Consider the following 111,955-nt stretch of genomic DNA (forward strand, 5'->3'; position numbering starts at 1 on the left):
CCGAACTGGACCACGCCCCGGCGATCCTCGGACCGCGGAAGGACAGCCATCTGTCCCGTGTCGGCCCGGGACCTCGCGAGGTCCCGGGCCGACCGCCCGCCGTCAGGACGCGGGGGCCTCCCCGTGTTCCCGCACCACGCGGTAGCCGATGAGCAGGTGCCCGGTCGGCGTCATCTCGCTCTCGATCGGTTCGAGCCGGATCGCCGGCAGGCCGTCGAGGAGCCGTCGTCCTTGGCCGGCGACCCTCGGCGCTATGACGAGCCTGAGTTCGTCGACCACGTCGGCGGCCAGCAGCGCCCGCGCGACGGAGATGCTCGCGTGCACGCCGATGTCACCGCCGGGCTGCCGCTTGAGCTCCCGGACGCCGTCGACCAGCCCGCCGTCGAACGCCGTCGCACGGGCCCAGCCGCCGTCAAGCGGCGTCGAGGTCGCCACGTACTTCGCGACCCCGTTGATGAAGTCCGCGAACGGCTGGATGTCGCTGCCCGGCCAGAACCGCGCCCACTCGGTGTAGCTGCGGCGGCCGAGGACGACCGCGTCCTGTGTCGCGATCACCGTGCCCAGGTTCGCGTCCATCTCCTCGTCCCATGCGGCGACGAAACTGTCCGGGTCCTCGGCGACCCCGTCGAGGGACAACAGCTCGTACACAACGATCTTTCGCACGCTCCACACCTCCGGATCGGTCTTGATGCCACTGGTTGACCCGTCGGGCGGCCGAAACTCATCGCCGTGGCGCACAGGTGTTCCCCCGCGCTCTCCGAACCGTCACACCCGGTCCCGAAGTGGGGGCCATCCGGCCCTGGGAACGGCGGGCGCGGGCGGCGCAAGCTGGTGAGTGGGTGCAGACCAGCCACGGGTGACCGGGGTGAACGCGATGTCGGACTGGGAACCGCACAGGCGGCGCTACGGGGGCACGCTCGCCGGTGACCTGCAGACCGACGCGAACCCGCTGCGGCGCGGCGCCGACCGGGTCCAGGCCTGGACGGGGCGGCTGCTCCTCCTGCTGGCGGCGCTGCTGCTGCCGTGGGCGGCCTTCGCCGCCGGTTCCTCGGCCTATCACGCCGCCGTCCACTCCTCGCACGCGCAGGCCGCCGACCGCCACCCGGCCACGGCCACCACGACCGGCAGGCCCGACACCATGACCGGCGCCCCGCTCGTCCCGGTCCCGGTGCGGATCACCGACCCGGGCCACCACCCCTACGCCGCCCTCACCCGCGTCCGCCCCGGGACCCCGGTCGGCACCCGCCTGCCCGTCTACGTGGACAACCACAGCGGCCGGATCGTCCCCCCACCCCATGACGCCCGGCTGCAGACCGCCGCCATGGCCGTCACCAGCACCGCCCTCGTCGGCGGCCTCCTGGTCTGGGCCGCGCTGCGCCTGCTGGGCGTGGTCGTCGACAGATGGCGCCTCGTCCGCTGGCAGCGCGAGTGGCGCGTCGTGGAACCCCTGTGGTCGGCCGAGTCCCACGGCCGCCCGGACAAGGGCCGGTCCTGAACCGGCCGGGGCGCCTCCTGCGCCCGGCGGCCCGGTCGTCACGCCGTTACCGTGGAAGCAGGCGGAACCCTGGGTGACGTCAGGTGCGGCTGGAGGGCGCGAGTGGGCGAGGAGAGCGGGCACCTGCCGCGGTTGCGTCTGGACCAGCTGCTGGACGAGTTGCAGGTACGGATCGACGCGGTGCGCGGCACGCAGAAGCGTGTGCACGACCTGCTCGAAGCGGTGCTGGCGGTAGGCCGTGAGCTCGATCTGCCGCAGGTGCTGCGGAAGATCGTCGAGTCGGCGGTGGTGCTGGTCGACGCGGAGTACGGGGCGCTGGGCGTCGTCGAGGGGGACCGGCTGTCGCAGTTCCTCACGGTGGGCGTCTCCGAGGAGGAGAGCAGGGCCATCGGGCCGCTGCCGTCCGGGCACGGCATCCTGGGCGAGCTGATCCGGCGCCCGGAGCCGCTGCGTCTGCGGGAGATCGGCGACCACCCCGCGTCCTACGGTTTTCCGCCCCACCATCCGCCGATGCACACCTTCCTCGGCGTGCCCATCCGGGTACGGGACGAGGTCTTCGGCAATCTGTACCTGACGCAGAAGCGGGGCGGCGGAGAGTTCGACGTGGAGGACGAGACCGTCCTGCAGACGCTCGCCGTGGCGGCCGGCATCGCGATCGAGAACGCCCGGCTCTACCAGGCGGCCCGGGACCGGCAGCGGTGGATGGAGGCCAACGCCGACATCGTCGCCAGCCTCCTGTCCGGCGCGGACGAGATGGACGTGCTCGACGGGATCGTCCGGCACGCCAGGACCATCGGCGCCGCGGATCTGGGCGTCATCGCGCTCCCCGTCGACAACAGCACGGACCTCCGGGTGATGATCGCCGCGGGTACCGACGCCGACGACCACCGGAAGCTGACACTGCCGCGTGAGGGCTCCTTCATGGGCGCGGCCATGACCGCGGGGAAGCCGATCACCACGGTCGAGGTGCAGAAGGACCCCCGGGTGACGGCGGGGCCACCGCGCTTCAACGGCCTCGGGCCCGCCGTGGCCGTGCCCATGGTCACCGACGAGGGGGCCCGGGGCGCGCTTCTGCTGGCCCGCAGGGAGGGAGCGGCGCCGTTCACCGACGCCGAGTGCGTACCCCTGCTGGGCTTCGCGGGCCAGGCCGCCCTGGCCCTGCAGCTCAGCGAGCGCCGCAGGTCCGCCGAGCAGCTCGCCGTACTGGAGGACCGCGACCGTATCGCCCGGGACCTGCACGACCTGGCCATCCAGCGGCTCTTCGCGACGGGGATGACGCTGCAGAGCGCCCTGCGCTTCGTCGACCACCCCGAGGCGACCGAGCGGCTGCTGCGGGCGGTGGACGACCAGGACGAGACGATCAAGATCATCCGCTCCACGATCTTCGGGCTGCGGGCCAAGGACGCCGAGCGGCGGCCGCGGAGTCTGCGCTCGCGGGCCGCCGCGAGCGTCGAGCGCGCCGCACCCGGCCTCGGCTTCACCCCCGTGCTGCGGATGGAGGGGCTGCTGGACACCGATGTGCCGCCGCCGATCACGGAGGACGCCGTCGCCGTCCTGGGCGAGGCCCTGTCCAACGTCACCCGCCACGCCCGGGCGACCACCACCGAGGTGTCGATCCTCGTCGCCGGCGGAACCCTGACCGTGACCGTCACGGACAACGGCGTCGGCCTGCCCGCGAACGCCGTCCGCAGCGGCCTGCGCAATCTGGCGGTGCGGGCCGAGCGGCTCGGCGGCCGCTTCGAGGCCGGCCCCGGCCCCGCCGGAGGCACCCGCCTGCTCTGGCAGGTGCCGCTCGCACCGACCTGGGACAGTCCCTAGGGCGTGACCTGTGCCGGGGCGCCGTCCAGGGTGCGGCGGGCCGCCTCCAGCATCCGGTGCGCCCGGGGGAAGTCCTTGAGCTCCGCCGCCAGGACGCCGAGGACGGGCCGCAGGGAGGCGGCGGGGACACGGCGTGCGGTGAGGATGTCGGCGGTCCAGGCGATGAAGGTGGTGAAGAGGTCGTCGTCGTCGGTGTAGAGGCCCGCGGTGAGGAACTCGACGATGTGCGCGATGTCCTCCGCGGTGCGCTCGCGCTGCTGGGAGGTGTAGTCGGCCATCGCGGGCAGCAGGTCGTCCAGTCGCGTGAGGACCTCCTTGACCAGCTGCCGCTGTGAGCGGACGACCACGGAGTACTCCTGGTCGGCGAGGTGGGGCAGGTCGTCGATCTGCTGCCGGCCCGCGGCCAGGTCGGGGGCCGGGATGCCGTCGGCGAGCCGCCGCGCCGCCGCCCGCGCGTCGGGGGCCCAGGCGTCGGCACCGAACTGGCGCGCGTAGCGGCCGTCGGGGCCGAAGGCGGCGCCTCCGGCGAGGACGGGAACCCCGATGGCCTGGCAGCCGGTGATCGCGGCGTGGGCCGCGGGCAGCCGGGTGGGGATCGAGGACGAGAGCGCGACCACGTCGGCGCCGGTGGAGTGCAGGTGGGCGATGAGGTGCGGGGCGGGCACCTGCGCGCCGAGGAAGTCGACCCGCCATCCGCGCAGCGAGAGCACCTCGGAGAGTATCCGGGCGGGGAGCACGTGCCATTCCTGGTCCACACACGCCACGGTGATACGGCCCCTGCGGGGCGGGACGCGTGTGGCGGGGTGGTGGGCGAGCGCGCCGATGACCCGCTCGGTGATGGCGCTGGCGGCGTGCTCCTGGGCCACGGTCAGGCGGTTGGCCGCCCACTCGGCGCCGACCTTCGCCTGCACGGGGGCGATGAGGTCGAGCAGGACCGTCTCCGGGTCGGTGCCGCTCTCCAGCGCGCCGACGACGAGTGCGGCGGCCCGGTACTCGTCGCGGCCGGTCACCGCGGTCCACAGATCCTCGAACAGGGCCGGGATGCCGTCGGCGGACGAAAGCATGGTGGTCATGCGGTCCGCCTGCCCTGGATGCGGCCGTTCACGGCGCCGGAGGGCGCTGTGGGGGCGCTGATCGCGACGGCGGCCATGTCGTCGTGGAGACCGTCCCGCAGCCACTGCGAGACGAGCATCTGCACCCGCTCGACGACGGCTTCCGCGGGCATGCCGTCGCAGTCGGCCAGCGCCTGCTTCAGCCGCTCCTCGCCGAAGAGTTCGTCGCCGAGCGGCCCCCCGCGGGCCTCGGTGAATCCGTCGGTGTAGAGCAGGCAGGTCTCCCCCGGCCGCAGGACGGTGTCGACGGAGTTCGCCTCGATCGTCCTGAGGGCGCCGATCAGGGTGCCGTGGGTGGGGACCTCCTCCACGGTGCCGTCGCGGCGGACCACCAGGGGGGCGGGGTGGCCCGCCGCGGTGAGACGCAGCCGTACCTGGTCCCCCGCGCGCTGGACCGAGGCGATCACCAGGGTCGCGAAGCGGGTGTGGTGGGAGGTGAGCAGGGAGGTGTTGAGCAGGCGCAGCATCTGTCCGTGGTCGTGGGCCATGGGCGTCAGCGCCTGCAGCGTGTTGCGGATCTTGCCGGTCAGTACGGCGGCTTCCAGACCCTTGCCGCAGACGTCGCCCAGGATCACCAGTGACGCGTCGGCCTCGGTCGCGCCGGGGTGGACGTCGTAGAAGTCGCCGCCGACCCACTCGCTGGCCTTCGCCGGCCGGTAGCCGCCGGCGAACTCCACGCCGTTGAGCCGGTGCAACCGCGGCGGCAGCAGGTCACGCATCAGGGTGCGCGTTATGGCGCTCTGCTCGCTGTAGAGGCGGGCCGCGGACAGCGCGGCGCCGGCCCGGGCGGCGAACAGCCGGGCGAAGACCTCCTCGCGCTCGCTGAACTGCCCCCGGCCCGTACCCCGGAGCAGTATCAGGGCTCCGGCGGGCTCGCCGTGGCCGGGCAGCGGGGTGATCACGACCGAGCCGACCGGTCCGGGGAATCCCGGCGGGAGTATCCATTCCGGCAGCAGTGCGGGGTCGATCCAGCGGGAAGGCACCGGGGGGAAGCCCTCCAATGCCTCGCTGAGGCCCGGGAGCTGGTCCGGCACGGCCGTCACCTGGGTGCGGGCCACCTCCTGGCCCGTGACGGCGTGCGCGACGGGCAGCTTGCCCCGGGAGGGCGGACGGACGACGACCGCCGCGTCCGCCAGGTGGTCGGCGGCCAGTTGCACGGTGGCGGCGACGCACTTGTCGGTGTTCAGCGAGGCCAGCAGCACATTGGACGACTCCGCGAGGAACCGGGTGCGCTTCCGCTCGGCCGCCAGCTCCTCCTCGGCCGTGCGCCGGCCGGTCGCGTCGGTGAGCCACCACGCCACCACCCCGTCCGGGCCGGGGACGGGGTGGGCGTCGACCTCGCGCTCGCCGATGGTTCCCGGCACAGGCGGCAGAGGGCCGGCGTCCCGGCCGTCGCCGGACGCCGCTCGTACCCGGTCCACCGCTTCCCCGTGGGCCCGCGACAGCCAGCCGGGAACCGCCTGCGCCAGGGGCGCTCCGGGCACCGCGGCGCCCAGCAGAGCAGTGGCCGCGGCGTTGGCGTCCACCACGACACCGGCGTCGTCGGCCATGATGAGGGGGCAGGGCGCCAGAGCCCACAGGTCCGGCGTGGGCTGCCGGACCGTGGTCGTTGCGGAGAATCCCTCGAATGAGCCCATGAAGGGGCCCGCCGACAGCGAGCCGCACCGCCCTTTCCCTGTGGAGAATATTTGCCTGGCGGCAAGTATTCCGCAGGAACGCTCGCGTCCACAACCCGCCCCCCCTCGCCCGCGCCGGGGCGGGCGAGGGCGGGCGCCTCAGTCCGCGGCCGGGCGGCCGTGCCAGTCCAGGCACATCACCAGCGAGTCGTCGACGGCCGGGCCCGCCCCGCGGTGGCCCAGCAGCTGCTCCAGCATCGCCCTGGGCACCTGCGCAGCGGGCAGTTCGTGCGTGCCGAGGATCGACCGGGCCAGCGCGTGCAGGCTGTACTTCTCACCGACCGGGGACAGGGCGTCGTAGACCCCGTCGCTGATGAACAGCAGCCGGTCCCCCGGGGCGACCGTGAAGTGCTGCGGCACATAGACGGTGTCCTGGAACATGCCCAGCGGCATCTGCTGCTCCAGCTCGATCACCTCGACGGTCTCCCCCCGCAACCGCCATATGCGGGGCGAGCCGGCGTCGATGATCTCCACGTCCCCGGTGGGGAGCCGGAACCTGAGCAGCAGCGCCGACAGATACTGCTCCCCCCGGTGCTGCCCGTAGATCGCCTGGTCGGCCAGGTACGCCTGGTCGCTGAGGGCCAGACCGGCGCGGCGGGCGTTGCGCAGCGCGTTGACGGCGAGGTTGGTCAGCAGCGCGGCGTCAATCCCCTCGCCCATGCCGTTGTTCACCGTCAGGTACAGGTCGTCCGCCGCGGCGGACCAGTCGAAGCTGTCGCCGAAGATGGCGTACGCGGGCTCCAGTTGGGCACCGAGGCTGTACTCGGGGCGGGAGCACGAGCGCCCGGGCAGCAGCTGCCACTGCATCTCGGCCGCCAGGGTCAGCCGCTCGGCGCGCCGCGCCTGCAGGAACAGGTCCGTGTCCCGCTCGGCCACGACGATCTCGTGCGCCAGCGCGTCGGCGCACTCCTGCAGGTCCGCCAGGACCTCCGTCGTGGGTCGGTCACCCGCCGCGGCGGGCAGGGTGACGCTCAGCACCCCCAGCCGGTCGCCGCGGACGCTGACCGGCAGAAGCACGGTCACCGATGAGCCGTCGCGTACGTACTCGGGTTGCTGGGTGCCGAACGCCTCTCCCGGGGCCGTGCCGTGCACCGGCACCGCCGGACGTGTGTGCGGCAGCACCCCGACGGGCTGCAGCCTGGTCATGGCGTAGTCCGCCATCAGCAGCTCCACCGCGGATGCCTGATGGCGGCGCTCGATCAGCGAGCGGAGCGCGTCGAAGATCTCATGAGGCGCCGACTCCCGCAGACGACGCTCCACCGCACCGGGTCTTTCCACCGCTACCGATCCTCCTTTCCTTCGCATATCTTCGATGGTGCGACTGCCCGCGTCGACCAGCCGGAACGGGCGTGTACGGCCCACTCGGGAGTGTCACATGAACGAGGCCCCCACCGCCGCCCACCAGCAGGCGGCCGTGCCCGAGGTCAGGCGGGCCCTGGAGCTCCTCGAAGTCGCCTGGGAGAGCCGGCGTGGCGAGTTCGGCACCGCTCCGCTGTCCGTCGCCCAGACCCGGGTGCTGTACATCGTGGAACGCGAGCCCGGCATCAACCTCGGCACGCTCGGGCAGCGCCTCTCGGCCGCCGCCCCTTCCGTCACCCGTCTGTGCGACCGCCTCCAGGCCGCCGGGTTCCTGCGCAGAACCCCCCGCCCCCAGGACCGCCGCGAAGTGCAGCTGGAACTCACCGACGCGGGCACCGAGCACCTGCACCGCATCAGGCACCGCCGGGAGCAGGCACTGCGCGGCGCCATGGAGCACATGGCGCCGGAGGACCGCCAGGCACTCCTCACCGGGATCACCGCCCTGTGCGACGGGCTGGGCCTGTCCCTCTAGGCCGCGTCAGGCGTCAAGGCGTCAGGCGCGGGAGTCGGGCACCGGCGTCGGACGCGGACCTCAGGTGCGCAGATGGTGTGCGATGTCCTCGTGGAAGCCGTCGAGGGACGCCTGGGTGAGGGTGGGGCGGGTGTCCGCGATCGCCGCCAGGTAGTCGTCCGTGCTGGCCGGTGCGCCCGCCCGCTCGGAGACCTCCCGCTCGAAGGCCCGCTGGGCACCCTTGCGGGCGGCGAACTCGATGTCGGCGGGCGTGAACATCGCGCTGGCGGCCACGAGCGGGCCCAGGGCGACGCCCGCGGCCTGGGCGCCGAGGTAGCGACGCCAGATCGCCTCGCGGGCCGCGTCGTCGGGCGGCCCCACCGGGAGGATGTAGTCGAACCTGCCGGGACGCAGGAACGCCGCGTCCAGGGTGCTCAGCGAGTTGGTGGCGCAGATCAGCAGCCGGCTGTCGCCGTCGCGGAACGTCGGGATCAGTTTGAGCAGTTCGTTGGTGACACCGTGGCCGGGGTCCACCGCGCCGCCCGAGCGGGCCGCGGCGATCTCCTCGACCTCGTCGATGAAGAGCACCACGCTCTCCAGCTCCGCCAGGTCGGCGAAGGTGGCGCGGAGCGAGGCGGCGAGACCGTCGCCGCCCGCCGCCAGCCGCGAGGGGAACAGCTCGACGAACGGCCAGGCCAGGCGCGAGGCGACCGCCTTCGCGAAGCTCGTCTTGCCGGTGCCCGGGGGCCCGAAGAGGATCACCGCCTTCGGAGGGGAGACCCCGAAGCGCTCCGCGACCTCCGGCTCGACCAGCGGCAGCACGATCCGCTTCTCGATCGCCTCCTTCGCCTCGCGCATGCCCGCGAGCTGGTCCCAGAGCCCGGTGGGCAGCAGCCGCCCGCCCAGCTCGGCGAGCAGCCCGGCGTCCGAGGCGCCCAGATGCTCCACCTTCTCGAAGTAGACCATCCCGCTCCGGGGCCGGTAGCCGCTGTGCTCCAGCGCCGCCGTCCCGGTGGAGTCGGGAGGCAGCAGGGCGCAGAACCGGCGCGCTCCCGTACCGCGCAGCCTCCGCTCGACCTCCGCGATCAGCGCGCTGCCCAGTCCCCGGTTGCGCCAGCGCCCGGACAGCGCGACCAGCAGGATCCACGCGCGCTCGCCCTCGTACCGGGCCACGATCATGCCCACGACCTCGTCGCCGACGACGGCGACCACGGCGGGCTGGCCGCCCCGCGCGGCGGTCACCACCTCGGACACGGGGAACACGGGGGCCGGTGGATCCGCCTGCCGCCCCTGGTCCCAGAGCTGGATGGCCTGGTCGAGGTCGTCGTCGTGGAAGTCCCGCAGATGCCAGAGCGACACGTCGTCTCCCTCCGGAGGTCGGCACCACAGCCGATCCTCCAGCCAATGCGCCGCCCGCGACACCGAGGGAGTGCCGAACGGGCCAGCGGCCCTTCCCCGGACGGAGCAGGCGGCCGCGCCCGGGAGGGGTACGTGGTCGGCGGAGCGGCACGAGGGGGCCGGTCGGCCCTAGCCCGTCGGGCCGGAGGGGAGTTGGCTGGACTCGGGATGGTCCCCTCGGCGGTGGGGGCCGGGTGGTCACCACCCCACCGCCGAAGGATCCGCAGCGAAGGGCAGGTACGTCATGACGAACGCGACCGCGACCACGGCCGGGCACACCAGGACATGGAACCTGCGACTGGACATCTTCGAGCAGGACGCGGACACCACCGTCGTCCACGCGGTGCTCGACACGGAGAACAACCGGCTGGTCAGCAGGACCAGCGCCCACCGCAACCCGCACGACAGGCCGGTGCCCGAGATCGGGGACGAGTACGCGGCAGGGCGCGCGCTGCTGGCGCTGGGCCGTCAGCTGCTGGACGCCGGCGCCCTCGACTCCTCGACCAACGCCCGGCAGTGAGCCCACGACGGGGCGATGATCAGAGCCCGAGCCCGTTGACGACAGGTGAAGGTCCGGCATGAGCGAGGTACGGCAGTTCTCACCGCAGTCCCCCATCAGGGTGTTTCTGCTCGACGACCACGAGGTGGTGCGGCGCGGCGTCCAGGACCTGCTGGACGCGGAGCCGGACATCGAGGTCGTCGGCGAGGCGGGGACCGCCGACCACGCGCTGGCCCGCGGCCCCGCGCTGCGGCCGGACGTCGCGGTCCTGGACGTCCGCCTGCCCGACGGTGACGGCATCACGGTCTGCCGTGAGCTGCGCTCCGGGATGCCGGGGCTGGCCTGCCTGATGCTGACCTCGTTCGATGACGACGACGCGCTGCTCGACGCGATCATGGCCGGGGCCGCGGGCTATGTGCTGAAGCAGATCAAGGGCTCCGACCTGGTCTCGGCCGTCCGTACCGTCGCCTCGGGGCAGTCGATGCTGGACCCGGCCACCACGTCCCGGCTGATGGGCAGCCTGCGCGACGACGGTTCCGCCGCGGAGCCCGGGCAGCAGGCGCTGGCCGCGCTGTCCCCCCGCGAGCGGGAGGTGCTCGCGCTGATCGGCGAAGGGCTCACCAACCGACAGATCGGCCGGCGGCTCTACCTGTCGGAGAAGACCGTCAAGAACAACGTCTCGCGGCTGCTGGCCAAGCTCGGCGTCGAGCGCCGCATCCAGGCCGCGGTCATCGCCACCCAGGGAGCGCCCGCATCAGGCCACGGGCGCCGATGAGGTCCGTTCGGCCCCCCGGACGACAACCATCGGCCCCTGCCCACGCCGTGCCCGATCCATGACCCTGGGGCCAGGACGAGGACTGCGAGGAGACGGCCATGAGCACAGCGGCACTGGACGCGGCGACGCTGGAGAAGCTCATCTCGGCGGCCGTCTCGGCGCCGTCCGTCCACAACACCCAGCCGTGGCGCTACCGGCTGGACCCCGACACCTCCACGATCGAACTGCACGCCGCCACCGAGCGGGCGCTGCGGCACGCGGACCCTCTCGGCCGCGCCCTGCACGTCTCGGCCGGTGCCGCCGTGTTCAACCTGCGCGTCGCGGTCGCCCGGTTCGGCTGGGAGCCGGTCGTACGCCTGCTGCCCCGGCCCGCGGAACCCGACTTCCTCGCGACCGTACGGCTCGCCGGAGCTCCTGCCGGGAGCGGCGGGCAGCGGCACGCCCGGCTGTACGACGCGCTGTGGCGCCGCCACAGCAGCCGCTTCCCCTTCGACGACCGGCCGGTCCCCGCCGAGGTGCTCGCGGAGATCGCGGAGGCCGCGGCCGCCGAGGGTGCCCGCATCACGTTCCCCGGGGCCGCGGAGAGCTGGCGCCTCCTGCGGCTCACGGCGGAAGCGGAACGGTTCGCCGTCTCCGATCGCGACCGCAGCGGCGAGAGCCGCTCCTGGGTGCGCGAGGGCGCGCCCGACGGGATACCCGGTGCGGCGCTCGGGCCACGGGACTCCACCGGCCAGGTGCCGGTCCGCGACTTCACCGCGATGCGCCCCGGCGCCACCCGGCCCTCCGCGGCCTTCGAGCGGCATCCGCTCGTCGCCGTACTGACCACCCGGCACGACACCCGCGCGGACTGGCTGCGCGCGGGGCAGGGGCTGGAGCACGCGCTGCTGGTCGCCACCGCGCACGGGGTGAAGTCGTCGATGTTCAGCCAGGCGGTGGAGTGGCCGGAGCTGCGGTGGGCGTTGCGCGACCCGCGCGGTGGACACGGCCATGTGCAGATGCTGGCCAGGTTCGGCTACGGCCCGGAGGGCCCGGCCACCCCGCGGCGCCCGGCGAGGGACGTCCTGGACACGGGCGGCGGGCGCCGGCACGGTCGCGGTCACTGACGGCGGGACGGACGGCCCCGCTCGTCGTACGGACGCCAGGCCCGTCGTACCCGCTCCTCGTACGGGGCCGCGCCTCAGAGCCGCCGCGGCGACGACACCGCCTCCCGCGCGAGGTCGCGTGCCCAGGCCGTGATCCGCTCACGGTCCCGGTAGTCACCGCCCCTGCCCTGCCTGAGGATCATGCGCGCCATGAAGCCGCGGGCGCCCGGGACCAGCCGCCCGCCGAAGGTCCTGTGCTCCCGTGCGTCGACCAGGTCGCCGACCTTCACCGCGCCGGGCACCGCGGGGAGGTCTCCCTCCCGCGCCGACGGGTCCAGCGGACCGCTGCTGAACAGCCACACCGGCACCCGGCGCAGGGGGTCGCGGTGCCGCCGGGCGAAGCGGACCGCTTCACGCAGCCACCGGCCCGCGTACACACCGGAGCCGAGCACCACCGCGCTGTAGCAGCTCAGGTCGTCGACCTCGCGGGCCGTCCGCACCTGCGCGTCGACGCCCTCGGCGGTCAGCGTCTCCCCGATCCACCAGGCGATCTCGGCGGTGCCGCCGTTCTTCGACGCGTACGCGACCAGCACCAGGGGCGCGGTCGCCGCCGCGTGGTCGTCCGCCGTCATGTGCTCACTCACCGTGCCGCCTCCTCGTCGAGCCGCGGTACCCCGCCTCTCACTCTCCTGAAACGGCGCCGCCGGGCTTAGGGCCGGCCGGGGCCCTGCCGGGGTCCAACGGTCCCGCGCGGGAGCGGCGAGGCGGCCCCGCATGGCGCCCGGGGGTGTCGTGAGTGAGGCTGGACGGAGAGCCGCATGAACGCCGGGAGGTCGATCCGCTGTGAACCAGAACACCGGGGCGGTACGTCCCGGCACCGATCCCCTCGCCCTCGCACGGCACATCGCCGACCGTCGCATGCAACTCGGCCTGAGCGAGAACGCGTTGGCGAACCGGTCGGGCATGTCGCCGCGCTATCTGCGGCAACTGCTGGAGATCGGGCCCGACTTCGACCCCGGGGGCATGGGGCGGATCGCCGCCGCCCTCGACCTGTCGTCCGAGGAACTGCTCGAAGGACGCGCCGATCCACCGCCCGGGCAGTCGGGACCGGGCTCCCGCCCCGTCCTGGCCCGTCTCACCACGGCCGAGTGCTGGGACAAGCTCGGCACCCACGGCGTGGGGCGCGTCGCCCTGCCCGCCCGGCCGGCTCCCACCGTCTTCCCCGTGAACTACACCGTCGACGCCGACACGATCGTCTACCGCACGGCCCCCCGGGTCTCGGCAGCGCCCGAGACCGGTGCCGGGGTGTCCTTCGAGGTGGACCGGGTGGACGACCAGCACAGCGCGGGCTGGAGCGTCCTGGTCACCGGCACCGCGGAACGGATCGAGGACCCCTCGGCGATGCGGCACCTCACGGAGAGGCACATCGCACAGCCGTGGGCGGGCGGCGACCGCCCGCTGTGGATCCGGATCCGGCCGGGCACCGTCACCGGACGCCGCATCACGACGATGTGAGGCGGGCGGGGCGAGCGGGCCCCGGCGGCCGGCCGTGGCGCCGTCCCGGCGGCGGGGTGACGATGGCAGGGGGGACCGGAAACCCGGACGGGAGAAGGTGCGGACGATGGAGCTTCCCGTGGTCGTCGGTGTCGACGGTTCCGACGCCGCCGTGGGCGCGGTGGACTGGGCGGCGGACGAGGCCGCCCGCACCGGGCAGCCGCTGCGGCTGGTGTTCGCGTCACTGTGGGAGCACTACGACCGGATCAAGCCGAACTTCAGCCCCGACCGCGCGTCGGAGGAGATCCTCGCCGAGCGCATCGTCGCCTCGGCGCGCGAACAGGCCGAGGCGCTGCGCCCCGACGTGAAGGTCACCGCCGAGGTCGTACCCCACGACCCCGTGACCGCGCTGCTGACGGAAGCAGAGCAGGCGTACGCCGTGGTCGTGGGCAACCGCGGGCGGGGCGAGATCACCGACCTCCTCCTCGGCTCCACCAGCCTGACGGTCGCGGCGCGTGCCCAGTGCCCGGTGGTCGTGGTGCGCGGGCCGCGGCGGGAGCCCGGCGACGGTAGGCCCCGGGTGGTGCTCGGGGTGGGCGCCGAGGACCGGTCGTCGGCGGCGGGCGCCTTCGCGTTCCGCCAGGCCGCGAGGCGCGGCGCGGTCCTGGAGGTGGTCAGGGCCTGGCGCCGCCCCCGTATCGGCTCCGACGACGCCGGCCAGGAGAGCCGTCACGCGCAGGAGACGCTGGACGACATCGTGGCCTCCTTCGCCCTGGGCCACGCCGAGGTGCCGGTCGAGCTGACGTCCGTCGAGGGCCACCCGCGCAAGGCGCTGCTGGAGCGCGCCGCCGGCGCCGACCTCCTGGTGGTCGGCGCCCGGCACCGGCACTCGAAGGTCGGGCTCCAGCTGGGTCCGGTCAACCACGGGGTGCTGCACCACTCCCCCTGCCCTGTCGCCGTCGTGCCGCAGCCCGCCTGACGGGCGGGGGACGGTCCATGGAGCCGGACGGGATCTGGCGGTACGAGGGGTACGACCCGGCGCGGGAGCGGCTGCGCGAGTCGCTGTGCACGCTCGGCAACGGGTACTTCGCCACCCGCGGCGCCGCCGCCGAGGCTCCGCGCGGTCCCGCGCACTATCCGGGAACGTACGCGGCGGGCTGCTACAACCGGCTGACCTCCCAGGTCGCGGGCCGGGAGGTCGACAACGAGGACATGGTCAACCTGCCGAACTGGCTGCCCGTACGGGTCCGCCCGGCCGGCGGCTCCTGGTTCACCCCCGACGACTGCGAGGTGACGGCGTACGAGCAGGTCCTCGACCTGGGCCAGGGCACCCTGGCGCGGCGGATACGGCTACGGGACTCCGCCGGGCGCGAGGTCGTGCTGGACGAGACGCGCTTGGTGCACATGGGCGACCCGCACCTGGCCGCGCAGCGGACGCTGATCACCGCGGAGGGCTGGTCCGGGGAGCTGCTGATCGAGACCGGCATCGACGGGACCGTACGCAATACGGGGGTGGAGCGGTACCAGGACCTCGCCGACCGCCATCTGGTGCATGTGCGCACCGGCACCAGCGGCGCCGACACGGTGTGCCTGACCTGCCGGACGTCCGCCTCCGACATCCGTGTCGCGATGGCCGCCCGTACCCGCGCCGACGCCGGCGACGGGCCGCCCGCCGCGGTCACGCTCGTCGCGGGGGAAGGCGAGGCGGTGCACCGGATGACGCTGCCGGTGGTGCCCGGGCGGTCGGTGACCGTGGAGAAGACGGTCGCCCTGCACCTCTCGCGCGACCCGGCGATCAGCGACCCGCTGCACGCCGCCCTGGACCGGGTGACGGCCGCCCCGGACTTCGCGGCGCTCCTGGAGTCGCACACGGCGGCCTGGGCCCGGCTGTGGGAGCGGTCCGAGCTGCGGGTGCCGGGCGAGGCCGGGAAGGTGCTGCGGCTGCACCTCTTCCACCTCCTGCAGACGCTCTCGCCGCACACCGCGGGCCTCGACGTCGGCGTGCCCGCGCGCGGGCTGCACGGCGAGGCGTACCGGGGGCATGTGTTCTGGGACGAGCTGTTCGTGCTGCCGTTCCTGAACCTGCACCTGCCCGAGGTCTCCCGGGCACTGCTCTCCTACCGGCACCGCCGTCTGGGCGCCGCCTGCCGCGCGGCGGCCGCCGAGGGGCGGACCGGGGCGATGTACCCGTGGCAGAGCGGCAGCGACGGGCGCGAGGAGACCCAGCGCTTCCACCTCAACCCGCGCTCGGGCCGCTGGCTGCCCGACCACTCCCATCTGCAGCACCACGTCGGCTCCGCGGTGGCGTACAACGTGTGGCAGTACTGCCTGGCCAGCGGCGACACCGCGTTCCTGCACACCGAGGGCGCCGACATGCTGCTGCAGATCGCCCGCTTCTGGGCGCACAGCGCGGTCTGGGACCCGGCGTACGCCCACTACCGGATCCGCGGCGTCGTCGGCCCGGACGAGTACCACGACGCCTACCCGGACGCGGCGGAGCCGGGGCTCGACGACAACGCGTACACCAACGTCACCGCGGCCTGGGTGCTCAGCCGCGCGCTGGACCTGGCGGACACGCTCCCGGCGCCGCGCCGCGACGAGCTGTTCGAGCGCCTCGCGCTCGACCGCACCGAACTCGACCTGTGGGAGGACGTCTCCCGCCGCCTGCGCGTGCCCTTCCACCGTGGCGTGATCAGCCAGTTCGAGGGCTACGGCGCCCTCGACGAACTCAACTGGGCACGCTACCGGCGCCGTTACGACGACATCCGCCGCCTGGACCGCATCCTGGAGGCCGAGGGCGACTCCGTCAACCGGTACCAGGCGTCCAAGCAGGCCGATGTGCTGATGCTCGGCTATCTCTTCCCGCCCGCCGAACTGGCCGCGCTCTTCCGCCAGTTGGGCCACAAGCTCGACGACGACACCTGGGCCGCGACCGTCGACCACTACCTCGCCAGAACCAGCCACGGCTCCACTCTGAGCGGGCTGGTGCACGGCTGGGTCCTGGCCCGTTCCCGGCGTGCCGAGGCGTGGCACTACGTCCGCGAGGCCCTGCTCGGCGACGTCGCCGACGTGCAGGGCGGCACCACCGGCGAGGGCATCCACCTCGGCGCCATGGCGGGCACCCTCGACCTGGTCCAGCGCGGTCTGACCGGCCTCGAACCCCGCCGGGACGCACTGCGCCTCGACCCCGTCCCGCTGCCCGGCCTCTCCCGCTTCCACCTGGCCGTCCGCTACCAGGGCCACTGGGGCATCGGCCTCACCCTCAAGTCCGGCCGCCTCCACATCAGCGTCCCCGACTCCGGTCAGACCCCGCTGCGGGTCGCCCTGCGCGACCACCTCCACACCGTCGCCCCCGGCACCGAGATCAGCCTCGACCTCCCCGCCGACTGACCTCACCGGCTACCTCTGACCGGCTACCTTTGGCCCATGATCGAGACCCCGTCACGGGTGGCACTGCACCCGCTCACCGCCGCCGACCAGGACGAGTTCTGCGCGCTCGTGCAGGCCAGCGCCGCACTGCACGGGCCGTGGATGCAGCTGCCCGCGACCGCGGAGGCGTTCGCGCTCTGGATGCGCCGCTTCGACGACGGCTCCAACCTGGGCTTCCTGGTCCGCGTGCGGGAGACCGGCGCGGCGGCGGGCATGGTCAACATCAACTCCGTGATCCGCGGCCGCTACCAGGGTGCGTCCCTGGGTTACGCGGCCTTCGCGCCATCCGCGGGGCACGGGTACATGAGCGAAGGCGTCACCCTCGCCGTGCACCACGCCTTCACCGAGCTGCGGCTGCACCGGCTGGAGGCCTGCGTCCAGCCGGGCAACAAAGCCTCCCTGGCCCTGGTCAAGCGCCTGGGCTTCCACTTCGAGGGCGTCTCCCCCGACTACCTCTACATCGACGGCGCCTGGCGCGACCACGAACGCTGGACCGTCACCGCCCCGAGCCCGTGGACACCGGACCCCTCCCTGCCCGAGGTCTAGGACACGCCTTCCCCCTGAGTCAGCGCGGCCAGCTCATGACGGCTCCAGCGTGCGGGCTCGCGGTGCCGGTGGGCGTCGGCCAGCGACACCGACTGCTCGAAGAGGGCCCTGGCCCCCGGCGCGTCACCGTGCTCACGCCGGCACAGGCCGAAGTTGTACAGGCACCAGGACTTCAGGAGCGTGTCACCGGTCTCGTCGGCACAGCGCTCGGCCCGGGTGAAGAACCTCCGCGCCGTCTCGACGTGCCCGGCCCGGTAGAGGCAGGAGCCGATGCCGTCCCAGGCCCAGCCCTCGTGCCCGCGGTCGCGGCGCTGGAGGGCGAGGTCGAGGTACTCCCAGAAGCACTCCTCGGCCCGGATGAGTCCGCTGCTCTCCCGCTCCGCGATGGCCCGCGCCCGGAGGTCGTCCAGTTCCGCCGGGTCGGGTGCGGCGGCCGGATCGGGAGCCGGGGGCGGCTCGGGTGCGGCGTCCGGGGCGGGAGCGTCGGCGGGATCAGGAGCGGAAGCGGTAGCCGGGTCGGGAGCGGGAGCCGGGTCGGGAGCGGGATCAGGGGCGGCCTCCGCCGCCGGGTCGGGAGCGTCGGCCGGGACGGCCTCGGTGGCCGGATTCGGTCCACCGCCCAGCCCCACCGCCGCCACCGCGGCGTACACGCGGCGGCTGTCGTCGTCCGCCAGCAGCCGGAGTTCCTCCGCCGCGCGGGCGCGGACCCGGGGGTTGCCGTTGCGGTACAGGTGGGCGAGTTGCTCCACGCCGGCGAAGCGTTCCGTGGCGTACAGGCTGTGCAGGAGGTGCTGGAGCTGTACGGGCAGGGACCAGTTGACGTTCTCGGCGATGACGATCCGGCCCTCGGTGTTCTCCAGCTTCTTGGGCCGCTGCCCGGGCATCTCCCTGACGACCTTGCCGTAGACGTAGGCGTACAGCTCGTCAAGGGTGATGTAGCCGTCGCCGTCGAGGTCGGCGGCGCCCTCGCGCAGCCCTTCCACCAGGTGCTTGGTGAAGACCGAGCGGGGCGCGCTGCCGTGCAGCCGGTCTCCCTCGAAGGCGAGTTGGGCCGCGTCGGAGGCGGACAGCACCGTGCGGCCGAGGCCCCGGAACATCTCCAGCGCGTGCACGTCGGCATCGCCCTTGGCGAGCTGGCCCGCCGGGAAGGCGCCGCTGTAGCAGCAGTCGAGGATCAGCACCTGCTGCCGCGACGCGCACCTGCCCATCGCCCGGTCGACCAGTTCCGCGGGCACGGAGGTGAACATGCGGTTGGTGAGCCGGGTGTCGACCGTGGCCAGGTGGAGGCGGCCGTCGTCGTCCTTGATGCCGTGCCCGGTGAAGTACAGCAGTGCGAGGTCGTCGCGGCCGCGGGCGTTGAAGAACTCTCCGACGGCCGCCCCGACCATGTGGTGCGGTGCGTTGACGAGGGTCGTCACCTCGAACCCGGCGATGTCCGGATCACGCAGCACCTCGGCCAGCGCCTGGGCGTCGTGTGCGGGCGCGCTCAACTGCCGCAGCCCCTCGTCCTCGTACGCGTCCGTGGCGATCAGCAGCGCGAAGCGGCGTCCCGTGGCTACTGCCCCGTCCATGGCGCGCACCCCCCGGTCGGCCGGGGATCCCCTTCTCCCACGGCGTGTTGACCCATTGTGGGGAGCCGTCCGCTCCGTGCGGGCGGATTCCGGGAAGCCGGTGCGCCCGGCGGCCGGCCGCTCGCCCCTACCGCACGCCCGTACCGCGCGCCGCAGCCGTTGCCGTGGGTCGCACACTCGGATGATCAGACGATCAATTCTGGCCAAAACCACGTGGTAACCACTTGTGACCAAGCGCTACGGCTAGCGTGATCGCGTCGCGCAGCCACACCCGGGGCACCAGGCCCCGCTGGGACTAGCGCGCGGCGGAGGGTTCCCGCGTGCCCACAGCTCTTACGCTCGTGGCCGATATCTTCAAGGTCCAGCCCTACACTCCGCACTGCGAGGTGATCTACGAGGAGGGGGCGCATGCCGTCATCGGCGTCTCGCCGGGCAACAGTTACTTCTCCGCGCGGCGGCTCCATGATCTCGCCCGGTGGGGACTGGCCCGATTCGAGCAGGTGGACTTCGTCTACACCGACCTGTTCGTCGCGGAGATGTACGAGGCCTGCGGTTACACCGCCGAGGACGCCAGGCGGAAGGCGGTCAAGAACCTGCGCGGTGTCCGCGCGAAGGTGGTGAACGCGGTCGAGGAGGCCGATCCCGGCGGCGGGCGCCTACGGGCGCACCCGATGTCGGAGTTCCGCGGCAACGCCGCGTACCAGGCCATCCACCAGGATCTGGCCGAACGGCTCGCCCGTGACGAGGAGTTCCGCGCCGTCTGCGACGCGCTGGTGACCGCGTTCCTGTCGTCACGGGTGCTCCAGGGCGCGGCCGCCACCCCGGAACAGCGGGCGGTGTGCCTGGAGTACGTGTGCGCCGAGGCGCCGCTGTTCCTCGACACCCCGGCGATTCTCGGGGTGCCGTCGTCGCTCAACTGCTACCACCAACTTCTCCCGATGGCCGAGCTCCTCTACTCGCGCGGCTCCGGGCTGCGCGCCTCCCGCAACCAGGGGCACGCCATCGTCACCAGCGAGGAAGGGGCCGACGATGACCGTCGCCATGTCGCCTGAACTGATCGACTTCCCGTTCTCGTGGAACGGCAGCACGGTCCCGCCGCAGGTCGACGCCCTGCGAGCGGCCAGTCCCGTACGCCGGGTCCGTACCATCGCCGGGGACGAGGCATGGCTCGTGACGTCGTACGCCCTGTGCAAGCAGGTGCTGGAGGACCCGCGCTTCTCGCTGAAGGACACCTCCAGGGCCGGCGCCCCGCGGCAGTACGCGCTGACGATCCCGCCCGAGGTCGTCAACAACATGGGGAACATCACCGGCGCGGGGCTGCGCAAGGCCGTGCTCAAGGCGATCAACCCGAAGGCGCCCGGACTGACGGACTGGATGCGGGGCCACGCGGTGCGGCTCGTCGAGGAGTTGACGGCCGACGGGGCTCCCGCCGACCTCAAGAACGGCTTCGCGGACCCGTACTCCGCCGCGATGCACTGCTTCATCCTGGGCATCCCCCCGGCCGACGCGCCCAAGCTCATGCGCAGTCTCGACATCGCGTTCATGAACTCGGCCTGCCCCGTCGCCGGGGCCGCGCTGAACTGGGACCGCGACATCTCCTATATGAAGGAGCGGCTCGACGATCCGCTCGCCACCGGTCTGATGCGCGATCTCGCGGTGCTGCGCGAGGACCCCGACTACGACCACCTCACCGACGAGATGCTGGCCACCGTCGGCGTCACGATGTTCGGCGCGGGTGTCATCTCCACCTCGGGATTCCTCACGATGGCGCTGCTCTCGCTGATCCAGCGCCCCGAACTCGTCGAGCGGCTCGTCGCCGATCCCACCCTGATCCCGGCGGCGGTCGAGGAGCTGCTGCGGATCAACCTGTCCATCGGCGACGGCCTGCCCCGACTGGCCCTCGAAGACGTCCGGTTGGGCGACGTCGAGGTCAAGGAGGGCGAACTCGTCCTCGTCCTGGTCGAGGGCGCCAACCTCGACCCCGCCGAGTTCCCCGACCCGGACCGGGTCATCCTGGACCGCCCCAACGCCGGGGCCCATCTGTCCTTCGGCGGCGGCCAGCACTACTGCCCCGCCACCGCCCTGGGCCGCCGCCACGCGGAGATCGCCCTCGAAACCCTCCTCGCCCGCGCCCCGCGCCTGGCACTCGCCGTCCCCGTGGACCAACTCGTCTGGCGCACCCGCTTCATGAAGCGCATCCCCGAACGCCTCCCCGTGCTCTGGTGAGCAACACCCAGCGCCCGGACGGCATTTGACGCACCGTCCGGTCCCAGCAGTCCCACGGCCTCGCCGCGGCCGCGACCGGCCGCGGCGAGGTGTGACTACACGGTCTTCAGCGGCTCCTTGAAGGACTTGCGGAACACCGGCCCGGCGAACGGGATGATCGACGACATCATCTTCGCCCCGAACGAGTGGGGATGCCGCTCAAGCCTGACGTCGATGTGGGTGCCCTCGGTCGTGGGCGTCATCGTGAAGTTCCAGCCACCCGACCCGAAGGGCTTCGAGTCGCGCGTGGTGACGGTGACCGTGTTCTGCGACGGGTCCCATTCGTAGCGTGCGCGCTCCCACGACTTGTCGTTCCCCTCGGTCACCTCGGCCCAGGTGTCCCCCCGCTCATGGACCTGGAAGTGCTCGGCGTCGATGGAGGGCCACTCCTCGACGCGGGAGGGGCTGAAATCGGTGAGCACTCCCATCACCTCGGAGGGGCTCATCGAGGAGTTCATCTGGAAATGCAGGGCTGGCATGGCCTGCTCCTAGGATCGAAGGGCCTCGCCTCCCAGCATGCGCCTCCCACCGACCCGGCGCACGGTCAGCGCCAGGTCGGTGATCGCCCGGCCCGACAGCCGCGAGCGCCTGGACCGTTCACTGCGCGGGGGCCAGCACCGGGCTGTTGTGGTAGGCGGCGATCAGCCAGCGGCCGTCCCGCTTCTCGAAGACCCAGGTCGCGTTCACCTTGGCCGCGTCCGGGAGCTCGGTCTGGCCGCCGAAGAGGATGCCGGACTCGCTGACGACGATCGCGGCGTCGCTGCCGACGAAGCGGAGGCTGAGCTGCTTGTTGTAGGTGGAGGTGTCCTTGAGCGGCCCCGCGAACGCCAGGGCCATGCTGTCGCGGATCACCTCGCGGCTGTCGCGGAGCGAGCCGGTCATGATGGCGGTCGCGTCCTCGGTGTAGTCGGCGACCATACCGGCGGCGTCGCCGGCCTCCCACGCCTTGTAGGAGTCGACCAGGACGGCCTGGATGGCTGCCGCGTCCGCCGTACGAGTGTCTGACATCGGAATCTCCCTTGTGAGCGGTCCGTCCGGGCTCTCCCGGCGAACTCACCCCTACATACCGGCGCCGGTGGCGGAACTCATCGCGTCGGCGGGGAAGCTTTTCCGAGGCGTCCTCGACGGTCAGTGTGCCGAGGTGAGCAGGGCGTACGCCGTCGGTACGAGCGCGTCCGCGCGGCGGAACCTGCGGGTGGACAGGGCGACCACGGCGGTGCCCGTGTCGGGCTGGAAGCCCAGGAACGCCTGCTGGCCGCTGGTCGCCCCGGCGTGGAAGCAGACGGGCCCGCCGGGGGCCGGGTGCCGGAACCAGGTCAGGGTGTGCTCGTGCCGGTGCCCGAAACCCCGCCGGAGGTAAGGCCGTTGGACCGCGCGGAGGGCGCCTTCCAGCGGCAGCCCGTCGGGGAGCAGATGCGCCTCCAGGAAGGTGAGCAGCTCGTACGGGGTCGCCCGTACCGCCCCCGCGGCCTGGAAGCCGCCGACGTCCAGCGGGGGTGTGGGAGTCCTGCCGTCTGCGCGGTGGCCGGTCGCGTCGACCGCGCGGGACGCGGGGCGCGCCGCGGTGTCGGGCAGTCCGAGCGGCCGCAGCAGCCGTTCGGTGAGGAGGCGCTCCCAGGGTGTGCCGGTGGCGGCGGCAAGGGCGTGGCCGAGCGTGGCGACGCCGAAGTTGGAGTACCGCCAGTGCGCGCCCGGCCGGTGCCGCGGCCGGGCGCGCAGGAAGGCGCTGATCACCCGGTCCGAGGAGTAGTGGCCGTACGGGTTGGTGGCCCACCGCCGCACCGCCTGCGGGTAGAAGTCGGCGGGCAGCGGGGGAAGGCCCGAGGTGTGGGTGATCAGATGGGTGAGGGTGATCGGGTGCCGGGCCGCGGGCCGCTCCGGCGCGAGGAACGACGCCGCCGGGGCCGCGGCGGACAGCACACCGGTGTCGGCCAGGTGCGCCAGGAGCAGGCCGGTGAACACCTTGGACGCGGAGCCCAGTTCGTAGCGGGCCCGGTCGCGGGGAACCGGCGGCGGCGCCGCACGGCCACCGCAGCGCACCGTACGGCGGCCCCGCCGGGACACGGCGAGGACGACGTCAGGGGCGTCCACGCCCCGCACCAGCTCGTCGAGGCGCGCTCCCGTCCCGTCGTCGTCGGGCGGCGCCGCACCGCCGTACCCCGCCGCGACCGCTTCAGCCGCTTCGGACGCTTCGGCCGCCGGGTCGGATTCGTCGGGGTGCGGCGCGTACCCGGTCATGTCGGTTGCGCACCGGACAGCCGGGCCATGGCCCGCGAGGTCGCCATCACGGAGGCGAACGCCGCCACCAGGGTCGAGTGGTAGACGATGTCGAAGACGTCGGACGGGTCGCCCTCCGGCATCGTACGGATCGCGGGCATCGCCCCGTCCGGCTGCTGCGCGGCCGCGAACGCCTCCCAGGCTGCGTCGTCGAGCGTCGGCTCCGGCAGGCACGCGTCGACCGTGAGGAGTTCGCCGAGCAGGTCCCAGCGCTGCAGGTCACGCCAGTCGTCCAGCCAGACCGGCAGCCACAGGGCGAGGTAATCGGCGATGGCCCGCGGCAGACCGCCGGGCCGCGCACCCCAGTCGGTGAGGTGGAAGACGGTGTGCGTGATGTCGTAGCCGATGTGCCCCTCGACGGTCCAGGGCTCGGGTGTCCGGGCGAGCCAGGTACGGCCGGCCGCCTCCGCGACCGGCGGGTTCGGGGTCACCCCGAACAGCCCCTCGCAGCGGGACAGGCCCAGTCGGCGCACCGGATGCAGTTCCAGGGCCGCCCAGCTGGCCAGCCGGGTGTTGAGCCGCGCGGCGCGCTCGATCTCGGGCTGGCAGTAGCCCAGTCCTCTGAACGGCAGGTACACCTCGAAGGGGATCGGGGACATCGGCTCGACGCGCTGGCCGCGGGCGAGCATCTCTCCGCCGTCCAGCGTGTACTGCCAGGTGTGATCGAGCAGTTGGCGGGCCAGCGCCGCCTGCCGGGAGCCGGCGACCCCCTCCCGGAAGAGCACCTCGCAGATGACGCCCAGTTCGCCGACGGGCTTGAAGCGGTCGAGGAAGCCGACCTCCGGGTCGGCGTCCGGCTCCAGCCGGAAGCCGTCCCGGTGGGCGTAGAGCCACTCGATGGCACCGGCGCCGACGCCGTGGACAAGACGGGTGCTGGTCATACGGTCCCACCTCCTGGGGTCCGCCGGCCCCGCGCGACCGTGAGGGTGGCCGCGAAGGCGGCCATCAGCGTCGAGTGGTAGCAGGTGGCGAAGGTACGGGGGACCGTACGCCCCTGGCGGCCGGGCCCCACCTCCACGATCGCGCCGGCGGCGTCCTGCGAGGCGGCCAGCCGCGCCCACGCGTCCCCGTACGCCGCCGCGGACGGAGAACGCGGCAGGCTCGCCGTCACCGCCAGCAGTTCGCACCCGAGGTCCCACTGGTCGTCCTCGAAGCAGGTGTCGACCCAGGGCGGCAGCCAGTCCTCCAGGTAGTCGGCGACGTCCGGGGGCAGCGCCCGCACCCGCAGTCCCCAGTCGGTGGCGTGGAAGACCACATGGGTGAGGGTGTATCCGGCGGTCCTTTCGAACGTCCACGGTTCGGGGAGCCCGCCGAGCCAGGTGCGGCGCAGCAGCGTGCGCGCCGCCCGGTGCGGCGTCAGGCCGCTGCGGCGCTCGGAGTTGGCGATGCCGAGCCGCCTGTTGGGATGCTGCTCGGTCATCCGCCAGCCGCGGGTGCGCGTCACGGTCGACGCGAGCGCTTCGAAGCCCGGGTGCCGCAGCCCTTCGGAGGCGAAGGCCGCGTAGCACTCCAGCGGATAGGTGGCGAACGGCTCCAGCGTCAGGACGTCGAGGAAGAGCGCGCCGTTCCCGGTCTGCCGCCAGGCGTGGTCGAGGAGTTGGGTCGCGGTGCGGTGCAGCGGGTCGTCGGCGTCGGTGCGCCGCCGCACGCAGACGCAGACCTGCGCCAGTTCGCCCAGCGGCTTCCAGGTGCGGTTGACATCCGTCCCGGCGGCGAGCGGGTCGTCGCCCAGCCCGAACCGCGACCGGTGGTCGTGGACCCAGCCCAGGGCCCGCTCCGCGATGCCGTGGACATCGGCCGGCCTCATGCCCGCGCCTCGCCCCGGATCAGCTGGGCCGCGTGGACGTGCAGCGCCACCCGCGCGTCGGCGCCGCCCATGTGCATGACGAAGTCGAGCCCGGCGTCCAGGCCGAGCGTCTCCGGTACGTCCGCCAGCACCGCCAGCCAGCGGCCCGCACCCGCCGCCTGCAGCCAGTCCCGCCGCCGCACGGCCCTGACGAACCCGCGCGCGACGTCCACCGGGCGCTCCTGCGCCTTGCGGGCGACCGCGGAGTCGACGCCGGGGACGGCCAGCGCCGCGAGGCCGGCGAGCTGACGGGTCAGCGCCTGCCAGGAGGCACCTTCCAGCCAGGCGGTCTCGGGTTCCGCGGCGTCCTGCGGCGGCAGCCCTTCGAGGCGCACCAGCACGTGGGTCATCGCCCAGTGGCTCCAGTGGGAGGTGGTGGCGGCGTCGGCCGCGGGCGGGTAGGCCCTGCGCGCCTTGTCGAACACCGCGAGATCCCCCGCGTCCGGGGGGCCGCCGACGAGGACGGCGGGCAGCAGGCAGTCGGCGCCCAGCACCCGTACCGCCGCGAGCGCGAGTTCACCACCGGCGCCGGCGACCGCCGCGTCGCCCAGGGCGGCACCGTGGCCCCCGTCCCGAAGGACGGAGACCACGTCGGAAGCCAGACTCTGCACCGCGCCCGTCAGCGGGGAAGAGGCGCTCGTCTGTTCCATGGTGTTCCGTCAGCCCTTCTTCGGCCGCGGAGTCGGCGGCGAGAGCAGCAGGCCGATCGTGCCGGAGACGAGCGCGAGCGCCGCGCACTCGGTGCTGTCCCGGTAGATGCCCTCTGCCTCGGTCGGGTTCAGCTCTGCTTCCACGTCCCGCTGCCTGACGGGGGCGGTCTCGTGAGTGAGCGGTTCCAGGGACGCCAATTTCACCATCTCCTTCGAGGAAGTGGGGATCCGCGCTTCCGCGGTTCCCTATTCCAGGTAAACGCGGACCCCGGGGTGTCGCAACCGGTAATGTAATGACGCTTTCAACGTCTTTACCCCGAAGAGATTGATCGTCCCCCGATCGGAGTAATCGAATGGATGTGGATATGTTTACTCCCGCCGGACCCGGGCAACCTCGTCGACCTGCACTCGCCCAGCCCGCCAACTCGCGGTTTCGCCACGCCCGGACGCGGGTGGGTCGCGGGTTTCCGACTCCGGACCCAGCGGGAGCGTGCGGGTAGGTGTACGTACCACCGTCAAGGCCGCCGCCTCAATTTCCGTATGCGAAAATTCCCCGAAGGTGCTTTTAGGGGAATGAGGGACCGGAGAGGGGGGCGATCAGCTGAATGATGGTCACAAGGTTGGCTATAAACGGACTGGTCCCCCTGTGTCGGATCCGCCAGACTCACGGCCTGCGGTCCGCCGTCGCGGCGGCCGCCGAGAGTGGGGGGACGCACGTATGGACATCGCAGAGGCCAAGCAGGCCGTCACCGACCTGAGGACGGCGCAGCCGTCGTTCACCGGCCCCGACGTGGCTCGGGCGAACCGGCTCATCGACCACCCGGACGATCTCAACCAGTACTTCTGGGGCACCTGCGGCATGGCCGCGGCCGTCCGCAGCTTCCTTCTGTACGACCGGGCCCGGTTCGTGGAATTGCTGCGGGCGGTCTACGCGGGCTCGGCCTTCAACGGGATCGCCACCGGTCCCGGTGCGCTGCTGGCCGGCCGCGTGAACCAGCGGGACGCGAAGGCCGCGCAGCCGATGGGGGCCCCGTACGAGCCGCTGTTCGACCTGGACTTCGTGCTGACGCGGAGCCTGGGCAAGCTGCTGAAGATCCGCTCACCGAAGATGTACGAGGCCCAGACCCTCTTCTCGGAGCAGATCGCCCGGCTGTTCAACGTGAAGGAGCCCTTCCTGGACGCCTTCACGCTCGACCCCGAGCACATCGCCACCCTGAACGCGGGCAAGGTCGACGCCGACCTCGCCTTCGAACTGAAGATCAAGGGCTGGCGGTTGGGCCAGGTCGCGGGCTTCACCGTCGACCTCCCCACCACGAGCATCGAGACGGTGGTCCCCGGCGACCACTGGGTGCTGAGGTTCGACGCGGGAGGACGCCAGCGGGCGCTGCGGGTCCTGCGGACCGCCGCGGGACCGCTCCAGGTGGCCGTCGACGTCCGCGGCAGCGAGACCGCCTTCCGCGACCAGGGCGATCTCGGGCTGGACGCCGACGGCATCAAGGCCCTCATGCTGAACGTCGTCGGCGCGCCCACCGCCACCATCACGCGGATGGCGCCCGCCTCGCCGAAGGCGGCGGTCGACGCGGTGAACGCCCAGCTCTCCGGCCCCAAGCCGTACGTCTACGCGCTCATCCGCAGCTTCGACGACTGGACGAAGGCCAACTTCGACCCCGCGGAGCGGACCTTCGCCAAGCCGCCGACCGCGCCCGCCCCCATCTGGGGCCGCGCCGAGCCCGAGGGCGAGCACATCGTCGCGATCAACGGGCCCATCAGGACGGAGGGCACGAACTACGTCGTGCCGGTGTGGACATGGAAGAACACGTTCGAGGTGCGGATCCCGGCGGCGCACCTGGCGGGCTATGTACCGATCCTGGTGCACGGCAGGATCGGCAACTAGTTCCTCGGGCCGCCGTGGGCGACGCGGGTCAGGTCGGTCATGAGGGAGGCGAGCCAGGACTCCGTCGCGTAGTAGAGGAGTGGCGCGCCGGGCGGCTGCGCGGTGAGGTCCGCGAGCCGGGCGTCGATCAACGGCACCGGCGTGTTCGGGATGTCGCCGCTGGGGTCCAGGGCCGCGGACACCTGCAGCATCCGTCCGGCGACCCGGTCGCCCAGTGCGGCGATCGACCGGGCCGCCGCCGGGCCGACATCGGCCGTGGGGGGCTCCAGCAGAAGGGTGGAGCCCCGCAGGGTGTGGTGCACGGCGATCAGTGTCACCTGCCAGTCCACCGAGGGCAGCGGGCGGCCCCGGCTGCCGCCGAAGAAGGTCGGCTCGCTCTGGAACTGCGCGTACGCGGACTCGGCGAGGATCAACTCGTGGTGCAGCGACTTCCGGCCGGGCGCGGCCGGGGACACGTCGGTGGTCGCGCCGGCGGCCACCGACGCGCTGGTCGCCACCACGATCTCGGCGGCGCGGCGCATCAGTTCGGCGGTGGCGCCGCGCAGTTCGTCGTGCGCGCCCCGCGGCCAGGCCAGCAGGCCGACGACCGCGCCGATCGCGCTGCCGACGAGCACGTCCAGCGCCCGGAACTCCGCCAGCCGCCAGGTGGTCGGCGCCAGTTGGGCGAACACCAGGGCCACGAGCACCGTGAACAGGGCCTGGGCCCAGCCGACGCCCTTGACCGGTCCGACGGTGAAGGCGATCAGGGCCACCGCCGGGAGCACGACGGCGTAGACGACGGTGTGCGATCCCACCAGGGTCAGGATGCCCGCGGTCACCAGGGCGCCGAGCAGCGTGCCGGTGAGCGCGCGGCGGATGGTGCTGCGCGTCTCGTCCATCGTGGTCCGCGTCAGGGTCAGGGTGGCCAGCATCGCCCAGAAGCCGTGCGGCAGCGTGTCCACCCCCGCCACCAGCCGGGCCGCGGTCAGCGCCAGGGACAGGCGTACCGCGTTCTGGAAGAACACCGACTTCCGCTCGGCGTGACCCTGTACCCGGTGCCACCACAGGACCGGGGGCCGGGCCCTGGCGTACCAGAAGGCGCTCGTGGGCTCGATGAGCGCGGCCTTCCGGCCGTGCGCGGCGACGTCGGAGGCCACCACCAGGGCCAGCCCGGCTTCGGCGACCTCCAGCACGGCGGCCTGCTGGCGCATCACGGCGGGCGAGCACTCCGTCACGGTGGCCCCCTCCCCCACGAGCGCGGGCTCCGGCCCGAGCGTCGCCAGACGCTCCCGCGCGGCGATCAGTTCCGCGTGGGCGGCGGTCGGCGACGCGCCGGAGCTCAGGCAGTGCGCGGACGCGGCGGCCACCGCGGCGACCGCGTGCAGGACGTCCTCGGCCAGGGGGATCGGCGGTCTCTCGGGGGTGACATGCAGCAGCGCCAGCCGATTGAGCAGAGCGCGTACGGCCATCCCCGTGTGTGACAGGGCCCGCTCGTGGATGCCGGGCCCGGCCGGACGCTCGGCGTCCGGCACGTTGAGGGAGCGCAGGGCCTCGCCGTTCTCCCGCCCCTCCCGGAGGTCGTGGTCACTGAGTGTGTACGGCGGCGCCGCCAGGAGCGACGCGAAACGGGCGGCCGTCCGCGACGCCGCGGCGGCCCGCTCCCGGTACGGTGCCGGGCCCGGCTCGCGGAACAGCAGCGTCTCGGAGGCGACGAGCAGCGCGAGACCGACCGTCGTCCCGGCCAGCCGGTCGCCCAGCGTCGCGGGGGCGTAGGGCGGGAAGGACGGCAGGATGTAGAAGAGCTGCAGCCCCGGCGCGGCCCCCGCCACCCGGGGGCCGCCCACCGCGGAGAACGCCAGGGCGAAGCCGACCACCAGCATCCCGACGACGGCGCTCCACGTCCGTACCGACAGATAGGTGCCGACGACCACGAGTACCCAGGTCACCGGGAGTACGCGCAGCACGGTCGCGGCCCGCTGCCGCCCGTTCCCGGGGATCTTGGACAGCCCGCCCAGCGCCACGGCGCCGAACAGCGCGTACGTGGCCGCCACCGGACGGTCGAGTCCGTAGCGGAACAGATAGAAGCCCCCCGCGGCGGCCAGCGTGACCCGGACCGCGTCGCGCCCCGAGACGACGTACGCCCGGGGCAGCCCCCCAGCTCGAACACCGGCCACCCCTCCAGATTCGCCCATGGCGGGCCGCCCGGCATGTCCGCGGCGGCACGGCCGCCCGGAGGTGGAGGGGCGCCGCGCCCTAGGAGGCGACGATTTCCGCCGGGAGGCCGAAGGAGGCGAAGATTCGCGGGTCCTGGAAGACGGAGTTGCGGCTGATGCCGTGGGTGGTGACGGCGAAGAGCTGGAGGGTGTGCAGGGCGTAGTGGTCGCCGACGCGCTGGTAGGCGGCGAATCCGGGCTGGCCGTTGGCCGCGACGGGCTTGAGGCGCCAGTCGGTCCCGGCCTTGTCGAAGACCCACTCCATGAACACGCCGTAGTTGTCGCGGCCGACGAACCAGTTGACCATCGGCGGCATCTCCATGAGGACGTCCTCGGTGATGAGCTGTTTCAGGCCCTCGATGTCGGCGAGCTCGAACGCCTTCATATAGCGGTCGACCCAGACGCGCTGCTCGGCGGCGGAGGGTTCGGCGAGGCGTTCCTGCTGGACTCCGAGTTCCTTCAGTCGGCCGCGGGCCCGCTGGAGGGAGCTGTTCACCGAGACGACGGTGGTGCCGAGGATCTCCGCGGACTCGGCGGCGGAGAAGCTGAGGACGTCGCGCAGGATCAGCGCTCCGCGCTGGCGCGCGGACAGGTGCTGGAGGGCCGCGGCGAAGGCCAGCCGGAGGCTGCTGCGGTCGATCACGGTCCGTGCGGGGTCGCCCGCGTCCAGCAACGAGTCCGGCAGCGGCTGGAGCCAGGTGATCTCGTCACCGCCCCTGACCAGCGGGGCGCGCGGGTCGGAGGCGGCCACCAGTCCGGACGGCAGGGGGCGGCGGCCGCGGACCTCCAGGGCGGTGAGGCAGGCGTTGGTGGCGATCCGGTAGAGCCAGGTGCGCAGCGAGCTGCGCGTCTCGTCGTACCGGTCGCGCGCCCGCCAGGCCCGTAGATAGGTCTCCTGGACCAGGTCCTCCGCGTCGTGGGCCGAGCCGAGCATCCGGTAGCAGTACGCGAGCAGCTCCGTACGGAACGGCTCGACCCGGCGATCGAAGCCCTCCACCTTCGTCGTCACGGCCACGCCTCTTCTTCCCTGGTCCCGATGCGAGTGCTCGCACGCTACCGGAGGGCACGGACAGGGCGTGCCCAACGGCCGCCCGGCACGCGGGAAAACCTCCCGCGCGGACCGCCCTGGGAAGGCCCGAATTCCGTCACGCGCCGCGTTCTCCCGATTTCCTTGTGTGAGTACAGGAGGGGGGCCGTGTGATCCCCTCTACGTAACCTGCCTCACATACGAACGGGATTAGTAGACGCCGGCACGCGAGATCCGCTTCATTGTCGCGGACAAACCGTCCCGTAATCCTCTTCCACCACCATCTACGAGTTTGTCCGTAGATGGTGGCTTTGACCTCCGATTTCGGAACCTCTAACAATTCTCGGGTCCCCAAACGGAAGAGGAAACACGCCTTATGCAGCTCCCCGCGATCCCGAAGAAGTTCCCGACCCTCGCGTCCTTCAACCGCCTGCCGAAGAAGCACAAGATCACCGTGGTCGGCGCAAGCGCCGGCGCAGCGGTCGTGCTGGCAGTCACCGGTCTGCAGGCGACGGCCGGAGCCGGAGCGGCGACCGCGGCGGACGCGCCCACCGGGCACAGCGTCACCGCCGGGCAGCACCTCAAGCAGCCGGTCGCCCTGACGGGCACCAAGACGGACCTCACCACCCACAAGGCGGCCCCGCAGCACAAGCCCGCCGCCAAGCCGAAGACCCTCGCGGCCAAGGCCCCGGCCGCCAAGAAGGCCGCGGCCGAGCACACCAAGGCCAAGGCCGCCTCGCGGTCGGCCAAGCGCGCCCCCGTGCACCACGTGGCCAAGGCTCACGTGGCCAAGGCCCACGTGGCGAAGGCCGCCGTCACCAAGCACTACGCGAACAACCTCGACGGCTGGATCCGCGAGTCGCTCGACATCATGCACTCCAAGGGCATCCCGGGCACGTACGAGGGCATCCACCGCAACGTGATGCGCGAGTCCAGCGGTAACCCCCAGGCGATCAACCTGTGGGACGTCAACGCCCAGAACGGCATCCCCTCCAAGGGACTGCTCCAGGTCATCAACCCGACGTTCCGCTCGTACCACGTCGCCGGCACGTCCTGGGACATCTACAACCCCGTCGCCAACATCACCGCCGCGTGCAACTACGCGGCCGACAAGTACGGCTCGATGGACAACGTGAACTCCGCCTACTGATCACCAGCAGGCAGTTCGGGGCACCGACGGGCGCCCGTCCCCTCACCAGGGGGCGGGCGCCCGTCGCCGTTGCCGTGGGCCGCCTGCGTAGGATCACCCGATGGACTGGGGATTGCTGGCCAGCACGGCGCTGGGTGCCGTCATCGGCATCGTGACCACACTGGCCGCGGACCACCTGCGCGCCAAACGCAGCCGCGAGGAGCGGGACGAGACCGCCAGGCAGCAGCTCTACGGCGAGTACCTGGCCGCCCTTGCCCGCACCAGGAACCACATCCGCACGGCGGCCCGGGACGGCGGCCTGCCCGCCGACGAGCGGGCGCGGGCCGCCGCCGCGGCCTTCCACGAGTCGAACGCCTACGAACTGCGGTACCAGATCGCCGTCGTGGCCTCCAAGGACGTCGTCGAAACGTCGACGCGCGCCTTCCGCGCCCTTCGTGACCTCAGGGACCAGGTGGAGGAAGGCGCCCTCCACACCGACCAGGCCTACGTCGACGCCCGCCTGCGATGGGACCTCCTGCTCGCGGAACTCCGTGTCACGATGCGACGTGACCTCAACCGAGAGGCCTTCTAGACCCACGAGGTCACGACGGCTACCGGCCGGTGACGGAGCCGTCGTAGACGTTGTCCGGGGTGGCGACGGCGGTGACCGCGCGGGCGAGGAGGGTGGACGGTTCCTGGCCGCCGACGGTGGTGTCCGTGTTGATCATGATGACTAGGGTGGCCTTCTGCGAGGGCAGGTAGACGGTCACCGTCTCGTAGCCGGGGATGGAGCCGTTGTGGCCGATCCATCCGTTGGCGTCGAAGATGCCGAGGCCGTAGCTGAGGCCGGGGAAGCCGGTCGGCAGGGTCGTGAGCCGCTGCTCCTGGGTCTGCGGGGTCAGCAGCTCGCCGGTGGCGACGATCTTCGCCCAGCGGTGCAGATCCTCCAGGTTCGAGATCATCGCCCCGGCCGCCCACGCCCAACTGGGGTTCCAGTTCGTGGAGTCGGCGACCGCGCCGCTCAGCGTCTGGTTGGTGTAGCCGTGCGGGTGCGGCTCGGGGAACTCCGTCCCCCGCGGGAGCAGCGTGTGGGTCAGGTGGGTCGGCCGCAGCACCCGGTTGGCGATGAAGTCACCGAGCCGCTGGCCGCTGACCTTCTCGACGACCAGGCCGAGCAGGATCAGGTTGGTGTTGGAGTACTGGAACTGCGCACCCGGCGCGAAGGTGTTGTCGTGCTTGAAGCCGTACGCGAGCACCTCCCGCGGCGTGAAGTACCGCTGCGGGTCGCTCAGCAGGGCCTGGATGAAGTCCGGGTCCGAGGTGTACGGGAACAGGCCGCTGCGCATCTCGGCGAGCTGGCGCAGCGTGATGTGGTCACCGTCCGGCACCCCGCGGACATAGCGGGAGATCGGGTCGTCCAGGCCGAGCCGGTGCTCGTCCACGAGTTCCAGCAGCGCGGTGACCGTGAAGGTCTTGGTCTCGCTGCCGATCCGCTCGTACGGGTTGCGCGGCATCGGCTGACCGGTGGCCTTGTCGGCGACACCACTGGTGTGGAGGTAGTTCCCCTTGCCCGGCATCCACAGCCCGACGACGGCGCCGGGGATACCGGCCTGCCGGCGGACGTCGTCGATGGTCTTGTCCAGCTTGGCCGTCAGCGCCGGGCTCAGGCCGCCCTCCCGGCAGCCGTCACCGTCGTCCCACTCGCACCCGGCGAGCCGGTCGCCGCTCGCGGCGTGCACGGTCGTGGCGGGGGCCGCGGTCATCGGCAGCAGGACGGACGCCGCGAGCAGCGTCGAAGTGAACAGCCTGCGGGGAGTACGTCGCATGTCGGAGCGCTTCTTCCGGTGGAGGGGTCGGAAAAGAACATCACCATCCGAACGCCTGGCGACGGCCGCCCCGCCGGGCGCGCTGTCCGGAGTCCACTCGTTCGGAGGCACCCAGCCGCCCGGGCGGCCCCGCTCCCCGGCTCATCGGCATCACTGCGCGAGCAGCCGCTCGGCCAGCAGCAGGGCGCCGATGCCGATCATGGCCGCGCCCGAGCAGCGGGACACCGCCAGCGCGACGGCCGGACGCGTGCGCAGGACCCGGCGGGCGGTGGTGCCCACGCCCGCGTAGACCACGGCGCAGTTGGCGGTGTGCACCAGGCCCAGCAGGGTGATCTGGACGGCGAAGGGCCAGCTCGCGCCCCGGGCGGCGAACTGCGGCAGCAGCGCGAGGAACAACAGCAGGGCCTTCGGGTTGAGGCCGCTGATCCCCGCGCCCTTGGCCGCCCGCCTCACCCAGGACGCCGGGTCCACGGCGGCCTGGTCCTTGGTCGCGGCAGCACGAGGGGTCGACGGGCGAGCCAGCGTCGCGGCCCCGAGCCACACCAGATAGACCGCGCCCGCGGCGGTCAGGGCGGTAAGCGCCAGGGGCGAGCGGGCCACGAGGGTCGCCACGCCCGCCGCGACGACCGCGGTGAGCGCCAGATAACCGGCCAGCAGGCCGCCGACGGCGGGCAGGATCGTACGGTCGCGCAGTCCCGCCGCGATCGCGTAGGCCCAGTCCGCCCCCGGGACCAGTACGAGCAGGAAGGACACCGCCCAGAAGGCGGCGACGCCGCTGATCGCCATGCTCTCCACCTCGTCCGCCGTGGCCGGGCCCCCTCGGTACCGGCCTCCAGGGGAAAACTAGGCCGATTCGGGCGGAAAGTGTTTCCAACCTTTCCCCAAATGAGCACGGAGGGTGGAAGACTCTTCTCCATGGACGACGTGGACCGGAAGATTCTTGCCGAGCTGCAGAGCGACGGCCGGCTGACGCTCACCGAACTCGCCGAGCGGGTCCGGCTCAGCGTCTCCCCCTGCCACCGCCGCCTGCGCGCCCTGGAGCGCTCCGGGGCCATCGCGGGCTATCACGCCCGGCTCGATCCCCTCGCCCTCGGCCTGGGCTTCGAGTCGCTGGTCTTCGTCACCATGCGCTACGAGGACCGCGAGACCGTCGCCGCCTTCGAGCAGGCCGTCGCCGACATCCCCCACGTCCTGCTGGCCCAGCGCCTGTTCGGCGACCCCGACTACCTCCTGCGGGTCGTCACCCGCGACCTGGCGGCGTACCGCGAGCTGTACGACGAGCGCCTCGCGACCCTGCCCGGCGTGCAGCGCCTCAGCTCCACGCTCGTCATGAAGAGCGTGGTGGAGGGGCGGCCGCTGCCGCTGTGAGGGCCGGGCGCCGGGCGTCAAAAGCGCTCACCAGGGGACGGTCTCGCCGTGGCGGTCGAGGAACCGCAGGCCCGGGGCACCGGCCTGGGACTCCAGGACGTCGACCACGGCCGGGATGCTCTCCTCCGGGATCAGCGGCGCGTCGGGGCCGCCGAGCCGGGTCCGGTTGTGGCCCGGGTCGATCAGCAGCTTGGTGTGCGCGTCGCCGCGGTGGCGGGTGGCGTAGCTGCGCATCAACTGGTTGAGCGCCGCCTTGCTGGCCTTGTAGAGCTCGTAGCCGTCCTCGGTGTTGCGCGAGACGCTGCCCTGCTCGGAGGACATGACGGCCACCGTCCCGCCGGGGACGACGAGGTCGCGCAGGGCTTCGAGCGTACGCAGCGGGCTCAGCGCGTTGGTGACCATCACCTCGGTGAACATGGCGGTCGGAACCTCCCCTATCGGCAGGTCGCCCCGGTCGATCGCGGCGTTGACGAAGAGCAGATCGAGGCGCCGGCCGTCCAGGCGGCGGCGCAGCGCGGCTGTCTCCTCCGGGCTCGTCATCTCCAACGGCTCGATGTCCAGGCGCCCTTGGGAGGCGTCGGCGTACGCACGCAGCTCACCACCCTCCCGGCGGGTCGTCGCGGTGACGTGCCAGCCGCGCCGGGCGAGTTCACCGACGAGGACGAGGCCCAGCCCGCGTGAGGCTCCGACAACGAGGGCGTGGCGGTGGGTCGTGGTGGTGGTCGTGGTGGACACCTGTGCTCCTTCGTGTGCGGGGTCCTTGTCTGGACGCAGAGTCCAGACTGGACGTTGCGTCCAGACTAGCCCACGGCGTCGCGGACCGGGCCGGACCAGGTATCGTGCGTCGTATGCCGGCAGCGAGTTCCCAGCCCCCGAGGACGCACTCGGGTAACAAGCGCGACGAGGCGGCACGGCTGGCCGTGCTGCACGCCGCGGACGACCTGCTCGTCGAGCACGGCTTCGGCGCGCTCACCGTCGAGGCGATCGCGCGCCGGGCGGGCGTCTCCAAGCAGACGATCTACCGCTGGTGGCCGTCGAAGGTCGAGATCCTCCTCGACACGCTCATCGAGGACACCGGCAAGCGCATCCCCGTACCATCGGACACGCCCACGGCCGACGGCATCCGCGGCTATCTGCGCTCCTTCGCCCGTTTCCTGACCCGCGACCCCGCGGGCAAGGTGCTGCTCGCGCTGATCGCCGAGGCGCAGCACGACCCGGCCACCGCCGCGTCGTTCCACCGGCGCTACCTCGGCCCCCGCCGCGCCCTGGAACGCGACCTGCTCGCGCAGGCGGCCGCGGCGGGCGAGGTCGCACCCCGGCTCGGCCCGGATGCCGCCATGGACGCGCTCCTCGGGCCGATCGTGTACCGCGCGCTGACCGGGCAGAGCATTCCCCGCGGGCTGGTGGACACCCTGGTCGAGGATCTGCTCAGGCCCGGCGCGCGCGATCAGACGGCCGAGGCCGCCGGGTAGGTCAGGGCAGCCGCCAGACCTGGTTGGGGCCGGGGTCGTGGCAGGCCCAGATGATCAGCTGGGTGCCATTGGCGGTGCTGCTGGCCGGATCGTCGAGGCACTTGCCGGACTGCGGGTTGACCAGGGACTCCCCACTGCTGGCGTTCCACCGCCACTGCTGGGCGGCGGTGCCGTTGCAGGTGTACAGCTGCACCTTGGTGCCGTCGGCGGTGCCGCCCGAGGTGATGTCCAGGCACTTGCCGAGCGCGTGCAGGGACCCGTCGTCCTGGATCGTCCACTGCTGGGCGGGGCTGCCGTTGCAGGTCCAGAGCTCGACCGCGGTCGCGTTCACCGAGCTGCCCCCGGTGACGTCCACGCACTTGCCGCTGAGTAGGTGGTCCACCGGGCCCGAGGGACCGGCGCCCGCGCCGCCCGCGGGGGTGGTGAACCACTGCGGGCGGGTGTTGCCGCAGGTGGCGGTCTGCAGGGCGGAGCCGTTGGCCGAGGTGCCGGTGGAGACGTTCAGGCACAGCCCCGACGCCGGGTTGACCAGGGAACCGCTCTGCTGCTTCCAGTTCTGCGCGCCCGAGCCGTCGCAGCTACGCAACTGCATCTGCACGCCGGGACCGCCGGCGCCGGGCGCGATGGCGAGGCACTTGCCGAGCGCCCGCAGGGTGCCGTCGGAGGCGGCGGTCCACTGCTGGTTGGGGCCACCGTGGCAGGTCCAGATCTCGACGGGCGTGCCGTCGGCGGACGAGCCGCCCGTGACGTCCACGCATGTGCCGCCCTCCTGGGAGACGACGGGCCCGGTCGGGCCTGTCGGTCCCACCGGCCAGCTGATCTGCGACGAGTGGTAGTAGCGGATGCCGAGCACGTCCCAGCGCGGGCCCTGCGCGGCGAGCCGGCTCGCGAAGCCGGTGAAGTCATGGGTGGCCTGCGGGGACCAGCCCAGTTCCGCGTACGCGGGCAGCCGCGGGAAGGTCAGGTAGTCGATGTCCTGCGGTGTGGTGACCGTCTCGGCCCACAGCGGCGCCTCGATGCCCCGGATCGCGGCGGCGGGCGCGCCGGTCAGGAAGGTGCCGGGGTCCCAGCCGTACGCGGACTGCACGTCGGTGTTCGCGGCCCAGCTCAGGCCGATGACCGTACTGGCGTTGTACTTCTGGTCGATGTAGGCGTGGTTGGCGGGCGCCATGATCACACCGGTGCCGTTGGTGGCCGCCGTGGCCAGCGCCGGGTCGTTGCCCGAGGTGTCCCAGTCCACGGCGATCGTGGAGGGCTGCAGGGTGGAGCCGACGATCTGGTTCCAGCCGATCGCGGTCTTGCCGTGCCGTACGACGTCCTGCTGCGCCCAGGTCATGAACGCGGCGTAGTCGGCCGCGCTGGTGCTGTGCGCCTCGTCGCCGCCGATGTTGATGTACGGGCCGGGGGTCAGCGCGGCGACCTGGCCGATCACGGCGTCGACGAACGCCTCGGCAGTCGGCTTGTCGGTCATGCACAGGGAGCTGGCGCCGACGGCGGTGCTGGTCGAGACCGGCTTCGCCTTTCCGTCGCAGTTCAGGGACGGGTACGAGGACTGGGCCGCGCCGGTGTGTCCCGGCATGTCGATCTCCGGGACGACGGTGATGTAGCGCGCGGCCGCGTAAGCGACGATCGCCTGGTAGTCGGCCTGCGTGTAGAAGCCGCCCGGGCCGCCGCCGACGCCGGTGGCGCCGCCGATCGCGGTGAGGTCGGGCCAGCCGTTGATCGCCAGCCGCCACCCCTGGTCGTCCGTCAGGTGCAGATGCAGGTAGTTGATCTTGTAGAGCGCGAGCTGGTCGATGTCGCGCTTCACCGTGGCCACGGAGGAGAAGTGGCGCGCCACGTCGAGCATCGCGCCGCGGTACCCGAACCTCGGGTGGTCCACGATGTGCCCGCCCGGTACGGTCCAGGGCCCGGCCTGCGCGGTCGCGGACTCGATCTGCGGGGGCAGGATCTGACGCAGCGTCTGCACACCGGCGAAGAGCCCCGCGGGCTGCTGGGCGCGGATCACGACACCGGACGCCGTGACGTCGAGCTGGTAGCCCTGGGCGCCGACCGAGGAGTCCGCGCCGGACAGCAGCAGCGCGATCCCGTCCGCGGGTGTCGTGGAGGTGGCGGTCACCGGCAGCGGGTAGCCGGTGGAGGGGCGGAGGATGCCCGCCAGATAGCCGCCGATCTGGTTCGCCGCGCTGGAGGCCGCGTCGGTGTAGATGGTGGTCGCGGAGGTGATCGGGTACGACACGGACGTGGCGGGCTGGACCAGAACGGGCTGCGGCACGATGGCGCTCATCGTCCCCGCGCCCGCGGCCGCTCGTACGGCCGCCGTCGCCGTCGGGATGCCCGACACCGCGGCGGCACCGGACACGGCAAGGGTCACGGCGGCGACCGCCGCGACTCCCCTGGTGCTTCTGATGCCTGAGATGATGCGTCGCATGCGACCCGGGAGAGCGCGGGGCCGGTGAACCGTCATACCGAGAACCTCCGTCGGAGAGGTGCTGGACTGATGGGGAAGGGCGGTGCCGGACGTACCCGTGCCACAGCGGCCGGGTGCGGGGGGAAGCTACACCCGCCGCCCGAAGTGGTCTAGACATCGGACAGGTCTGGACCGCAGGCGCGTAGACACGCCGATGGTGCCATACGGCGCCTCCCGGGACTCTCCGACAGGCCGTCAGCCGCAGTGCGCCGGGACGGTTTTTCCGGCCTTCTCGACATCCTTCTCGGCATCCTCCGCTTTCTCGGTGTCCGCCGCTTCCCCGGCGGACGGCGCCGACGCGGTGGGCAGGAGCGGCGCCGGGCTCGCGGTCCGCTTGACGAGGCGGATGGCGCCGTCCTCCCCCGCCGACGGCTCCCGCCGGTATCCCTCGCTCTCGTAGAGGGCGAGGTTCCCGTGGCTCTCGGCGCCCGTGAACAGCACGACGCGGTCGCAGTCCCGATCCGCGGCGGACTCCGCGAGCCGCAGCAGCCAGCGGCCCACGCCCTGGCCGCGCAGGTCGGGCGCCACACCCAGGCGGCCCACATGCCACTCGGCGCCGACGCGGCGCGTCCGCACCAGGCCCAGCAGCCGGCCGTCGCGCCAGAGCCCGGTGGCACGCCACCGCGTCAGCCAGCCGCGTACCTCCTGCGGCGACTCGCGCAGCGCGGGAAGAGCGAGGGTGTCATTGGCGAGGGCCTCGTCGACCCAGCAGCAGCGCTGCAGGACGGTGACCTCGGCCGCGTCGTCGGGGCCGAGCGGCCGTACGTACGATCCTGGCAGCGGGCCGGGCCGCGCTCCGGGCCGGGCCGCCTCGCGCATCGGCCGCAGGGCCCGGGAGACCCGGACCAGCTCGTCCAGGACGCCGACGGCCGCCGCGTCGAGAGCGGCGTCCGGGCGCACCCTTCCCTGCTCCGTGGCGTCGTTGATCCGCATCGCGACGGTGGCGCCCAGCGGCACCAGCCGCAGGGTGGTCACCACCTGCTTGGCGTGCTGCACCGAGCGCGTACCGGCCGAGGTGTGGCCGTAGCTGACGAAGCCGACCGGCTTCCACGCCCACTCGGCGCTCAGGTAGTCGAGCGCGTTCTTCAGGGTCGCGGGCATCCCGTAGTTGTACTCGGGCGTCACCACGATGAAGCCGTCCGCGGCGTCCACGATGCCGCTCCAGCGCCGGGTGTGCTCGCGGCCGTAGTGCCCGGTGGACGGGTGCTCCTCCTCGTCCAGGAAGGGAAGGTCGAGGTCGGCGAGCGCGAGCGGTACGAGGTCGGCGCCCAGCTCCGCCGCGCGGGGCGCGAGTGCCGCGGTCAGCCATCGCGCGACCTCGGGGCCGAGCGCGCCGGGGCGCGTGCTGCACACCAGGACGAGGATCCGCAGCGCACGCGAGGCCGTGGATGACGGCGGGGCCGAGGTCGAGGTCTCCGCAGATTTCATTGACATGGAAACGAAAGTAACCGCTAGATTGGTTCCATGTCAACGAAATCGTCGTCCACCGCCCCGCGGTGGCTGAACCCTGACGAGGAGCGCGCCTGGCGCGCCTTCCGCGCCATGGTGATCGCCGTGCAGACGGAAACGGCCCGCGACCTGGCCGCCGTCGGCCTCTCGGAGCCCGACTACGAGGTGCTGAGCACGCTCTCGGAGCGCCCGGACCACACGAGCACGCTGCACGAGCAGGCCGCCAAGATGGGCTGGTCGCGCAGTCGGCTGTCCCGCCACGCCACCCGCATGGAAGCGCGCGGCCTGGTACGCCGGGCCCCCGACCCCGCCGACGGCCGCGGCTGTCTGCTGATCCTCACCGACGACGGTCTTGCCACCCTCACCGAAGCCGCCCCGGCCCATCTCGCCTCGGTACGGCGCCACTTCGTCGACCGGCTGACGGCCGGGGATCTGGCGGCACTGGAGGTCATCGCCAGGAAGGTGAACGGCCCGGACGGGCTCGTCACAGATGAGTGAGGTCAGGAAGCACCTGCCGCCCGATCACGGACAGCAGCCGCAGTTTCTCGTAGCTCTCGGTACCCGGGACGGCGGTGTAGACGACCAGGCGGTGCGACTGGTCCGGGTCGAGCAGCATCTGGCAGTGCAGCTCCAGCAGGCCGACCTCGGGATGGACGAAGCGTTTGACGTGACGGGGGTGGAACCCGACTTCGTGCGCGTCCCACAGGCCGCGGAACTCGGCACTGCGCGCGAGGAGCAGCTCGGCACAGTGGGCGGCCCGGGAGTCGGGGCCCCGTAGCGTGACGATCTCCCGCAGGCCGGATGCGAACATCCGCGAGAGGAACGCGTGGTCGGCGGGGGCGTACAGCTCCCGGGTGGCGGGGTCGGTGAACCAGCGGTAGCCGATACTGCGCGCCGGGCCGGAGTAGCGGGTGGTGTCCCCGGTGAGCGCGACGCCGAGCGGGCTCTGGCGCAGCGTCTCCCCGAGCTCGGTGGCGATCTCCGCCGGAGTGTCGCTCAGGCGGTCGAGGATGCGCAGCAGGCCGGGGCTGATGTGCTCGCCGTCCGCTCCCCGCTTGGGCGGGTTGTGTCCGGCGAGGCAGAACAGGTGGTCGCGCTCGCTCAGGGACAGGTGCAGCCCCTGGGCGATCGAGGCGATCATCTGCTCGGACGGCTGAGGGCCGCGCTCACGCTCGAGTCGCGCGTAGTAGTCGGTCGACATGTGGCAGAGCACGGCGACCTCCTCGCGGCGCAACCCACTGGTCCTGCGGCGTTGCCCGCGCGGCAGCCCGACGTCCTCGGGCTGCAGCAGCTCCCTGCGGCGCCGGAGGAATGCCGCCAGCCCGGACCGGTCGATCTCCATGCGTCTCCTCCTACGGTGCTCCTCCCTTTCTAACTCCCGCACGCGCGGGTATCCACGGATCGCCGATCCCCCCTTCTTCGGGCGGCCGGTGGTGCCGCGGGACGGCGGGCGGGGGGCCCCGTCGCAGGCACGCCCTTCCTATCAGCGGATCGGTAGTCCCTGAACGGGCCCGGCCGATTCGGCCACCGTGGGGTCGACGCCACCACGAGGGAGTGAACTCATGCCACGCACCACCATCGACATCGCCCTTCCCGACCTGTCCGGCAAACGTGCCGTCGTCACCGGAGCCAGCGACGGCATAGGACTGGGCATCGCGACGCGGCTGGCGGCCGCCGGCGCGGAAGTCCTGATGCCGGTCCGCAATCCGCGCAAGGGCGAGTCGGCGCTCGCCGGCATCCGCCGGGAGGTGCCCGACGCGAAGGTGTCGCTACGCCCGCTCGATCTGGGCTCCCTCGCCTCCGTCGCGGCGCTGAGCACGGCGCTGCTGGACGAGGGCCGGCCGATCCACCTCCTGGTCAACAACGCGGGGGTGATGACCCCACCCGACCGGCAGACGACCGCCGACGGCTTCGAGCTGCAGTTCGGCACCAACCATCTCGGCCACTTCGCCCTGGTCACCCGGCTGCTGCCGCTGCTGCGCGCAGGCCGCGCACGCGTGACCTCGCAGATCAGCATCGCGGCGAACCGCAACGCCATCAACTGGGACGATGTGAACTGGCAGCGGTCGTACGACGGCATGCGAGCGTACAGCCAGTCGAAGATCGCGTTCGGGCTCTTCGGCCTCGAACTCGACCGGCGCAGCGAAGCGGGCGGCTGGGGCATCACGAGCAACCTGTGCCATCCGGGAATCGCGCCCACGAGCCTGCTCGCCGCCCGCCCCGAGATCGGACGCGGGCAGGACACCATGGGCGTGCGCTGGATCCGGGCCCTGTCCGCGCGCGGCATCCTGGTGGGCACGGTGCGGACCGCGCAGCTTCCCGCCCTCTACGCGGCCACCTCCCCCGAGGCCAGGCGGGGCGGCTTGTACGGACCCAGCGGACCGGGGCATCTGGGCGGGCCGCCCGCGGAGCAGAAGCTGTACGGCCGCTTGCGCAGCCCCGAGGACGCCAGGCGCATCTGGCAGGTCTCCGAAGAACTGACCGGTGGCTGATGCCGGGCGTCGCCCTCATCGAGCCGGAGCACCAGCGCCTGGGCTGGGGCCCGTCCGCCGAACAGGCCCCAGACGGAGGCCAAGGCTGCTCGGTTGCGGGACGAAAACGCGTTGCACGGGCGGGGAGCGGGCACCTAGCGTCCCGTCGGGTGACCTCTCATCTCCATGCGCTCTGCTTCGACGCGAACGCCCCCCAGTCCCTCGCGCGGTTCTGGGGCGGTCTCCTGGACTGGAAGACCGCCGACGACCCCCGGGACGGCATCGCGCTGGTGCCGAACGACGACACCGGGTTCCAGCTGCGGTTCTTCCCGTCCCAGGAGCCGAAGTGGGGCCCGAACCAGATCCACTTCGACCTGACGAGCAGCGATCTGGACGACCAGCGGCGGACCGTGTCCAGGGCCCTGGAGCTCGGCGCCCGGCACATCGACGTCGGTCAACTGCCCGAAGAGGACCATGTGGTGCTCGCGGACCCGGAGGGCAACGAGTTCTGCGTCATCGGGCCCGGCAACCGATTCCTCGCCGAGTGCGGATTCCTCGGCGCCCTGTCCTCCGACGGCTCGCAGGCGGTCGGGTACTTCTGGAACCGCGCGCTGGGCTGGCCGCTGGTCTGGGACCAGGACGAGGAGACCGCGATCCGCTCCCCGCACGGCGGCCCGAAGGTCACCTGGGGCGGCCCCCCGCTGAATCCGAAGCACGGCAGGAACCGGCTGTACTTCGAGCTCTCGGCGGACGGCGACGGCGGTCGGCACGCCCCGCGCAGGGGTCAGCAGGCGGAGGTCGACCGGCTGGTCTCGCTCGGCGCGACCGTGCTCGACGTCCCCCAGGGCGAGGCGGGTTGGGTGGTGCTGGCCGACCCGGACGGCAACGAGTTCTGCGTGTCGGCCCCGCGCTGAGGGCTGTTCGCGGCCGGGTCAGGACGGGTACGGGGTCGCGTCGCGCGCCGCACTCAGGACCCCTGCCCACCAGGCGAGTTGGTCCAGCAGCGTCTTGGCGTACCCGGCCGCTTCGGAATCGAGTGGCCGGCCGTCCTGCCAGGCCGTGAAGTAGTTCGGGAAGGCGAGCCCATCGCGGATGGTGACCGCGTGCAGTTCGGTGAGGACGTTCTCCAGGTGCAGGACGGCGTGCCTGCCGCCCGCGGCGCCGCCGTAGCTGACGAACCCGACGGGCTTGGCCGTCCACTGGGTGAAGTGCCAGTCGATGGCGGCCTTCAGGGACGCGGGGTAGCTGTGGTTGTACTCCGGTGTGACCAGGAGGAACGCGTCGGCGCTTTCGAGGGCGGCGGTCAGCGGCGCCATGCCGTCGGGGCGCGGGTAGCTGTCACCCGCGTACTTGGGTGGCGCCGCGGGCAGCGCCAACGGCACCTCCACGTCGGCGAGATCGACCACCTCGATCTCGAACCCGCCGTGCGCGCGGGCCTGTTCGGCGATCCAGGAGGCGACGACGGGTCCGAACCGCCCCTCCCTGACGCTGCCGATGACGATGGCCAGCTTCTGCTTCCCGCTCATGTGCTCCACCTTCGGTCTTCTGGTTGGTGCACTCCACGATCCGGGCCGCCGCCACCCGTAACCAGACCGGCCGCAGGCTGGCCCCCGCAGGGCCACCCTGCCGCGATCCCGGGCGCGTGCGCCGCTCCTAGACTCGGGAGCGTGAGCACACCGCTGGGAGACTTCGTCCGCGCCAAACGCGACAGCATCGAACCGGCCGCGTTCGGGCTGCCGGAGCGCGGTCGCCGCCGCTCGCCGGGGCTGCGCCGCTCGGACCTGGCGGCACGGGCCGGTATCAGCGTGGAGTACCTGACGCGTATCGAGCAGGGGCGCGACCGCAACCCCTCACCGGCGGTGGTGAACGCCCTCGCGGACGGGCTCAGCCTCGACGCCGCGGAGCGCGAGCACCTGCGCTACCTCGTCAAGATCACCGGTGGGACATGCGCCGGACAGCAGCAGCCGGCGCCGCCCGACCGCGAGGTCCGGCCCACCGTGCGGGAGACGCTCCGGCTGCTCGAACCCGCGGCGGCGTACGTCACCAACCGCCTCGGAGACGTACTCGCCCACACCGCCGCCTTCGAGCAGCTGATGCTGCCGACCGGGCTGTTCGACTCCGACGCACCCAACCTGACCCGCTTTGTCTTCACCGACCCGCGCGCCCGTACGGTCTTCCCCGACTGGGACCAGGTCGCCGACGAGCACGCCTTCGACCTCTGGCTCGGGCCGTCCGCCGCGGCCGCCCACTGGTTCACGGCCCAGCTCGCCCCCGTGGCGGGCCCTGACTTCACCCGGCGGCTCAACCACCACCTGCTCCCGCCCCAGGTCCCCCTCCGCCTCGCCCACCTCACCGCCCGCGAACTGCGCCTCCAGCGCGAGCGGCTGGAACTGCCCCGCACCGACGGCCAGCAACTGGTGGTCCTGCTCCCCGCGGACGACACCACCGCCGAGACCCTCGGCCACCTCCTGCACCCCGCTCCCGTCCCCCTGCGCGCCATCAGCTGACGCGCACCTGGACAATGGGGCGGCACTCGGCGTCTGGGGAAGTGGGAATCGTGGGTTCTGGGGCGGTCGTCGCGGCGGGCTCGGCGGGTACGTGGACGTTGGGCGACCGGGAGGTCAATCGGCTGGGGTTCGGGGCGATGCGGCTGACGGGGAACGGGATGCGGGGGAACTCGGCGGAGGAGGCGGGTGGGCGGGAGCGGGCGATCAGGGTGCTCCGGCAGGCGGTGGAGCTGGGGGTGAACCACATCGACACCGCCGCGTTCTACTTCTCCGCCACGCGGTCGGCCAACGAGCTGATCGGGCGGGCGCTGGCCCCGTACCCCGATGACCTGGTCATCGTCACCAAGGTGGGGCCGGGGCGCGGGCCGTCGGGCGAGTGGCTGGACCCGGCGACGCCGGAGGAGCTACGGGGGCAGGTCGAGGAGAATCTGCGGCAGCTGGGCCGCGACCACCTCGATGTGGTCAATCTGCGCCGGATGGGGCAGGAGTCGATCGCCGAACACTTCGGTGCGCTGGCCGAGTTGCGGGAGGCCGGGCTGATCCGGCATCTGGGCCTGTCCAGCGTCGGACCCGAGCATCTCGCGGAGGCTCAGGCCATCGCGCCGGTGGTCTGCGTGCAGAACTGGTACGGCCTCGACCGCCGGCTCGCGGACGACAACGGGCTGCTGGACGCGTGCGGCGAGCAGGGCATCGCGTTCGTGCCGTTCTTCGCGATCGCCGGGGAGCGGCGGGAGGCGGGGGCGGACGACGCTCCCGACGCCGCGTCCGCGGTCGACGACGAGGTGCGGGCCGTCGCGCGGGCGCACGGCGCCACACCCGCGCAGGTCAGGCTGGCGTGGACGCTGCACCGCGGGCCGCATGTGCTGGCCATCCCGGGCACGGGCAATCCCGACCACCTGGCCGAGAACGTCGCCGCCGGGGCGCTGCGACTCTCCCCCGACGAGTGGAACCGGCTCAACGCACTCGGCCGCGCGGCGGCCTGAACCGGACGACGCGCGGGAACAGTGCGCGCGGGGCGATGAGTTCCGTGCGCGCGGCCGGTCGTTACCAGAGGAGGAAGAAGAGTTTCTCCCTGCCGACGGAAGGACGACCCGCCATGGGACCCACGACCGAGCTCGACGCCCGCTACAGCTCCGCGACCAACCCCCGGCCCGGCGCCGGGGAGGTGACCGCCACCGAGTGGGCCGAGGCCCAGCGGCGGCTGGAGGCGGCGGAGATCTTCTGGGTGTCGACGGTACGGGCCGACGGCCGGCTGCACGTCACCCCGGTGATCGCCGCCTGGCACGACGGGGTGCTGTACTTCTCGACCGGCCCCGACGAGCAGAAGGCGCGCAACCTCGCCCATGACGCGCACTGCGCCCTGACCACCGGCGGGAACTCGCTCACCGAGGGACTCGACGTCGTGGTGGAGGGCACGGCCAGGCAGGTGACCGATGCGGCGCTGCTGGAGGACGTGATCGCGGCGTACGAGGCGAAGTACGGGGCGCACATCACCTCGCCCGAAGGCACGTTCCACGGCATCGGGGACGGCTTCCGCAAGGGCGCCGTGCTGGTCTTCGCGGTCGTCCCGGCCACGGCGTACGGCTTCGGCCGGGACGAGGGGGTGTACTCCCACACGCGCTGGTCCTTCTGAGGCGCGGGGCCGCCCGGCCGCGGGAACGCGAGGTCCGGCCGCGGGGACGCCCGGCCCGGACTCGGCGACGCGGGTCACGGTCACGGTCCCGGTCACGGTGTCAGGACCACCTTGCCGGCGACGGTGCCCGACTCGGCCAGGCGCAGTGCTTCAGCGGCCTGGTCGAGCGGTATCCGGGCGGCGATCTGCGCGGTGACGTCACCCCTCTGCAGGGCGGCGAAGACCTCGGTGAGGTCGGTGCGCAGCCGGGCGCGGAAGCTGTTCCTGGCCAGCGCCCGGCCCGCCCAGACGTTGAAGAAGTAGGCGTGGCGGCGGTTGGGCAGCGTGTTCCACAGCCAGACCCGGCCGAGCAGCTTGAGTACAGGCGCCTGCTTGGACCCGGTGTCGTCGCGGGTCGAGGCGCTGCCGTACGAGACGAGGGTGCCGCCGGGCGCGAGGAGCTGCCAGGAGTCGACGATGCCGGGGCCGCCGACGTGGTCGAAGACGGCGTCCACACCACCGGGGGCGAGGTCGCGGATGCGTGCGGCCACGTCGCCCGCGCGGTAGTCGACGGGAACGACGCCGCGGGCCCGCAGGGCGTCGTGGTGGCGTGCGGAGGCGGTGCCGATCACCGTGGCGCCCGCGGCCTGGGCGAGCTGGACCAGGACGGAGCCGACGCCGCCGTTGGCGCCGTGCACCACGACGGTCTGCCCGGCGCGGACGCGCGCCTTGCGGTGCAGCATCTGCCAGGCGGTGATGCCGTTGACGACGAGGGTCTCCGCCTCTGCGGCCCCGATCGCCTCGGGCACCGGCACCAGGTCGGCCGCGTCGACGCACACATGACTCGCCCAGCCGCCGACCTTGATCAGCGCGGCCACCCGGGTGCCGATCAGGCCCGCGTCGACGCCCTCGCCGACCGCGATCACGGTGCCGACCAGGTCGTAGCCGGGCACGAACGGGAACGGCGGCTGGTCGTAGTACCGGCCGCGGCGCATCTGCTGCTCGGCGAAGGACACCCCGGTCGCCTCCATCCGGATCACGGCCTGGCCCTTGCCCGCGGTGGGGACGGCGCCGTGCCGGATCTGCAGCCCCTCCGGCTCGACCTTGCCCGGCAGTACGACCTCGACGAGTGCTTCGGCGTTCATGGTGTCCTCCACGGTCTTCGCTGTTCGTTACGCGTTTTCGCGTTCGCTAGAAGTTCTAACACGCTGGGCGAGCGAACGTCAATAACGTTCGTGATAGCCTCTAACTAGCGCGTGCATCCAGAGGCGCGGGGAGACCGAGAGGTGGCAGGCCAGTGGTGGACCAGGACCCGAAGACGCCGCGCGAGCGCTACCGCGCCCAGGTGCGCGAGGAGATCAAGGAACACGCGTGGGAGCAGATCGCCACCGCGGGGGCGACCGCGCTCTCGCTCAACGCGATCGCCAAGCAGATGGGCCTGAGCGGACCGGCGCTCTACCGGTACTTCGCCGGTCGCGACGAGCTGATCACCGAACTCATCCGGGACGCGTACCGCAGCCTCGCCGACACCTTCCGCGCGACGACCGCCGCCTCCGGGACCGCCTCCCCCGACCTCACCGCGCTGGCGCACGCCCTGCGCGACTGGGCCCTGGCCGACCCCCACCGCTACTTCCTCATCTACGGCACACCCATCCCCGGCTACCACGCGCCCGACGACACCACCGCCATCGCCGCGGAGATCATGGCGACCCTCCTCGACGCGTGCGCCGCGCTGCCGGACTACGCTCCCCCGGTGCCGTTCGACGCCCACCTCGCCGAGCACCGGCAGTGGGCGGGCGACCATCCCGCGCCGCCCGCGGTCCTGCACCGCGCCCTGACCGTATGGACGCGGCTGCACGGCCTGCTGTCGCTGGAGGCCGCGGGCCAGTTCACCGGCATGGGGTTCGACCCGGCACGGTTCTACGAGGCCGAGCTCCACGACCTGCTGCGCGGCGGCCCGGTCGGCGCGGCGGACGGAAAACCCCGTTCGGCCGCGGCGGGTTGACGCTTACGATCACTCGATGACGACGCCCGCGTACCCCGCCAAGCCGCGCCCCGGAGACCGGGTCGCGATCCTCTCCCCCTCGTCGGGCCTGCCCGGCCTGCTCCCGCTGCCGTACGAGCTGGGGCTGCGCAGGCTGCGGGAGGACTTCGGCCTCGAACCGGTGGAGTACCCGACGACGCGGCGGATGGGCGCGACCGCGCGGGCCCGCGCCGCCGACATCCACGCGGCGTTCGCCGATCCCGGCATCAAGGCCGTCATCGCCAGCATCGGCGGGGACGACCAGATCACCGTGCTGCCGCACCTCGACCGTGATCTGCTGCGCGCCCACCCGAAGCCGTTCTTCGGGTACAGCGACAACACCAACCTGCTGGTGCTGCTGCGGAATCTGGGCGTCGTCGGCTACCACGGCGGTTCCGTGATGGTCGAACTCGGGCGGCCGGGCGCGCTGCACCCGCTGACCGCGGAGTCCCTGCGGGCGGCCCTGTTCACCTCGGGTGCGTACGAGTTGACGCCCGCCAAGGCGTCGGGGGACGTCAACCGTCCCTGGCAGGACCCGCGGACGTTCGAGACGGAACCGGAGCTGGAACCCGCCGACGGATGGACCTGGCACCAGGCCGACACGGTGGTCGAGGGCGCCAGTTGGGGCGGGAACCTGGAGATCCTGTCCTGGCTGCTGATGGCCGACCGCGAGGTACGGCAGGCCGACACGTACAGCGGCGGTGTCCTGTTCCTGGAGACCTCCGAGGAGATGCCGGGGGCCGAGGAGGTCTACCGCATCCTGCGGAACATGGGCGAACGCGGACTCCTGCGGCAGTTCCCCGCGCTGCTCATGGGACGGGCGAAGAGCTGGTCCTTCGAGCGGCCGTTGAGCCGTGCGGACCGGGCCGACCACCGGCGGCAGCAGCGCGAGGCCGTCCTGCGGGCGCTGGGCGAGTACGCCCCCGGCACGATGGTCGTCTTCGACGTCGACCTGGGGCACACCGACCCGCAGCTGGTCATCCCGTACGGAGGCCGGATCCGGGTCGACGGCCCGGCACGCCGTATCACCGTCATGTACTGAACCCCTCGGGGCGTCCGGTCCCGCGCGCGGTGCGGGCGGGACCGGACTGGAGCCGGGCCCTAGGCGGCGACCGAGGTGTAGTGCGAGGCGTCGCCCGCGAGGGCGCGGCTGCGGGCGCCGTCGACGCCGACCGGGATGTCACCGGCGACGGTGACGCGGTTGAGGCGGCGCGGCTGGTCGTCGTAGTTGTCGATGGCGTAGTGCTGGGTGATGCGGTTGTCGAAGAGCACGAGCTGGTTCGGCGACCAGCGCCACCGCAGGACGTTCTCCGGACGGGTGACGTAACTCTCCAGCAGGTCCAGGATCTTGCGGGACTCCGCGATCGACAGACCGACGATCCGCTGGGCGAACCCGCCGATGAACAAACCGCGTTCGCCGGTCAGCGGGTGCACGCGGACCACCGGGTGCGCGGTGCGGAACGTGATGGAGGTGAACTGCGCGCGCTGCGCGGCCTTTTCGGCGTCGACGCTCTCCTCCGGCACCGCGTAGTCGTAGTCGTTGGTGTGCTCGGCCCACAGGGTGTCGGCGAACTTCCGCAGCGGTTCGGGCAGATCGCGGTAGGCCGCGGCGGAGTTCGCGATCAGCGTCTCGCCGCCGTAGGGCGGGATGACGATGCTGCGCAGGGTGCTGGCCTGCGGCGGGTTGACGACGAAGGTGACATCGGTGTGCCAGTGGTTGGCCCGGCCGCGCTCGCTGTCGACGGGCAGCACGTTCGGGGCGCCCTCGACGGCCGGGACCGTCGGGTGCGCCGTGGTCAGCTCGCCGAAGTGCCGGGCGAAGCGCTGCTGGCCCTCGTCGTCGAGGTCGACGTCGTCGAACACCAGCGCCTTGTGCGTGTTGAGCGCCGCACGCAGCGCGGCGACGGTGTCCGGGGCGAGATCCCCGCTGATGTCGACGCCCGCCACCTGTGCCCCGATCCGCGCGGTGACCTTGCGGATCTCCAGTCCGGCCGCGCTGCCGATGGTCCCGGGCTTCGTCTCGGTGGTCACGGTCATCTCAAGTTCCCTTCGTAGGTGTGTGGTTCGGGTGCGGTTGTGAGCCCGCGTCAGCGCGCGGCGAGGGCTGCGGCCGGAGCGGCGGCGTACTGGTTGGCCGGGCGCGGCAGCCCGTAGCGCTCGCGCAGGGTCTGCCCGGGGACGTACTCGCGGCGCAGCAGGCCGCGGTCGCGCAGGATCGGCACGACGTGGTCGACGAACAGGTCGAGGCCGGAGGGCAGTACGGGGGGCATGATGTTGAAGCCGTCGGCCGCGCCCGTCTGGAACCAGTTCTCGATGGTGTCGGCCACCTGCTCGGGAGTGCCGCTGAAGGTGCGGTGGCCGCGTCCTCCGCCGAGCCTGGCGATCAGTTCGCGGACGGTGAGGTCCTCGCGGCGGGCCAGTTCCACCACTAGCGTGTAGCGGCTCTTCGCACCCTCGATGGCGCTCTCCGGCGGCAGATCGAGCGGCAGTCGGGAGTCCAACTCCAGTACGCCCGCAGGCACGTTGAGCACCTGTTCGAGCTGGTACAGCCCGTGCTCGTGGACGATGTGCTCCTCGAGTTCGGCCTCCCGGCGCCGGGCCTCGGCCTCGGTGTCGCCGATGACCGGGACGATCCCCGGCAGGATCTTGATGCCCTCCGGATCGCGCCCGGCCGCGCGGGTACGGGCCTTGAGGTCGGCGTAGAACTCCTGCGCGTCGCCGAGGGTCTGCTGCGCGGTGAACACCGCCTCCGCGTACCGCGCCGCGAATTCCTTGCCGTCCTCCGACGAGCCGGCCTGGACCAGCAGCGGATAACCCTGCGGGGAGCGCGGCACGTTCAGCGCGCCGTCCACGCTGAAGTAGCGGCCGCGGTGCCGGGGCGGATGGAGCTTCGCGGTGTCGCCCCACACCCCCGACGCCTTGTCCCCGACGATGAGGTCGTCCTCCCAGCTGTCCCACAGCTTGAGGGCCACGTCCAGGAACTCGGCGGCCCGTTCGTAGCGGGTGGCGTGCGCGGGCTCCTCGTCCAGGCCGAAGTTCCGCGCGGCCTGCGCGCCCGCGGTGGTGACGATGTTCCAGCCCGCCCGGCCGGCGCTGACATGGTCGAGCGAGGCGAACGTACGGGCCAGGTTGTACGGGAGGTTGTACGAGGTGGACGCGGTCGCGATCAGGCCGATGTGCTCGGTCGCACCGGCCAGCGCGGTCAGCAGGGTGAGCGGCTCCAGCGTCCCCGAGGGGCGCTGGCCCACGCTGTGGAACAGCACGGGTCCGTCGGCGAGGAACAGCGAGTCGAAGGTGCCGCGTTCGGCCGTACGGGCGAGGTGGCGGTAGTGGCCGACGTCGACGCTCGCGAACGGGTCGCTCTCCGGCAGCCGCCAGGACGCCTCGTGGTGGCCGGTGTTCATCAGGAAGGCGTTGAGGTGCAGTTGGCGGGTCATGCGGTGGCTCCTTGCCGGGCTCCGTCGTGTGGGTGGTCGTGGTGGCGGTCTTCCGGGAGGTCTTCGTCGGCGTCCTCGGGGACGGTCCCGTGCGCGGCGGCGTCACCCGGCCGGTCGTGCGAGGACTCGTCGACGCCGAGCGCGGCCAGCAGCCGCTGCCCGTACGCGCCGAGCAGCGGGTCGCGGTAGGACCGCGGGTGGGGGACGTCGATGGTCAGGTCGAGCCCGACGCGGCCGTTGTCGAGGACCAGGACACGGTCGGCGAGCACGATCGCCTCGTCGACGTCGTGCGTGACCAGGAGGACGGAGGGCCGGTGGCGTTCCCACAGCTCGCGCAGCAGGGTGTGCATCCGGATCCGGGTCAGCGCGTCGAGGGCGCCGAACGGCTCGTCCGCCAGCAGGAGTTCGGGCTCCCGCACCAGGGACCTGGCCAGCGCGGCGCGTTGCGCCTCACCGCCGGAGAGCTGGTTCGGCCAGGCGTCCTCGCGGCCCGCGAGTCCGACCTCGGCGAGTGCGGTGCGCCCGCGGTCGAGGGCGTCCTTGCCGCCGGCGCCCAGCAGCACGTTGTCGAGCACCCGGCGCCAGGGAAGCAGCCGGGAGTCCTGGAAGACCACCGACACCCGTTGCGGCGCCCGCAGTTCACCGCTTCCTGCCACCTCGTGGTCGATGCCCGCGATGGCCCGCAGCAGGGTGCTCTTGCCCGATCCGCTGTGGCCGAGCAGCGCCACGAACTGGCCCGCCGGGATGTCCAGGTCGATGCCGTCCAGGACGGTACGGGTGCCGAAGGTGCGGGTCAGCCCGCTGATCCGGACCGCGGGAGAGGTCAGTTGCCCAGTGTGCGTCGCCATGACAGCACCTTCCGTTCGATCAGCCGCACCGCGGTGTCGGAGACCAGGCCGAAGACTCCGTAGATCAGCAGGCCGACGATGATCACGTCGGTCTGCCCGTAGTTCTGGGCCTGGAACATCATGTAGCCGAGTCCGCTGGTCGCGTTGATCTGCTCCAGCACGACCAGCGACAGCCACGAGCCGGTCACTCCGAGACGGAGGCCGACGAAGAACCCGGGCAGCGCGCCGGGGATCACGATCTGGCGGAGGAACTGCCAGCGGCTCAGCCCCAGCACCTCGCCGAGTTCGACGAACCGGTCGTCGATACCGGACAGGGCCGAGTAGAGGTTGAGGTAGATCGGGACGTAGACGACGATCGCGATGATCGCGAACTTGAAGGTCTCGCCGATGCCCAGCCAGAGGATGAACAGCGGGATCAGGCCGAGGGTGGGGATGGCCCGGTTGAGCTGCACGCTGCCGTCGATGAGTGCCTCGCCGACCCGGCTGAGCCCGGCGGCCAGCGCGAGCACCACCCCGGCGGTCAGGCCGATGGCGAAGCCGATCCCCGCGCGGCGCAGCGAGGTCGCCACGTCGGTGGGCAGCGTCCCGGCGGACCACAGGTGGGCGCCGGTGTGTATCACAGTCCAGGGTGCCGGGATGGCCGAGGGGTCCAACTGCCCTGCGGCGGAGGCGATCGCCCAGATGGCCAGGATGAGTGCGGGGCCGATCCAGCGCGAGGCCGGGAGCCGTTTGCCGGGGGCGAGTCTGCGTACCCGCCGGCGGGGTACGGGATCGCCGGGCGAAGGTGCTTCGTGCGGGGCGACGGATACGGGTTCGGCGACGGGATCCGCGGGCGCCGTGATGACGGCGGCCTCGGAGACGGTGTGGGTCACTGGTCTCAACTCCGGTAGGTCGCGGGGACGGCCTTGGCCGCCAGGCCCTCGAAGCGGCGGTCGAAGAGCGAGGCGACCTTGAAGGACTTCACGAAGCCGCCTTCGGCGAGCAGGTCGGCGGTCTCCTGCTCCCAGGCGATGGCCTCGTCCCAACTGGGCGGGAACAGCGGCTTGTTGCTGAGCTTGGTGATGGCCTGGGCCTGCGCGAGGCTGATGTTCTGGGTGTCGACGAAGAACTTCTGGTTCCAGTCGTCGGGGTGCTCGTAGGCCCAGACCAGCCCCTGCGCCCAGCGCGGGATGAACGCGGCGATCGCGGCGGCCTTGTCGGCGTCCGCCAGTACACCGGACGGGGCCCACAGCAGGCTGAGCAGGTCGATGACGTCGGTGGTGAGCGTGCGGGCGCCCTTGGTGCCGTACTTGTCGAGGTACGAGGGGACCTGCTGCAGCGCCAGCGGCGCGATGTCCACCTGCCCGGCCTGCAGCGCGGTCAGGAACTGATTGCTGGTCAGCGGCACCAACTTCACGTCGGAGTACGCCAGTCCGGCCTTCTTCAGCGCCCGCAGCAGCACCACGCCCTGCGCCTGGCCCTGCGAGAAGGCGAGCTTCTTCCCCTTGAACCCGCTGACGTCCTGGATGTCGCTGTGCGGTGCCGTGGCGAAGACATAGGTGGGCTTGCGGGTGATGTTGATCGCCACGATCTTCGCGTCGTAGCCCTGGTAGTGCGCCTGGATCGGCGGGATGCCCGCGTTGTTGGCCAGGTCGAGGGAGTGGGAGCGGAAGGCGTTGATGACGTCGGGACCGGCCCCGATGTTCACCCAGCTGGACACGGTGAACGGCAGCTTGTCCAACCCGGCCAGTTTGAGCTGCAGTTGCTCGACGCCCTGGTACGACGCGATCTTCAGGCTGGTGCCGGTCGGGACGGCGCTGGGCAGCGAGGCGTTCGCCGCCAGGGTGGGACCGGCGGCGGCCTTCCCCGCGCAGGCGCTCAGCCCCGCGGCAGCCGCCGTACCGAGGAGGGAGTTCAGGAACAGCCGCCGGTTGAGACCGGGTGCGGCAGAGGCTGAGCGGGACATCGGAGGGACTCCGTTTCGTTTTCTGGTACGGGAATTCCGCGGAACACGGGAGCAAGGGAACAGGGCGACGCGGACCCGAAACGGGCGCGAGGCCGCGGTATTCGGGCGTGCCGAAATGAACAGGGGGTTTTCAGGGAGGTGAGAGCTACCCGAACCGCCCGGGGAGCCAGGGCGGTTGCCTGCCGGACGGGGTGTGCCACCCGGGACGGGACGTCCGGGAGGTCAGCGCCTCAGCAACAGATGGTGCGTCCGACCCGCATGAGGTCGACGACACGGCACCGGGTGAGCACGAGGCGCCGCGACGGACGCCAGGCGCGGTCGGCGGCCCGGGGGCGGCTGCTCCGCACCCGGTCGACCTGGGGAATTCCCTGCGCTCTGCTCACACGAAAGATGCTCTCGTCGGCCGACCTGGACTGTCAACATTCGGAGTTTCTGAATTAATGCGGGCGTCGCAATAGCCCGGGTACGACACGCGTTCGACACGAAGGACCGCCGCCGGGGCGCGGTTCAGGGCGTCGACGCGTGGAGCCGCGCGACTCGGCGCGTGTCTTCGGGGGTTGTCCCGTATCACCCACGGGCGGGATCGGCCGGAGGAAAACACACTCCTTGCCACTATCAAGATATAGCGCACAGGGGGGCTTGCGGCAAGGCCCCCATGAGGGCGCACAATCGCAGCTCGCGATCCGGAACGAGCGGAATCAGGGGATTCACGAATTGCGTGTGTTGTTGTCTGGTAAGGGCGCTCATGGTGCCGGTGCGTTCGAGCTTCCTGCCCGTCTTTCGGCCAAGGCGGACCCGCGGCTGATCGCCGGGGACGAGCGGCACTTCGCAGCCATCGGGGAGAGCCTGGCGCGGTCGATCGCCGAGCTGTCGGAGCGGCTGGAGGCCGAGCTGAAGGCGCCCGGGGGTGTCGGGCGGGCGGCGATGGACCGGGACGCGGAGGTGCACCGGCTGGGCGGGCGGCTGCGGGCGCTGCGCCGCTTCGGGCTCGACCTGTGCCTGGGGCACATCGTGGCCGCGGACGGCGGTGAGCCGCTGTACGTGGGGCGGCTCGGTCTGACCGACAGCGAGGGGCGCCGGCTGCTGGTCGACTGGCGCTCCCCCGCCGCCGAGCCGTTCTTCGCGGCGACGCACGCCAACCCGATGGGCCTGGCGAGCCGCCGCAGGTACCGCTGGACCGGTGGCCGGATCAGCGACTACTGGGACGAGGTGTTCACCGCCGACGGCCTGGAGCACCATGCCGCGCTCGACGACCAGTCCGCCTTCATCGCGAGCCTGGGCACCAACCGCTCGGCGCGGATGCGCGATGTGCTGGGCACCATCCAGTCCGACCAGGACGCCGTCATCCGGGCGGATTCCCGCGGCGCGCTGGTCGTCGACGGCGGCCCGGGTACGGGCAAGACCGTCGTCGCGCTGCACCGGTCCGCGTACCTGCTGTACTCCGACCCGCGGCTGGGCCACCGCCGCGGCGGTGTGCTCTTCGTCGGCCCGCACGAGCCCTACCTGGGGTACGTCTCCGACGTCCTGCCCAGCCTCGGGGAGGAGGGTGTGCAGATCTGCACCCTGCGCGACCTGGTCGCCGAGGGCGCCACGGCGGCGCCGGAGCGCGACCCGGAGGTGGAGCGCCTGAAGTCCACCGCCGACATGGTGCGGGCGATCGAGAAGGCGGTCGCCATCTACGAGGAGCCGCCGACGCAGGGCCTGACGGCCTCGACCGCGTGGTCCGAGGTGCGGGTGAGCGCCCGCGACTGGGCCGAGGCGTTCAGGGCGCCGGGCCCCGGCACCCCGCACAACGAGGCGCGCGAGCAGATCTGGGAGGAGCTGGCCGCGATCCTCATGGACAAGCTCGGCATGGACGAGGACGAGGACGGCGTCTCGCCCGAGCAGTTCCTGCGGTCGCTGCGGCAGGACCGCGAGCTGGCCACCGCCCTCAACCGGGCCTGGCCGCTGCTCGAAGCGGCCGATCTCGTCTCCGACCTGTGGACCGTCCCCGCCTACCTGCGGTTGTGCGCGCCCTGGCTGAGCCGCGAGGAGGTGGCGCTCCTCCAGCGCGAGGAGGCGCCGCAGGCGTGGACGGTGTCCGACCTCCCGCTGCTGGACGCGGCGCGGCAGCGGCTCGGCGACCCGGAGGCGGCGGTGCTGAAGCGGCGGCGTGCGGCCGCGCTCGCCGCGGAACGCGAGCGGATGGCCCAGGTCATCGACGAGATCGTGACGACGGCCGACATCGACTCGGCGGGCGACGACAGCGAGGGCGCGGTACGGATGCTGCGCGGCAAGGACCTCCAGGACAGCCTGATCGACGAGGACGCGCTGCCGGTCGCCGCACCGGACCGGCTCGCGGGCCCGTTCGCGCACATCGTGGTGGACGAGGCGCAGGAACTGACCGACGCGCAGTGGCAGATGCTGCTGCCGCGCTGCCCGTCGCGCAGCTTCACCATCGTCGGCGACCGGGCCCAGGCCCGGCACGGCTTCACCGAGTCGTGGCGGGAGCGGCTCGAACGGGTCGGCCTCGACCGGATCACCATGGCCTCCCTGAGCGTCAACTACCGCACCCCGGAAGAGGTGATGGCCGAGGCCGAGCCGGTGATCAGGGCCGCGCTCCCCGACGCCAATGTGCCGGTCTCGATCCGCAGCGGCGGCGTCCCCGTCGCGTACGGACCGGTGACCGACTTGCAGGCGACCCTCGACACCTGGCTCACCACCCACGACGACGGGACCGCCTGCGTGATCAGCACGATCGCCCTGGACGACGCCGCCTTCCGCGCGACACCACGCGTACGGTCGCTGACGCCGGAGCTGTCGAAGGGCCTGGAGTTCGACCTGGTCGTGCTGGTCGACCCCGACGACTTCGGCACGGGCGTCGAGGGGGCGGTCGACCGCTATGTGGCGATGACCCGGGCGACCCAGCGCCTCGTGATCCTCACCCGCTCCTGACGCGCGCCGCCGGGCTCCCGCCCCCTGGGGGAAGACGAGTGCCCCGCCCCGCGGGCACGCCCTAGCATCGCCTGTCATGGCGATGTTCGTGCACCTGACCTCGGCGGCGAACGCCCCGCGCATCCGGCGGTCCGGTATCCGCGCGGCGGGGCACGGGCAGGGCGGGGCGCGCGGCGTGTACTGCTTCCCCGTGCTGCCGTCGTACACCCTCACCCACCAGTGGCTGCGGGAGCTGGCCCGGTTCGGCAGCCGGGGCGGTCTGGTGGCCGTCCACGTACGGCTGGACGACGGCACGGACGTGCTGACCGGGCACTACGGCGACCGGGCGCGCGAGAAGCAGGTGGCCGTCCGCGCGGCGGAGGCCGTACGGCGGATCGCGGCGCTGGACGATCCGCGCGGCTGGGAGGTCTTCGTTCCCCGCGCGATCCGGCCGGGCGAGGTGCACCGGGTGCGCGCCGCGCCGCAGGTGGCGGGATGGCGGTACGTGCCGCAGGCGCACGGGGTACGCCCCTGCACGTGTTTCGGCTGCCAGGTGCGCGGTGGGTACGGGGCGCGGCGGCTGCGTGAGCGGCTGCCGCACCCGCTGGACGGTCCGCCGCCACCGGCCCGGGTGCTGCTGGCCCGGATCGCGGCGGCCGGTGAGCCAGGCGATCCCGTCGTGCTGCGGGAGGCGCTGCACTGGTTCGGCATGCGGCGGCGGGGCCCGCTCCCCGAGGTGGCCCGGCTCGCCGAGCACCCCGATCCCGGAGTGCGCGAGGACCTGGTCTGGGCGGTCGCCCGCTGGTCCACCCCGGGCGTCGACGCCGTGCTGGACGCTCTCGCCGACGACCCGCACCCGGACGTACGGGAAGCGGTGGAGGCCGTCCGCGACCCGTCCTGACCGGCGGTCGTCCCGGGCCGGTCGCCCGGCCCGTCCGATGCCGGATTGGGCCGACCGGCGGCGCCGCCGCATGCGTCGATCTCCCAGGCGGGGTAGGCATGCGGGAGGAGGGGTGGTGAAACGCCGTGGACAGCACGAGTGGACAGTCCGCAAACCGGGCCGGAGGCCGGTCCCGGGACCGGGAGCCATTGACGTGCCTGGTGACCGGGGCCAGCGGGTACATCGGCGGGCGGCTGGTGCCCGTACTGCTCGGGCAGGGCTACCGGGTGCGGTGCCTGGTGCGCTCGCCGGAGAAGCTGCGTGACCAGCCGTGGGCGGCGGCCGTCGAGGTGGTGCGCGGCGACGTGACCGACGCGTCCTCGGTGGGCGCGGCGATGGCGGGCGCCGACGTCGCCTACTACCTGGTGCACTCGCTCGGCGGCGGCGCCTCCTTCGAGGACACCGACCGCCGCGCGGCGCGGATCTTCGGCGAGCAGGCGGCCGCGCATGGCGTGCGGCGGATCGTCTACCTGGGCGGTCTCACCCCGGCGGGTGTCCCCGAGCCCGACCTGTCGCCGCATCTGCGGTCCCGCGCCGAGGTCGGGCGGATCCTGCTGGAGTGCGGTGTGCCCGTCACGGTCCTGCGGGCCGCGGTCATCATCGGCTCGGGATCGGCGTCCTTCGAGATGCTGCGCTATCTCACCGAACGGCTGCCCGCGATGGTCACCCCGCGCTGGGTGCGCACCCGCATCCAGCCGATCGCGGTCCGCGACGTGCTGCGGATGCTGGTCGGCGGCGCCACGATGCCGCCCGACGTCAGCCGCACCTTCGACATCGGCGGCCCCGACGTGCTCACCTACGCCGAGATGATGCAGCGTTACGCCGCCGTCAAGGGGCTGCCGCGCCGACTGATCGTGCCCGTGCCCGTCCTCACCCCGAGCCTGTCCAGCCACTGGATCGGGCTGGTCACGCCCGTACCGCCGTCCATCGCCCGGCCGCTGACGGAGTCGCTGCGCCACGAGGTGGTGTGCCACGAGCACGACATCGCGACGTATGTGCCCGATCCGCCCGGCCATCCGCTGGGGTTCGACCGGGCCGTCGCCCTGGCGCTGCAACGCGTACGGGACGCCCAGGTCAGTACGCGCTGGTCGTCGGCCGCGGTGCCCGGCGCGCCCAGCGACCCGCTGCCGACCGACCCCGACTGGGCGGGCGGCAGCCTCTACACCGATGTACGGGAGCAGCCGGTGGACGCCTCCCCCGAGGCGCTGTGGCGGGTCGTCGAGGGGATCGGCGGCGACAACGGCTGGTACTCCTTCCCCCTGGCCTGGGCGGCGCGCGGGTGGCTCGACCGGCTGGCGGGCGGGGTCGGGCTGCGGCGCGGCCGCCGTGACGCGACCCGGCTGCGTGTCGGCGACTCGCTCGACTTCTGGCGGGTGGAGGAGATCGAACCCGGCCGGCTGCTGCGGCTGCGCGCGGAGATGCGGCTGCCGGGCCTCGCCTGGCTGGAGATGCGGGTCGACACCGGCGACGACGGCCGGGTCCGCTACCGGCAGCGTGCCGTCTTCCATCCGCGCGGGCTCCTCGGCCACCTCTACTGGTGGAGCATCTCCCCCTTCCACGCAGGGGTGTTCGGCGCGATGGCCCACAACATCGCGGGTGCGGCGGCCGCCGAGCCCACCGTCCGGGAGAAGTCCGCAGTGGGCCGATCCGGCTGACCTGCGCCGCCGACCTGGCACAACCGCCGCGTCGGTAGCTCCCTGTGTCACGTGTGAAACACGTGTGAATACGGAGGTTTCCCGGCATTTGCGTGGGGCAGGCGCGACAGCGAACGGGGAAAGACCGCACGACGCGAAGGAGATGTCCTATGGGCGGCAGCGACAAGGCACGTGCGAAGAAGGACGAAATGGCGGGCAAGGCGAAGAAGGCCGCAGGACGCGCGGTCGGAAACGAGAGCATGGAGGCGAAAGGCGCCGCCAAGGAATCCAAGGGTGACGCCCGGCAGGCAGCCGAGAAGATGAAGGACGTCTTCAAGGCCTGACGGCCGCCCCGCGACGCACCACGACGGCCCGGACCCCGACAGCACCCCTCAGGTGCGTCGGGGTCCGGGCCGTTCCCGTCGTGACAAGGGGAGGCGGCGGCGGGCGGGAAGGGGAAGCGGAAGGCCGGACGGACGGGTTCTAGCGGGCCGGGCGGCCGTAGCCTCTGTGCCGACCGGTGCCCTGGTGGCGCTCGCGCAGGCCGCGCAGGCGGGCGGCGAGGAGCTGGAGTACGGGGGTGCGGGCGCGGTGGGCGCACTCATAGCGCAGCAGGACTTCCAGGTCCTCGCGGCCCAGGTCGCGGGTACGGCTCTCCATGCCGATCCGCGGCAGGTGGTTGTAGTCGGGTATCGGAAGCTCCCCTGTGGAAGGATCCGGCAACTCGCTCTCGAAGAATTCCACCCTGAATCACCCCTCAGCCCCCTCAGCTCTGCTCTGCGGCTGCCCTCGCCGGACGCCGCGAAACACCCGATTTCTCCCGCCGCCGGTCGCCGCCCGCACACCGTGCGAACGCTCACGCCCGGCGCGGACAAGTAATCGTTGTGGGCGGCGGACCGACCGGCCCGGCGAGGAGAGGCGATGCGACAGGAAGATCAGGGCGGCGCGGACCGCGTGACGCCCGCGGCCCGGGCGACAGAACCAAGAAACGGGAGTGCGGCGGACGCAAGCACCGCAGACGGATGTGCGGCGGACGATGCGGCGCTGGCGGACTCGGCCGACGATCCGGCGGCCTTCACCCCGCTGGTCCCCCGGCACTCGGCCGCGCTGCACGGCTATCTGGCCCGGCGGGCGCCCGCGGCGGCCGACGACCTGCTGGCGGAGGTCTGGTTGCGGGCCTTCGCGGGCCGGGCCGGGTTCGACCCGGCCCGCGGCACCGCCCGCGCCTGGCTGTTCGGCGTGGCACGGCACGTACTCGCCGCCCATCTGCGCGGCGCGCAGGCGGTGAGCGCCGCCACGGTGGACGAGACCGCCGCGACCGACCCGTGGCACGCGGTCGACCAGCGGCTCGACGCGGCCGCGGTGGCGCCGCTGATCCGCCACACCATGCGTGAACTCCCGGCGGTGGAACGCGAACTGCTGCTCCTGGTGATCTGGGAGGAGCTGACGCCCAGCGAGGCGGCGGCCGTGGTCGGCATACCGCAGGGCACCGCCCGCTCCCGGCTCCACCGCGCCCGCACCCGGTTGCGCGACGCCCTCCACCCGGCCGTGTCACCTCTCCCGGCCCCTCGACTCTCAGGAGGTCCGGCATGAACGACAGCACCGGCGGCCGGATGCCGGCCGCCCACCAGGACGACACCTTCGACCTCGATCTGCCCGGCGGGGAGCGGCTGCTCGCGGCCCGTACCGTGACACCGCCCTCCGCCGACGTCCTCGCCCGCGTCCAGGCGGTCGTCGACGCCGCCGTCGAGCGGGAACTGCCGGCCGCCGCCCCTGAGGACGTCGCCACCGTCACGGCTCCGGCCCGGCACCGCCTGCTGCGGCGCCGCTGGATCGTCTCGGCCGCGCTGGTGGCCGCGGCCGCGACCTGCATCGCCGTACTGCCCGCCGTGAGCTTCGGCGGCGGCAAGCCCGCGGCCAGCGCGAACGCGGCGACCTTCCTCAACGAGCTCGCGGACCGCATGGAGGCGGGGCCCCCGGTCACCGCGGTGGGGCGCATGAAGGGGGCGCCGTACTGGAAGACCGTGTCGTTGCAGAGCGGGGGCAACCCCAAGCCCGTGACGACGACCGTCTACATCTCCGCCAAGGACGGCTCCGAGCGGCAGTACATGGGAGACAGCCACCAGTACCTCAAGATCACCAACGACCAGCGGACCATGCACTGGTACCTGGGCCGCACGGCGGTCGACCTGACGGGCCTCGACCGGCTCCCCACCGACACCACACGGCTGCGGACGGCCCTCACCGTTCGTAACGGCAACAACGCCTTGATGTTCGACGAGGTCGCCCAGCTGCTGCAGTCGCCCGCACCCCCGAAGCTGCGGGCCGCGCTCTTCCGGGTGCTCGCCCAGCTTCCGGGTGTCCACCTGGACGGCACGCGGAAGGACATCACGGGGCGTTCCGGTACGCAGATCTCGATGACGATGTCCGGCGCTGTGTGGCACGGCTTCGGGGAGTCGCTGCTGGTGCAGCCGCGCACGGGGACCCTGCTCCAGCACGACGTCTACATGCCGACGAACACCCTCGTACCCCACACCGCTGACACCTTCCTGTGGGCCGGACCCGTCTGGAAGCTGCCTCCTGACCGCCCGGGCAAGTGACCTCGGCCGCCGGGCGACTCCCGCCCGGCGGCCGATCGGCTGATCCGCCCGCGTGGCGGCGGGAGGAGCGGGCCGGTCGCCGCGGCCACCTCCTAGGGTCGGCGGAATGAGCGGTCCGGAGGAACCTCCCCGCGACGGGGAGCGCGAGGGAGCGCCGGCGGCGCGGGCCTACACGGACTACGCGGGGGCGGTCTACGGCTCGATGCTCGCCGCCTCGGTGGTGGCGACGGCGGGCACCGTCGGTGACTATCCGCGGGTCCAGCTCGCCGTCCTGCTGGTGGTGACCGGCGTGGTGTTCTGGGCCGCGCATGTGTACGCGCGGCTCGCCGGGGAGCGGCGGGTCGGCAAGGGGCCCTCCTGGCGTGAGGCCCGCCGGATCGGCCGCCACGAGCGGCCCATCATCGAGGCGGCGCTGCCGCCCGCGGCGGCGGTGCTGATCAGCCCGCTGCTGGGGCTGGGCCTGACCGGGACGTCATGGCTCGCGCTGGGCGTCGCGGTGGCCCAGCAGGTCGGCTGGGCGTTCGTGGGAGCGGTCAGGGCCGGTGCGAGCCGTCGCCAGGCGGCGATCGAGGGGCTGGCCAACCTGGTCCTCGGCCTGATCATCGTGGCCGCCAAGGCGGCGCTGGGGCACTGAGCGGGGGTCCGTCGCGGCGGACTCCTGACCCAGCGCCCCGGGTCCGGGCCTTCGGCGAGTCCCGGACCGGCGCTCAGGCGAGGATCTTGGCCTTCGCGTTCCTGAACTCCTCGTCGGTGAGGCTTCCGTTGGCTTTCAGCTCGGCGAGTTTGGCGAGCTGGTCCGCGTGGTCGGACGTCCCCGCGGCGTCCTTGATGTACGCGCGAGCCGCTTCGTCCTGTCTGTGCAGCGCCTTGACGTCGCGCCCGGTCATCGACTTGCCGCGGGCGATGACGTACACGAACACGCCGAGGAACGGCAGCAGGATGACGAAGAACAGCCATCCCGTCCGGCCCCATCCGCCGAGGTCGTCGCTGCGGAAGATGTCGCCGATGATCTTGAACAGCAGCATGAGCCAGACGATCCAGAGGAAGAACCACAGCATCGTCCAGAACGCGTCGAGAAGTGGGTAGTTCATGGCCAGCCTCTCCCGGTTCGACAGGGGCGACCCGCCGCCGACGGGTGGCTGGCACGCCCCCGTGGGCCGAAACCCTTCACATCCGTAATACCACCGAAATGCCCCTTTTATCCCCCGCCGCACGACCGGGCGGGACGAGGCCGTTCTCTGGGCCGGCCACGGGGGTCGAAAGTTTCGGTGCCATGGAATTGGCGAGCGAGCCAACTCTTTGACGTCTCGCGATCGCCGTGTGACCCGAGCCGCCTCCCATGTGCACTGAGCAGCACATACACCATCGGAGCCATGCACCGTTCCGGCTCGAACGTTTCGAAATACCTGCCGAAACTGTTGACAGTGATTTGCGCCAGACCAACACTGTTCGCCACTGCCTGGCTTCTCTTCCCCCCACTTCAAGGAGGAACCACGCCCATGAATGACGCCATGCCTCAACCGGCGGGCCGCGGGCGCGGCCGTCTCACCCCGGCGAGCCGCGTCCGGCTGCTTCTGAGCGGTGCCTGCGCGGTGCTGCTGGTCGCCGTGGCCGCGTTGATCCTGCCGGGAACGGCCAACGCCGACACGGTCGTCACCACCAACCAGACCGGCACCAACAACGGCTACTACTACTCCTTCTGGACCGACGGCGGCGGCTCGGTCTCGATGAACCTCGGCTCCGGCGGGAGCTACAGCACGTCGTGGAGCAATGTCGGGAACTTCGTCGCGGGCAAGGGCTGGAGCACCGGCGGCCGCACGAGCGTGAACTACTCCGGCAGCTTCAACCCGTCCGGCAACGCGTATCTGTCGCTGTACGGATGGACCACCAACCCCCTCGTCGAGTACTACGTCGTCGACAACTACGGCACGTACAAGCCCACCGGCACATACAAGGGCACCGTCACCAGCGACGGCGGAACGTACGACATCTACGAGACGCAGCGCGTCAACGCCCCGTCGATCGAGGGCACGAGGACGTTCAACCAGTACTGGAGCGTCCGGCAGGCCAAGCGGACGGGCGGAACCATCACCACCGGCAACCACTTCGACGCGTGGGCGAGCCACGGCATGAACCTCGGCAGCTTCAACTACATGATCCTCGCCACCGAGGGCTACCAGAGCAGCGGCAACTCCTCCATCACCTTGGGCGGTTCGGGCGGCGGGACCACAGGTGGCACCACGGGAGGCACCACCGGCGGGAGCACCGGCGGCAGCTCGACGGGTGGCACCACCGGCGGTGGCGGCGGCGGGAGTTGCACCGCGGCCCTGTCGGCGGGCGAGCAGTGGAGTGACCGCTACAACCTCAACGTCACGGTCACGGGTTCCAGCAACTGGACGGTGACGGTGAACGTTCCGGCGCCCGAGAAGGTCATGGCGACCTGGAACATCACCGCCAACTACCCCAGCGCACAGGTACTCGTCGCCAAGCCGAACGGCAGCGGCAACAACTGGGGCATGACCCTCCAGACCAACGGCACCTGGACCTGGCCCGCGGTCTCCTGCACCGCGAGCTGACCGCGGGGACGACCCCCGAGACACCCGAGGAGGACCCATCCCCATGCGGTACACGTCACTCACATCGGCCCGCGCGCTGCTCACGGGCCTCGCCGCCGCGGCGCTGGCCGTCGCGGGCACCTTCGCCCTCGACGTCAACGCCCCGCCGTCGCAGGCCGCCACCTGCAACGGCTACGTCGGCCTGACCTTCGACGACGGCCCGTCCAACGACCACACACCGGCACTGCTCAACGCCCTGACGCAGAACGGGCTGCGGGCCACCGTCTTCAACGAGGGCCAGTACGCCGCCGCCTATCCCGCGCAGGTCCGGGCCGAGGTCAACGCCGGGATGTGGGTGGGCAACCACAGCTACACCCACCCGCACCTGATCCAGGAGAGCCAGGCGCAGATCGACTCCGAGGTCTCCCGGACCCAGCAGGCCATCGCGAGCGCGGGCGGCGGCACACCGAAGCTGTTCCGCCCGCCGTACGGTGAGACCAACTCGACGTTGCAGGCGGTCGAGGCCAAGTACGGCCTGACGCAGGTCATCTGGGACGTCGACTCGCAGGACTGGAACGGCGCGAGCACCGACGCGATCGTGCAGGCCAACGCCCGGCTCACCAACGGCCAGATCATCCTCATGCACGAGTGGCCCGCCAACACGCTGGCCGCGATCCCCCGGATCGCCCAGGGTCTGGCCAGCCGGGGCCTCTGCGCGGGCATGATCTCACCGCAGACCGGCCGCGCGGTCGCCCCGGACGGCGGCGGCACGACGGGCGGCGGCACAGGTGGCACCACCGGCGGCACGGGAGGCACCACCGGCGGCGGTGGCGGCGGAAGTTGCACCGCGACCCTCTCCGCGGGTCAGCAGTGGAGCGACCGCTACAACCTCAACGTCGCCGTGTCCGGTTCCGCCAACTGGACGGTGACGGTGAACGTCCCGGCGCCCGAGAAGGTCATGGCGACCTGGAACATCACCGCCAACTACCCCAGCGCACAGGTACTCGTCGCCAAGCCGAACGGCAGCGGCAACAACTGGGGCATGACCCTGCAGACCAACGGCACCTGGACCTGGCCCACGGTCTCCTGCACCGCGAGCTGACCAGGGGTGCTCCCGCTACGGCCGTCCCCACGGCCGTAGCGGGAGCGCCCGCATCCGGCATCAGGTCAAGTAATCGTAAAATTGCGGCAATTGGTCTAGTCCCTTTTCATCTGCGGCGATGGCTCCGACGTCGTCATTCACGGCCGAATTGGTACAGTCCAATTGTTCGTCCGGCTCATTGCCGTCCCCGGTGAACTCGGTTGTCCTGACTGTGAGGTACCCCGACGCGGCCCCTCCACGGGCCGTCCGGGCCATCCCCCCACCACCGAGGAGAGCCGTGTTATCCAGAGGACTCAGATCGCCGCACCACCCCCGTCGGCCGGCGCGCGCACATCGGCGGCTGGCCGCCGGACTCACCACGCTGGCCCTGGCGCTGGCCGGGCTCGTCGGGCTCACCGCGCCCGCCGCGCACGCCGCCGGGCCGCTCACCGCCCAGTTCAGCAGCACCGGCAGCGGCTCGTCGTGGTCGGGCACCTACACCGTCAAGAACGGCTCGTCGGCCGCCGTGAACGGCTGGAGCCTGGAGTTCGACCTCCCGGCAGGTGTCACGATCACCAGCGAGCTGTACGGCACCAGTGCCGTCAGCGGCTCCCATGTCGTCGTCACGCCCGCCTACTACAACTCCACGGTCCCGGCGAACGGTTCGACCTACCCGTACAGCTACACCTTCTCCGCGTCGGGGCCCATGACCACGCCGACCGGGTGCCTGATCAACGGGGACAAGTGCGACGGCAGTCCGGCAGTGCCGCCGAAGGCGCCGACCGGTGTCACCGTCTCCGATGCCACCGCGCACACGGTGAGCCTGAAGTGGACCGCGGCCGCGGCCGGTGACTTCCCCGTGGCGTCCTACGACGTGCTGCGCGGCACCACCGTGGTCGCCTCCAGCGCCACCACCACGGCCACCGTCCAGAACCTGTCCCCGGCGACGTCGTACCAGTTCGCGGTACGGGCCAAGGACACCCGCGGTAATCTCGGCCCGGCCAGTGCCGTGATCACCGCCACGACCTTCGACCCGTCGACCGACACCGTCCCGCCGACCGCACCGGGCAACCTGCGGGCGGGGACCGTCACGTCGAGCACCGTCCAGCTGTCCTGGGACGCGGCGACCGACAACATCCGGGTGGCGGCCTACGACGTCTACCAGGGCTCGACGCTGATGGCGACCGTGCCCGCCGACACCCGCACCGCGACGCTGGTCGGTCTGGCGCCTGCCACCACGTACGGCTTCACCGTCAAGGCGCGCGACCTGGCCGACAACGCCTCGCCCGCGAGCAACACCGTGTCCGTCACCACCCAGGACCCGGTGGGCAACGGCGGTTACGCCAAGGTCGGTTACTTCGTGCAGTGGGGCATCTACGGCCGCCAGTACTTCGTCAAGAACCTCGACACCTCGGGCGCCGCGGCCAAGCTGGACGTCGTCAACTACGCCTTCGGCAACATCGATCCGACCAATCTGACCTGCCTCAACGGCGTCACCAAGGGCACCACCCAGGACCCGGAGGACCCCAACCAGGGCGACGGCGCCGGTGACGCGGACGCCGACTACGGCCGGGCGTTCCCGGCGTCGCAGTCGGTCAACGGCCAGGCGGACGACGGCTGGGGCAAGTTGCGCGGGAACTTCAACCAGCTCAAGGAGCTGAAGGCGAAGTACCCGAACCTCAAGGTCGTCATGTCGCTCGGCGGCTGGACGTACTCGAAGTACTTCTCCGACGTGGCCGCCACCGACGCCTCCCGGAAGAAGTTCGTGCAGTCCTGCATCGACATGTACATCAAGGGCAACCTGCCGCCGTCCGAGGGCGCGGGCGGGCCCGGTGTCGCCGCCGGGATCTTCGACGGCTTCGACCTGGACTGGGAGTGGCCCGGCTCGCCCGACGGCCACCCCGGCAACCACTGGAACACCGCGGACAAGGCCAACTTCACCGCCCTGATCGCCGAGTTCCGCAAGGAGCTGGACGCGCTGGGCGGCAACCACAAGCTGCTCACCGCCTTCACCCCGGCCGACCCGAAGAAGATCGCCGCGGGCTGGGATCTGCCGCAGGTCTCGAAGAGCCTGGACATCGAGAACATCCAGGGCTACGACTTCCACGGCTCGGGCAGCGACAACTCCTGGGAGCCGAACCGCACCGGCGATCAGGCCAACCTCTACCCCGACCCCAAGTCGCCGTACCCGAACGACTTCAGTGTCGACAGCGCGGTGCAGCTGTACCTCAACGCCGGGGTCAGCTCACGCAAACTCACCATCGGCCTGCCGTTCTACGGCAGAGGCTGGCAGCAGGTGGCCGACGGCGGGGCGCACGGCGAGTGGCAGACCGCGAACGGCGCGGCACCCGGCCAGTTCGCGGAGGAGGCCGGCACCCGCGGCTACAACAACCTGATCACCGGCGTGCCGGGCCTGACCGTCTACCACAACGACCAGACCGTGGCCACGTACGGCTACACCGGCGCGAACGGCCAGTGGTGGTCCTTCGACGACACATGGTCGATCGGCAAGAAGGCCGCCTACATCAAGTCCAAGCACCTGCTGGGCGCGATGATCTGGGAGATGTCGGGCGACACTCCCAGCGGTTCGCTGTTCGGCGCGCTCACCAGCGGCCTGCAGAACTGATCCTCGCCCAGCGGCAGTGACCGCATGACACCGCCCCGGCGCGAACAGCCCGGGGCGGTGGCGTACCGGAAGCTCAGCCGGTCACAGGCCGATCGGATGGCCCGGTGCCAGCAGTGCGGCGATCCGCTGGCCGACGACCTCGGCGGTGTTGCCGTCCGGGGCGTTCGGGCCCTTGGTCGTGGAGACCGCGATGGCCAGGTGCGCGGACGGGAGGTACGCCTGGAAGGCGGCGTAGCCGGAGAACGACGGGTTCTGCACGATCCAGCCGTGCGACACGATGACGCCGAGCCCGAAGTGCTGCGCCTCGGTCTGCGCGATGCAGACCGTGGCCGGGCAGGTGGCGGTGGGGCCGCCGAGGCCGACGGTCCCCGGGTCGAGCTGCACCTTGAAGGAACTGGGCGACAGCAGCGCCCCGGTGCCGACCGCCCGCGCGGACGTGGCCAGGTCGCAGATGTCGCTGGTGATGACCGCGCCGGGATACGCGGTCCACGACGGGTTCCAGAACGTGGACTCCTCGTACGTGCCGCGCTCGGAGGTGAAGGCGTGCAGCACCGGCGAGGGGATGTCGGGGGTGAGGTTGCCGGTGGTCTCGTCCATGCCCAGCGGGTCGAACGCGCGCTCCCGCAGCAGTTGACCCATCGGGGTGCCGGTGATCCGCTCGAGTGCGGCGCCGAGGATCTGGTAGTTCGCGTGGCTGTAGCTCCAGTTGGTGCCCGGCTCGTACCACAGCGGGTGGCTGAGCGAGAAGGCGACGACTTCCTCCGGCGTCCAGTGCTTGAACGGATGCGCCTCCAACTCGGCGAGGAACGCCGGGTCGGTGACGTAGTCGTGCAGTCCCGAGGTGTTGCTGCCGAGCATGCGCAGGGTGATCTGCCGGGAGTGCGGGAGTTCGGGCAGCCAGCGCGAGACGGGGTCGTCCAGCGAGACCCGCCCCTCCTCCACGAGTTGCAGCAGGACGTCGGCCATATAGGGGAAGACCACGGAACCGGCGCGGAAGTGCATGGCGGGCTCGGCGGGGACGCCGGTCATGGACTCGCCGAGCGCGTCGGTGACCAGATTGCGGCCGTCGACGGTCACCTTCAGCAGCACGGCGTTGAGGTCGAGGTCCTTCTTGGCCTGCCGGGCCACGTCGACGACGTCGCCCGCCTGCCCGCCCGGGTGGCGCGGGGAGGTGACACAGCCGTCCCCGTTCCCGCCGAAAGCGGCATCGGCGGCGTCGGTGGAATGAGCGGTCGCCGTCGCGGCCCCCAGCGTCAGGGGAAGGGTCGCGGCGAGCAGGGAGGCGGCGCACAGCAGCGCCGTCCGGGTACGGTTCATGCCGCACTATAGGCGGACGAATCCCTCGAAAATCGGCATAACACCCGGCGCGCACCGCCACCCGGCCGAACGGCGGCCGACGCTCCTCCCCCGGACGGCCGACGGCGCACGCGCGGGCGTCGTCGACCGTCCGGGTCCGTCCGGGTCCGCCCGGGTCCGTCCGGGTCCGGCCTTCCCGAGCCGATCAGCCGCTCGGAGTGAGCACGGGCGCGGCGGGCTCCGGGGCGGCCGGGGCGGGACGGCGGCGCGGTATGGCCAGGGCAGCCGCCGCACCGGCCAGCGACAGCGCGCCGCTGGCCGCGATCGCCGGGGCGAACCCGTCGGTGAAGGCGGACGGTCCCGCGTAACTCCCGTACCTGCCGAACACCAGGGCCACCACCGCGACCCCGAACACCCCGCCCAACTGCCGCCCGGTGTTGAACACCCCGGACGCCTTGCCGATCTGCTCGGGCGGCACCGCGTTGAGTACGGCGGTCTGGGCGGCGGGCATCGCCATGCTCACTCCCACTCCCGCCACCAGCATCGGACCGGCCAGCTCCCAGTACGGCACGGACGGCGTGGCCAGCAGGCCCAGGCAGCCCATCCCGGCCGCCTGCAGGGTCAGTCCGACCGTGGCCAGCGGCCGGGCGCCGACCCGGTTCACCAGCCGCCCGGCGACCGGCGCCACCACGGTGACCGCCGCCGTCCAGGCCAGCAGGTGCAGCCCGGCCGCCAAGGGCCTGTCACCGCGGCCGTTCTGGAAGTACTGCGACACGAAGAACAGCGAGCCGTAGAGGGAGGCGTACAGGAACAGCCCGGCGGTGTTGGCCGCCGCGAAGCCGCCGAGCCGGAACAGGCCCAGCGGCACCATCGGCCGCGGGGCGACCCGCTGCCAGAGCACGAACGCGACCCCGCAGACCGTACCCGCGAGCAGCGCGCCGACGACTTCGGCGCTGCCCCATCCGGTGGCGTCGGCGCGCACCATGCCCCACACCAGGCCGAGCGCGGCGCCGCTGACGAGCAGCAGCCCGGCGGCGTCCGTGCCGCCGCCACCGCCGCGGCTCTCCGGCACCCGGCGCAGCACCAGCGGGATGACCACCAGGCCGATCGGCAGGTTGATCCAGAAGATCCACTGCCAGGCGAGCCCCTGGGTGACGGCGCCGCCCACCACCGGCCCGCCGACCACCGCGAGCCCGGTCAGCCCGCCGAACAGCCCCAGCGCCTTCGCCCGCTCCCGTGGCGGATAGGCGGCGCTGAGCAGCGCCATCGCCAGCGGCGCCACCAGCGCGGCGCCCGCCCCCTGCACCGCGCGCGCCGCGATCAGCCATCCCACGCCGGGGGCGAGCGCACAGGCGACCGAGGCCGCCGTGAACAGGGCGAGACCGGTCGTGAACAGCAGCCGCCGCCCGTACCGGTCGCCCAGCACGGCGCCGGTCATCAGCAGGACGGCGAAGCTCAGGCTGTAGGCGTTGACCGTCCATTCGAGTTCTTCCATCGAGGTGCCGAGATCCAGCCGGATCCGGCTCAGTGCCGTCGAAACCACGGTGGCGTCCAGCGCCACCATCACCGAGGCCGCGGAAGTGAGCCCCAGAACCCATTTTCTGTCCATGCCCGTACTGACCCGGTCCGCCGCGGAAACCGGCCTGTGCCGGACCGACGACTTCCGGCCGCCTGGCGTGTCCGCACAGGAAAGGGCAACGGCTACGGGACGGAGTCGGACTGCTTCGCGGGGGTCGTGTGCAGGTTGTGCTGGAGGCGTTCGCCCTCGATGTCCGGGTCCGGCACGTACTTCGCGAACCACTGCGGGTGGTACCAGAGTTTGGCGCGGACCATGGCCATCACCGCGGGCACCAGGGTCAGTCGGACCACGAAGGCGTCGAGGAACACACCGACCGCGAAGCTGAACCCGATGGCCTTGATGGTGGGGTCGTTGGTGAACATGAACGCCACGAAGATGAAGAACATGATCAGGGCGGCGGCCGTGACGACCCGGGCGGCCAGCCCCGTACCGCGTTCGACCGCGCCGCGGGCGTCACCGGACTTGGTGAACTCCTCCTTGATGCGCGAGACCACGAAGACCTCGTAGTCGCTGGAGAGTCCGAAGATGATCGCGAGCATCAGGATCGGCAGGAAGCTGATGGTCTCCGCGGGAGTGATGGCGAACAGGTGCCTGCCCCAGCCCCATTGGAAGATCGCCACCTGCGCGCCGATCGCGGCCGACACCGACAGCAGGAACCCCAGGATCGACTTGATCGGCACCAGGATCGTGCGGAAGGCGAACGTCAGCAGGATGAAGGCGAGTCCGACGACGACGAAGAGGAACACCGGCAGGGCGGCGGAGAGTTTGGCGGAGACGTCGATGTTGGAGGCGGTGGTGCCGCCGACCAGCACCAGCGCTCCGGTGTCACCGGCGAGGACAGCGCGGTCGCCGCGGATACGGTGGACCAGGTCGGTGGTGGCCTGGTCGTCGGGCCCGGTGGTGGGGATGACCCGGATGACCGCCGTCCCGTTCTGCTGCAGCGCCAGGTTGGCGGCGTCGACGCCCGGCACCTTGGCCAGTTCCGCGACCATCCTGGCGGAGGCGGCGCGGTCGGGGACACCGTCGGCGACGACCAGGAGTTGGCCGTTGAAGCCGGGCCCGAAGCTGGCGGTCGTCAGGTCGTACGCCTTGCGCGAGGTGTCCGAGGTGGGCTTGGACGCACCGCTGGGCAGGCCCAGCCGCATGCTGGTGAAGAACGGCCAGGCCAGGAGCAGCAGCACCGCCACACCGACCACCAGCACCGGGGCGCGGTAGGCGACGACGAAACGGGCCCAGCGCGACCCGAAGGTGCGCTGCGGCTGGGTGGCGGCGATCTTCGCCACCCGCTCGTGGTGGCCGCGGCGCAGCGGGGTGCTGATGAAGCGGGTGACCTTTCGGCCCGCGAAGCCCAGCGCGGCGGGCAGCAGCGTCAGGGCGATCAGCAGGGCGGTGAAGACCGCCGCTGCGGCGGCCAGGCCCATGACCGTCAGGAACGGGATGCCGACCACCGACAGACCGCACAGGGCGATGATCACCGTCAGCGCGGCGAAGACCACCGAACTGCCCGCCGTACCGGCGGCGAGCGCGGCGGCGTCCTCGGGCTCCAGGCCCGTCAGGAGGTTGTTGCGGTGGCGGGACAGGATGAACAGCCCGTAGTCGATGCCGCAGGACAGGCCGAGCATCAGGGCGACGGTGGTGGAGGCCGAGGCGATGTTGACCACGGCGGCGATCGCGGTGACACCCATCAGGGTGATGACCACGCCGATGACGGCGGTCAGGATCGGCAGACCCGCGGCGACGAAGGCGCCGAAGGTGATCAGCAGGATGATGAACGCGACGACCAGGCCGATGAGTTCGGGCGCCTCGGAGGGCACGAGCCGCCAGCCGGGGTAGACGCTGCCGGCGTACTCCACCTGCACCCCGGCGCGTTGTGCGGGCAGCACGGCGGTCTTGACCGCGTCCAGGGTGGAGTCCTTGACCTGCGGCGCGGACGCCGAGTACTGCACCTGTGCCAGTGCCACCCGGCCGTTGGGCGAGACCGCGTGCGCGGTGAAGGGATCGGACACCGACACCACCTGCGGCACCCTCCGCAGGCGCGCCAGCGCGCTCTCCACTCCGGTGCGGTAGCGGGGCGCGGTGACGGCGGAGCCCGGCGGCGCGGCGAACACCACCTGCGTCTGGGCGCCGCTCAGCACCGGGACCTTCTGCGACAGCACATCGGAGACGTGCTGCGACTCGGTGCCGGGGATGGTGAAGGTGTCGTTGGTCTTCCCGCCGCTCAGCACGCCGAGCGCGACGGCCGCCACCGCGGCGGCCAGCCACACCGCCAGCACCAGGCGCCGCCGCCGGAACGCCCACCGGGCCAGCCGGAACAGATACTGCGACATCGCATCCCTTCGGCCGTGGTCACCGCTTCACCGCCTCACCATCGTCACCGAACCGGCAGCTCAGCGACCGGCGAGGCACGCATCCGGGTGACGTGCGCACCTGGTGCGGATCGCCGCCGGATCCGGTCACCCTGATGGCTCCGTCCTGCGTCCTATCCGTCGTCACGGCTGTCCACGACCGCACCCCAGGAGGTACCTGATGCCAACTGCCGCAGGTGAACCCGGTGATGTGCTCAGCGATGCCAGTGGTGTCCCGCTCGCGGTGAGCCTGCGCAGTACGTACGCCCTGGATCCGCGGCTGGTGGGCGACGGGGCGTGTCTGCTGGCCATGGCGCACCGGCTCGGGCTGCCCGTGGCGGAGGGGGTCGCCGTCACCGTGGCGGGCGTCGCGACCGACGAGCGGCTGGACGGACTCAAACACGCCTGGCGTCGTACGCGGGGTCCGGTGGGCGTCATGCTCTCGGACCGCGGGCCGCGCAGCGGGCTGGGTGTCGGGCCCTCGCGGTGCGACGGCTCGACCTGGGAGGGGCTGCTCGACGGCGTCTACACCACGCTGGCGTACGACCGGCTGGAGAACCCCAGCCGGGACGGCGGTTCCTGGGCGATCGTGGTGCTGCGCGTACCCACCGGCGGGTGCCGTGTCCTCGCGCAGTCCGGCGACCGCGGCCGGGTCCGGCTCTGGGCCGCCGACGGCCAAAGCGCCCCGCACTGGCTCGACCGCCTCCGGCTGCGGGCGCTGGCGCGGCAGGCCCGCGAGCGGCTCGGGCGCCCGGTCAGCCTGGAGGCGACGCGCACCGCGGACGGCGACTGGGTCATCACCGACCTGCGCTACCGGGTCTCACGGATCGTCAGGAGCCATCACCCCGGCGGCCGTTAGCCCCGGGGTGGTGTCACGGTGTCACGCCGTCGGCAGTTGCTGCCGGTAGCCGTCCAGGGCGGGCGCCGTCGTCGTGGCCAGGAACTCCGTGATCCGGTACTCCGTCGCACCCTTCACCATCAGCGGGTCGGTGGCGACGACCGCCTCGATCTCCGCCCTGTCCTCGCCGACCGCGACGATGACCCCGCCGGTGCGCGGCACCTTGCGCCCGGCCGCGAGGAAGCGCCCCTCGTCGTACTGGCGGCGCAGCCACGCGCTGTGCTCCGGCAGCAACGCGTCGATCTGGTCGTTGGGCACCGCGTACGTCAGCTCCAGGATGAACATGGCCCCAGGTTATCGGCCGACGTGTGCCCGCCACGGCGATGGTGCCGGGTGAACAGGGTGAGGGCCGTCACGGCCCTTCGTGCGGGACGACGGCGACGGGTACGCGTGCGTGGTGCAGCAGGGTGTGCGCGACGGCCCCGATGTGCGGGGCGAGCCGGGAGCGGTCGACGCGGCGGCCGATGACCAGCAGCCCGGCGCCGGAGGACACGTCCAGGAGGTGCCGGTCGGCGGTGCCGACGACGGCCTCGTCGATCACCTGTGTGTGCGGGTACTTCTCCCGCCACGGGCTCAGCGCCCGCTCCAACGCGTCGGCGTGCGCCTCGCCACCCGCAGGGTGACCTTCAGGATCGCCGCCGTGGACCACGCGCAGCGGTACGTTCGCGCGCGCCGCCGCGCCGAAGGCGAACGCGAGGACGGCGTCGCCCGGCCCCGCGAGGTCGAGGCCGACGACGACCTCGCCGCTCACCGCGCCGCCGGACTCCTCCGCGCTCCTGACCAGCACCACGGGCACGGGCGCCTGCCCGGCGACGTTCAGGGCGACGGAGCCGAGCAGGAACCCCTCCACCGCGCCCGTCCCACGCGAGCCGAGCACCACCAGGTCGGCGTCATCCGCGGCGGCGAACAGCACCGGAAGCGCCTGACCGGCCGCTTCGTCCGGGCTGACCGACAGAGCGGGGTACGTGTCCCGCAGCTCATCGGCGACCACCGCCGTCGGGCCCTCGCCGGGAACACCGGGGGGTGGTGCGTCGGCCCAGCGCCCCACGGTCGGCTCGACGGCGTGCAGCAGCGTCAGCGAGGCACCACGCCGTACGGCCTCACGCGCCGCCCAGTCGGCAGCGGCCCGACTCTCCGCCGAGCCGTCAAGACCGGCCACCACGGTGCCGTGCACGGCCTCCGCCTCACTGGGGTGCTGCTCTCCGTCCATACCTCCAGCCTTACCCACGGCACCGGACGCCGCCACGCGACGCGGTGTGCGGTGATGCGTCGACGAGCCGATTCACCGCTGTGTCCACTCGATGCCCTCTCGCCCGCGGCCGAAGTCCTCGGCGACCATGGCCGCGAGGTCGACGAACGCCTCGCGGGTCCTGGGCCGCATCTTGTCGAGGTCGACCTCGGCGCCCGTGGCGAGGTGCTCGTCGAACGGCACCACCTGCACGCCGCGGCAGCGGGTCCGGAAGTGGGCGACCATGTCGTCGACCTTGATCGCCCCGCCGGTCTTCTCCCGCACACCCGCGATCACCGTGATGCTGCGCGCCACGAGATCCGCGTAGCCGTGCGCGGAGAGCCAGTCCAGGGTGGTGCTCGCACTGGAGGCACCGTCCACCGAGGGCGTGGAGACGATGATCAGCTGGTCGGCCAGGTCCAGCACGCCGCGCATGACGCTGTAGAGCAGGCCGGTACCCGCGTCGGTGAGGATCACCGGGTACTGGCGGCCCAGCACGTGCAGCGCCCGCCGGTAGTCCTCGTCCGTCAAGGTCGTGGACACCGCCGGGTCCACGTCGTTGGCGATGATCTCCAGCCCGGACGGGGCCTGCGAGGTGAACCGCCGGATGTCCATGTAGCTGTTCAGGTACGGGATCGCCTGCACCAGGTCGCGGATGGTGGCGCCGGTCTCGCGGCGCACCCGCCGCCCCAGCGTGCCCCCTTCCACGTCGGCGTCGATCGCCAGGACCTTGTCCTGCCGCTCCCTGGCCAGCGTGGCGCCCAGCGCGGTGGTCGTCGTGGTCTTGCCGACGCCGCCCTTGAGGCTGATCACCGCGATCCGGTAGCAGGACGGCATCGGAGTACGGATCAGCTGCCGCTTCCGCTCCGCCTCCGCCCGCCTTCCAGTCGGCCAGAACCGCGACAGGCGCCGCTCCGCGGGCGCGGTACTGATGGGCTGAGCGGGCGGCTGCGGTGCCGACTGGACCCCCGCCGCCTGGCTCAACGGTGCCTGGGGCGCGAATTGCGGCGTTCCGGGCCCCTGCTGCCCCCCGACCGGCGGCGTGGTCTGTCCCGTGAGGTGCGCGGCGAAGACATCGGCCACCTCGCGGGCGGTGGGGCGGCGAGCCGGAGTCTCGCGCACGCAGCGTTCGAGCACCGCGCGCAACTCCGGGTGCAGTCCTGGCATGGAGACCGCATCCAGCGCGGCGCGGTCGGGGGCGTACCGCAGCACCTGGCCGCTGGCGGCCGACATCAGCAGCAGGCCGAGGGCGTAGATGTCGGTGGCGGGGTCGGGGATCTCGCCGCGGCCGCTGTCCGGGGTGCGGTACGCCTGCGCCGCCCGTTGAGTCGCCAGCGGCCCCGGCGGTCGGCCGTCGATGTGCGCGCGCGACCAGTTGACGAGGTAGACGGAACCGAACGACACCGCGACGGACCTGGAGCTCAGACCGAGATGGAGCATGCCCTTGAGATGGCAGACGCTCAGCGCCTCGGCGAGCTGCCAGCCGAGGGAGACGAAACGCGGGCTCCGGCTCAGCGGGCCTTCCTCGACGGCCAGTGCCTCCAAGGTCGGTGCAGGGTCGCCGCGCTCGTCGATGATCAACTCGACGGCGAGGTAGGGCGTCCCGTTGTCCCGGCCGGAGTACAGAACACGGGGCGCGTACCGCCCGTTCATCCGCCGCAGCGCTTCGGTCTCGCGTGTCACCATGTCGTGGGCGAGCGCGGTCTCCGGTGTGCGCGGCACCCGGATCACGGCCCGCTGGCCCCGCGGGTCCTCCCCCAGGAAGACCACGACGTCCGCCCCGCCGTCGTTGCGCGCGAGCAGTTCGTACGGTGGCAGCCGCCGCAGATCCTGGGGTCGCAACGGCTCCCAGCCGCGCGAGGCGGACGCGTCGGCCGATCGAACGGTCTCCTGGCGAGCGTCGGAGACCTCCGCCGCCGCCAACGACTCGAATCCCGGCGCCGACTGCGGTGCCTGCTGTGCCTGCGGCGGTGGCGGCGCGAAGCGGATCTCCGTCACGGATGCCGTGGACTCCACGGACTCCGCGGAAGTCTCCGCGATGTCCTCGGCTTCCGGAGCCTCGGAGGCGCCCGGGATCTCCGTGGGGCTCGCGCCCCTGCCGCGCAGCGTCGCCGGGTCCAGGGCGGTGAACGGGCGGACGGCGGCGGGCAGCGTCGTGGTGCCGCCCGGATGCGGCAGCCACGCGGGGAAGTCGCCCGGTCGGCCGCCGAGTGCGCTGAGCCGGGCGGCGACGGCACGGCTGGTGGTGGCCAACTCCGCGGTGGGGACGGCGTCGAGGAGGATCCGACGGGCGTCGGAGGCGAACTGGAAGCTGCGCTGGTGCGGCGGGAGATCGTCCGCGACCGGGCGCATGAGGCCGCCGAGGAAGACCTCCGCCAGATGCGAGGTCTCGCACCCCCACGGCACCGCCTGCTGCACCAGCCGCATGACCGGTACCGACACCGGCCCCAGGACCGCCAGATGCGCGGCGAGCCGGTACGCGGCGGGCGTCGCCGCGTCGCGGAAACGCAGTACGGCGTCGGCGGGATCACTGCCGCGGGTCGGCGCCGGGCCGCGCTGCCGTGGGGCGAATTCGGGTGCCAGCAGCGGTAGTTCCGCGCAGGTGCCGCCGTTCCCGACCAGGCGTGACCAGGCCGCGACCGCGGTGGCCGTGGGCTGGAGCACCGGGATGGGCACCGCGTCGAAGTCCGTCGTCCCGGGCGGCAGCAGCGGATCGTCCACGACCCAGGCGCTGTTGGGCGCCCCGGCTTGACGGGCCGTCACCTTCCAGGTCTCCGCCCGGATGCCGGAGCCCTGCCACAGGCGGGGCGGCAGCACCTGCATCACCGCCGTCGGGCCCATGTTCCCCCAGCGGTCGAGGGCCAGCCGCATACGGCCGTCGCGCCACGCCTCGCCGACGCCGTCGCTGACCACCAGGACCAGGCTGCGTCCCGAGGGGTCGGCGGCGACCGAGGCGGGCAGCCGGGCGCCCTGCCCGAACGGCCGGGACGACAGGTACGGCGCGTCGGTTCCGCGAGTGCCGAGACCGTACAGGCGCATGGCGCGGAAGGCGCCCAACCGCTCCAGCAGGGCGCGCAGTTCGACGCCGAGGCGTCGCCAGAGCAGCATCGACAGGCCGTCGTCCACGACGAGGACGAGATCGAGTCCGCGCTCACGCGCGGGCCGCAGCACCACATCGGACAGCCCGGTCTCGGCGTAGGCGGCGACGGTCGCCGCCTCGTCCATCTCGGAGCGGCGGGCGTGCGGCCGGCTGAGCCGCAGCGGTCGCAGCGCCCATCCCAGCGGCAGCCCGCCCGTGCCCAGCGCGCGGTCCTCGGGCAGCCGTACCGGCAGCACGGCCGCTCCCGGTGCGGAGTCCGTGTCCTCCCGGGGCCGGCCCGCGGCGTGTACGGGGACGGCCGGCGGTTCCGGCGGCGCGGGCAGGCCGTCGGGCGAACTCGGGGCCGCGTCCTCCGGCTCGGCGTCCCCGTCGGGCTCCGGCAGCGGGCCCACGGCCTGGGCCAGTGGGCTGTCCCCGCCCACCGGCACCCGGCGGGCCAGCCACAGGACGTCCAGCAGCTCCTCCGGGGTCAGGGTGACCCCGCAGTCGTCGAGGACGCGCCGCAGCCGTTCCATCCCCCCGTCACACCGTCCGGCCGAGCCGGTGGAAGACGGCGTCCAGCAGTCCCTCCGCGTCGGTGTCCACGCCGCCGACGCGGAGGAACACCGCGTTGAGCAGCTGGTCCGTGGCCAGTTCGCCGGGCGCCCTGCGGTTCTCGAAGGCGTCGAGCAGGTCCTCGGCCTGCGCCAGGCCGTCCGCGCCGAGGTGGGCGGTGACGATGTCGCGGAGCCGTTCGCGGTCCGGCTCCGGCAGGTCGAGCCGGACGCAGCGGCGCAGGAACGCGGGCGGGAAGTCGCGTTCGCCGTTGCTGGTGATGACCACGACGGGGAACTCGCGGCAGCGCACCCGTCCCCGCTCGACGGTCACCCGCGCGCCGAGGTCCTCGGTCAGCACGTCCACCGCCGACTCCTCCTCGGGCAGCCTGGCCAGCTCCGGGATCTCGAACTCGCCGTCCTCGAAGACCGCCAGCAGGTCGTTGGGCAGGTCCACATCGCCCTTGTCCAGCTCGTCGACGAGCAGCACGCGTGGCCGTCCGGTCGCGGCGAGCGCGGTACCGAGCGGCCCGAGCCGCACATAGGTGCCGATGCCGGGTTCCGCCTCGCCGCGGTCGCGGCTGAGCGTGGTCTGCCGCAGCCGTCCGATGGCGTCGTAGCGGTAGAGCGCGTCCTGGAGCGCGGAGCGGCTGTTGACCGGCCAGCGCAGCACCTGCCCGAGGCCGAGTTCGTGCGCGATCGCCTGCGCCAGCGAGGACTTGCCGGTGCCGGGGTGGCCGGTGACCAGCAGGGGGCGGCGCAGGTGGAGCGCGGCGTTCACGACATGTGTCTCGCGGGGGCCGATGAGATACGGGCGGGCGCGCGGCCCTTCGGCGTCGCTGAAGCGCCGCCACGGCGGGGCGGGCGGCAGCACGGGCTCCCTGGCGTGCCCGTCTCCCCGGAAGAGCTGCCAGTCCCGCTCGCTGTTGTCGGTCATGTCCTCACACCTCTGTGCCTTCGGGATCGGCGAGCCACAGTCCGTCCGGTAGCGGCCGGCCGGGGTCCTCCCAGACGAGCGCCGGGCGGGCCGGGTACGTCGCCGGATCCGCGTAGGTGTCGACCCGGAACCGCCGCACCCTTTCCGGCAGACCGTCCAACGGACCTGTGGGGCCCACCGGGTCGAGCCGCGGCGCGTGATCGTATCCGCTCGCGTTCCGGTCCCACAGCACCACGGGAACTCCGAGCACCAGGCAGGCCCGCAGCATGGTGTCGCGGTGCGCCCGCGGCCCGTGGATCACCACCCGGCCGCAGGCCCGCTCCTTCTTCAACCGTACGATCGCCGACTTGGGGTCGGTGGAGCTGCCGTCCACGACGAGAGGTTCCGCGAGGGTGCGGGCCGCCCAACGCTGGGCGAGCGCGGAGGAGTTGCGGCGCGGGGTGCGGCAGCGCAGCACCACGTGGTACTCCTCGCCGAGCGGCGCGGGCAGGTCGGCGTCCGGCCCGCCGTCGTCCCATTCGTCGACGGGGAGCTGGAGTTGGGCGTCGTCCAGCCAGATCTCGACCAGCACCGTGCCGCCGGGCGTGCCGTCGGTGACCTCGGCCGCGTCCCGGATCAGCCGGGCGATCGCCGCGCTGGACAGCGGTCCTTCGGCACCGGTCTCCACCTGGGCGGGGGTGCCGTCCGGGCGGGTACGCCACATCGCGCAGCGGAAATGGTGGCCGGGGTCGTCGTCCCGCCGTTCGAGTTCCACCACGACGGTGCGGCGCCGCCCCTCGTGCTGCCGCGCCGCCCACTCGGCGGCGTCCTGGCGGCGTTCGGCCAGCGCGGCGGCGGGGATCCCCAGCCGCCCGGCGACCCGGTGGGTCCAGGCGCGCAGCGCGGCCCCGTCGGTGCCGAGCGCGGCCAGGTACTCCACGACCCGCAGCAGTGCCGGGACCCTGGGCGTGTCGTGCGGGACGTGCGCGCTGTCCCCGCCGAAGGACTCCAGGGCGCGGGCCGCCTCGCCGAGCGCGCCGGGCGCCAGCCGGGAGGTCCGCAGCGCCGCGGGCAGCCGGGCGTAGGGCAGCGCGCCCCGCGCGGCCCGTGGCAGCAGGGTGCCGTCCGCGGCGGTCAACTCCGCGAGGTGCGCGAGCAGTTCGTCGTACTCGCCGGTCGAGAGCAGCAGTGCGGCGCCCTCGCCGTGGCCGAGGCAGACGAGTTCGTACAGCGCCGCCCACTGCGTGCGGCCGTTCAGCGTCGGGGCGTGGATCTCGGCGAAGTCGGCGGTGCCGCGCGGGTGTTGGAGCAGGAATCCGGCCAGGTCGTGGCAGGTGGGCGCCGAACCGTCCTGCGGGCGGCCCACCCCGTAGCGCTCGGCGAGCTGGCCCGCCCGGTCGGCGCGCAGGACGGGGTCGCCCAGCAGTGCGGCGAGCGGTTGCGCCATGCGCGCGGCCAGATGGGCGTACGGCGTCGCCCCCGGGTCCGCCAGGCCCGTACCAGCCACCTCGCCCGGGACGCCCGCCGCGGCCAGTTCGGTGCGTACGGTCTGCCAGGGGATGGCGATCGTCCGCCGGACGACGTCCTGCGGGGAGAACACGGCGGCCGCCGGGAGGTGCGCCACGACCAGGCCGACGGCGCTGCCGTCCGGCTGGCAGAGCGGGCCGCCGCTGTAGCCGGGGCCGATGGCGGCGCCCGCCAGGTCTCCGTCGAGGTAGCCGAGCGGGCCGTCGCAGGAGCCGACCTCGGCCTTCGCGTAGCTGAACTCCTGGCCGCTGCCGTACCAAGCCACCAGGTGCTGCCCGGCGGTCATCTCGCGCCAGACCACCGGCCGGGCCTGCGGCAGCGGGTCGCCCGCCACCTCCAGCACCGCGAGGTCGCCGAGCCAGGCCATCGCCCCGGGCGCGGCGGGCCGCCGGGGTATCCAGTGCCGTACGCGGGCCTGGCGCCGCGGCGCGCCGGGCAGGGCGGCGAACCCCAGGTCGACCGGGGTGTCGGGCGGCGGCGCCACCGATTCATGGGGCAGGCCGAGGGCGTCGTTGACGACATGCGCGCAGGTCAGCACCCAGCGGCCGGACAGCTGTACGGCGGCGCCCGCCGTGCGGCCCGTCGCGGCCTTGTAGACCGTGACCACGGCCGCGCGGCCGTGCCCCCCGCCGTCCGAGGACGGTCCGAACCACGTCATCTAGCGCGCACCCGCTCCTGGTGCCGGGCCGGACGCGCCGGGCGCACCCGTCGGGTTCGCCTGCGAGGCAGCGGAGGTGGCGGGTGCGGCGGGCAGCCGCCAGGTGGCGGACACCTTCATGCTCGCCTGGCCGTTGGCCCCCACGATCCCCATCTTGAGGTCCTGCCCGATCTGCACGCCCAGCTCGACGCTGACCTCCTGCGGAGGGTTGTCGAGCGCGCCCAGGGAATCGTGCACCTCCTGGATCACCAGCCCGAGCGGCCGCAGTGCCCCGCGCAGCGTCCCGGCCGCGAGTGCGGCGCCGCGCGAGCCGCGTCCCGCCGGAACAGGGGTGCTGAACCCCTCGGGCAGGTCGTCGAGTTGGCCGTCCCACGCCTCGCCGTTCGCAGCGTGTGCGGCGTCCGGTCTGCCGTCCGACGGGTCGCCTGAAGGGTCGTCCGACACGGGAGGTTCCGCTCCGACGGGGGCGAGCTCCAGACGGACCACGGTGTCGTCGGCGAGGCGGAATTCGGCGAAGTCAGGCACTCCCCCATTGTGCCGCTCCGCCCAACGGCCGGGCGGCGGTTGGGCGCAGAACGCACGGATCTTCCACGGCACCCGGCCGACGTCCCAACACGCGGCAGGGGCGGGACACATGGCGTGTGTCCCGCCCCTGCCTGGCTCAGGAAAGGGTGAACTCGGCGATCAGGACGGGGTCAGCGGTGACCGCGGTGGCCGTGGTCGTCACCGCGGCCCTGTCCGTGGTCGTCACCGCGGCCCTGTCCGTGGTCGTCACCGCGGCCCTGTCCGTGGTCGTCACCGCGGCCGTGGCCGTGGTCGTCCGCGCGGCCGTGGCCGCGGTCGTCACCGCGGTGGCCCCAGGACTCGGTGTCGACGACGTGGCCGCGGTTGTCGCGCAGGGTGGCGGTGTCGGCGTGGTTGTCCCACACGTAGTCGCGGCGGTCCTGGTAGACGTCCCGCGCGGTGTCGCGGCCGACGCCGGTGTGGACGCGGACCGACGCGTGCGCGGCGAGCCGCAGGTGGCCGAAGCGGTAGGTGTGGCGGTCGGAGCTGGAGAGCGTCCAGCCCGCCAGATCCACCCCGTGCCGCCCGGTGTTGGCGACGGTGACCCACTCCTCGTCCAGGGACCGGACTGAGCGGTTCTCCGGCCCGGGGCTGTCGTACTGGATGGCGCCCAGGACCACGGAGGAGCGCTGCGGGAAGCGCTGGTGGTGGTCGGCGGCGGACGCCGGGAGCGCGGCGGCGGCGAGCAGGGCGCCGGAAGCCAGCGCGGTGGCGACGAAGCGGGTGGTGAAACGGGACACGAAGATCCCCCTTCGGGCAGGGGCACGGCACTTACGGCCGTACCAGGTGGTGCGAATCCCGGCGTCTTGCCGAGGACCCCACCTTCTCCGCCACGAATCGCCCAACGGCGTGCGAAACGCTACGTGTTACCGAATCCGGACATTCACGAAGAAGTACGACTCTACGGCCGTGGCCGGGCGGGGACGATCGTGAACAGGCCGCCGTCGGGGTCCCGTACGGTCGCGGCGGGGCCCTCCCCGCTGTCCGGGGAGAACGGCGTCCGGACCACGACGCTGCCGCCGTTGTCGCGCACCGCCCGCAGGGCCGCGTCCATGTCGTCGACGTTGAACCGTACGTCCCAGTGCGGCCGTTCGAACGGGTCGGGGGCGCCCCGCCGGCCGCCGGGCGCGATGGTGGCGACCTGGAGGCCCGCGCTGCGCAGCACCACCTCGTCGTGCTCGTAGATCACCTCGCAGGCGCCGGGGCGGTCGGCAGCCCATTCGAGGACCCCGCCGTAGAAGATGGCGGCCTCGAAGACGTCGAGGCTGTGCAGCCGCAACTGGGCGGGCTGCTGGTCCCGCCAGGCGGGCCAGGACGACGGCAGCACCCCCTGCCAGATGCCGAACGTGGCCCCGTCGAGGTCGGCGACGAGCGCGGCGCGCCCCAGGGCGAGGGCGATGGGCCCCACGGCGACCGTACCGCTGCGCTCCCTGACCCGCCCGGCGGCCTCGTCGGCGTCCGTGACCGCGAAGTAGGGCGTCCAGGCAACGGCGATCTGGAACTCCGACGCCACCGCGCCGATGCCCGCCACCGGCTGACCGTCACTGAGAGCGACGGAGAAGCGGTCGCCGAACCGGGCCGCCCGGAACCCCCAGCCCAGGACCGCGCCGTAGAACTCCTGCGAGGCGCGCAGATCGCGGGTGGTCAGGCTGACCCAGCACGGCGCCCCGAAGGCCGCCGCGCTGGACAGCTCCGCTGCCGCCTCACGCGCGGCGTCCTCCTTGCCCATGTCGCTACCGTCTCATCTGCGCGCCCGCCGCGCCTGGCCACGCCCGGCCACTCCCCGGCCCGGGCCGCTCAGCGGGCGAGGGTGTCGTCCTTCTTCCAGGGGCCGACGGCGAGCCGGCCGGTGGTGCCGAGGTCGAGTTCCGGGATGACGGTCACCGGGGTGGCGCCGGGCTTCGGCCATACGCGGACGTACGGGGCGTTCACGGGGTCGCCGACCCCGGCGGCGACGGTGTTGCGCCAGACCAGTTCGGCGCGGGCGTACTCGCCGGGCTTCAGGACCAGGGTCTGCGGCGGGCCGTCGGCCCCGGTGCCGGTGGCGACGGCGCTGCCGCCGTGCAGGATCCGCACGCCCCCGGGTGAGCGGTGGTCCTCGTCGAGGATCTGGAGGCGGGGGTAGCCGTCGAGCCGGAGCGGGCGGGTGCCGCAGTTCCGCAGGTGGAGGCCGACCACACGCAGGCCCATGGCGGCGTCGCCGTCGTCGGCGTACACATGCGTTCCCGAGGGCGGGCACGGGCCGCTCGCCGTGGCGGCCTCCGCGGTGGGGACGCTGCGCACCTTGGTGATCCGTACGCCCGCGGCGCGGCCCGCTCCCGAGCCGTCCTCGGACGCGGTGACGGTACGGGTGACCGTCCGGCCCGCGGCGACGGCCGGCACGGTCTCGGTGGCGGTCCGGAGCGCCGCTCCGGAGTCCGACGTGAAGGTGAAGGTGATCGTGTACGTGTAGGGCTCGGAGGCGTGGTTGGCGATCCGGTACTCGGCGCAGGCACGGCCCGGGTCCGTGCCGGTGATCCGGACGCCGTCCTTTTCCGCCTCAGCGGTACCGGCCGTACCGGTCGTGCTGGAGGGCCGCGGCCCGCAGAGTGAACCGGCCGAGAGGCCGGGGGACGGCGCCTGAGCGCGGGTCAGCCCGTCGTCGCGCGTGTCGGCCCGCTGCGAACCGCAGGCGGTCAGCAGCAGGGCGGCGCCAACAAGGGCCGCGGGAAAGGCGATTCGGGCACCACGGTTGTCCATGCGCCGAGTTGATCACACCGCACCCCGGCGGACCGTGACCGGGACCACACCACCTGTCGCAGTCATGTCACAGCCCTCCGCAGAGCGGCCCTCCCGAAAAGGACGGGCCGCCTTTCCGGCGATCGCTCCCCGGCGTGCAGTGCGCTCGCGGCGGTGGTGCAATGGTAAGGGTGGTGCCTCCCGTGCTGTGAATCGCGGAAACCCGAGAACCGAATCACACGAGGAGTCGACGTGAGCGACGACATTCCCACGTATACAGGGTCTTCCGAGGCCGCGGAGATTCCCGAGATGGGTCCCATCGATTACCTGATCGTGGAATTCCCGGGGAACCGCATGACGGGTGAGGCTCTTCCCTTGCTGGTCGATCTGGTCGACCGCGGAATCATCCGCATCATGGACCTGATGTTCGTACGCAAGGATCTCGACGGATCCGTGGTCGCGATGGAGATCGCGGACCTGGACGGGGACGGCGAGCTGGATCTGACCGTCTTCGAGGGCGCCTCCTCCGGGCTGCTCGGCGACGAGGACCTCAACGAGGCGGGCCACGCCCTGGAGCCGGGGAACTCGGCGGGGATCGTGGTCTACGAGAACCTCTGGGCCGCGCCCTTCGCGGCGGCCCTGCGGCGGGCGGGCGCGCAGGTCGTGGACAGCGGCCGGATCCCGGTGCAGGAACTGCTGGCCACGCTGGAGGAGTCGGAAGCCGGGGTCTGAGCGGGGCGCGAGCCGTCGCAGAGAGAGGAAAAAGGACATGCCAGGTCTACTTCGCGGAGTCGCCAGGACGGCGGTCGTCGCCGGTACGGCCACCGCGGTCTCCAACCGGGTGTCCCGGCGGCAGGCGGGCCGCTGGGCCGAGCAGGAACAGCAGCAGGCCGTCGCCCAGCAACCGGCTCCCGCCCCGGCCCCGGCCGCCGCTCCGGCCGACAGCATGGACGCCAAGATCTCGCAGCTCAAGGAGCTGGGCGAGCTGAAGGCGCAGGGCGTGCTGACCGAGGCCGAGTTCGCCGCCCAGAAGGAGCGCATCCTCAACGCCTAGAGATGCCGCCGGCCTCCGGCCGCCGACCGCCGTAAAGCGCCGCTACGTGACCAGCTGGTAGATGCTCTTGGCCATCAGATACAGGCCGAGCAGCAGCGACAGGGTGACCACCACCTGGTCCTGCTGGCTCTCCAGCCGGCCGCGCAGGCGGTTCAGTGCGGCCCTGGCCGGGCCGGGCGAGAAGACGGCGTACAGCTCCATGATCAGCAGGCTGGCGCTGGCCAGCACGCAGAAGCCGATCAGGGCCAGGGCGGAGCCCGGGGAGGAGGGGTCGCTCTGCACGGCGGTGGCGGCGCCCGCGCCGACCATGGCCCACGGCTGCGTCAGGAAGGCCGCCCCGGCCGCCGCCCAGTACGAGGCGTTGTCCAGCCGCGCCAGCCACTTGGGCGGCCGCCGCTGCTTTCCGCTCCGGTCCACGGGCCGGCGGCGCTTGCGCTCGCCGAAGACCACGAGCACCGCGCCCAGGGTCAGTTTGACCGCGAGGGCGGCCGTCGACGGCGCGGTGTGGGGAGCCGGCGGCTTGCCGCCCGTCAGCAGCAGCACCACACCGATCACCACGACCAGGTTGGCCAGCCACCCGAGGGTGAAGACCAGCCCCTTGCGCACACCGCGCTCGCCGGAGAGCAGCAGGATGAAGACGGTGTTGTGGAATGGCCCCAAGGTGATGGCCGCGCCGATGAGGAGAAGGTCAACGACCACCAGCCGACCATCCTGGGCCGCCCGCGCCGAGTCAAGCGGACCACGGCTTCCTTCCCCCGAATGGCTCCGGACTGCCGATCGGCGTTCTCCGTGCGAAGCTGGAATCGCGGGCACGCCGAGTGCCCGCCGGTCATGGCGACAAAGCTCCGAGAGGAGTCAGAAATGACCACGAGTGATATCCGTCGCGACGACGTCGACAACGCCGGATTCGGTTCCGGTGGCGCAATATGGCGATCCGGCTGGACGATGTTCGCCGCGATCATGATGGTCTTCGGCGGCGTCATGGCGATATTCGAGGGAATCACCGCCATCGCCAAGGACGACGTTCTCGTCACCACTCGTAACTACGCCTATCAGTTCAACCTGACGAGCTGGGGCTGGATCCATCTCATCCTGGGCGTCCTCGTCGTCCTCGCAGGGCTGGCCCTGTTCACCGGGGCCCTGTGGGCGCGCATCGTGGGCATCTTCCTGGCCGGCCTGGCCATGATCGCCAACTTCATGTGGCTGCCCTACTACCCCTTCTGGGCAACCGTGCTGATCGCCATCGACGCCTTCGTCATCTGGGCGCTGTGCGTCGGCACCAGCCGGGAGTCTCGGGTGGCCTGACCGGCGGCATCCGGGCACGCGACGGCCGGCCGGACACTCCGGTCGGCCACGCGGCGGCCCGTCGACCGGCTCCGGCCGTGCAGGCGGGAGCCGGTCAGCCGAGGCCACGAGAGCACGAGGCCGTCAGGAGGGAGCCGGTCGGTCGCCGGCACCAGCCCGGCGAGCACCGGTCGGTCGACGGCACCGACCCGTCAGGCGCTCCCCGGCGACCCGCCGTTGCGGCCGTCGGCGGCGACCTGCCAGGCCTGCACACCCGCCCGCGAGGCGGCCTTCGCCTGCTCCCACTTGACGGCCGCCTTCTGGGCGGGAGCCTGTTCCATACGGTGCAGCATCCGGCGGCCCGCGGTGAACACGGCGAGGCTGCCGAGCGCCAGACCGGTGACGGTCAGGCCGGCGCCGATGGCGGTGAGTACGGCCGCGGTCGTGATGAGCCGGGTGTCGGCGTCGATCGACGCGGGGGACCGGTGGTGGTGAGCGTTCATGGACCCACCATCGCCCGCGGCGCGGAACCGCACATCCCGGCAGGGGGCAAACGGGGCGTGCCTCCACCGAGTGAGTGAGGTGCATTCCGTGGATCACAGCGTGAGGGACGGCCGGGCCGATGGCGGGGCACACGGCGGAGTCCGGTCCACGGCCGCGAACGAGAGCCGCCCGGCGATCCGCGTCGCCGGGCTCAGCAAGCGGTTCGGGTCGGTCGCCGCGCTGGACCAGGTGGACTTCGAGGTCTGGCCGGGGACGGTCTTCGGTCTGCTGGGCCCGAACGGCGCGGGCAAGAGCACCGCGATCCGCATCCTGACGACGATCGTGCGGCCCAGCGGCGGGCAGGCCGACGTACTCGGGCACGACGTGGTGCACGAGGCGGCCACGGTACGGCGGCTGATCGGGCTCGCGGGCCAGTACGCGGCGGTCGACGGGAACCTCACCGGCCGCGAGAACCTCCGGCTGATCGGCCGGCTGACCCATCTGCCGCGCTCCAGGACCCGCCCGCGCGCGGCCGAACTGCTCGATCGTTTCGACCTCGCCGACGCCGCCGACCGCCCGGTGCGCACCTACTCCGGTGGCATGCGCAGACGTCTGGACGTCGCCGCCGCGCTGGTCCCCGAGCCGCCGGTGCTCTTCCTCGACGAGCCGACCACCGGGCTCGACCCGCAGAGCAGGAACGGCCTGTGGGACATGATCCGCGAGCTGGTGAGCGACGGGACGACCGTACTGCTCACCACGCAGTACCTGGAGGAGGCCGACAAGCTGGCCGAGCGCGTCGTGGTGATCGACCACGGCCGCGTCATCGTCGACGACTCCCCCGCGGCGCTCAAGGCGCGGCTCGGCAACACCGTGATCGAGCTGGACATGGCCGAGGACGCGCGGGCGGCGCGGGCGGCCGAACTGCTGGGCACCCGGCTCGCCGAGGCGCCCGAGGTCGAGGGCGCGCGGATCGGTCTGGCCTCCCGCGACGGGTCCGCCCCGCTGCTGGGCATCCTCCACCTCCTGGAGGAGAACGGTCTCGCCCCGCGCACGGTGGCGGTGCGCGAGTCGAGTCTCGACGACGTGTTCCTGGCGCTGACCGGCCATCGCACCGGCGACGGCGGCGCCGAGCCCGCCCCGCCCGGGAGCGCACCATCGGCACCCTCCGCATCCGCACCCGTACCGTCGGCGTCCGACGGCGGCTCCCCGCACCCCGGCGGCCCGTCGTGACCGCGGCGAGCGCCACCGCCCCGGCCCGCGGAGCGGACATCGGATCCGCCGGGACGCGGATCGGCTGGATCGTGCGCGACGGTCTGGCCATCGCCTGGCGGAACCTCATCGGACTGCGCCGCGTCCCCCGGCTGCTGGTCTTCTCCACCATCCAGCCGCTGGTCTTCGTGCTGATCTTCCGTTACGTCTTCGGCGGTGTCGTGGCACCCGCGCTGCACGGGGTCTCGTACGCCGACTTCCTGATCCCCGGCATCTTCGTGCAGACCGCCGTGTTCGGGGCGATGAACACGGCGATCGGGCTGGCGACCGATATGCAGACCGGCCTGATGGAGCGCTTCCGCTCGCTCCCGATGGCCCGCTCCGCCGTACTGGTCGGCCGGACCACCGCCGACCTCGCCCGGAACGTCTTCGTAGTGGCGATGATGACCGGTGTCGGCTTCGCCATCGGTTTCCGCATCCACGCCGGCGTCCTGTCGTTCCTGTGCGGCATCCTCCTGGTTCTGGCCTTCGGCTTCGCCATGTCCTGGATCTTCGCCGTGGTCGGCATGGCCGTCGGCGACCCCGAGACCGCCCAGGCCGCAGCCTTCCCCGTCCTCGCCCCGCTCGTCTTCGCCTCCGCCGCCTTCATCCCGGTCAACACCATGCCCGGCTGGCTCCAGGCGTTCGCCGACCACCAACCGGTCTCCCGTACCGCCGACGCCGTCCGCGTCCTGGTCCTCGGCGGCCCCGCCACCAACGACATCTGGCAGGCCCTCGCCTGGGACGCCGGCATCGTCGCGGTCTTCGCCCCGCTCGGGGTGTGGCTGTACCGCAGGGCGGTCTGACAGGCGCCGCCCCGCGGTACAGCGACCGGACTACCGGGACAGCCTCGACATCACCTGTCGCACCGTCGCGATGAGGGCGGGCTGGAGGCGGATGAGACCCGGCGGCTGCTGGGGATAGCCGTTGGCGTCGGGCGGGACGCCGCCGGCGCCGGTCCACTGGGTGTCGGCGTCGACGGTGACGGTGAAGACCGCGCCGCCGTGGAGGACGGTGAGGGTCTGGTGGCTGTCGTCGCCGGCGAGCAGGTAGGCCAGGTCTCCCAGGCCGGGGACCAGCGAGACATGGTCGGTGTCGTCGGTGGCGGCGGTGAGGGAGGCCGGGTCGAGGTTGGGCCCGTGCGGGCGGTTGCGGTCCTCGAACTCCGGCCGTGGGTCGGTCTTCTTGTGCAGTTCCACGGTGACGAGCACGGTGTACATGGACTGCCAGTGCTCCCCGACGGTGCCTTCCGCGGTCAGCAGGCACTGGGCCTGGTCGAGCGTGGTGCCCGTCCGCATCTCGGCCGGATTCGCCGCGGTGCGGTCCACGCCGAGGGCGTCGGTGAGCGGCTTGAGGTTGTCGCCCGTGCAGGGGCTGTCGGTGAGCCGGTAGTGGTGCAGGTCGGGTGTGGCGGCGTCACCGTAGCCGGTCGCCTGCAGGGTCAGCGCCCATGCCGCCGAGGTCGCGACGACCGCCCCGAGCACCCATCCCCACGGCCGCCCCCGGGGGGCCCGGAACACGCTCCCGAGGGATGCCCTGGTGGGCGCCGTACTCACCACGTCCGCCCGCGGTAAGTCACCCGGTTCCCCGGGGCCCTCGGGTGGTTCCGCCTCTTCCAGTTCTGTGATCACTGTGAATCCTTCCCCCATGTTCGGCCCACAGTAGGACGGCGGGCGCGCCCGCCCGCGAACCCACCGGTAATGATGACGTGATCTTTACGATGTCCCGCGACAGGGCCCGTGCGGCGGCGTACGAACGACCGGCCGTCCATGCGTCGGCGTGCGCAGGGCGGGTAGGAACGGCTGATCAACGCCCGCCGACGCAACGCGAGTTCCGAGGGGTTCGACGTGATGACGAGGTTCTCCGCCGCCAGGATGTCCGCCGCCAGGATGGTCGTGCTGTTCACGATGGTGCTCGTGGCGGCGGGGGTGCTGTCCGCCGGTCCCGCGGCGGCCGATCCGCCCGCGCCGCCGGGGACGCCCACCGCGACGTCGTTCGACGGGATCTCGACGGTGGGGCCGCTGTTCCGCGGCGGCCTCGACCAGCGCCATTCGTGTACGGCCAGCGTGGTGGCGAGTCCGCGGCACGATCTGCTGCTCGCCGCGGCGCACTGCGTGTCGGGGACGGCGGCGGGGTGGAAGTTCGCCCCCGGCTACGACGGCGGCCGGACCCCGTACGGCGTGTGGACGGTGACGCACGCCTATGTCGACTCCCGGTGGAGCGACGGGCAGGACCCGCAGCACGACTACGCGATCCTGCAGGTCGCCCACCAGGTGATCGACGGCCGCGACGAGGGCATCGAGGACGTGACGGGCGCGAACATACTCGCCCTGGCGCCGCGCTCCGGCGAGCCGATCACCGACGTGGCGTACAACTCGGGCATCGGCGACCAGCCCATCCGCTGCACCACCACCGTCTACGACACCGACGGCTACCCGTCGTTCAACTGCCACGGCTACGTGGGCGGCAGCAGCGGCAGCCCCTGGCTGTCGACCGTCCCCGGCACCCACGAGACCTTCGTCCAGGGCCTGATCGGCGGCCTCCACCAGGGCGGCTGCTACGAGTACACCTCCTACTCCCCCGCCTTCCACCTGGACGTCTACCGGCTCCTCCTGCGCGCGACCTTCGGCGTCCACCCCGACACCGTGCCGCAGGCGGGGAGCGACGGCTGCTGACGGGCGCGGCAAGGCCCGCTGACCTCGCCGACGTCAGCGGGCGCCGGGCCGCGGCCTTTCACCAGGAGAGCGCCAGCGGCTCGTCCGGTGGTCCCGCGGTGAGCAGTGCCGCCAGGGGTGTGGCCAGGTCGCGGGGTGAGAAGAGGTCCGCGCCGTCGTAGGCGGCGATCTCCGGCAGGGACCACCAGCGCGATCCGATGATGTTCTCGGCCGCGAGCGCGGCCCCGGAGAGTTCGCCGCGAGGGGCGAACGAGGTGGTGGGTACGAGGAAGTAGTCGTTGCTGATGCCGTCGTAGCCGGCCGCGTGGCCCGGTGCCAGGACTTCCTGGTGCCACACGTGCGGCGGGTCGGCGGACGGCGGCAGGACGAGGCCCACCTCCTCGCGAAGCTCCCTGCGCAAGGCGTCGAGCGGTGTCTCGCCCGGCTCGACACCGCCGCCCGGGGCCGCCCAGACGACCGTGCCCCGGGGCTCCGGGACCGCCAGCCCGCACAACAGCACCCGGTCCGCCTCGTCGAGCACGAGCGCGCGCACGGCGCGACGCAGTTTCGCGGAGGACATCCCGGCACGCTAGCGGCTCACGCCTGAACGGGTGCGAGTGGCGCGCGAAACGCGCGGCCGTGGTGTGTGAGCCGCGCTTCGCCGCGGGTGACTGCTATAAGAGCAGTACGAAGATCAGGAAATAAGTGTCCTTGCGAGGAGAATTCATGACGCCCGGTCACTTTTCCCCCGCATGAGCACCGCCCCTGACCCGCTGGGCCCCTGGCTGCGCGCCCGGGCCTCTCTTCCGGCGCAGGCCGCGGCTGTGCTGCTCCTCGTGGTGTCCGTCGTGGAGATCGTGCGGCAGGGCGCCGACGAGGTCGACAACCGCGTCGTGGTCCGGGCGGCCCGGGTACTCCTCCACGGCGGCTCTCCGTACGCCGACAAGCGGTTCCTGTATCTGCCGAGCAGCGTGCCGCTGGCCGTGCCCGAGGCGCTGCTGGGCGACTCCGTGCTGCGGGTGCTGGTCCCGGCCGTGACGGCCGCGCTGATCCTGCTCGGCTGGTGGGCAGCGCTGCGGATCTTCGGCCTCGGGCTGCGCAGCCGGCTGGGCGTCGGGGTCGTCTGCGGGCTGGCGTACTTCGCCCCGTTCCACAGCGACGTGGCCCTCGGCAACTGGACCGCCGTCTCGGTCGCCGCGCTGCCCGTGGCGCTGGCCCTGGCGGCGCGCGGCCGCTGGGTGACGGCGGCGGCGGTCGTGGGGGCGGCCATCGCGTTCAAGCCGATGCTGGTGCCGCTCGCGCTGCTGTTCGTCTTCGCCCGGAAGTGGCGGGCCCTAGGCGTCATGGTCGCGGTCCCGCTGGCGGCGTCCGTACTGGCCGCGCTCGCCATGCCGCGGCCGAGGCTCTTCTTCACGCGGACCCTCCCCTTCCTGCTGCGGGGCCAGGACTCGTACGCCAAGCCGTACGACGCCTCGCTCGTGGCGATCCTGCCGCGGTGGGGGACGCCGCAGGCCGCGGCCACCGCCGTCGCCTTCGCGCTCGCCGCGCTCGGGGTCTGGGCCGCCTGGTACCGCTGGCGCCGCGGCGGTGACCTGCGGCTGCGCCTGGTCGAGACCGCGAGCGGACTGATGCTCGCCGCCTTCCTGGTCTCCCGGCCCGCCTTCCTGCACTACGCGCTGACGGTCCTCCCCGTCCTGCTCGCCTCGCTCCCGCTGCGCGGCTCGGTGCCGCGCTCCCCCTGGTTCTGGATCGTCCTGCTCCCGCAGAACACCGCCCTGCAGTGGCCGTACACGGAGCCGGGCGACCGCCGCGCCTTCAAGGACGCGGTGATACTGACCGGCCTCGCGGTCCTCGTCTCCTGCCACGCCGTCAAGAGGACCAGCCCCGCCCGCGAGCCCCTGCTGACGCGCGGCGCCCCACGGGCACGGGCCCTGTACAAGAGCGCCGACTAGCCCGCCGCCTCGCCCTTCTTCCTCGACAGGCACGCGTCTGTCAGGTTTCCTTGACACGCAGCCCGTGTCAGGTAATCCTGACACCATGAGCACTGAGGAGTCGTCCGCCACCAAGCTGGCGGGACAGGTGACGAACAAGGATCCGGCGGTCGGGCTGCGCGCGGTCGTCGCGCTGCGGCGGCTGCTGGAGGAGCTGGAACGGCTGCACGTGGACAACGCCCGCGACCAGGGCTGGACATGGCAGAACATCGCGGCGGCGCTGCACGTCAGCAGGCAGTCGGTGCACGAGAAGCACGCGACCCGGCGCAAGGCCGCCGGTAAGGAGGACTGACATGTTCGACCGGTTCACCGCGCTGGCCAAGCGGGCCGTGGTGGCGTCCCAGGACACGGCCCTCCATCTGGGCCATGACTTCATCGGCACCGAGCACCTGCTGCTCGGCCTGGCCCAGACGGCGGGCACCGCGAGCGAGGTCCTGCGGGCGCACGGCGTGGAGCTGGCGCAGGCGCGCGACAGGACGGTACGGCTGCTGGAGGAGGCCGGGGTGGTCGCGGACGGGGGCCAGGACGCCAAGGACGCGCTCGCCTCGCTCGGTATCGACGTCGCGGAGATCCAGCGCCGGGCCGACGACACCTTCGGGCCCGGCGCCTTCCAGTTCCCGCGGCCGCCCTACACCCCGCACGCCAAGAAGGCGCTGGAGCTGACGCTGCGGGAGGCGGCCGCGCTCGGGCACGAGGAGATCGACACCGAGCACATGCTGCTCGGCCTCCTCGCCGAGGGCGAGGGTCGCGCCACCCAGGTGCTCACCGCGCTCGGCGTGGACACCGCGGCCCTGCGCGAGTCCGTGCTCAGGGCCGCGAAGCCCGCGGTCCACCGCTCACCGCTGCGCCGGGCGGTGCGCGGGAAGTGACGGGCCGCCGCCGCACCGCGGGCGGGTCCACACACCGTCAGGTCACCCTCGCCGCCTGGTAGTTGCGGAAGAGCAGGTAGGTGTCGAGGATGTCGGACGAGGCGCTCTGGACCGACCGGTAGATGCCCCACTTGGGGCGGACGTAGTCGTTCTGGTCCGGGATCCTGACACCGGTCCTGCTGCCCTGGACGGCGACCGGCGCGCCGGAGCCGGTGCCGTTGCGGCACACGAAGGCCGCCTTGCCGGACGCGCCGATGGTGAACGTCCACTGCACGGTGATCCACTTGTCGCGCAGCGGCGCCAGATCGGTCGAAGCGATGTCCGGCGAGCCGGAGTTGGCGTAGGCACGGGCGCGCAGCAGCTCTTTGCTTCCGCTGCGGCCGAGGTCCAGGGTGACGTACGGTCCGCCGTTGTCGATCGGCGTCTTGGTCTGGAAGATGTGCGTGAACTTGCTCGTGCCGTGCAGCGTGGACGGCATGAACATCTCGTAACTGAGCGTCCAGGTCTGGCCGTTGGTCATCTTCTGGATGTGGCCGCCCTGGACCATGCCCTTGGACTCGGTGCGCTGGCGGTCGCCGCCCCCGGTGGTGTCCCGGTCGTCGCGCCAGATGTTGAAGCGGTAGTGGTCGCCGCCCTCGACCACGACGTACTTCCTGTCGGGGTGCTTGCCGACGCGGTCGGCCTCGATGCCCTCGAACGCCTTGAGGCCGTCGGAGACGGGGTTCGGGTGCCACAGCGGTGACGAGGCGTGCGGGGTCGCGGCGGCCGGGGTCGCGGCGGCGCCGTACGCCAACCGGCTCCAGGCCAGCGGCACTCCGACGGCCGCCACCGCGGCCGAGCCGAGTAACGCCCGGCGGCTGACGGGGCGGGGAACAGCGTGTTCCGGCATGTGGGGGGTTCCTTCCGAATCGGGCTTGAGTGCACGGCCGCGGCGGAACACCGGCGCGGGCGCTGTGCGGCGCGCCGGGACATCCCGTACGGCGACGGGTTCCTCGATGACGGAGACGTCATCGGATGACATACGAGGAGCGATCGGATCACACCGAGGGTGGTGGTGGCTCCACATGGTGAGCTGTGCCTGGCCTGGGCGCAGCCCGCTCCCACTCCGATGGAAACATCGGACCTGTGACTCCCTCACAATGGCCTGGACCAGAGACGCCGTCAACCCCCCGGACAGTTACCGGGGCGGTGGGCGGTGGGCGGAGGCATGACACCGAATCTGGACTAGCCTGTGAATTGCGACTGCTCCCGGCAGGCTCGGAAGAGGTGGTGACGGTGGGCACGTCAGGGCCCGCAACCCCCACGCTCGGACCTGCGGGAGCCGAGCCGGAGGGTGCGGGCGGCGCTGACGTGGCGGCGATCCTGCGGACCGTGCCGAACCGGCTCGACGCGCACATGGGCGGCTTCTACGTGCTCTCCGAGGATCAGCAGTCGCTGGACCTGGTGATGACCCTCGGCGCCGCCCGGCAGTTCACCAGCCCGTGGCGGCGCGTGGGGATGGCCGCGCCGATCCCGGTGGCCGAGGCGGTGCGCGACGGTCGCCTGGTGTGGGTGGGCGGCGCCGACGAGATGATGCGCACGCATCCGCGGGTCGCGGTCACCATGCCGCACGCGTTCTGCCTGGCGGCCGCTCCCCTGGTGGCGCGGGAGATCACGTACGGCGCCGTCTTCCTGCTCTGGCCCGCCTCGCACCCCACCGAGCTGTCCCCGGACGAGCGCCATGAGCTGACCGCCCTCGCCAAGGAGCTGGCGCGGGCGCTGGACCGGGCGGCGGCCGCGGGCCACCCCGTCCGGCCCGGCCGCCGCCCCGCGTCCGTCACCGCGGCGGAGGGCGCCGTCGACCCGCTCGCCGCGCTCGTGACGCGGCTGCCGGAGGGTATCTGCGGCATCGACCTCAACGGGCGGCTGGCCGTCGTGACACCGGGCGCGTCCGCGCTGCTCGGGGAGCCGGCCGAGCGGTTGCTTGGCCAGAAGCCGTGGGCGGTACTGCCGTGGCTGCGCGATCCCGTGTACGAGTACCACTACCGGACGGCGGTGATCAGCGGGCAGCCGACGTCGTTCGTCGCCCTGCGGCCGCCGGACCGGTGGCTGTTCTTCCAGCTCTACCCCGACGCCTCGGGGCTGACCGTGCGCGTCACCCCCGCCGAGGGCGCCCGCCCGGGACAGTCCGCCGGTGAACCGCCGTCCGCCCCGGAGGTGCACACCCGGCCCGGGGCGCTCTACCACATACTCCATCTGGCCAGCGCGCTGACCGAGGCGGTCGGCGTGCAGGACGTGGTGAGCATGCTCGCCGACCAGATGGTGCCCGCGTTCGGCGGCCAGGCGGTGGCGGTGCTGATGCGCGAGGGCGGCCGGCTGCGTACGGTCGGCCACCGCGGCTATCCGCCCGGACTGATCGACCGGTTCGACCGGACCCCGCTGACCGAACCCACACCGGGCGTCCAGGCGTCGACCAACCCCGTGCCCACCTTCTTCGAGAGCCGCGCCGAACTGGAGCGCCTCTACCCCGAGCGCCACGAGACCCAGGACTCGATGGCCGCCTGGGCGTATCTGCCGCTGGTCGCCTCGGGCAAGCTGCTCGGCACCTGCGTGCTGGCCTTCGCCGAGCCGCACCACTTCAGCGTGGAGGAGCGCGCCGTCCTCACCTCCCTCAGCGGACTGGTGGCGCAGGCCCTGGACCGCGCCCGGCTCTACGACGCCAAGCTGGGCCTGGCGCGGGGCCTCCAGGAGAGCCTGCTGCCGCACGCCCTGCCGGTGATCCCCGGGCTGGAGACCGCCGCCCGCTATCTGCCCGCCACCGAGGGCATGGACATCGGCGGCGACTTCTACGACGTGATCCGCGTCGACGCCGACGGGGCGCAGGTCGTCATCGGCGACGTGCAGGGCCACAGCGTCGCGGCGGCCGCGCTGATGGGCCAGATCCGTACCGCGATCCGCGCCTTCGCGGCGGCCGACGCCGATCCGAGTACGGTGCTCGCCCGCACCAACCGCCTGCTGGCGGACCTGGACACCACCCTGCTCGCCAGCTGCGCCTGCCTGCGCGTCGACCTGCCGCGGCGCGAGGCGTGGCTGGCCGACGCCGGGCACCCGGTGCCGCTGCTGCGCGGCCCCGACGGCGCGGTACGGCGGCTGGAGCCGCGCGCCGGGATGGTGCTGAACGTCGACCCCGCCGCCGAGTACCCGCTGACCCATGTCGCGCTGCCGGTCGGCACCACCCTGGCCCTGTACACCGACGGCCTGATCGAGACGCCGGGCGTCGACATCGACCACGCGCTGTCCGCGCTCGCCGCCACGTTCGCCCGGCACGGCGGCGGCCCGCTCGACCGGGTCGCCGACGCGCTCATGGGCCCCGTCGAGCAGGTGGAGCACCGCACCGACGACATCGCGCTGCTGCTGGTCCGTTCCGTCCCGCTCGACACCTGAGGGGCGCCTCTCCCCGCGGTCGAGAATGGCCGACAAGGTCACCTTTCTGGGCATGCACATGCCGATCCGGCGGTACGATCCGACGGCGCGTCGATCTTCGGCGTCCGCCACGGTGCTCCTGTCCGCCCTCACGAGAAGGTGACCGCATGCGCGCTCCGACCGGCCCGAGAACCGCTCCCGACGGACCCGGGCAGACCCCGCGACGGCCGCTGCGGCGCGCGGTCCGCGCCCTGCTGGCGGTCGCCGCCGCGCTGGCTCTCGCGATCGCGGGCGGCGCGGTGGCCACGGCCTCCGCCGCCGCGGCGGCGCCCGCCTCCTACGTCGAGAACGGCTACCAGGACCCCGTCACCGCGCTGCCGCCGGTCAGCCGCCCCGACACCCGGCACTGCGCGGTCACCGTCATGCGGCACGATTTCGCCAATTCGTACGGCCAGCCGTACACCGGCACCGTGACACCGCCCGCCGACTGCCCGGGACCGTGGGCGAAGGTGGTGCTCACCTGGTCGGGCAGCGTCGCGGGCCGGCAGTACGACCGGCTGGCCGGGGTGTGGATCGGCGGCGCCGAGGTGCTGCGCACCAGCACGCCGGAGCCGGACGACGACGGGATCACCTGGCACGTCGACAAGGACGTCACCGCCTTCACGCCGCTGCTGCGCGGGACGCAGCCGCTGGTCGCCGACCTCGGCAACATCGTCAACACCACCTACACCGGCGTCTACCACATGACGCTGACGCTGACCTACTACACCGCGGACCGCCACCACCCGGCGCCGCGGGTCGCCGATCAGGTGCTGCCGCTGTCGAGCGACGCCTCGCCCGGCTGGTACAGCCTGTCCCCCGGCGGCTCCGCGTCGAAGAGCGTGGTCTTCCCGCGCAATCTGACCGGCGCCCGGCTCGAGGTGTACGCGCGCGGCGGCGGCTGCGACGAGCAGTGGTTCGACGCGGTGCCCAGCGATCTGGCCGCGACCTCGCCCGACTTCCTGTGCGGCGGCGGTCCCTACCGCGAGGTGCAGGTGGCCGTGGACGGCCAGCCCGCCGGGCTCGCCCAGCCGTACCCGGTGGTCTACTCGGGCGGCATCGTGCCCACGCTGTGGCGGCCGATCCCCGCGGTCGACCAGTTCCTCACCCTGCCGTACGACATCGACCTCACGCCGTTCGCGGGCGCGCTCGTCGACGGCAGGCCGCACACCGTGACGATCACCCCGTACGGCGCCGCGGACGAGTGGATCGTGGACGGCACGCTGTTCCTGGACACCGACCACCACGCGGCGACCACTTCCGGCGCGCTGACGTCCGACACGCTGACCGCGACGCCCCAGGTGTCCACCACCGAGCGGCCGGGCGCCGACGGCGCCACCGATGTGCACGTGGCCGCCGCGCGCGACTGGCACACCGAGGGCTACCTCGACACCTCCCGGGGCCGGATCACCACCCGGGTCGAGCAGCACACCGCGTACACCAACGACGACGCGGTCTCCGACGGCGGCCGGAACCAGACCGTCGCCCAGCGTGACTCCGGTGCCACCACGGTCACCACGAGCGGCGGGGGCCACGGCCCCTCACCGGCCGTCCGCCACGCCTGGTCGTACCCGATCGACGTCGACATGTCGATTCCCGTCTTCACCGACGGCAACAACTACGACCTGCGCGGCACGGTGCGCCAGCAGCGGATCCTCACCGACAGCGCCCGCCCGGGCGGTTACGGCCCCTGGCTGCCGTACGCGCTGACCGACGACACCGTGAGCGCCCACGGCGTACTGGCCCGCGACAACGGCACGGTCGTCTCCTCCGACGGCACCGGCTCCGAGCACTACCACGGCACCACGGACACCGGCCGCTGCTACGACCGCTCCCTCACCGCCGACCACGGCTGGCTGACCGGCGACTCCCTCCGGCCGTGCCGCTGGTGACTCCCTCGGCGATCCGCCCCGAGGTGTCGAACAGCGGTACCAGGGCGGGGTCGTTGAAGGAGGTGATGCGGGTGACGCGGGGGCCCAGCAGGGTCAGCACCTGGACGCCGTAGGGCTCGTGGCGGCCGTCCGGGGCGCGGTGGTGGACGACGACCGCGGGCTGGCCGTTGGCGCGGGTGGGGGTCATCCGCCAGGTGTCCGGGCGCAGCACCCGGGCGGCGAGGAAGCCGACGACGGCGCTCCGGCCGGTGAACCAGGTGGGGATCGGCGGCATCTCCAGCTCGACGTCGGCACGCAGCAGTTCCACCAGGGCGTCGGGGTCGGCCCGGGTGAAGGCGTCGACATAGGCGTCGAGGAGGTGCTGCCTGGCCGCCTCGCCGGGCTCGGCGAGATCGTCCTCGACGGGTCCCGCCTCGGCCAGCCGGGCGCGGGCGCGGCGCAGGGCGCTGTCCACGGCGGCGGTCGACGTGGACAGCATCTCGGCGACCTCGGCGGTACGGAAGGCCAGCACGTCGCGGAGCGTCAGCACGGCCCGCTGGCGGGCGGACAGCAGTTGGAGCGCGGCGATGAAGGCGAGGCGGACGCCGGTCCTTCCGGTGACGACCGCCGCCGGGTCGCCCAGGCCGAGCAGGGCGTCGGGTGCTGGCTCCAGCCACGCCACCGACGGCTCGCGGGGGGCGACGGCCACCCGGTGGTCGTCCGACGGCGCGCCCAGCCCGGAAGGGAGCGGGCGCCGCGCGCGCGTCTCCAGCGCCGTCAGGCACGCCATGGTGGCGATCTTGTAGAGCCAGCGCCGTACCGAGGAGCGGCCCTCGAAGCGGTCGAAGCCGCGCCAGGCGCGCAGATAGGTCTCCTGGACCAGGTCCTCGGCGTCGTGGACCGAGCCGAGGATCCGGTAGCAGTGCGCGAGCAGCTCCGGCCGGTAGGGCTCGGTCGCGGCGGCGAACTCGGCGTCTGACGACATCACACTTCTCCCGTGGGTACGGTGCGGCTCACTCCAGGATCGCGCCGGGGCGGCACGCGCGCTCGCACGCGTGCCACCCTCCGCGCGGTTCAGCCGATCGGGCTCGGCCCGTCGGCGCCGATCCGGTACTCCGCGGCGCTGTCGGGGTCCCCGGCGACCTCCATGACGGCCTTGGCGACCAGCTCGGGGGTGAGCACCGGCTGCAGGCCCGCGACGAAGGTGTCCCGGTCGACGCCCTCGCGTGCGGCGTAGCCCGCGACCCCGACCGCGCCGACGCCGGTGGGGGTGAGCCCCGGCAGCAGGGCGACGAAGCGCAGGCCGAGCCCGGCGCGCCGCGCCTCGTCGGCCGCGTACCCGCTGATGGCGCGGACGCCCGACTTGGCGGTGGCGTAACCCCCGCTGAGCGGCGAGCCGTTCAGCGCCGCCCCGCTGGACATCGCGAGGACGACGCCGCCCGGCGCCAGCGGCTCGCGCAGCGCGGCGCGGGTCCAGACGAAGGCGTGCCGGGTGTCGACGTGCCAGGTGCGGCTGAAGGTCTCCCAGGTCTGCTCGTGCAGCGGCGCCATGTGCGGTGTGGCACCGGCGTTGAGCACCAGCAGCCCGGGACGGTGGTCGCGGATCACCTCGTGGGCGAGGGCCTCGTCGGTGGCGTCGGCCGCGATGGGGACGAAGCCCTCGCCCAGCTCGTCGCGTACCGCGCGCAGCTCCCGCTCGTCACGGGCGATCCCGACGACGCGGGTGCCGCCCGCCACGAGCGCGGCGGCGATCGCCCGCCCGAAGCCGCGGCTCGCACCGGTGAGGACGGCGGTCTGGAAGGTATCGGACATCAGGTGCTCCCCAGGGAGGTTCGGGTCTGTCCCCCTCTAGACCGGCGGGCGGACCGAAAACCGTCGCGCCCGGGGGAGGGCGTTCTCGTTTTCGCGGCAGGGCTTCGGACCACTCCCCCGTCGCCACCGTGATCGCTTGACATTATGCAGGTAATTACCTGCATAATGGAGTCGTGAGTCTCGAAGCGTCAGCGATGGACCCGGTCTTCAAGGCACTGGCCGACCCCACCCGCCGGCAACTGCTGGACCGTCTGCGCGAGCACAACGGGCAGACACTGCGGGAGCTGTGCGAGCGTCTGGACATGGCACGCCAGTCGGCGACGCAGCATCTCGACATCCTCGTACGGGCCAATCTCGTCACGGTCGTGCGGCGCGGGCGGGAGCGGCTGCACTACCTGAACCCGGGGCCGATCCACGAGATCGAGGAGCGCTGGATCTCGGAGTTCGACAAGCCGCGCCTCCAGGTGATCAGCGCCATCAGGAACAAGGCAGAGGAGTACGCCATGACCGACGCATCCACACCCGCGGCCGCACCGGCGACCGATTCCGTACCGGGCTATGTCTACGTCACCTATATCCGCGCCTCCGCGGACCAGGTGTGGCGGGCGCTGACCGACGCGGACCTGACCTCGCGCTTCTGGGGCCACGCCAACATCTCGGACTGGCAGCCCGGTTCGGCCTGGGAGCACCGGCGGGCCGACGGCTCAGGAGCCGTCGACGTCGTCGGCACCGTTCTGGAGGCCGAGCCGCCGACCCGGCTGGTCATCACCTTCGAGGACCAGCCCGGCGCCGAGTCGCCGCGCGAGCCGTCGGTGGTCACCTTCCTCGTCGAGCCCCACCAGGACATCGTGCGGCTCACCGTCACCCACGAGAACCTCCCCAACCTGGACATGCTGCGCGGCATCTCCGCCGGCTGGCCCGCCGTGCTGGCCAACCTCAAGTCGCTGCTGGAGACGGGTGACGTGCTCCCGCAGGCGCCGTGGGAGATGACGAACGCGCACTCCTGAGCCGGCGGCCGGCCAGGACCCTCCTCCCGACAGCATCCCGAAAGCAGAGGACACCGTGGACACCAGCACCCTCCGGGACGCCTACCGCGCGCTCCTGGACGCCGCCGCCACCATCACCGCCCCCGGCATCTCCCCCCGGGTGCCGCCCGCCGGTGAGTGGGACGCCGAGCAGATCCTGGCGCATGTGGTGATCGTCAACGCCGTCACCATCAACGCCGTCAGCGCCGTCTCCTCGGGCGTGAACACGACCTACGACAACCGCGTCGCGGCCGACGCCTGGACGCTCGGGCGCGTCATCGAACGCGCCGGGGGCGCGGCGGGGCTGCGCGAGCGGATCCGCGCCCAGGGCGACGCGCTGTGCGCCCTCACCGGGGGCGTGCTGGGCGAGGCCGAGGGCGACACGCCGGTGCCCACCCTGCTGCTGTCCCACGACGCGGTGCTGGTCGACCGGCCGGTGCCGCTGAGGGATCTCGTCGCGGGCCTGGCGGACGCGGAACTGCCCGGCCACACCGCCCAGTTGCTCGCGCTGCTGCCGCAGGAGGCCGGGTCCGCCGGGAGGTAGTCCGGCGGCTCAGCCGCCCGACATCGCCTCCGCGGCGCGCCGGGCCAGCTCGTCCGGCGGTACGTCCTCGACATGGGTGGAGACGTCCCAGCGGTGGCCGAACGGGTCCTCGATCTGGCCCGACCGGTCACCGTAGAACTTGTTCTCCACCGGCTGGATCACCGTGGCGCCCAGGGAGACGGCCTGCTCGACGGCCGCGTCGACGTCGTCGACGTAGATCATGATCGACATCGGGGTGCCGCCGACAGACTTCGGCCCCAGGATGCCCATCTCGGGGAACTCGTCGGCGAGCATCATCACCGAGTCGCCCAGCTCCAGCTCCGCGTGCCCGAGCTTCCCGCCCGGCGCCTCGAACCGCATCCGTTCGGTGGCGCCGAAGACGGCGACGTAGAAGTCGATCGCCGCGGCGGCGCCGCCGACGTACAGATACGGGCTGAGTCGGGGGTAGCCCTCGGGGACCGGTCGGGTGGCCATGCGTTACCTCCAGCGAGGATGCGTACGGCCAGGCTCTCACCCGGCACGCGCCCCCGCATTCCGGCCGGGACGGGGCTCGGGCCCGCGGCTCAGGGCCGCAGGAGGGCGACCTCACGGGCATGGCGCCGCTGGAGGGCGGAGTCCCAGTCGCCCGTGCAGTAGACGGCGAGGTCGCTGATGCCGCCGTCGGTGACGTCGGCGCGGAACAGCTCGCGGCAGTACCAGTCGTCCTGCGCGTCGGTCCAGCGCTCCTCGACCTCGAGGACGAAGCCGCGCCGGGTGGCGTCGCAGCGCCACCGCGGCACGGTCCCCTTGCCCGGGTGCGACGCCAGGCGCGCCTGGACGGCCTGCTCGGCGCCCGCGGCCTGGAGCCGCCACTGCGGCGGGGTGAAGTCGACGAAGACCTCGGGGTGGAACAGCCCGTCGGGCGCTTCGCCGGTCTCCAGGAAGCTGATGAACTTCTCCGCCAGCTCCTGCGCCGCCGTCTCGTCCATGGCAGTGATGGCATCGATGGCATTCATGGCACACCTCACTCGTCTGTCGTGCTGTGGTGCGGGGATACGGGCGGGGCTGCCGGGGTGTCAGCCGCGCTCGGGGTCCGCCGGCCGCTCGGGCCGGGCGGTGGGGTAGGCGGTCACCCGGTGCGCCAGGAACCCGCGGTGGGAGAGCACCTGGGTGAAGGCGGGCGGGCAGTGGAAGGGGTCGGACGGCGGGCTGACGAACCGGGCGTCGACGACGGCGAGTCCGCCGCTGGCGACGACATGCGTCAGCCGGTAGCGCACGCCGTCCGCCAGGTCGGCCTCCAGCAGGTGCGTCCGCAGCGCGTCCCGCCCGTGGAGTTCCGGCCCGTCGCCCATCCGGGCGGTGACGTCGGGCGCGTAGACCTCGGCGAGCGGTCCGGCGTCACCGCGCCCGTTGAACGCCGCGAACGCCTCTTCGTACCGCGCCGCCCACAGGCCCGCCGCCTCGCGCGCGGCGCTGTCGGTCCGCGCCGCCGTCTCGTCCAGCAGCCGGGTCGCCAGTACGGTCCTGGCCTGGTGCAGCCTGCTGCGTACCGTCCCCAGGGGCACGCCGGTGATCGCGGCGATCTCCTGGTACGAGTGCTGCCTGCCGAAGTGGCGCAGCATGACGGTCACGCGCAGCGGCTCGGCGAGTTCGCCGAGTGCCCGCCACACCCAGTCGCGCAGGGCGAGCCGCTCCACGCACTCCTCGGCGGAGGACACCGGGCGGGACCGGTCGAGCTCGGCGGAGACGTCGTCGACCGGCGTCTCGCGGGCCGCGCGGCACCGCATCAGGCAGACATTGCGCTGGACGCGGGTCAGCCACCCCCCGAAGGCGGCCGGGTCGCGCAGCTCCGACAGATGGGCCAGAGCCACCAGGAAGGCGTCCTGCACGGCGTCGGCCGCGTCCTGCGGATCGCGCAGGAAGGCCAGCGCCTGCCCGTAGAGGCGGGCGCGGTGGTTCTCCAGCAGCAGCCCGAGCGCCGCCGTGTCGCCCCGCCGTGCGGCGAGGACCAGATCGGCGTCACCGGGCGGCGCCGCCTGGGGTGCCGTCTGCCGTGCCGCAAGGATCGAGGTCATATCTCAAGGATGCGGCGGCACCCCGGAAGGTTCGATATTCCGGCGGAATTCCTGAAAAAACCTCCCCCTCCGTCCGGCTCCTTGCTTCCGATGTCGTCTCGGTCCGGCATACGGGTGATCACCCCGCCCGTCCGGCGGGCGCTCACCGGGCAGACTCCGGTCCATGGTGCATGGGGGGAAGCAGGTACGGGGGTGGCCGGAGGAGCCTGCCGAGGGGCTGTCCGGGGTGCTGGAGCCGCCGCGGGTGTCCTGCGGCGGGTGTCTGGTCGCGGTGCTGACGACGGTGGTCGTCGCGTTCTTCGCCCTGGTGGTGTTCGTCCTGCCGCATTCGCTGATGTTCGCTTCCCCGCAGAAGTCCTCGGCCGGCCTCGCGCACGGGTCGTCGGCGCCCCAGGTCCGCGCGGCGGACGCCGCCGCCGTCCGGCAGGACGACGCCGCGCTGGACCTGGCCGCGCCCGCGCCGCGGTGGGCCCGCGCGGCGCTGGACGACGTGCGCGACCGGTGCGAGACCACGACGGTCGTGCTCTGCTCACGGACCACCCGGCGGATGCTGTACTCGACGGTCGACCCGGGCGCCACCGCGGCCACGGCCGCACTGGACCGCACCCTTCAGGCGCACGGCTGGACACCCGTCACCGCGCGCTCGTACGCCCGGAAGAACATGACGCTCTTCCTGGCGTGGACCGCTCCGACCGGTACGGCCGCTCCGGGGGACACGAGGGCGGCGCGTCCCACGCTCACCCTCGTGCTGCAGCACCGCTACTGGTCCGGCCCGCCCCCGCGGTCGGCCTCTCCCTCCGTGGCGGCGCCGAACCACCTGGCCAGCGGGCCGCGCAGCTCCTCCTGGTCGTCCCCGGCCCACACCACGTGGCCGTCGGGCCGCAACAGCACGGCGGGCACGTCCAGTTCCTCGCTGACGTCGGCGACATGGTCGACCCGGTCCGCCCAGCCCTCCACCGACAGGCGGCCGGTCTGGTCGAGGAGCAGTCCGCGGCCGTCGCGCGTCAACTCGTAGAGCCTGCCCTGCTTCAGCTTCACGTCCCGCAACCGCTTGCCGAGCAGCGGGTGCCCCTCGCCGACGTCGTAGCGGATCCCGATCGCGATGATCTTCTCGATGAGATGGCGGTGCACCTCCTCGAAGTCCATCAGCTCCCCGACCAGCTTGCGTACTGCCCGGGCACCGGGTTCCGGGGACATCAGCACCATCTGCGCGCGGGTGTTGTCCAGGACGTCGGCGGCCACCGGGCGCCGCTCGGTCTCGTAGCTGTCCAACAGCCCTTGCGGCGCCCAGCCCTCGATCTCGGCGGCCAGCTTCCAGCCGAGGTTGAACGCGTCCTGGACACCGAGGTTGAGGCCCTGGCCGCCGGCCGGCGGGTGGACGTGCGCGGCGTCACCCGCGAGCAGCACCCGGCCGACGCGGTAGCGGTCGGCCAGCCGGGTGGCGTCGCCGAAGCGGGACAGCCAGCGCGGCGAGTGCGCCCCGAAGTCGGTGCCCGCCGTGGCCAGCAGCCGCTGCCGGAACTCCTCGATCGTCGGTGGGACCGCGCGGTCCTCCGACACCCCGGCCGCGGGCACGACCACCCGGTACAGCCCGTCGCCGACCGGCATGGCGCCGAACACCAGCTGCGTCTTGCGGACTTCCGTCATCACGGCGGTCAGCGTCTCCTGCGAGGCGGTCAGCTCCATCTCGCCGATCAGCGTCTCGACCCTGGCGGGCTCACCGGGGAAGCCGACACCGAGGAGCTTGCGTACGGTGCTGCGGCCGCCGTCGCAGCCGACGAGATACCGCGCGCGCAGTGGTTCGCCGCCGCCGGCCACCTCGACGCTCACCCCGTCCGCGTCCTGGCTCAGCCCGGTCACTTCGCTGCCGCGCCGGATCTCGACGCCGACCGCGAGGGCGTGCTCGGTCAGCAGCCGCTCGGTGACGGGCTGGTGGATGCCGAGGACGTACGCGTGCGCGCTGTCGAGGCGCTGCGGCGGCGGCTTCGGAATGGCCGCGAAGAATCCGGAGATCGGGTACCGCGTGCCGAGTGCGAGAAAGCGGTCCAGCAGACCGCGCTGGTCCATCACCTCGATACTGCGTGCGTGCATGCCGAGCGACCTGACGACCTTGGTCGGTTCCGTCTCCTTCTCCAGCACCACCACACGCACTCCGTGCAGCCGCAATTCGCAGGCCAGCATCAGACCGGTCGGCCCGCTACCAGCGATGATCACGTCAATCATGAATTCCCCACGTACGAGTTTCTCCGCCTTCGGCCGATGATTGTGCGGCGCACCAGGGGCCTTGCCGCAAGCCCCCCAGTGCGCTATAAGTTAGTAGTGGCAAGGAGAGCGAAATCTCCTTGCCTTTGTTGTTTCCGCGGTCGCGTTTTCGTGCCGTCGTGCGTCGCCGCGGCTCCGTGGGCCACCGGAAACGCGGTTGACGCCGTCCCCGCCGGGCGGTCGGATAGCACCTCATGAGCACTGGCCAGACGCCTCCGGACCACCATCTCCTCGACGACGCCCTCGTACGGCGGCTGGTCTCCGCGCGGTTTCCGTCGTGGGCGGGGCTGCCGGTGGAGCGGATTGCGTCCGGCGGCACGGTCAACGCGATGTTCCGGCTGGGCGACGACATGGTCGTACGCCTTCCGCTGGGCAGCGGCGGGGCCGGGGACGTGACGCTGGAGCGGGAGTGGCTGCCCCGGCTGGCGCCCCTGCTGCCCACCGCCGTCCCCGAGGTGCTGGGCGCCGGGGAGCCCGCCGAGGGGTATCCGTGGCCGTGGTCGGTGTACCGCTGGCGGGACGGCAGGAACCCCGAGGCGGGCGCGCTGGACGAGCCGGAACTGCTGGCCGCGGATCTGGCCGTCTTCGTCACGGCCATGCGGAACGTCACCCTTCCCGACGTCCGTTCCGAGGCCGGCTCACCGCCGCCGGCCCACCGCGGCGGCCCGCTCACCACCCTCGACACCGAGACCCGCGCCGCGATCGAGGAGTTGCGCGGCATTCCGGAGGAGGCCGTGGACTGCGACGCCGTGACCGCCGTCTGGGAGGACGCACTGCGGGCCCCCGCGTGGGACGGCCCGTCGGTGTGGCTGCACGCCGACCTGATGCCGGGCAATCTGCTGGTGGACGGCGGCCGGCTGACCTCGGTGATCGACTTCGGCTGCATGGGCGTGGGCGACCCGGCCTGCGACCTGTTCCCCGCCTGGAATCTCCTCCCGCCCACCGCCCGCGAGGTCTTCCGCGAAGCGCTCGCCGTCGACGACGCGACCTGGACCCGCGGCCGCGCCCGCACCCTCTCGCAGGCCCTCATCGCCCTGCCGTACTACCGCACGACGAACGCCTCGATGGCCGGGAACGCCCGGCATGTGATCGGCGCGGTGCTGGCGGCGGACGCGGGATGAGCCGGCCGCGGCGGGCTCAGTCGCCCGCTCCGGACAGGGGCTGTTCCGTCCAGATGCACTTGCCGTCGGGGGTGTAGCGGGTGCCCCAGCGCTGGCTGAGGGCGGCGACCAGCTGAAGGCCGCGACCGCCCTCGTCGGTGTCGTCGGCGCGGCGCAGGCGGGGCGTGGTGAGGCTGCCGTCGGAGACCTCGCAGACGAGGGTGCGGCTGCGCAGGAGGCGCAGGCCGATGGGGCCCTTCGCGTGCCGCACCACGTTGCCGACGAGTTCGCTGGCGAGCATCTCCGTGGTGGGGACGAGGTCGTCGAGCCGCCAGTGGGCGAGTTGGCGCCGGACGTGGTCGCGGGCCTGGCCCGCGGCGACCGGGTCCTCGGGCAGGGTCCAGGCCGCCACGTCGTCGTCCCGCAGGAGGTGGGTGCGGGCCATGAGGACGGCCGCGTCGTCGCTGGTCTGCTCCTGCGCCGGGAGGAGCGTGGCGGCCAGCGACTCGCAGAGCAGGTCGAGCCGGGCGGCCTCGCTGTCGCCGTGCGGCTCCGCGTGACGGCCGCGGTGAGCGGGCGCGACCGCCAGGCTCGCCGTGATGGCCTTGGCCAGTTGGGCGATGCCGCTGTCGATGTCACGCCGGGGCGACTCCACGAAGCCGTCGGTGTACAGCACGAGCAGACTGCCCTCGGGGAGCCGTAGTTCGGTGGTCTCGAACGGCGGGGTGGCCGCGCCGAGCGGCGGGTCCGCGGCGAAGTCGGCGAAGGACACGCTGCCGTCGGGGCGGATGACCGCGGGCGGCGGCTGCCCGGCGTTGGCGAGGGTGCAGATGCCGGTGACGGGGTCGTACAGGGCGTACAGGCAGGTGGCGTAGAAGTCGTCGCCGAGGTCGCTGACCAGGTCGTTGAGGTGGGTGAACAGCTCGTCGGGGGGCAGCTCGAGACCGGCCAGGGTGCGGACGGCGGTACGCAGCCTGCCCATGGTGGCGGCCTCCGGCAGTCCGTGGCCCATCACGTCGCCGATGACCAGGGCGACGCGGTCGGCGGACAGCGGGATGACGTCGTACCAGTCGCCGCCCAACTTGCCGCCGCTGGCGGGCAGATAGCGGGCGGCCGCGGTGATGGCGGGCAGCGCGGGC

105 protein-coding genes (1 of these 105 cut by a window edge) are annotated in these 111,955 nt (G+C 72.6%); 50 read left to right on the forward strand and 55 right to left on the reverse strand.

Annotated elements, in window-relative coordinates; all coding sequences use genetic code 11:
* Positions 1-102: 102 nt before the first annotated feature.
* Positions 103-663 carry a dihydrofolate reductase family protein gene (locus AB0M29_RS14225; protein ID WP_365382533.1) on the reverse strand — a complete coding sequence of 187 codons (561 nt, stop codon included), beginning with the start codon at positions 661-663 and terminating at the stop codon, positions 103-105.
* A gap of 211 nt (positions 664-874) precedes the next feature.
* Here AB0M29_RS14225 and AB0M29_RS14230 point away from each other — a divergent pair, with 211 nt between their 5' ends.
* Positions 875-1,495, forward strand: a complete 621-nt coding sequence (locus tag AB0M29_RS14230; protein ID WP_365382534.1) for a hypothetical protein — start codon at positions 875-877, stop codon at positions 1,493-1,495.
* A gap of 102 nt (positions 1,496-1,597) precedes the next feature.
* Positions 1,598-3,313 carry a GAF domain-containing protein gene (locus tag AB0M29_RS14235; RefSeq protein WP_365382535.1) on the forward strand — a complete coding sequence of 572 codons (1,716 nt, stop codon included), beginning with the start codon at positions 1,598-1,600 and terminating at the stop codon, positions 3,311-3,313.
* Here AB0M29_RS14235 and AB0M29_RS14240 read toward each other — a convergent pair.
* The 3 genes from AB0M29_RS14240 to AB0M29_RS14250 all read right to left on the reverse strand — a co-directional run bounded on the left by AB0M29_RS14240 (position 3,310) and on the right by AB0M29_RS14250 (position 7,379).
* On the reverse strand, positions 3,310-4,386 hold the full coding sequence (locus tag AB0M29_RS14240; RefSeq protein WP_365382536.1) for a cobalamin-dependent protein: 1,077 nt from the start codon (positions 4,384-4,386) through the stop codon (positions 3,310-3,312). The two genes, AB0M29_RS14235 and AB0M29_RS14240, sit on opposite strands and share 4 nt — an antisense overlap.
* On the reverse strand, positions 4,383-5,975 hold the full coding sequence (locus tag AB0M29_RS14245; protein ID WP_365382537.1) for a PP2C family protein-serine/threonine phosphatase: 1,593 nt from the start codon (positions 5,973-5,975) through the stop codon (positions 4,383-4,385). The genes AB0M29_RS14240 and AB0M29_RS14245 overlap by 4 nt, the downstream gene beginning before the upstream one ends.
* Positions 5,976-6,200: 225 nt before the next feature.
* A complete protein-coding gene (locus AB0M29_RS14250; protein ID WP_365382538.1) occupies positions 6,201-7,379 on the reverse strand; it encodes a PP2C family protein-serine/threonine phosphatase in 1,179 nt (392 codons plus the stop codon).
* Between the two features lie 97 nt (positions 7,380-7,476).
* Between AB0M29_RS14250 and AB0M29_RS14255 the strand changes: the two genes are divergently transcribed.
* Positions 7,477-7,932: a MarR family transcriptional regulator gene (locus AB0M29_RS14255; protein WP_365382539.1), complete on the forward strand. Its 456-nt coding sequence runs from the start codon at positions 7,477-7,479 to the stop codon at positions 7,930-7,932.
* Between the two features lie 60 nt (positions 7,933-7,992).
* Here the strand turns inward: AB0M29_RS14255 and AB0M29_RS14260 are convergent, their stop codons facing one another.
* The gene (locus AB0M29_RS14260; protein ID WP_365382540.1) at positions 7,993-9,270 is read right to left on the reverse strand and encodes a GNAT family N-acetyltransferase; all 1,278 of its coding nucleotides are present in this window, start codon (positions 9,268-9,270) and stop codon (positions 7,993-7,995) included.
* 283 nt (positions 9,271-9,553) lie between these two features.
* Here AB0M29_RS14260 and AB0M29_RS14265 point away from each other — a divergent pair, with 283 nt between their 5' ends.
* From AB0M29_RS14265 to AB0M29_RS14275, 3 genes are all read left to right on the forward strand, one after another.
* Entirely contained in the window at positions 9,554-9,829 is a 276-nt protein-coding gene (locus AB0M29_RS14265) for a dsRBD fold-containing protein (protein ID WP_365382541.1), read from the forward strand.
* Positions 9,830-9,887: 58 nt separating this feature from the next.
* On the forward strand, positions 9,888-10,583 hold the full coding sequence (locus tag AB0M29_RS14270) for a response regulator transcription factor (protein WP_365382542.1): 696 nt from the start codon (positions 9,888-9,890) through the stop codon (positions 10,581-10,583).
* Positions 10,584-10,681: 98 nt separating this feature from the next.
* Entirely contained in the window at positions 10,682-11,686 is a 1,005-nt protein-coding gene (locus AB0M29_RS14275) for a nitroreductase family protein (RefSeq protein WP_365382543.1), read from the forward strand.
* Positions 11,687-11,760: 74 nt separating this feature from the next.
* Here the strand turns inward: AB0M29_RS14275 and AB0M29_RS14280 are convergent, their stop codons facing one another.
* Positions 11,761-12,309, reverse strand: a complete 549-nt coding sequence (locus tag AB0M29_RS14280) for a flavodoxin domain-containing protein (protein WP_365382544.1) — start codon at positions 12,307-12,309, stop codon at positions 11,761-11,763.
* Between the two features lie 199 nt (positions 12,310-12,508).
* On the opposite strand from AB0M29_RS14280, the gene AB0M29_RS14285 reads away from it, so the two are divergent.
* The 4 genes from AB0M29_RS14285 (at position 12,509) to AB0M29_RS14300 (ending at position 17,134) form a co-directional block, all read left to right on the forward strand.
* Entirely contained in the window at positions 12,509-13,180 is a 672-nt protein-coding gene (locus AB0M29_RS14285) for a pyridoxamine 5'-phosphate oxidase family protein (protein WP_365382545.1), read from the forward strand.
* Positions 13,181-13,286: 106 nt separating this feature from the next.
* Complete coding sequence (locus tag AB0M29_RS14290) at positions 13,287-14,138, forward strand: universal stress protein (RefSeq protein WP_365382546.1); 852 nt, start codon at positions 13,287-13,289, stop codon at positions 14,136-14,138.
* 17 nt (positions 14,139-14,155) lie between these two features.
* Positions 14,156-16,549 carry a glycosyl hydrolase family 65 protein gene (locus AB0M29_RS14295; RefSeq protein ID WP_365382547.1) on the forward strand — a complete coding sequence of 798 codons (2,394 nt, stop codon included), beginning with the start codon at positions 14,156-14,158 and terminating at the stop codon, positions 16,547-16,549.
* Between the two features lie 36 nt (positions 16,550-16,585).
* Complete coding sequence (locus AB0M29_RS14300; protein WP_365382548.1) at positions 16,586-17,134, forward strand: GNAT family N-acetyltransferase; 549 nt, start codon at positions 16,586-16,588, stop codon at positions 17,132-17,134.
* Here the strand turns inward: AB0M29_RS14300 and AB0M29_RS14305 are convergent.
* Entirely contained in the window at positions 17,131-18,705 is a 1,575-nt protein-coding gene (locus tag AB0M29_RS14305; protein ID WP_365382549.1) for a caspase family protein, read from the reverse strand. The two genes, AB0M29_RS14300 and AB0M29_RS14305, sit on opposite strands and share 4 nt — an antisense overlap.
* 320 nt (positions 18,706-19,025) lie before the next feature.
* Here AB0M29_RS14305 and AB0M29_RS14310 point away from each other — a divergent pair, with 320 nt between their 5' ends.
* Both AB0M29_RS14310 and AB0M29_RS14315 read left to right on the forward strand, forming a co-directional pair.
* On the forward strand, positions 19,026-19,757 hold the full coding sequence (locus AB0M29_RS14310; RefSeq protein WP_365382550.1) for a tRNA-dependent cyclodipeptide synthase: 732 nt from the start codon (positions 19,026-19,028) through the stop codon (positions 19,755-19,757).
* On the forward strand, positions 19,735-20,931 hold the full coding sequence (locus AB0M29_RS14315; protein ID WP_365382551.1) for a cytochrome P450: 1,197 nt from the start codon (positions 19,735-19,737) through the stop codon (positions 20,929-20,931). Before AB0M29_RS14310 ends, AB0M29_RS14315 begins: the two co-directional genes overlap by 23 nt.
* A gap of 95 nt (positions 20,932-21,026) precedes the next feature.
* Here the strand turns inward: AB0M29_RS14315 and AB0M29_RS14320 are convergent, their stop codons facing one another.
* The 7 genes from AB0M29_RS14320 to AB0M29_RS14350 form a co-directional block, all read right to left on the reverse strand.
* Positions 21,027-21,449: a hypothetical protein gene (locus AB0M29_RS14320; RefSeq protein ID WP_365382552.1), complete on the reverse strand. Its 423-nt coding sequence runs from the start codon at positions 21,447-21,449 to the stop codon at positions 21,027-21,029.
* 118 nt (positions 21,450-21,567) lie between these two features.
* Complete coding sequence (locus tag AB0M29_RS14325) at positions 21,568-21,978, reverse strand: SgcJ/EcaC family oxidoreductase (protein ID WP_365382553.1); 411 nt, start codon at positions 21,976-21,978, stop codon at positions 21,568-21,570.
* Between the two features lie 120 nt (positions 21,979-22,098).
* Positions 22,099-23,208: a serine hydrolase domain-containing protein gene (locus tag AB0M29_RS14330; protein WP_365382554.1), complete on the reverse strand. Its 1,110-nt coding sequence runs from the start codon at positions 23,206-23,208 to the stop codon at positions 22,099-22,101.
* Positions 23,205-24,128 carry a hypothetical protein gene (locus tag AB0M29_RS14335; protein ID WP_365382555.1) on the reverse strand — a complete coding sequence of 308 codons (924 nt, stop codon included), beginning with the start codon at positions 24,126-24,128 and terminating at the stop codon, positions 23,205-23,207. Before AB0M29_RS14335 ends, AB0M29_RS14330 begins: the two co-directional genes overlap by 4 nt.
* Positions 24,125-25,054: a hypothetical protein gene (locus AB0M29_RS14340; protein WP_365382556.1), complete on the reverse strand. Its 930-nt coding sequence runs from the start codon at positions 25,052-25,054 to the stop codon at positions 24,125-24,127. Before AB0M29_RS14340 ends, AB0M29_RS14335 begins: the two co-directional genes overlap by 4 nt.
* Positions 25,051-25,743 (reverse strand): hypothetical protein, encoded by a 693-nt coding sequence (locus AB0M29_RS14345; RefSeq protein ID WP_365382557.1) that lies wholly within the window; start codon positions 25,741-25,743, stop codon positions 25,051-25,053. Before AB0M29_RS14345 ends, AB0M29_RS14340 begins: the two co-directional genes overlap by 4 nt.
* A gap of 9 nt (positions 25,744-25,752) precedes the next feature.
* Entirely contained in the window at positions 25,753-25,932 is a 180-nt protein-coding gene (locus tag AB0M29_RS14350) for a hypothetical protein (protein WP_365382696.1), read from the reverse strand.
* Positions 25,933-26,461: 529 nt separating this feature from the next.
* Here AB0M29_RS14350 and AB0M29_RS14355 point away from each other — a divergent pair.
* On the forward strand, positions 26,462-27,637 hold the full coding sequence (locus AB0M29_RS14355) for a hypothetical protein (protein WP_365382558.1): 1,176 nt from the start codon (positions 26,462-26,464) through the stop codon (positions 27,635-27,637).
* Here the strand turns inward: AB0M29_RS14355 and AB0M29_RS14360 are convergent.
* Both AB0M29_RS14360 and AB0M29_RS14365 read right to left on the reverse strand, forming a co-directional pair.
* Positions 27,634-29,790: an FUSC family protein gene (locus AB0M29_RS14360; RefSeq protein ID WP_365382559.1), complete on the reverse strand. Its 2,157-nt coding sequence runs from the start codon at positions 29,788-29,790 to the stop codon at positions 27,634-27,636. The two genes, AB0M29_RS14355 and AB0M29_RS14360, sit on opposite strands and share 4 nt — an antisense overlap.
* Before the next feature lie 79 nt (positions 29,791-29,869).
* A complete protein-coding gene (locus tag AB0M29_RS14365; RefSeq protein WP_365382560.1) occupies positions 29,870-30,838 on the reverse strand; it encodes a sigma-70 family RNA polymerase sigma factor in 969 nt (322 codons plus the stop codon).
* A gap of 394 nt (positions 30,839-31,232) precedes the next feature.
* Between AB0M29_RS14365 and AB0M29_RS14370 the strand changes: the two genes are divergently transcribed.
* Complete coding sequence (locus AB0M29_RS14370; RefSeq protein WP_365382561.1) at positions 31,233-32,006, forward strand: transglycosylase SLT domain-containing protein; 774 nt, start codon at positions 31,233-31,235, stop codon at positions 32,004-32,006.
* A gap of 100 nt (positions 32,007-32,106) precedes the next feature.
* Positions 32,107-32,577 (forward strand): hypothetical protein, encoded by a 471-nt coding sequence (locus tag AB0M29_RS14375; RefSeq protein ID WP_365382562.1) that lies wholly within the window; start codon positions 32,107-32,109, stop codon positions 32,575-32,577.
* A gap of 19 nt (positions 32,578-32,596) precedes the next feature.
* Here AB0M29_RS14375 and AB0M29_RS14380 read toward each other — a convergent pair whose 3' ends face one another.
* Both AB0M29_RS14380 and AB0M29_RS14385 read right to left on the reverse strand, forming a co-directional pair.
* Positions 32,597-33,811 (reverse strand): serine hydrolase domain-containing protein, encoded by a 1,215-nt coding sequence (locus AB0M29_RS14380; RefSeq protein ID WP_365382563.1) that lies wholly within the window; start codon positions 33,809-33,811, stop codon positions 32,597-32,599.
* A 150-nt stretch (positions 33,812-33,961) separates the two neighbouring features.
* Entirely contained in the window at positions 33,962-34,597 is a 636-nt protein-coding gene (locus AB0M29_RS14385) for a LysE family transporter (RefSeq protein ID WP_365382564.1), read from the reverse strand.
* 129 nt (positions 34,598-34,726) lie between these two features.
* On the opposite strand from AB0M29_RS14385, the gene AB0M29_RS14390 reads away from it, so the two are divergent.
* Positions 34,727-35,179 (forward strand): Lrp/AsnC family transcriptional regulator, encoded by a 453-nt coding sequence (locus AB0M29_RS14390; RefSeq protein WP_365382565.1) that lies wholly within the window; start codon positions 34,727-34,729, stop codon positions 35,177-35,179.
* A 27-nt stretch (positions 35,180-35,206) separates the two neighbouring features.
* On the opposite strand, the gene AB0M29_RS14395 is transcribed toward AB0M29_RS14390, so the two are convergent.
* The gene (locus AB0M29_RS14395; protein ID WP_365382566.1) at positions 35,207-35,914 is read right to left on the reverse strand and encodes an SDR family NAD(P)-dependent oxidoreductase; all 708 of its coding nucleotides are present in this window, start codon (positions 35,912-35,914) and stop codon (positions 35,207-35,209) included.
* 113 nt (positions 35,915-36,027) lie between these two features.
* On the opposite strand from AB0M29_RS14395, the gene AB0M29_RS14400 reads away from it, so the two are divergent.
* Positions 36,028-36,651, forward strand: a complete 624-nt coding sequence (locus AB0M29_RS14400; protein ID WP_365382567.1) for a TetR/AcrR family transcriptional regulator — start codon at positions 36,028-36,030, stop codon at positions 36,649-36,651.
* A 1-nt stretch (position 36,652) separates the two neighbouring features.
* On the opposite strand, the gene AB0M29_RS14405 is transcribed toward AB0M29_RS14400, so the two are convergent.
* Complete coding sequence (locus AB0M29_RS14405) at positions 36,653-39,082, reverse strand: family 20 glycosylhydrolase (protein ID WP_365382568.1); 2,430 nt, start codon at positions 39,080-39,082, stop codon at positions 36,653-36,655.
* Positions 39,083-39,316: 234 nt separating this feature from the next.
* Positions 39,317-40,555, reverse strand: coding sequence for a bifunctional NAD(P)H-dependent oxidoreductase/GNAT family N-acetyltransferase (locus tag AB0M29_RS14410; protein WP_365382569.1), 1,239 nt, complete (start codon positions 40,553-40,555; stop codon positions 39,317-39,319).
* 30 nt (positions 40,556-40,585) lie between these two features.
* On the opposite strand from AB0M29_RS14410, the gene AB0M29_RS14415 reads away from it, so the two are divergent.
* A complete protein-coding gene (locus tag AB0M29_RS14415; protein ID WP_365382570.1) occupies positions 40,586-41,068 on the forward strand; it encodes a MarR family winged helix-turn-helix transcriptional regulator in 483 nt (160 codons plus the stop codon).
* Here AB0M29_RS14415 and AB0M29_RS14420 read toward each other — a convergent pair.
* Positions 41,055-41,912, reverse strand: coding sequence for a helix-turn-helix transcriptional regulator (locus tag AB0M29_RS14420; RefSeq protein ID WP_365382571.1), 858 nt, complete (start codon positions 41,910-41,912; stop codon positions 41,055-41,057). The genes AB0M29_RS14415 and AB0M29_RS14420 overlap by 14 nt on opposite strands.
* Positions 41,913-42,132: 220 nt before the next feature.
* On the opposite strand from AB0M29_RS14420, the gene AB0M29_RS14425 reads away from it, so the two are divergent.
* Both AB0M29_RS14425 and AB0M29_RS14430 read left to right on the forward strand, forming a co-directional pair.
* Positions 42,133-43,062 (forward strand): SDR family oxidoreductase, encoded by a 930-nt coding sequence (locus tag AB0M29_RS14425; RefSeq protein ID WP_365382572.1) that lies wholly within the window; start codon positions 42,133-42,135, stop codon positions 43,060-43,062.
* A gap of 149 nt (positions 43,063-43,211) precedes the next feature.
* Positions 43,212-43,955 (forward strand): VOC family protein, encoded by a 744-nt coding sequence (locus AB0M29_RS14430; protein ID WP_365382573.1) that lies wholly within the window; start codon positions 43,212-43,214, stop codon positions 43,953-43,955.
* 18 nt (positions 43,956-43,973) lie between these two features.
* On the opposite strand, the gene AB0M29_RS14435 is transcribed toward AB0M29_RS14430, so the two are convergent.
* A complete protein-coding gene (locus AB0M29_RS14435) occupies positions 43,974-44,567 on the reverse strand; it encodes an NAD(P)H-dependent oxidoreductase (protein WP_365382574.1) in 594 nt (197 codons plus the stop codon).
* 141 nt (positions 44,568-44,708) lie between these two features.
* Here AB0M29_RS14435 and AB0M29_RS14440 point away from each other — a divergent pair, with 141 nt between their 5' ends.
* The 3 genes from AB0M29_RS14440 to AB0M29_RS14450 all read left to right on the forward strand — a co-directional run bounded on the left by AB0M29_RS14440 (position 44,709) and on the right by AB0M29_RS14450 (position 47,181).
* Positions 44,709-45,548 carry a helix-turn-helix transcriptional regulator gene (locus tag AB0M29_RS14440; RefSeq protein WP_365382575.1) on the forward strand — a complete coding sequence of 280 codons (840 nt, stop codon included), beginning with the start codon at positions 44,709-44,711 and terminating at the stop codon, positions 45,546-45,548.
* 50 nt (positions 45,549-45,598) lie between these two features.
* A complete protein-coding gene (locus AB0M29_RS14445) occupies positions 45,599-46,531 on the forward strand; it encodes an oxidoreductase (RefSeq protein ID WP_365382576.1) in 933 nt (310 codons plus the stop codon).
* Positions 46,532-46,644: 113 nt separating this feature from the next.
* The gene (locus AB0M29_RS14450) at positions 46,645-47,181 is read left to right on the forward strand and encodes a pyridoxamine 5'-phosphate oxidase family protein (RefSeq protein WP_365382577.1); all 537 of its coding nucleotides are present in this window, start codon (positions 46,645-46,647) and stop codon (positions 47,179-47,181) included.
* Positions 47,182-47,273: 92 nt separating this feature from the next.
* Here AB0M29_RS14450 and AB0M29_RS14455 read toward each other — a convergent pair whose 3' ends face one another.
* Positions 47,274-48,305, reverse strand: coding sequence for a medium chain dehydrogenase/reductase family protein (locus AB0M29_RS14455; protein ID WP_365382578.1), 1,032 nt, complete (start codon positions 48,303-48,305; stop codon positions 47,274-47,276).
* Between the two features lie 152 nt (positions 48,306-48,457).
* On the opposite strand from AB0M29_RS14455, the gene AB0M29_RS14460 reads away from it, so the two are divergent.
* Both AB0M29_RS14460 and AB0M29_RS14465 read left to right on the forward strand, forming a co-directional pair.
* Positions 48,458-49,165: a TetR/AcrR family transcriptional regulator gene (locus AB0M29_RS14460; protein WP_365382579.1), complete on the forward strand. Its 708-nt coding sequence runs from the start codon at positions 48,458-48,460 to the stop codon at positions 49,163-49,165.
* A 16-nt stretch (positions 49,166-49,181) separates the two neighbouring features.
* Complete coding sequence (locus AB0M29_RS14465) at positions 49,182-50,225, forward strand: S66 peptidase family protein (protein ID WP_365382580.1); 1,044 nt, start codon at positions 49,182-49,184, stop codon at positions 50,223-50,225.
* Positions 50,226-50,284: 59 nt separating this feature from the next.
* Here AB0M29_RS14465 and AB0M29_RS14470 read toward each other — a convergent pair whose 3' ends face one another.
* Genes AB0M29_RS14470 through AB0M29_RS14490 form a run of 5 tightly spaced genes read right to left on the reverse strand, consistent with a single transcriptional unit; the run spans position 50,285 to position 55,413 of the window.
* Positions 50,285-51,220, reverse strand: a complete 936-nt coding sequence (locus AB0M29_RS14470; protein ID WP_365382581.1) for a TauD/TfdA family dioxygenase — start codon at positions 51,218-51,220, stop codon at positions 50,285-50,287.
* Positions 51,221-51,270: 50 nt separating this feature from the next.
* Positions 51,271-52,620, reverse strand: coding sequence for an LLM class flavin-dependent oxidoreductase (locus AB0M29_RS14475; protein WP_365382582.1), 1,350 nt, complete (start codon positions 52,618-52,620; stop codon positions 51,271-51,273).
* Positions 52,617-53,468, reverse strand: coding sequence for an ABC transporter ATP-binding protein (locus AB0M29_RS14480; protein WP_365382583.1), 852 nt, complete (start codon positions 53,466-53,468; stop codon positions 52,617-52,619). Before AB0M29_RS14480 ends, AB0M29_RS14475 begins: the two co-directional genes overlap by 4 nt.
* Positions 53,444-54,349, reverse strand: a complete 906-nt coding sequence (locus AB0M29_RS14485) for an ABC transporter permease (RefSeq protein ID WP_365382584.1) — start codon at positions 54,347-54,349, stop codon at positions 53,444-53,446. The genes AB0M29_RS14480 and AB0M29_RS14485 overlap by 25 nt, the downstream gene beginning before the upstream one ends.
* Positions 54,346-55,413: an ABC transporter substrate-binding protein gene (locus AB0M29_RS14490; protein WP_365382585.1), complete on the reverse strand. Its 1,068-nt coding sequence runs from the start codon at positions 55,411-55,413 to the stop codon at positions 54,346-54,348. The genes AB0M29_RS14485 and AB0M29_RS14490 overlap by 4 nt, the downstream gene beginning before the upstream one ends.
* Positions 55,414-56,133: 720 nt before the next feature.
* Here AB0M29_RS14490 and helR point away from each other — a divergent pair.
* The 4 genes from helR to AB0M29_RS14510 all read left to right on the forward strand — a co-directional run bounded on the left by helR (position 56,134) and on the right by AB0M29_RS14510 (position 61,244).
* Positions 56,134-58,347, forward strand: coding sequence for an RNA polymerase recycling motor ATPase HelR (gene helR / locus AB0M29_RS14495; RefSeq protein WP_365382586.1), 2,214 nt, complete (start codon positions 56,134-56,136; stop codon positions 58,345-58,347).
* Between the two features lie 76 nt (positions 58,348-58,423).
* On the forward strand, positions 58,424-59,227 hold the full coding sequence (locus AB0M29_RS14500; protein WP_365382587.1) for a HEAT repeat domain-containing protein: 804 nt from the start codon (positions 58,424-58,426) through the stop codon (positions 59,225-59,227).
* Between the two features lie 125 nt (positions 59,228-59,352).
* Complete coding sequence (locus AB0M29_RS14505) at positions 59,353-60,921, forward strand: SDR family oxidoreductase (protein ID WP_365382588.1); 1,569 nt, start codon at positions 59,353-59,355, stop codon at positions 60,919-60,921.
* A 149-nt stretch (positions 60,922-61,070) separates the two neighbouring features.
* Positions 61,071-61,244, forward strand: a complete 174-nt coding sequence (locus tag AB0M29_RS14510; RefSeq protein ID WP_365382589.1) for a CsbD family protein — start codon at positions 61,071-61,073, stop codon at positions 61,242-61,244.
* 139 nt (positions 61,245-61,383) lie between these two features.
* Here AB0M29_RS14510 and AB0M29_RS14515 read toward each other — a convergent pair whose 3' ends face one another.
* A complete protein-coding gene (locus tag AB0M29_RS14515) occupies positions 61,384-61,644 on the reverse strand; it encodes a hypothetical protein (protein WP_365382590.1) in 261 nt (86 codons plus the stop codon).
* A 177-nt stretch (positions 61,645-61,821) separates the two neighbouring features.
* Here AB0M29_RS14515 and AB0M29_RS14520 point away from each other — a divergent pair, with 177 nt between their 5' ends.
* The 3 genes from AB0M29_RS14520 to AB0M29_RS14530 all read left to right on the forward strand — a co-directional run bounded on the left by AB0M29_RS14520 (position 61,822) and on the right by AB0M29_RS14530 (position 64,134).
* Positions 61,822-62,493: a sigma-70 family RNA polymerase sigma factor gene (locus tag AB0M29_RS14520; protein ID WP_365382591.1), complete on the forward strand. Its 672-nt coding sequence runs from the start codon at positions 61,822-61,824 to the stop codon at positions 62,491-62,493.
* Positions 62,490-63,500 carry a hypothetical protein gene (locus AB0M29_RS14525; RefSeq protein ID WP_365382592.1) on the forward strand — a complete coding sequence of 337 codons (1,011 nt, stop codon included), beginning with the start codon at positions 62,490-62,492 and terminating at the stop codon, positions 63,498-63,500. Before AB0M29_RS14520 ends, AB0M29_RS14525 begins: the two co-directional genes overlap by 4 nt.
* A gap of 106 nt (positions 63,501-63,606) precedes the next feature.
* On the forward strand, positions 63,607-64,134 hold the full coding sequence (locus AB0M29_RS14530) for a hypothetical protein (RefSeq protein WP_365382593.1): 528 nt from the start codon (positions 63,607-63,609) through the stop codon (positions 64,132-64,134).
* 73 nt (positions 64,135-64,207) lie between these two features.
* Here the strand turns inward: AB0M29_RS14530 and AB0M29_RS14535 are convergent, their stop codons facing one another.
* On the reverse strand, positions 64,208-64,591 hold the full coding sequence (locus AB0M29_RS14535; protein ID WP_365382594.1) for an SHOCT domain-containing protein: 384 nt from the start codon (positions 64,589-64,591) through the stop codon (positions 64,208-64,210).
* A gap of 408 nt (positions 64,592-64,999) precedes the next feature.
* On the opposite strand from AB0M29_RS14535, the gene AB0M29_RS14540 reads away from it, so the two are divergent.
* The 3 genes from AB0M29_RS14540 (at position 65,000) to AB0M29_RS14550 (ending at position 69,762) form a co-directional block, all read left to right on the forward strand.
* Positions 65,000-66,076: a glycoside hydrolase family 11 protein gene (locus AB0M29_RS14540; RefSeq protein WP_365382595.1), complete on the forward strand. Its 1,077-nt coding sequence runs from the start codon at positions 65,000-65,002 to the stop codon at positions 66,074-66,076.
* 43 nt (positions 66,077-66,119) lie between these two features.
* Positions 66,120-67,157: a polysaccharide deacetylase family protein gene (locus AB0M29_RS14545; protein ID WP_365382596.1), complete on the forward strand. Its 1,038-nt coding sequence runs from the start codon at positions 66,120-66,122 to the stop codon at positions 67,155-67,157.
* Between the two features lie 277 nt (positions 67,158-67,434).
* Entirely contained in the window at positions 67,435-69,762 is a 2,328-nt protein-coding gene (locus AB0M29_RS14550) for a glycosyl hydrolase family 18 protein (protein ID WP_365382597.1), read from the forward strand.
* Between the two features lie 81 nt (positions 69,763-69,843).
* On the opposite strand, the gene AB0M29_RS14555 is transcribed toward AB0M29_RS14550, so the two are convergent.
* The 3 genes from AB0M29_RS14555 to AB0M29_RS14565 all read right to left on the reverse strand — a co-directional run bounded on the left by AB0M29_RS14555 (position 69,844) and on the right by AB0M29_RS14565 (position 74,964).
* Positions 69,844-71,079 carry a serine hydrolase domain-containing protein gene (locus AB0M29_RS14555; protein ID WP_365382598.1) on the reverse strand — a complete coding sequence of 412 codons (1,236 nt, stop codon included), beginning with the start codon at positions 71,077-71,079 and terminating at the stop codon, positions 69,844-69,846.
* A gap of 184 nt (positions 71,080-71,263) precedes the next feature.
* Positions 71,264-72,667 (reverse strand): DHA2 family efflux MFS transporter permease subunit, encoded by a 1,404-nt coding sequence (locus AB0M29_RS14560; protein ID WP_365382599.1) that lies wholly within the window; start codon positions 72,665-72,667, stop codon positions 71,264-71,266.
* Positions 72,668-72,759: 92 nt separating this feature from the next.
* A complete protein-coding gene (locus AB0M29_RS14565) occupies positions 72,760-74,964 on the reverse strand; it encodes an MMPL family transporter (protein WP_365382600.1) in 2,205 nt (734 codons plus the stop codon).
* Positions 74,965-75,163: 199 nt separating this feature from the next.
* Between AB0M29_RS14565 and AB0M29_RS14570 the strand changes: the two genes are divergently transcribed.
* Positions 75,164-75,841: a hypothetical protein gene (locus tag AB0M29_RS14570; protein ID WP_365382601.1), complete on the forward strand. Its 678-nt coding sequence runs from the start codon at positions 75,164-75,166 to the stop codon at positions 75,839-75,841.
* 21 nt (positions 75,842-75,862) lie between these two features.
* On the opposite strand, the gene AB0M29_RS14575 is transcribed toward AB0M29_RS14570, so the two are convergent.
* The 9 genes from AB0M29_RS14575 to AB0M29_RS14615 all read right to left on the reverse strand — a co-directional run bounded on the left by AB0M29_RS14575 (position 75,863) and on the right by AB0M29_RS14615 (position 87,145).
* On the reverse strand, positions 75,863-76,165 hold the full coding sequence (locus AB0M29_RS14575; RefSeq protein ID WP_365382602.1) for a YciI family protein: 303 nt from the start codon (positions 76,163-76,165) through the stop codon (positions 75,863-75,865).
* A gap of 67 nt (positions 76,166-76,232) precedes the next feature.
* Positions 76,233-77,090, reverse strand: coding sequence for a universal stress protein (locus AB0M29_RS14580; protein ID WP_365382603.1), 858 nt, complete (start codon positions 77,088-77,090; stop codon positions 76,233-76,235).
* Positions 77,091-77,162: 72 nt separating this feature from the next.
* Positions 77,163-80,723 carry an SAV_2336 N-terminal domain-related protein gene (locus AB0M29_RS14585; protein ID WP_365382604.1) on the reverse strand — a complete coding sequence of 1,187 codons (3,561 nt, stop codon included), beginning with the start codon at positions 80,721-80,723 and terminating at the stop codon, positions 77,163-77,165.
* A 7-nt stretch (positions 80,724-80,730) separates the two neighbouring features.
* Positions 80,731-81,678 carry a MoxR family ATPase gene (locus tag AB0M29_RS14590; RefSeq protein ID WP_365382605.1) on the reverse strand — a complete coding sequence of 316 codons (948 nt, stop codon included), beginning with the start codon at positions 81,676-81,678 and terminating at the stop codon, positions 80,731-80,733.
* 4 nt (positions 81,679-81,682) lie between these two features.
* The gene (locus AB0M29_RS14595; protein ID WP_365382606.1) at positions 81,683-83,842 is read right to left on the reverse strand and encodes a trypsin-like peptidase domain-containing protein; all 2,160 of its coding nucleotides are present in this window, start codon (positions 83,840-83,842) and stop codon (positions 81,683-81,685) included.
* Positions 83,843-84,367 carry a CU044_2847 family protein gene (locus tag AB0M29_RS14600; RefSeq protein WP_365382607.1) on the reverse strand — a complete coding sequence of 175 codons (525 nt, stop codon included), beginning with the start codon at positions 84,365-84,367 and terminating at the stop codon, positions 83,843-83,845.
* Positions 84,368-84,537: 170 nt separating this feature from the next.
* The gene (locus AB0M29_RS14605; protein WP_365382608.1) at positions 84,538-85,146 is read right to left on the reverse strand and encodes a lamin tail domain-containing protein; all 609 of its coding nucleotides are present in this window, start codon (positions 85,144-85,146) and stop codon (positions 84,538-84,540) included.
* A 161-nt stretch (positions 85,147-85,307) separates the two neighbouring features.
* Complete coding sequence (locus tag AB0M29_RS14610) at positions 85,308-86,135, reverse strand: VOC family protein (protein ID WP_365382609.1); 828 nt, start codon at positions 86,133-86,135, stop codon at positions 85,308-85,310.
* A gap of 68 nt (positions 86,136-86,203) precedes the next feature.
* Positions 86,204-87,145 (reverse strand): DUF4232 domain-containing protein, encoded by a 942-nt coding sequence (locus AB0M29_RS14615; protein WP_365382610.1) that lies wholly within the window; start codon positions 87,143-87,145, stop codon positions 86,204-86,206.
* 288 nt (positions 87,146-87,433) lie between these two features.
* On the opposite strand from AB0M29_RS14615, the gene AB0M29_RS14620 reads away from it, so the two are divergent.
* Both AB0M29_RS14620 and AB0M29_RS14625 read left to right on the forward strand, forming a co-directional pair.
* Positions 87,434-87,856 (forward strand): DUF6325 family protein, encoded by a 423-nt coding sequence (locus AB0M29_RS14620; protein ID WP_365382697.1) that lies wholly within the window; start codon positions 87,434-87,436, stop codon positions 87,854-87,856.
* Positions 87,857-87,893: 37 nt separating this feature from the next.
* Entirely contained in the window at positions 87,894-88,178 is a 285-nt protein-coding gene (locus AB0M29_RS14625; RefSeq protein ID WP_365382611.1) for an SHOCT domain-containing protein, read from the forward strand.
* A 42-nt stretch (positions 88,179-88,220) separates the two neighbouring features.
* Here AB0M29_RS14625 and AB0M29_RS14630 read toward each other — a convergent pair whose 3' ends face one another.
* Complete coding sequence (locus tag AB0M29_RS14630; protein WP_365382612.1) at positions 88,221-88,877, reverse strand: GAP family protein; 657 nt, start codon at positions 88,875-88,877, stop codon at positions 88,221-88,223.
* A 246-nt stretch (positions 88,878-89,123) separates the two neighbouring features.
* On the opposite strand from AB0M29_RS14630, the gene AB0M29_RS14635 reads away from it, so the two are divergent.
* Entirely contained in the window at positions 89,124-89,483 is a 360-nt protein-coding gene (locus tag AB0M29_RS14635; protein ID WP_365382698.1) for a hypothetical protein, read from the forward strand.
* A gap of 191 nt (positions 89,484-89,674) precedes the next feature.
* On the opposite strand, the gene AB0M29_RS14640 is transcribed toward AB0M29_RS14635, so the two are convergent.
* Complete coding sequence (locus tag AB0M29_RS14640; protein WP_365382613.1) at positions 89,675-89,965, reverse strand: hypothetical protein; 291 nt, start codon at positions 89,963-89,965, stop codon at positions 89,675-89,677.
* A gap of 88 nt (positions 89,966-90,053) precedes the next feature.
* On the opposite strand from AB0M29_RS14640, the gene AB0M29_RS14645 reads away from it, so the two are divergent.
* Complete coding sequence (locus tag AB0M29_RS14645) at positions 90,054-91,175, forward strand: ATP-binding cassette domain-containing protein (protein ID WP_365382614.1); 1,122 nt, start codon at positions 90,054-90,056, stop codon at positions 91,173-91,175.
* Positions 91,172-91,999, forward strand: coding sequence for an ABC transporter permease (locus AB0M29_RS14650; RefSeq protein ID WP_365382615.1), 828 nt, complete (start codon positions 91,172-91,174; stop codon positions 91,997-91,999). Before AB0M29_RS14645 ends, AB0M29_RS14650 begins: the two co-directional genes overlap by 4 nt.
* Positions 92,000-92,029: 30 nt before the next feature.
* Here AB0M29_RS14650 and AB0M29_RS14655 read toward each other — a convergent pair whose 3' ends face one another.
* Positions 92,030-92,677 carry a hypothetical protein gene (locus AB0M29_RS14655; protein WP_365382616.1) on the reverse strand — a complete coding sequence of 216 codons (648 nt, stop codon included), beginning with the start codon at positions 92,675-92,677 and terminating at the stop codon, positions 92,030-92,032.
* 366 nt (positions 92,678-93,043) lie between these two features.
* Here AB0M29_RS14655 and AB0M29_RS14660 point away from each other — a divergent pair, with 366 nt between their 5' ends.
* Positions 93,044-93,868: a serine protease gene (locus tag AB0M29_RS14660; RefSeq protein WP_365382617.1), complete on the forward strand. Its 825-nt coding sequence runs from the start codon at positions 93,044-93,046 to the stop codon at positions 93,866-93,868.
* A 58-nt stretch (positions 93,869-93,926) separates the two neighbouring features.
* Here the strand turns inward: AB0M29_RS14660 and AB0M29_RS14665 are convergent, their stop codons facing one another.
* On the reverse strand, positions 93,927-94,427 hold the full coding sequence (locus AB0M29_RS14665; RefSeq protein ID WP_365382618.1) for an NUDIX domain-containing protein: 501 nt from the start codon (positions 94,425-94,427) through the stop codon (positions 93,927-93,929).
* Positions 94,428-94,599: 172 nt separating this feature from the next.
* Here AB0M29_RS14665 and AB0M29_RS14670 point away from each other — a divergent pair, with 172 nt between their 5' ends.
* From AB0M29_RS14670 to AB0M29_RS14680, 3 genes are all read left to right on the forward strand, one after another.
* Complete coding sequence (locus AB0M29_RS14670) at positions 94,600-95,799, forward strand: glycosyltransferase family 87 protein (RefSeq protein ID WP_365382619.1); 1,200 nt, start codon at positions 94,600-94,602, stop codon at positions 95,797-95,799.
* An 85-nt stretch (positions 95,800-95,884) separates the two neighbouring features.
* The gene (locus tag AB0M29_RS14675; RefSeq protein WP_365382620.1) at positions 95,885-96,130 is read left to right on the forward strand and encodes a hypothetical protein; all 246 of its coding nucleotides are present in this window, start codon (positions 95,885-95,887) and stop codon (positions 96,128-96,130) included.
* A 1-nt stretch (position 96,131) separates the two neighbouring features.
* Positions 96,132-96,707: a Clp protease N-terminal domain-containing protein gene (locus tag AB0M29_RS14680; RefSeq protein WP_365382621.1), complete on the forward strand. Its 576-nt coding sequence runs from the start codon at positions 96,132-96,134 to the stop codon at positions 96,705-96,707.
* A 37-nt stretch (positions 96,708-96,744) separates the two neighbouring features.
* Here the strand turns inward: AB0M29_RS14680 and AB0M29_RS14685 are convergent, their stop codons facing one another.
* Complete coding sequence (locus AB0M29_RS14685) at positions 96,745-97,596, reverse strand: hypothetical protein (RefSeq protein WP_365382622.1); 852 nt, start codon at positions 97,594-97,596, stop codon at positions 96,745-96,747.
* A gap of 386 nt (positions 97,597-97,982) precedes the next feature.
* Between AB0M29_RS14685 and AB0M29_RS14690 the strand changes: the two genes are divergently transcribed.
* Positions 97,983-100,130: a SpoIIE family protein phosphatase gene (locus AB0M29_RS14690; protein WP_365382623.1), complete on the forward strand. Its 2,148-nt coding sequence runs from the start codon at positions 97,983-97,985 to the stop codon at positions 100,128-100,130.
* Between the two features lie 146 nt (positions 100,131-100,276).
* Positions 100,277-102,040, forward strand: a complete 1,764-nt coding sequence (locus AB0M29_RS14695; RefSeq protein WP_365382624.1) for a peptide-N4-asparagine amidase — start codon at positions 100,277-100,279, stop codon at positions 102,038-102,040.
* Here the strand turns inward: AB0M29_RS14695 and AB0M29_RS14700 are convergent.
* Together AB0M29_RS14700 and AB0M29_RS14705 are read right to left on the reverse strand one after the other, a co-directional pair.
* A complete protein-coding gene (locus tag AB0M29_RS14700; protein WP_365382625.1) occupies positions 101,985-103,007 on the reverse strand; it encodes an RNA polymerase subunit sigma-70 in 1,023 nt (340 codons plus the stop codon). The two genes, AB0M29_RS14695 and AB0M29_RS14700, sit on opposite strands and share 56 nt — an antisense overlap.
* A gap of 86 nt (positions 103,008-103,093) precedes the next feature.
* Positions 103,094-103,831 (reverse strand): SDR family oxidoreductase, encoded by a 738-nt coding sequence (locus AB0M29_RS14705; protein ID WP_365382626.1) that lies wholly within the window; start codon positions 103,829-103,831, stop codon positions 103,094-103,096.
* 194 nt (positions 103,832-104,025) lie between these two features.
* Between AB0M29_RS14705 and AB0M29_RS14710 the strand changes: the two genes are divergently transcribed.
* Positions 104,026-104,838, forward strand: a complete 813-nt coding sequence (locus AB0M29_RS14710) for a metalloregulator ArsR/SmtB family transcription factor (RefSeq protein WP_365382699.1) — start codon at positions 104,026-104,028, stop codon at positions 104,836-104,838.
* Positions 104,839-104,893: 55 nt separating this feature from the next.
* Entirely contained in the window at positions 104,894-105,400 is a 507-nt protein-coding gene (locus AB0M29_RS14715) for a hypothetical protein (protein WP_365382627.1), read from the forward strand.
* Positions 105,401-105,409: 9 nt separating this feature from the next.
* Here AB0M29_RS14715 and AB0M29_RS14720 read toward each other — a convergent pair whose 3' ends face one another.
* The 4 genes from AB0M29_RS14720 to rox all read right to left on the reverse strand — a co-directional run bounded on the left by AB0M29_RS14720 (position 105,410) and on the right by rox (position 109,677).
* The gene (locus AB0M29_RS14720) at positions 105,410-105,874 is read right to left on the reverse strand and encodes a VOC family protein (protein WP_365382628.1); all 465 of its coding nucleotides are present in this window, start codon (positions 105,872-105,874) and stop codon (positions 105,410-105,412) included.
* An 89-nt stretch (positions 105,875-105,963) separates the two neighbouring features.
* Positions 105,964-106,395 (reverse strand): hypothetical protein, encoded by a 432-nt coding sequence (locus tag AB0M29_RS14725; RefSeq protein WP_365382629.1) that lies wholly within the window; start codon positions 106,393-106,395, stop codon positions 105,964-105,966.
* A gap of 60 nt (positions 106,396-106,455) precedes the next feature.
* Positions 106,456-107,454, reverse strand: a complete 999-nt coding sequence (locus tag AB0M29_RS14730; protein ID WP_365382630.1) for a sigma-70 family RNA polymerase sigma factor — start codon at positions 107,452-107,454, stop codon at positions 106,456-106,458.
* A gap of 759 nt (positions 107,455-108,213) precedes the next feature.
* Complete coding sequence (gene rox, locus AB0M29_RS14735; RefSeq protein ID WP_365382631.1) at positions 108,214-109,677, reverse strand: rifampin monooxygenase; 1,464 nt, start codon at positions 109,675-109,677, stop codon at positions 108,214-108,216.
* 233 nt (positions 109,678-109,910) lie between these two features.
* On the opposite strand from rox, the gene AB0M29_RS14740 reads away from it, so the two are divergent.
* On the forward strand, positions 109,911-110,837 hold the full coding sequence (locus tag AB0M29_RS14740; RefSeq protein WP_365382632.1) for an aminoglycoside phosphotransferase family protein: 927 nt from the start codon (positions 109,911-109,913) through the stop codon (positions 110,835-110,837).
* A 16-nt stretch (positions 110,838-110,853) separates the two neighbouring features.
* Here AB0M29_RS14740 and AB0M29_RS14745 read toward each other — a convergent pair whose 3' ends face one another.
* Positions 110,854-111,955: the 3' portion of a SpoIIE family protein phosphatase gene (locus AB0M29_RS14745; RefSeq protein ID WP_365382633.1), read on the reverse strand. Its footprint extends 1,424 nt past the window's final position; 1,102 of the gene's 2,526 nt are visible here — the last part of the coding sequence; its start codon lies beyond the right edge, outside the window — the gene reads right to left on this strand; its stop codon occupies positions 110,854-110,856.

The sequence above is a fragment of the Streptomyces sp. NPDC051976 genome, assembly GCF_040680795.1.
Taxonomy (GTDB): Bacteria; Actinomycetota; Actinomycetes; order Streptomycetales; family Streptomycetaceae; genus Actinacidiphila.

Excerpts from the sequence above, each read along its gene's own strand:
- AB0M29_RS14500 (WP_365382587.1), top strand. The coding sequence starts at position 58,424 with ATGGCGATGTTCGTGCACCTGACCTCGGCGGCGAACGCCCCGCGCATC.
- AB0M29_RS14685 (WP_365382622.1), bottom strand. The coding sequence starts at position 97,596 with ATGCCGGAACACGCTGTTCCCCGCCCCGTCAGCCGCCGGGCGTTACTC.
- AB0M29_RS14530 (WP_365382593.1), top strand. The coding sequence starts at position 63,607 with ATGAGCGGTCCGGAGGAACCTCCCCGCGACGGGGAGCGCGAGGGAGCG.
- rox (WP_365382631.1), bottom strand. The coding sequence starts at position 109,677 with ATGATTGACGTGATCATCGCTGGTAGCGGGCCGACCGGTCTGATGCTG.
- AB0M29_RS14330 (WP_365382554.1), bottom strand. The coding sequence starts at position 23,208 with ATGACCGGGTACGCGCCGCACCCCGACGAATCCGACCCGGCGGCCGAA.
- AB0M29_RS14470 (WP_365382581.1), bottom strand. The coding sequence starts at position 51,220 with ATGACCGTGACCACCGAGACGAAGCCCGGGACCATCGGCAGCGCGGCC.
- AB0M29_RS14730 (WP_365382630.1), bottom strand. The coding sequence starts at position 107,454 with ATGACCTCGATCCTTGCGGCACGGCAGACGGCACCCCAGGCGGCGCCG.
- AB0M29_RS14725 (WP_365382629.1), bottom strand. The coding sequence starts at position 106,395 with ATGAATGCCATCGATGCCATCACTGCCATGGACGAGACGGCGGCGCAG.
- AB0M29_RS14625 (WP_365382611.1), top strand. The coding sequence starts at position 87,894 with ATGCCAGGTCTACTTCGCGGAGTCGCCAGGACGGCGGTCGTCGCCGGT.
- AB0M29_RS14520 (WP_365382591.1), top strand. The coding sequence starts at position 61,822 with ATGCGACAGGAAGATCAGGGCGGCGCGGACCGCGTGACGCCCGCGGCC.
- AB0M29_RS14315 (WP_365382551.1), top strand. The coding sequence starts at position 19,735 with ATGACCGTCGCCATGTCGCCTGAACTGATCGACTTCCCGTTCTCGTGG.
- AB0M29_RS14545 (WP_365382596.1), top strand. The coding sequence starts at position 66,120 with ATGCGGTACACGTCACTCACATCGGCCCGCGCGCTGCTCACGGGCCTC.
- AB0M29_RS14510 (WP_365382589.1), top strand. The coding sequence starts at position 61,071 with ATGGGCGGCAGCGACAAGGCACGTGCGAAGAAGGACGAAATGGCGGGC.
- AB0M29_RS14425 (WP_365382572.1), top strand. The coding sequence starts at position 42,133 with ATGCCACGCACCACCATCGACATCGCCCTTCCCGACCTGTCCGGCAAA.
- AB0M29_RS14305 (WP_365382549.1), bottom strand. The coding sequence starts at position 18,705 with ATGGACGGGGCAGTAGCCACGGGACGCCGCTTCGCGCTGCTGATCGCC.
- AB0M29_RS14405 (WP_365382568.1), bottom strand. The coding sequence starts at position 39,082 with ATGCGACGCATCATCTCAGGCATCAGAAGCACCAGGGGAGTCGCGGCG.
- AB0M29_RS14490 (WP_365382585.1), bottom strand. The coding sequence starts at position 55,413 with ATGTCCCGCTCAGCCTCTGCCGCACCCGGTCTCAACCGGCGGCTGTTC.
- AB0M29_RS14680 (WP_365382621.1), top strand. The coding sequence starts at position 96,132 with ATGTTCGACCGGTTCACCGCGCTGGCCAAGCGGGCCGTGGTGGCGTCC.
- AB0M29_RS14380 (WP_365382563.1), bottom strand. The coding sequence starts at position 33,811 with ATGCGACGTACTCCCCGCAGGCTGTTCACTTCGACGCTGCTCGCGGCG.
- AB0M29_RS14610 (WP_365382609.1), bottom strand. The coding sequence starts at position 86,135 with ATGGGCAAGGAGGACGCCGCGCGTGAGGCGGCAGCGGAGCTGTCCAGC.
- AB0M29_RS14710 (WP_365382699.1), top strand. The coding sequence starts at position 104,026 with ATGGACCCGGTCTTCAAGGCACTGGCCGACCCCACCCGCCGGCAACTG.
- AB0M29_RS14475 (WP_365382582.1), bottom strand. The coding sequence starts at position 52,620 with ATGACCCGCCAACTGCACCTCAACGCCTTCCTGATGAACACCGGCCAC.
- AB0M29_RS14370 (WP_365382561.1), top strand. The coding sequence starts at position 31,233 with ATGCAGCTCCCCGCGATCCCGAAGAAGTTCCCGACCCTCGCGTCCTTC.
- AB0M29_RS14585 (WP_365382604.1), bottom strand. The coding sequence starts at position 80,723 with ATGGAACGGCTGCGGCGCGTCCTCGACGACTGCGGGGTCACCCTGACC.
- AB0M29_RS14390 (WP_365382565.1), top strand. The coding sequence starts at position 34,727 with ATGGACGACGTGGACCGGAAGATTCTTGCCGAGCTGCAGAGCGACGGC.
- AB0M29_RS14695 (WP_365382624.1), top strand. The coding sequence starts at position 100,277 with ATGCGCGCTCCGACCGGCCCGAGAACCGCTCCCGACGGACCCGGGCAG.
- AB0M29_RS14290 (WP_365382546.1), top strand. The coding sequence starts at position 13,287 with ATGGAGCTTCCCGTGGTCGTCGGTGTCGACGGTTCCGACGCCGCCGTG.
- AB0M29_RS14385 (WP_365382564.1), bottom strand. The coding sequence starts at position 34,597 with ATGGCGATCAGCGGCGTCGCCGCCTTCTGGGCGGTGTCCTTCCTGCTC.
- AB0M29_RS14415 (WP_365382570.1), top strand. The coding sequence starts at position 40,586 with ATGTCAACGAAATCGTCGTCCACCGCCCCGCGGTGGCTGAACCCTGAC.
- AB0M29_RS14525 (WP_365382592.1), top strand. The coding sequence starts at position 62,490 with ATGAACGACAGCACCGGCGGCCGGATGCCGGCCGCCCACCAGGACGAC.
- AB0M29_RS14410 (WP_365382569.1), bottom strand. The coding sequence starts at position 40,555 with ATGTCAATGAAATCTGCGGAGACCTCGACCTCGGCCCCGCCGTCATCC.
- AB0M29_RS14540 (WP_365382595.1), top strand. The coding sequence starts at position 65,000 with ATGAATGACGCCATGCCTCAACCGGCGGGCCGCGGGCGCGGCCGTCTC.
- AB0M29_RS14345 (WP_365382557.1), bottom strand. The coding sequence starts at position 25,743 with ATGGAACAGACGAGCGCCTCTTCCCCGCTGACGGGCGCGGTGCAGAGT.
- AB0M29_RS14480 (WP_365382583.1), bottom strand. The coding sequence starts at position 53,468 with ATGGCGACGCACACTGGGCAACTGACCTCTCCCGCGGTCCGGATCAGC.
- AB0M29_RS14670 (WP_365382619.1), top strand. The coding sequence starts at position 94,600 with ATGAGCACCGCCCCTGACCCGCTGGGCCCCTGGCTGCGCGCCCGGGCC.
- AB0M29_RS14465 (WP_365382580.1), top strand. The coding sequence starts at position 49,182 with ATGACGACGCCCGCGTACCCCGCCAAGCCGCGCCCCGGAGACCGGGTC.
- AB0M29_RS14535 (WP_365382594.1), bottom strand. The coding sequence starts at position 64,591 with ATGAACTACCCACTTCTCGACGCGTTCTGGACGATGCTGTGGTTCTTC.
- AB0M29_RS14275 (WP_365382543.1), top strand. The coding sequence starts at position 10,682 with ATGAGCACAGCGGCACTGGACGCGGCGACGCTGGAGAAGCTCATCTCG.
- AB0M29_RS14560 (WP_365382599.1), bottom strand. The coding sequence starts at position 72,667 with ATGGACAGAAAATGGGTTCTGGGGCTCACTTCCGCGGCCTCGGTGATG.
- AB0M29_RS14640 (WP_365382613.1), bottom strand. The coding sequence starts at position 89,965 with ATGAACGCTCACCACCACCGGTCCCCCGCGTCGATCGACGCCGACACC.
- AB0M29_RS14400 (WP_365382567.1), top strand. The coding sequence starts at position 36,028 with ATGCCGGCAGCGAGTTCCCAGCCCCCGAGGACGCACTCGGGTAACAAG.
- AB0M29_RS14245 (WP_365382537.1), bottom strand. The coding sequence starts at position 5,975 with ATGGCCGACGACGCCGGTGTCGTGGTGGACGCCAACGCCGCGGCCACT.
- AB0M29_RS14450 (WP_365382577.1), top strand. The coding sequence starts at position 46,645 with ATGGGACCCACGACCGAGCTCGACGCCCGCTACAGCTCCGCGACCAAC.
- AB0M29_RS14435 (WP_365382574.1), bottom strand. The coding sequence starts at position 44,567 with ATGAGCGGGAAGCAGAAGCTGGCCATCGTCATCGGCAGCGTCAGGGAG.
- AB0M29_RS14300 (WP_365382548.1), top strand. The coding sequence starts at position 16,586 with ATGATCGAGACCCCGTCACGGGTGGCACTGCACCCGCTCACCGCCGCC.
- AB0M29_RS14420 (WP_365382571.1), bottom strand. The coding sequence starts at position 41,912 with ATGGAGATCGACCGGTCCGGGCTGGCGGCATTCCTCCGGCGCCGCAGG.
- AB0M29_RS14660 (WP_365382617.1), top strand. The coding sequence starts at position 93,044 with ATGACGAGGTTCTCCGCCGCCAGGATGTCCGCCGCCAGGATGGTCGTG.
- AB0M29_RS14320 (WP_365382552.1), bottom strand. The coding sequence starts at position 21,449 with ATGCCAGCCCTGCATTTCCAGATGAACTCCTCGATGAGCCCCTCCGAG.
- AB0M29_RS14265 (WP_365382541.1), top strand. The coding sequence starts at position 9,554 with ATGACGAACGCGACCGCGACCACGGCCGGGCACACCAGGACATGGAAC.
- AB0M29_RS14325 (WP_365382553.1), bottom strand. The coding sequence starts at position 21,978 with ATGTCAGACACTCGTACGGCGGACGCGGCAGCCATCCAGGCCGTCCTG.
- AB0M29_RS14355 (WP_365382558.1), top strand. The coding sequence starts at position 26,462 with ATGGACATCGCAGAGGCCAAGCAGGCCGTCACCGACCTGAGGACGGCG.
- AB0M29_RS14590 (WP_365382605.1), bottom strand. The coding sequence starts at position 81,678 with ATGACCGACAACAGCGAGCGGGACTGGCAGCTCTTCCGGGGAGACGGG.
- AB0M29_RS14575 (WP_365382602.1), bottom strand. The coding sequence starts at position 76,165 with ATGTTCATCCTGGAGCTGACGTACGCGGTGCCCAACGACCAGATCGAC.
- AB0M29_RS14255 (WP_365382539.1), top strand. The coding sequence starts at position 7,477 with ATGAACGAGGCCCCCACCGCCGCCCACCAGCAGGCGGCCGTGCCCGAG.
- AB0M29_RS14720 (WP_365382628.1), bottom strand. The coding sequence starts at position 105,874 with ATGGCCACCCGACCGGTCCCCGAGGGCTACCCCCGACTCAGCCCGTAT.
- AB0M29_RS14230 (WP_365382534.1), top strand. The coding sequence starts at position 875 with ATGTCGGACTGGGAACCGCACAGGCGGCGCTACGGGGGCACGCTCGCC.
- AB0M29_RS14375 (WP_365382562.1), top strand. The coding sequence starts at position 32,107 with ATGGACTGGGGATTGCTGGCCAGCACGGCGCTGGGTGCCGTCATCGGC.
- AB0M29_RS14580 (WP_365382603.1), bottom strand. The coding sequence starts at position 77,090 with ATGGACGGAGAGCAGCACCCCAGTGAGGCGGAGGCCGTGCACGGCACC.
- AB0M29_RS14455 (WP_365382578.1), bottom strand. The coding sequence starts at position 48,305 with ATGAACGCCGAAGCACTCGTCGAGGTCGTACTGCCGGGCAAGGTCGAG.
- AB0M29_RS14620 (WP_365382697.1), top strand. The coding sequence starts at position 87,434 with ATGGGTCCCATCGATTACCTGATCGTGGAATTCCCGGGGAACCGCATG.
- AB0M29_RS14740 (WP_365382632.1), top strand. The coding sequence starts at position 109,911 with ATGAGCACTGGCCAGACGCCTCCGGACCACCATCTCCTCGACGACGCC.
- AB0M29_RS14595 (WP_365382606.1), bottom strand. The coding sequence starts at position 83,842 with ATGACGTGGTTCGGACCGTCCTCGGACGGCGGGGGGCACGGCCGCGCG.
- AB0M29_RS14705 (WP_365382626.1), bottom strand. The coding sequence starts at position 103,831 with ATGTCCGATACCTTCCAGACCGCCGTCCTCACCGGTGCGAGCCGCGGC.
- AB0M29_RS14615 (WP_365382610.1), bottom strand. The coding sequence starts at position 87,145 with ATGGACAACCGTGGTGCCCGAATCGCCTTTCCCGCGGCCCTTGTTGGC.
- AB0M29_RS14555 (WP_365382598.1), bottom strand. The coding sequence starts at position 71,079 with ATGAACCGTACCCGGACGGCGCTGCTGTGCGCCGCCTCCCTGCTCGCC.
- AB0M29_RS14565 (WP_365382600.1), bottom strand. The coding sequence starts at position 74,964 with ATGTCGCAGTATCTGTTCCGGCTGGCCCGGTGGGCGTTCCGGCGGCGG.
- AB0M29_RS14295 (WP_365382547.1), top strand. The coding sequence starts at position 14,156 with ATGGAGCCGGACGGGATCTGGCGGTACGAGGGGTACGACCCGGCGCGG.
- AB0M29_RS14665 (WP_365382618.1), bottom strand. The coding sequence starts at position 94,427 with ATGTCCTCCGCGAAACTGCGTCGCGCCGTGCGCGCGCTCGTGCTCGAC.
- AB0M29_RS14270 (WP_365382542.1), top strand. The coding sequence starts at position 9,888 with ATGAGCGAGGTACGGCAGTTCTCACCGCAGTCCCCCATCAGGGTGTTT.
- AB0M29_RS14335 (WP_365382555.1), bottom strand. The coding sequence starts at position 24,128 with ATGACCAGCACCCGTCTTGTCCACGGCGTCGGCGCCGGTGCCATCGAG.
- AB0M29_RS14675 (WP_365382620.1), top strand. The coding sequence starts at position 95,885 with ATGAGCACTGAGGAGTCGTCCGCCACCAAGCTGGCGGGACAGGTGACG.
- AB0M29_RS14240 (WP_365382536.1), bottom strand. The coding sequence starts at position 4,386 with ATGACCACCATGCTTTCGTCCGCCGACGGCATCCCGGCCCTGTTCGAG.
- AB0M29_RS14635 (WP_365382698.1), top strand. The coding sequence starts at position 89,124 with ATGTTCGCCGCGATCATGATGGTCTTCGGCGGCGTCATGGCGATATTC.
- AB0M29_RS14570 (WP_365382601.1), top strand. The coding sequence starts at position 75,164 with ATGCCAACTGCCGCAGGTGAACCCGGTGATGTGCTCAGCGATGCCAGT.
- AB0M29_RS14340 (WP_365382556.1), bottom strand. The coding sequence starts at position 25,054 with ATGAGGCCGGCCGATGTCCACGGCATCGCGGAGCGGGCCCTGGGCTGG.